The following is a 109,189-nucleotide window of genomic DNA, read 5'->3' as shown; positions in this document are numbered from 1 at the left end:
AAAAAATCAGGGCAAAGGCTCGGCAGAAGCAGCCATTATTCGCCCAAACCCGCCACCGCTGCACACACACGCTAGCATGCACGGCACTTTCCACCCCTTGGGACTTTTTTGGGACTTCTTCGGTACCTGCCGGGCCGCTTCTGCCGGGTCGCCCCACATCGCCGCATGACCACGCCCTCCGCCACCCCGCCCCACACCGCCGCCCTCTCGCGCCGGGCCGCCATCGCCGCAGCGGCCCTGGGGCTGCTGCCCGCTGCCGGAGCAAGGGCCGGCGCCGGGGCGACCTGGCCGCCCGAGGGCACCTCCTACACCGCGGTGCAACTGGTGCGGTGGGTGCAGGGCACGGCCGACCATGGCGGCCTGCCGTTCGCCGTGATCGACAAGCTGGGCGCGCGCCTGCATGTCTTTGCCGCCGACGGGCGCTGGCGCGGCAGCGCGGCCGTGTTGCTGGGCTCCGCCCGCGGGGACACCTCGGTGCCCGGCATCGGTGACAAGCCCCTGTCGAAGATCCGGCCCGAGGAGCGCACCACCCCGGCCGGCCGTTTCATCACCGAGCCGGGACTGAACCTGCGCGGCGACGACATCGTCTGGATCGACTACGACGCCGCCGTGTCCCTGCACCGGCTGCGCAGCGTGAGCCCCGCAGAGCGCCGGCGCGAGCGGCTGGTGCATGGCAGCGCCGAGGACAAGCGGATTTCCTACGGCTGCGTGAATGTGGACGCGGCGTTCTACGACCGGCTCATCGCCCCCGTGTTCGGCCAGTCGGCGGGCGTGGCGTACATCCTGCCGGACACCTGGTCTTTTGCGACTGTTTTTGCAGCGGCCAGCGCTTACCCATAAAGCGGCGGCGGCCTGTTGGCCTCAAACGGCGGCGCGCTCCAGCCGGAACACCGGGCGGCGCTCGCCCACGGGCACGCCGCGCGCGCTCAGCAGCGGTGCGGCGCGCCAGGGCGCCAACGCGGCGCGCTGGGCGTCATTCATCCAGCCCAGCTGGTCCAGCACCTCGACGGCGGCGGCGATCTGCGCGGTCATGTTGCCGTCTAGGACCTTGAGCGCGAAGGCTTCGCCGCGGCTGCGGCTGCCCAGCACCTGCACGCCATCGGCGCCCGTCTTGGACACCCAGTCGCCCCCGCCGGCCCGCATGAAGTCGGCATCGTGCCGCCCCGTGCCCGAGCCCAGTGCAGGAAACGCCACCATGGCATCGGCCAGCGCCGCCAGGTGCGGGCTCAGGTCGCTGTCCTGCGGTGCTTCGCCGGCCAGCCGGGCGTAGCCCCGCGCCAGGTGCGCCAGCGGCATGGCGTAGTTGGGCGCCGAACAACCATCGATGCCCATCGCCAGGTCGCCGGGTGCGAGCCCCACGGCGCTGGCGACCTGCTCGCGCACCTGGATCTGCAGCGGGTGCATGGGGTCGGTGTAGTCGGGCAAGGAAAGGCCTTGCTGCACGCAGTACGCCACGAACCCCGCATGCTTGCCGCTGCAGTTGTGGTGGCGCTCGTCGTGCACGGCACCGGGCGCGACCGTACCCAGCCCGAGGGCTGCGAACAGGGGCACGTGGCAGCCGCAGCGCAGCACGGTGTGGTCCTGGCCCACGCTGTCGAGCATGCCCTGCACCACCTGCACGTGATGCGCCTCGCCGTTGTGGCTGGCGCACAGCAGTGCCAGCTCGCGCTCGCCCCAGGCGAGGGCCTGCACCCCGCCGGACTGCAGCAGCGGCAGGGCCTGGAAGGCCTTGATGGTGGAGCGGGTGAACACCCGGGCCCACGGGTCGCCCACCTGCGCGAGCAGCCGGCCCTGCCGGTCCACCACGGCCACCGAGCCGGCATGCAGGCTTTCGGGAATGCCGCCACGGGTGAGTTCAATCAACGGTGCATGGTGCATTGGGGCCGCTCGCTTTCGTTCTGGGAGTGGGCCTGCCCTCGGGCAGGCAGATGAAAAGATCCCGGTGCTGCCGCGTCAGTGCGGTAGCACGGTTCCGCCCGACACGCGAAAGCCCACGGTCGGCCCGCCGGCCGCCTTGCCCAGCGGCACCCCGAGCGCAATCACCCCGGTGCCATGCAGCAGGCAGGCGTCGCGGCGCAGGTTGACGACCGTGCTGCCGCCCCCGAAGTGCACCCAGGTGCCGAAGCTGCTGAGGTCGGTGAGCACGAAGGTGCCGTTGCGCCAGTCGATGCGGGCATGCAAGCGCGAGACGCGGGGGTCGCCCACATGCACCTGGGCCTGCGTGGCACGGCCCAGGTGCACGGGCGTCTGGGTGGACAGGAAGGCGCGGTGCGCGCCGCCCCAGGACAACTCCAGGCAGGCGCTGCCGGAATCGAGCGGCATCACCGTGCTGGGCAGCGCCGCCTGCATGGTGACCGAATCGCCCTCCTCGCCATCGCGCCATTCGACCTGGTACATGACGATGGGCTCGGACCGACCGCGCAGGTCCATGGCGCCCAGGCGCACGAACCAGGTGCCGTCCACCGACCCCGCCTGCTCCACGGTGCTTTCGGTGGCCCAGATCTCGCGCGGGCCGGCACGCTCGGACAACCGGGCGGCCACGTTGACCGCGTCGCCGTAGCAGTCGCCGTCCACCTGCACGATCTCGCCGCAGGCCAGGCCCGCGCGCAGGTCGAGGCGCAGTTCGCGCGGCCAGGCGTGCATGCGGTGGTGGTGGCTGCGCATCATCGCGGCCATGGCCGCCACGCCGGCCGCGCCGTCCTCGAACACGCAAAGCACGCCGTCGCCCAGCGTCTTGACCACGCGGCCGCCATGGGTGGTGACGGTCTCGCCGATCCAGTCGGTCAGCTGGGTGACGGCGGCGGTCGCGCGTGCGTTGCCCACGGCCTCGAACAGCGCGGTGCTGCCCGCGATGTCGGCGAACACGACGGTGTGCACCGTGCCGCCCGTCATGGCGCGGCCCTCCGGTCAGCGCCTGGCCGCGCGGTGGCGCCAGGGTTTTCAGCGATCAGGGATGCGTGCACACACGCGAACAGACGAGGCACGTAGAGGAAAGAATGGAAACGGAATGCAAATTATGGGGCCGGCATGGGCCGCATGCAGCGGGCCATGGAAGCGGCCCCCAGCGTTCCTCAGTGGGTGTGGCCCCAGTACAGCAGCGCGTCGCGCCCTTCGACCGACAGCGACACCGTGGCGCCCACGGGCAGCAGCACCTTGGTGGCGACATGGCCGTAAGGCAGGTTGGTCAGCACCGGCGCCTTGATCTGCGTGCGCAGCCAGTCCACCACGCTCTGCAGCTTGAAGCCCTTGTCGTGCGGTGCGAGCTTGTAGCCAGTGAACTGGCCCAGGATCACGGCCTTTTGCTGCGCCAGCACGCCCGCGTGCAGCAATTGCGTGAGCAGGCGCTCCACGCGGTAGGGGTGCTCGTTCACGTCCTCGATGAAGAGGATGCCGCCGCGCACCGCCGGCAGGTAGGGCGTGCCCACCAGCCCGGCCAGCACGGCGAGGTTGCCGCCCCAGAGCTGCGCGCTTTTCACGTAGATGTCGCGCACCGCGGGCTGGCCGGCGGCGTTGGGCTTTTCGGCGTTCATGCGCCAGCCGCTGCCCTCGCCGTGGCCAGTGAGCAGGTCGTCCAGGCAGGCCAGCATGATGTCGTCGGGCTCGCCTTCCGGACCCAGGTCCCCGCACAGAGAGGGGCCGGCCCAGGTGATGGCGCCGGTCTTGGCCAGCAGTGCGTTCTGGAACGCCGTGAAGTCGCTCACGCCAACGAAGCGCGTGCCCCCCGCGACCGCTTTGGCCACCGCCTTGTAGCGGATGCCCGGCAGGATGCGGGTGATGCCGTAGCCGCCGCGCGAGATCAGGGCCAGGTCGGCGCCGCTGGCCGCCGCGCGGTGGATGGCCGCCAGCCGGGTGGCGTCGTCGCCCGCGAAGCGCGTGTGCGTGGCCAGGGCATCGGCATCCACCTCGACCTCGTGCCCCAGGGCCTTCAGGCGGGCGATGCCGCGCTTGAACGCCGCCTTGTCGCGCACCGCGCCGGAGGGCGAGTAGATGTAGATGTGCCGGGGGCCGTGGTCGTGGCCGCAATGGGCGTGGTCGTCATGGGATGCAAGGGACAAGGCATTCAGGCCCCGCGGGCCTGCTCCGGTGGATACGGTGTGTGCGCCGGTGCGGGTCGGCGCGCTAGGGTCGGAAGTATTCCACAGCCCGCGCGGCGATTTCGGCGCCCTGCTCCGGCACGAAATGCCCCGCACCGGGCACCGCCAGCGGCGGCGGGCTGCCGCGCACCAGGGCCTGCACGGATTGCATGGCCGTGGGGCCCAGCGCGGCGTCCGGTGCACCGGCCACCAGCAGGCTGCGGCCTGCCCATTCGCCCTGCCAGAAGCGGCGGGCCGCCAGGGCTATGGCGGCGCCCTCGGGTTGCGCCGCCCCGGCCTGCGGCAGCGCCCGCAGCGCAGCGCGAAAGCCCACATCGGGAAACGGCGCATCGTAGGCCGCCTGCGCCTCGGGAGACAGGGGGCTGCCGGCCGCTTGCGCCACCAGGCGGCCCGCGCCCGCGCTGCGGCCGGCCCGGGCGCATTCCGCCTGCCATGCCTGCAGGCGATTGGACACCGGCGCATCGGCGCTGGCGAGCCAGGTGTTCATGGCCAGCAGGCCGTCGAACCGCCCGGGCAAGGCCATGGGCAGCGTCAGGCCCAGCGCCCCGCCCCAGCCCTGCACCACCAGCACGGTGTGGCGCAGGTCCAGCCGTTCAATCCATTCGATCAGCACCTGCCGGTGCCATTCAAAGCGGTGGGCAGCCTCTTTCTTGGGCTTGTCGCTGCGGCCGAAGCCGATGAGGTCGGGCACCACCATCCGGTCGCCCGCGGCGGCGAACACCGGCAGCATGTGGCGGTACAGGTAGCTCCAGGTGGGCAGGCCGTGCAGGCACAGCCAGGTGCGGGCGGCATCGCGCGGGCCCTCGTCCAGGTAGTGCAGGCGCAGGCCGGCGAGCGCGGGCAGGTCGCTCAGGTAGTGCGGCGCCCAGGGGTAATCGGGCAGGCCGGCGAAGGCGGCGTCCGGCGTGCGCAGCGCGTCGTCGCGCAGCGGGTGGGCCGACAGCGCCTGGGCACGCTGCTGGGTGCGCCGCGCGCGGAAAAAACCGCTGAGCAACTCGCCGCACTCCGGGGCCAGCACGCCGCGCCGCACCTGGGTGTGGTGGTTCAGCCGCGGCTCGGCGAACAGATCGACGACCGAGCCGGCCGCGCCGGTCTTGGCGTCCTGCGCCCCGTACACCACGCGCGGCAGGCGGGCGTGCAGCATGGCGCCGCTGCACATGGCGCAGGGCTCCAGCGTGACGTAGAGGGTGCATCCGTCCAGCCGGTAGTTGCCCAGGCGCGCCGCCGCCGCCCGCAACGCGGCGATCTCGGCGTGGGCGGTGGGATCGTGGCCGGCGATGGGGGCGTTGCGGCCCGTTGCGATGACTTCGCCGTTGCGCACCACCACCGCGCCCACCGGCACCTCGCCCGCCTCGGCCGCGGCACGCGCCTCGGCCAGGGCGTGGCGCATCCAGCGCGCATCTTCATCATCGGCCGAATCCATCATTTGCTATTATTTTTATAGCTATCAGGACATGGAAAACGCCGGCATGGGCACGATTTCACTTGGATTCGTCTTCCGGCATGGGGCGGGCCTGCTGCATGAGCGCCTCCATCTGCTGCTTGAACTGTTGCTGCACCTGCTGGCTCTGCTCGCGCACGTTTGCGGCCGAGGCCGCGCTGGCCGGCGGCTGGGCGCCCGGCACCGCGATGACGGGCACGGAGGCGCGCGTGGCGCCCATCTGCTTTTTCACGAGGACGGCGACGATCGCCAGGGCCACGAGCAGGCCCACGAGTCCGAATCCCATGCGCATGGTCAGTTCTCCGTGTGTTGCGCGACCGGCGGCGGCCCGATGCCCTGCCGCGCGCCGACTCCACCCTGCGCCCCATTCACGGGGTCACGGGATCGAAATCGCACGGGGAGTGGCATCGGCGGCGCCGCCGGACAGAGCCGCCACTGTAACGAAGAACAGCGCGCTGGCGGGCGCGCTCGGGGTGCAGGATCAGTTCAGCGCGACCCGGGCATTCGCCGGGTAGTGGTACAGCGTCACGGCCGGCGCCGTCAGCTCGCCCTTGGGCGTGAACGCGATGTTCGCCGTCACGCCCTTGTACTGGGTCTTGGCCAGGAATGGCGCGTAGACCTTGGGGTCCACCGAGTCGGCACGCTTCATCGCGTCCACCAGCACCATGGCCGCGTCGTAGGCGTACGGGAGCCTCTCACAACCCCATGTTTGACGAATCCGAATAGGGAGGAGTGGGCGCCAGTAGCCGTTTGAGCGTGATGAGGCCCAGCAACGGTCTGCGCCTGGGTGCATGAGGGGCCTTGCAGGCCCGGTGGCTCAGGCTTTCACCGTTTGCAGGCGCACTTGTGCCTTGCCAGTGGCGGGCTTGAAGAAAGCATCCACGCCCCGATGCAGGAACCAGGCCAGTCGCTTCATGTTGTAGCAGGCGGCCATCATCGTCATCCCCACCGTGGCGCGCGCCTGTCCGATGGTGCGCACGAACTTGCCCCCCAGGTGGCGGATACCGGCGAACACGTGCTCCACCTTGGCTCGTTTCTTTGCGATGCGCTGGTTGCGCCCCTTCTGGCATTCGCTCTGTGGTCGGCCCGCCTGCGCACGGCGCTGCATCGCATCCACGAATCCCAGCACTTTCAGCATCTGGCACCTTTGGCGGCTCGGGTAGGCTTTGTCCGCATGCACTGCCCGCCCGGTGTTGTGCATGTCCAGCACCTCATCGAAGTGGTGCCCGTCGTGCTCGCTGGCCGTGCCCGTGGCGAGGCGGCGGATGAAGCCGTGCTTGAGGTCCACGCTCACGCTGAGCTTGTAGCCGAAGTGGCTTTTGCCGTGCTTCTTCGTGTGCGTGGCCTCCACATCCTTTTGCCTGCGTCGCGCTTGGCTCCAGTCCGGCTGCCCGCCTTGTGCCAGCGTTCGCCGCTCCTGCTGGCCGATGTGCTGTCGGGGCGCGGGCACCAGCGTGGCATCAATGGCCTGCCCGCCCCGGGCGATGTAGCCGTGGCGCTGCAGTTGGGCATCCACCCCCTGGAACAAGGCCGTTGCCCCGCCCACGCCAAGGCGCTCGCCAAAGCGCCAGATCGTGTTGCGGTCCGGCACGTTCATCGCATCCTGCAACAGGCAAAACCGCTGGTAGCTCCCCCGGTCCAGCAACTGATACTCCATCTGCTCATCGGACAGGTTGTACAGCCGCTTCAACACCAGGATGCGCACCATCACCTCGGTGGGGTAGGCGGGCCGACCGCCCCGGCGGCCACCCCCGCGTTCGATCAAGGCATCCACCAGCCGGGCCAGTTCTGCGAAGTCGATGTGCCGCGCGATCACCTGCAGCGGATCGCCCACCTCATCTCTCTTGTGTTGGCGCGAGGCCTCAGCGAACAGGTCGAACTTCAGGGCGCTACGGGGAGTGATCATGGCAAAGGATGGAGCACGCATTCTCGATCAACAAGGGACCGGATGGGTTTTGAGAGGTTCCCGGACGGGCTGTAGATCTGGAACTGGCCGGGGAACTTGGCGTCGTAGCGCTTCTTCCATTCGGCGCCACCCTGCATCTTGGTGACCGAGGCCCCGCCCGTGGCGCAGGTCACGTTCTTGAGCACGGCCGCCTTGGACGACAGGTCGGGCAGCTTCTCGGTGCACAGCGCGTCGCCGCCGAAATACTTCACCGAGCCCAGGCCCAGCTGCTCCATCTGGCGCAGCATGGGGCCGGCCTGGGCATCGAGGCCGCCGTAGAAGATGCCGTCGGGCTTCTTGGACTTGATGGCGGTGAGGATGGCCATGAAGTCCGTGGCCTTGTCGTTGGTGAACTCCTCGGACACCACCGTCAGGCCCTTTTGCAGCGCCGTGGCCTTGAACACCGCCGCCACGCCCTGGCCGTAGGCCGTGCGGTCGTCGATGATCGCCACGGTCTTGAGCTTGAGGTGGTCCGCCGCGTAGAGAGCCAGCGCCGCGCCCAGCGCCCAGCGCGCTGTCGTTGGCGATCAGGCGGAAGGTCGTCTTGTAGCCGGGCTTGGTCAGGTCGGGGTTGGTGGCCGCGGCCGTGATGTGGGGCAGGCCGCACTTGTCGTAGATGGACGAGGCGGGAATGGACGTGCCCGACTGCAGGTGGCCGACCACCCCCGCCACCTTCAGGTCGCACAGTTTCTGCGCCACGCCCGTGGCCTGGCGCGGGTCGCCGGCATCGTCTTCGGCGGCCAGCTCGAAGCGGACCTTCTTGCCGCCGATCACCAGGTTCTGCGTGGTCAGGTCGTCCAGCGCCAGGCGCACACCGTTTTCGGTGTCCTTGCCGATGTGGGCGATGCCGCCCGACAGGGGGCCGGCGTGGCCGATCTTGACGGTCTGCACGTCCTGGGCCATGGCGGCGCCGCAGGCCACCAGGGCCGCGCAGGCCAGCGCGGTGGACCGCAGGGAAAAACTCAGTCGGGAAGCGTTCAGCACTCTCAAAGTCTCCATCCTTGTCGTTGGAAAGCCGCCGGGGCCGGCGGCAAGGCGTGCGTATGCTAGCCGCGCCACGCACCGGTTCCGGGATAAATCGCACCAATTCAGTGCAGATTGCGGGGCATTCGCGCCGCTAATGCCGGCCCGGGTAGGCACCGGCAGCGCCCGCTGGGATAATCGCGCCCCATGTCCCTGCTGCCCCACCAGATCGAACTGCTTTCCCCGGCGCGCGACGCCGACATCGGCATCGAGGCCGTCAACCATGGCGCCGACGCCGTCTACATCGGCGGCCCGGCCTTCGGCGCCCGGGCCGGCGCGGGCAACGATCTGCGCGACCTGGAGCGCTTGGTGCGCCATGCGCACCGCTTCCACAGCCGCATCTTCGTCACGCTGAACACCATCTTGCGGGACGACGAGCTGGAAGGCGCACGGCAGATGGCCTGGCAGGTATACAACGCCGGGGCCGACGCGCTCATCATCCAGGACATGGGCCTGCTGGAACTGGACCTGCCGCCTATCCAGTTGCACGCCAGCACCCAGACCGACATCCGCACGCCCGAGAAGGCGCGCTTCCTGCAGGACGCGGGCCTGTCGCAGATCGTGATCGCGCGCGAGCTGGACCTGCAGGAGATCGCCGCCGTGCGCGCCGCCACCGATCCGGCGCGCACCACCATCGAATTCTTCGTGCACGGCGCGCTGTGCGTGGCCTATTCCGGCCAGTGCTACATCACCCACGCGCACACCGGCCGCAGCGCCAACCGGGGCGACTGCAACCAGGCCTGCCGCCTGCCCTACGAGGTGCTGGACGGCAGCGGACGCATCATCGCCCACGAAAAGCACGTGCTGTCGATGAAGGACAACAACCAGAGCGACAACCTGCGGGCGCTCATCGATGCGGGCGTGCGCAGCTTCAAGATCGAGGGCCGCTACAAGGACATGGGCTACGTGAAGAACATCACGGCGCACTACCGCAAGCTGCTCGACGAGATCATCGAAGAGCGCGAGTTCTCGGCCGAGCCGCTGGCGCGCTCGTCGTCCGGGCGCACCACGTTCACCTTCACGCCCGATCCCGACCAGAACTTCAACCGCGAGTTCACCGACTACTTCGTCAAAGGACGCCAGGACGACATCGGCGCGTTCGACACACCCAAGACGCCGGGCCGCGCCATCGGGTGGGTCACCAAGGTGGGCGAGAACTTCGCCGAACTCGAACTGTCCAGCCCGGACACCGTGCTGCACAACGGCGACGGCCTGTGCTACTACGACCTGCAAAAGGAACTGGTGGGCCTGCAGATCAACCGCGCCGAGGCGGTCAACGCCCGGAAAGGCCTGTGGCGCGTGTTCCCCAAGGACCCCATCGCCGGCTTCAAGGACCTGCGCCGTGGGCTGGAGATCAACCGCAACCGCGATATGGACTGGGTGCGCACCCTCGACAAGAAGTCGAGCGACCGGCGCATCGGCCTGTGGGCGCAGCTGTCCGAAACGCCCGACGGCTTCGACCTCACGCTGACCGACGAGGACGGCTTCGTCGGCAGCGCGGCGATCGTGCACCCGCACCAGCGCGCCACCGATGGCCCCCAAGCCGAGGCCACGCTGCGCGAGCAACTCGGCCGCTTCGGCGCCACGGTGTTCTCCGTGCACGACATCGCCCTGAGCCTTTCGCAGCCCTGGTTCGTGCCGGCCTCGGCATTGAACCCGCTGCGCCGCGACGCGGTGGCCGCGCTCGAATCCGCACGCGCCGCCGGCCTCGTACGCCTGCCCCGCGCCAAGCCCGTCCAGCCCCCCGCACCCTTCCCCGAAGACACGCTCACCTATCTGGCCAACGTGTTCAACCAGAAGGCGCACGACTTCTACGTGAAGCACGGCGTGAAGGTGATCGATGCGGCCTACGAGTCGAAGGAAGAGGAAGGCGAAGTCAGCCTGATGATCACCAAGCACTGCGTGCGCTTTTCCATGAGTCTGTGCCCCAAGCAGGCCAAGGGCGTGATCGGCGTGAAGGGCACCATCAAGGCCGAGCCGCTGCAGCTCATCAACGGCAAGGAAAAGCTCACCCTGCGCTTTGACTGCAAGCCGTGCGAGATGCACGTCGTGGGCAAGATGAAGAAGTCGGTGCTCAACCAACACGCGCGCGACATGCAGGCGGTGCCGATGCAGTTCTACCGCACACGACCTGTGACGGTATAGCACCGTTGCAACGCGGCTTTGGCCGCCGCCGCATGTCCCGGGACATTCGCCCCGGCTACACCCGACCCCCATCAGCCTCAAACGGAGGGCCAGAGTCTGCGGCCGAGAACAGCCCGCGAGGTGCGGTCTTGCCTAGTGGTGTGAACCGGAAGTTCGTATGCAGAACTCTGCAACGGACTGAAGGATTTGATCGGCCGTCTTGGTCCAGACGAAGGGCTTGGGATTGACGTTGTTGGTAGCCACGTAGGCGCGGATGGCGTTCTCCAGGGCGCGGGTCGAGGGGAATCTCCCGCGCTTGAGCCGACGCGCCGTGAGGATCGAGAACCAGCATTCCACCAGGTTGATCCAAGAGGCCGAGGTGGGCGTAAAGTGCAGGTGCACACGCGTATGCCTGAGCAGCCAGCGCTGGATGATCGGGCTCTTGTGGGTGCTGGCATTGTCGAGCACGAGATGCAGTTCGAACTCCGCGGGCGTGGCACGTTCGACGGTCTGCAGGAAGTGACGGAACTCCACGCTGCGATGACGTCGGTGGACCTCGGCGATGACCGTGCCGGCCTTGACATCGAGGGCGGCAAAGAGGTCTGTCGTGCCGTGTCTCAGGTAGTCATGCGTGTGGCGCTCCGGCTGGCCCGGTTGCATGGGTATGGCCGGAGCGGTATCACTGTGGGCCTGGATGGAGGGCTTCTCGTCCACGCACAGCACCAGAGCGCGCTCGGGTGGATGCAAGTACAACCCCACGATGTCACGCACCTTGTCGACGAAGTACGGGTCGGTGGAGAGCTTGAAGCCTTCGGTGCGATGCGGCGCCAATGCAAAGGCACGCCAGATGCGCGAGATGGTGGTCTGGCTCAGTCCCAGATGAGCGGCGAGCGTACGGGTGGACCAATGGGTGGCATTCTCTGGCACGGTCTCCAGCGTCGTGGTGATCACGGCCTCGACCTGCTCGTCCAGGATCGTGCGCGGAGCGCCTGAGCGGGGTGCATCGTCGAGGCCGGCAATGCCATGCTGGGCAAAGCGCCGACGCCACTTCGACACCGTCATCAGGCTCAAACCCATGGCTTCGGCAATCGCCGTGTTGGTCGCTGCTGAATCGGCACAGGCCAGCACGATGCGTGCTCGCAGCGCCAAGGCCTGGGCGGTCTTGCGACGGCGTGACCAACCGAGCAACACAGCTCGGTCGGCTTCGCTCAACTCGATAGCAACGGCATGCGGTCGGGCCATGATGTGCTCCCGGGCTGCAAAAAACAGCCGCCAGAAACACATCATAGAAGTTCATGCGAATCTCTGGTGCACACCGGCTTTGTTGCACAAATCGCGATGCTGATGCCCGTAGACTGACTGCGTGACAGAGACGAAGAACAGGCAGCGGAGCAAGTACCGCACGACGAACTGGAAGGCGTACAACGCGGCGCTGAAAGCGCGAGGCTCGTTGACGATGTGGCTAGATGAGGGCATGCAGTGGTTTGGCACGCCGACCGGCAGGCGTGGACGCAGCCGAACCTTCTCGGACGCAGCAATCCAGTTCTGCCTGAGCATCAAGTGCCTGTTCGGCCAGCCCTTGCGACAGGCGCTGGGCATGGTGCAGAGCCTGCTGCGGCTGGCAAAGCTGGACTGGCCGGTACCTGACTTCAGCACTGTTTGCCGGCGCCAAAAGACCTTGCAGGTCGAACTGAGCTACCAGCGAACCAACTCGCCGCTGCAGTTGCTGGTGGACAGCACCGGCATCAAGTTCCTGGGCGAAGGAGAGTGGAAACGCAAGAAGCATGGTGCTGAATACCGGCGCGAATGGCGCAAGGTCCATCTGGGCATCGACGCGCAGACGCTGGAAATACGCGCCATCGAGGTGACCAGCAACGCCATTGGGGATGCGCCGATGTTGCCCGGGTTGCTGGCTCAGATTCCCACTGACGAATCCATCGAAAGCGTCAGTGCCGATGGCGCCTACGACACGCGCGCCTGCCTGGACGCCATTGCCGAGCGGCACGCGATGGCGGTGATCCCGCCCCGCAAGAACGCCAGCCATTGGAAGAAGTCGAGTCCGGGCTCGGCGCATCGTAATGAGGCCATTCGGGCGTGCCAGCGCCTGGGTCGCGGCATTTGGAAGAAGTGGAGCGGCTACCACCGGCGCAGCCTTGTGGAGACGAAGATGCACTGCTTCAAGCGACTGGGCGAACGGGTGATCGCGCGCACGTTCGACCGCCAGGTTGTGGAGCTGCATGTCCGCGTGGCCTTGCTCAATCGGTTCAGTCAGATCGGCCGTCCTCACACCGTGTCGGTGACTGCTGTGGCATAGGTCCGTCTGGGGTTGGGGTCATGCCGTCTGCAATTCGATTTGTGCAACAGCGCCGTGCACACCACTAGTGACGTTGACCTACTTGCTCAGTCCCGATTATATGTCTGACGAAACCGATCTTCATAGACATCGGTATGCCCGGTTTCACGTTGAACACCCAAATAATCTTCGAAGGAGCTGAAAGCCGCTTCAAAGCCGCCCTGTTCGTTTCTCTCGGAAAACCAACGATCTGGATTGTTTGCTTCTCCATGCTGTTCCAGTGCGCTATACGCTTGGCGGAAAACCTCAGCATGCGATTGTGCGCTGTCATACTCAATTCTCTCGTATTCTTGCGCAAAGGATCTAGCATTCATTCCGCCTTGATCTGCAAGCCATGCCACTTCATTCGCCGACTGTGCTCGCGAGAGATTATTCAACTCCACCGTCAAGGCACTCACCAGCGAGGGCCCGTCCCCGCTTCCGGAGTTCGCCAGTGTGCCGGGGGCAATGTAAATGATTCGATTAAGGACATCCGTATATGCGGGACTGTCATCATTTGGCGCAATTCTAATTTGCCCGCCGCCTTCGGCAATCACCGTGTCCGCGACAGTTCTGAATTCCGACGACTGCTGATACACGGAGCCCAAGACACCCATCGCATGTGTCAGTCTGGAGTCGAGTGGCCGAGGGAGATCGATGCCCCGCAAGACGGCCATCCAACCTGATCGTTGTGTAGAACTGCTGGACGAGGAAGGAGAACGCCTAGCAAGGCCGCTGAACTGGCTGTGACCATGTCTTTCAGAAGTACGTTCGGGAGAACTTGCCGATGAAGATGCGTTTGACGAGGCGTTGCCGTAAGTTCCGCCGGTGCGAGTTTGCTTGGGGCCAGAAATGCAATTTCCCATGATTTATCCAAAAGCCCTAATTTTATTTGTCACATTTAGGACTTTGAATTTGATGCGAAACTATTGGTGCAAAACCGAAAATGCAGAAACAATGTTTCTGTGGTCTTACCCCGAAGGCCATTTTTTTGGTGCCTGCAAAAATCGACAGACGCTGAGCGTTCCAATGCATCGTGTGCGCACTGCATGTAACTTTCCAGTCAAACCTACAGCGGTGCAAGCCAGAGTCAATGGGAGATCAGCGGCACGTCGATGCCGGAAGCAGTCACCAGGAATCCGCTCGCTGTCGCATCGACGGGGCGCTGTTGCACAAATCGAATTGCAGACGGCATGACCCCAACCCCAGACGGACCTATGCCACAGCAGTCACCGACACGGTGTGAGGACGGCCGATCTGACTGAACCGATTGAGCAAGGCCACGCGGACATGCAGCTCCACAACCTGGCGGTCGAACGTGCGCGCGATCACCCGTTCGCCCAGTCGCTTGAAGCAGTGCATCTTCGTCTCCACAAGGCTGCGCCGGTGGTAGCCGCTCCACTTCTTCCAAATGCCGCGACCCAGGCGCTGGCACGCCCGAATGGCCTCATTACGATGCGCCGAGCCCGGACTCGACTTCTTCCAATGGCTGGCGTTCTTGCGGGGCGGGATCACCGCCATCGCGTGCCGCTCGGCAATGGCGTCCAGGCAGGCGCGCGTGTCGTAGGCGCCATCGGCACTGACGCTTTCGATGGATTCGTCAGTGGGAATCTGAGCCAGCAACCCGGGCAACATCGGCGCATCCCCAATGGCGTTGCTGGTCACCTCGATGGCGCGTATTTCCAGCGTCTGCGCGTCGATGCTCAGATGGACCTTGCGCCATTCGCGCCGGTATTCAGCACCATGCTTCTTGCGTTTTCACTCTCCTTCGCCCAGGAACTTGATGCCGGTGCTGTCCACCAGCAACTGCAGCGGCGAGTTGGTTCGCTGGTAGCTCAGTTCGACCTGCAAGGTCTTTTGGCGCCGGCAAACAGTGCTGAAGTCAGGTACCGGCCAGTCCAGCTTTGCCAGCCGCAGCAGGCTCTGCACCATGCCCAGCGCCTGTCGCAAGGGCTGGCCGAACAGGCACTTGATGCTCAGGCAGAACTGGATTGCTGCGTCCGAGAAGGTTCGGCTGCGTCCACGCCTGCCGGTCGGCGTGCCAAACCACTGCATGCCCTCATCTAGCCACATCGTCAACGAGCCTCGCGCTTTCAGCGCCGCGTTGTACGCCTTCCAGTTCGTCGTGCGGTACTTGCTCCGCTGCCTGTTCTTCGTCTCTGTCACGCAGTCAGTCTACGGGCATCAGCATCGCGATTTGTGCAACAAAGCCTCCCTCACGCCGCTCCAGCCCACCGCGTGCCTGCTCAAGTGGCGGCACTGGCTAATTTTCTTCCTCAGACTCCTCAGTCCCGTCACCTTGATATCGTTCATTGTTGGGATTCAGTTGATTCGAGTGATTGTCATTAGCGTGATCGTAAGCATCGTTGTTAGGGTTCAACGAGTCAGAGCGGTCATCATTCGGTGTGCGTCCCATGAATGTCTCCTTAAAATATAAAGTCCGATACACTATACAGCAGTTGAATAACCGAAAACGCGGTATCGGAGTATCGCGGAAAAAACAGTTCCTAGGAATTTCAATTTGTGCCCTATGACCAAGACCAACGTGGATGTATGGAGTCAAAAGACAAGTGCAAAATACAAGAAAGATCGCGATGAAACTCCCTGTTCGACTAGTGGTCTCTACCAAGATGATGCTTCGGTTGGCGGTGAGATTGCTGGCGACCGTAGCGGCATGTGCAAGCCTTCAGCCCGTGGCTGCGCAGGCTGCGCAGAACACTTGGACGCTGGCCTCGGGCTACCCAAAGGAGCTTTTTCACGGCGTGAACCTGCGCCAATTCGCGCAGAACGTCAATGACCGGTCCAAGGGCGGCCTGGTCATCGAAGTGCGCACTGACGGCATTGCCGCCAGTCCCTCCGAGATCGTGGGCAAAGTCCGCTCCGGAGATCTGGCTGCGGGAGAGGTCCTTCTCAGTTCCATGGCCAGCGACACCCGGATCGCCGGCGCGGATGCCATCCCCTTCATCGTCCACAGCTACGACGATGCCTTGCGGCTGTGGAATGCGCAGCGCCCCATCCTGCAGGAGGCCTTGGACAAGCAGGGCCTGGTGATCCTTTACGCCGTGCCCTGGCCGGCCCAGGGCTTGTTCACCACCCGCCCAGTGCGAAGCATCGCTGATCTGCGCGGGTCGAAGATGCGCACCTACAACCCCAGCACGGTGCGCCTGGCTCAACTCATGGACGCCACGCCCGTGGACGTGCCTACGCAGGCCATCGGCGCGGCTTTCAAGGACCAGCGGCTGGACACCATGTTCACATCGCCCGCGACCGGGGTGGACTCGAAGTTGTGGGAGGGACCGGCCAAGTACTTCTACAACGTGCGCGGCTGGTATCCGAAGAACATCGTGATCGCCAACAAGGCCAAGTGGGCCGCGCTTTCCGAGGCAAACCGGAAGACTGTGATGGCGGCGGCGGATGAAGCGCAAAAGCGCGGCTGGATGGCCAGCGAAGCGGCATCCACGGTCTCGATGGCGGAGCTGACGAGCAAGGGCATCAAGGTGGACACGCCCGAGCCCGAGCTGCGCAACGAGCTGCGGCGCATCGGAGAGAAGTTTTCCGTCGAATCCCTGCGGGAGACGGGTGCCGAGGGCAACCGCATGCTGATCCCTTACTTCTCCAATCAGGGCTCTGCGTCCACACCTTATACAAAGTAGCAAAGTTGGGGCGGCTGGCCGGGCTTTGTTGCACAAACCGAATCGAGCGCGTTATGACCCCAGCCCCAGGCGCACTCATGCCACAGCCGCCACCGCGACGGTTTCAGGCCGTCCAAGCTGGCTGAACCGGTTCAGCAGCGCAACTCGGACATGCAGCTCAACCACCTGACGCTCAAACGTTCGTGCCATGACCCGCTCGCCCAAGCGCTTGAAGCAGTGCATCTTGGTCATTTGCGCCAGCAACTGCGGCAGCATGGGCGCATCTCCAATGGCGTTGCTGGTGACCTCGATGGCCCGGATCTCCAGTGTCTGAGCATCGAGGCTTTGTTGCACAAATCGCGATGCTGATGCCCGTAGACTGACTGCGTGACAGAGACGAAGAACAGGCAGCGGAGCAAGTACCGCACGACGAACTGGAAGGCGTACAACGCGGCGCTGAAAGCGCGAGGCTCGTTGACGATGTGGCTAGTGTCCTGTCCCGTTAATTCGCCCGCATAGTCTGGCGAGTTTTTCGAGGATGGAGTCTGCTGTAGCTGTCCAAGTAAACGGCTTTGTTGCACAAAGCGATGCAGCTCGCTGGTAGTCTGACCAGATGAGTGAAGGCAAGAAGATGCGGACCCGCTACCGCACGACAAACTGGGCACAGTACAACGCGGCATTGAAGGCCCGTGGATCGCTGACGATGTGGCTGGATAGGGGGATGCAGTGGCTGGCTGAGCCCAAAGGCAAACGCGGTCGCAACCAAACGTTCTCGGATGCCGCGATCCAGTTCTGTCTGAGCATCAAGTGCCTGTTTGGTCAGCCCCTTCGCCAAGCGCTTGGCATGGTCCAAAGCCTGCTCAAGCTGGCTGGGGTGAACTGGCCGGTCCCTGACTTCAGCACGGTCTGTCGGCGCCAAAAGGATCTGCAAGTCCAACTGAACTACCAGCCGAGGAGCTCACCGCTGCACCTGCTGGTGGACAGCACAGGCATTAAGTTCCTGGGAGAAGGTGAATGCAAGCGCAAAAGGCACGGGGCCGAATACCGGCGCGAATGGCGTAAGGTTCATTTGGGCATCGATGCTCAGACACTGGAGATCCGGGCCATCGAGGTCACCAGCAACGCCATTGGAGATGCGCCCATGCTGCCGCAGTTGCTGGCGCAAATTGAGGTCGATGAGCCCATCGCCAGTGTCAGTGTCAGTGCTGACGGAGCTTATGACACGCGGGCCTGTCTGGACACCATTGCCAGACGAGGTGCACAGGCCGTGATCCCGCCACGCAAGAACGCCAGTTTCTGGAAACGGGCCAGTCCCGGGTCAGCCAGCCGTAACGAAGCCGTACGGGCCTGCAGGCGCCTGGGCTGGCGTATCTGGAAGAGCTGGAGCGGCTACCACCGGCGCAGCCTGGTGGAGACCAAGATGCACTGCTTCAAGCGCTTGGGCGAGCGGGTCATGGCACGAACGTTTGAGCGTCAGGTGGTTGAGCTGCATGTCCGAGTTGCGCTGCTGAACCGGTTCAGCCAGCTTGGACGGCCTGAAACCGTCGCGGTGGCGGCTGTGGCATGAGTGCGCCTGGGGCTGGGGTCATAACGCGCTCGATTCGGTTTGTGCAACAAAGCCCCTCCAAGGGGCCTTTCTCTAGTGTGGTGGCAAGTGGGGTTGGTACGAAAAGGGTAAACAACCGGTGCTGATCGTTGGTGAGCCTCAGTTCCATGTCTCGATGATGACGTTCGACAAGGTCCGTGGCCGTCTGTCTGGTGATACAAGCGACAGCATTCCGTTCTTCTATGCCGGATTTTTGGATTGCGCTCGAAGTGCAGAACCTGGGGTTCGGGCGACCTACGTCTGAAAGCGCGAACCCCCTTAGGGAATTCGTTGGCTGTCAGGTTTGGAACCGCTTGAACTTCCGCTTTGGGCCCGTTGCTGCCGCTCAGTTCTCGCGCAAAGGAGGCGGCTTTCGAGTGATTGCCGCCGGTCGCCGTGCTCGATCCCAGCGGCAGGGATCGGCCATTCCAATAAGGCTGAAAGTTAGCTGGTGCACTAATTCTCAGCCGATCACGAACTTGTCTCGGTTTCTCTCGATAAATTGGTCCAGTGTGGTTAGCGGCACGTTCCAACTGCGCACAGCATCAAGGTCCACTTTGTAGCCCTCAACGTTGACCCAGGACTCGGACTGAGTCGCCAGAGCACCGTACTGGCGGTCAAGCAGTTCGGCTTCCGATAACGTGATCGCCGAGACCGGCTTCCCTGTGGCATTGCTCATCTTGGCGGCCACCTCGGGCAGCGTGGCACGCTCCACTGCCAGGTCGATCTCATGGCCGTGAAAACGCGCAGGGTCGGCGAAGGCGGCGGCAGCAAACGCGCCGATGTCATCTGCCGCAATCCAGTCAACGGCAGTGTCGGCTTCGATTGCAGTCTCGAACCTTCCGCGCTGGCGAAGCGAGGCGAACTGCATATCGGCCTGCGGCGGGACGATGTCCTCCATGATCATGGCCGGCTTCAGGATCACCCAGTGGCGGAAGCCCTGTGTCTTGACCATCTCAATTACAGCCGCCTTGTTGTTCCAGTACAGCGGCTCCCAGCGGCCTTCTTCCCAGCCTACGAAGTTCTTCTGATCACCCGCTCGGGCGACAGAGGTGTGGACCACTGTATCTACCCCTGCGCGTTTAGCGGCCTCGATTAAGGCCTTGCCGGTGACAACTTCCGTATCCGGATCGCCTGGATGTGAGCCCATCTGCATTGAGAAAACGCCATCTACCCCCGCCAGCGCTGCGTCCAGGCTGGCCGTATCGTTGAAGTCGCCCTTTACAACCACCACCCCTTGTGCGCCAAGGGCCTGGGCTGCGGCCGTGGATGTATCGCGCGTCATCGCGCGCACGGGCCGGCCTGCCTGCAACAAGGCACGCACGACAGCGCACCCTTGCTTGCCGGTGGCACCGGTGACCAAAATGGGGCGGATAGTGGAGTTCGACATGGAAAGCCTTTCGTCTGGATGGTTTGAGTGCTAACAACGCAACGACGCGCTGGACAACAAACCAACGATATACGAAACGCAATAGTTTCGGAACTGCATAGTTTAGAATCCCTAAAAATTGCAGGGCCGAAATGAACGACCAACCACACCACCCGCATCGGCTTCCTCCGGCAGAGCGCGGTCGGAATCAAGACTCCAGCCGTGACGAGCTCATCATTAACGCCACATTGGAGCTACTCGCCGCCAAGGGATACCACGGCCTGACGATGACGGACGTGGCGGCTCTTGCGGGGGTATCGAAGGCAACGCTATATAGGCGTTGGACGGCAAAGCCTGATCTAGTGGCCGACGCAGTTGCAACGCTGGACTCATTGAATGCGCCTAGGTATCCCGGCACTTCGCTCCGAGACGACCTTCTTGCTTTGGTGCATCAAGCAGGCAGCTGCGATGACCGTCCTGAAATTGTCACCGCCACCATGGAGATGGCGCGGTCGAACCCGGAGCTCTATCGAACACTGGTCGAGCGTTACAGCACCTTTATCCGGGCAGAGTTGGCCAAGATGTCTGCACGGGCGTCGGATGCAGGCTACGCACTCCTGTCCGAGGTCGAGCTCGATGTACTGGCTGATACGGTCATCGCGCTCTTGGCGCATTACGGTGGACCAACCGGTACACCGGTACCGTCAGAGCGACTGATCAAGATCGTCGATCATTTGCTGATGGTGCTGATAACCGGGTCACGGACTTCGACGTAGTCGGATTCACTCTGGTCTAGTGCTTAGGAGTTCCACTACGCCTCGGTTTGCAAGTGATCGACAGAACCCAGTGGCGATACGCGCTCAGAACGACTCCTTCCAGCCTGAAGCCGTCGGCCAGGAAGCCATTACGACGGGCTGCTCCTGGCCGGTAGCCCACTTTCGCAGTTTCCAAATTGATCGCTGGAAACCCCTGTAGGGCCGCTAATAACCAACTGCCTGCTTTGGTTTTTCATTGAGAATCTACCGCGCCCGGCAGACTTGATAGCCTGAAGTCCCCCGAGCCCCCCACCTGCACCCGTAACATCTGCGCCACAGCCAGCGCCGTCGCCAACGCCGCCCCCCGGTGCGCGCTGGTAAACGCCACCGCCCTGCCCTGCGCGTCATCCAGCCTCGGCCCATCTCCCACCAGCGCCTGCGCCACGGCGACCCCCTCGGCCATGTCCTGCACCCGCAGCGCCGCCCCCACTTCGCAAGCCAGCCGTGCCGCCTCGGCAAAGTTGAACGTGTGCGGCCCCGTCACCACCGGGCAGCCGCAGGCGGCCGCCTCGATCAGGTTCTGCCCGCCAAGTGGCGCGTAGCTGCCGCCCAGCAGGGCTGCGTGCGAGAGGCCGTAATACAGCGCCATCTCGCCCAGCGAGTCGCCCAACCACACGTCGGCGGTGCCGGGCGCGGCGCCCCAGGTGCTGCGGGGCGAAACCGTCAGGCCTGCGGCCTCGATCAGCTCCCGCACCTGGGCGAAGCGCTGGGGGTGGCGTGGCACCACCAGCCACTGCACGGGCAGGGCTGCTTCCGGTGTCGCTGCACCGGATACTCCTGAATTGATAGCAGCATGCCTTAGGGTTATTTGCGCTGGAGGCCTTTTTGGCTGCAAGGCCTCCAGCCACATCGCTTCTTCGCCCTCGCGGCTGCTGGCCAGCAGGACCACGCGGCGGCTGGTGGCGTCGCGCCATTCGCGGCCTTGCGCCAGTTGGGCGGCGTCGGGCACCACGTCGAACTTGAGGTTGCCGAACACGCCCTGCACGGGGGCGCCGGCCGCGCGCAGGCGCTCGGCGTCGGCCTCGGTCTGGGCCCAGGCGGCGGCCAGGCCCGCGTAGGCGGGGCGGGACAGCCACGACAGCCGGCGCGCGCCGGCGAGCGACTGGGCGTTGAGGCGGGCGTTGGCCAGCACCACGGGAATGCCGCGCTGGCGGCAGCCGGCCAGCAGGTTGGGCCAGATCTCGGTTTCCATGAGGATGCCGATCTCGGGGCGGAACTGCTGCAGAAAGCGCCGCACCGCGCCGGGCGTGTCCCACGGCTGCCAGACCTGCACGTCGCCGGGTTGCAGCAGTTTCTCGCCTTCGGCGCGGCCGGTGGCGGTGCCATGGGTGAGCAGCAGGCGCATGCCGGGCAGCAACTGGCGCAGCTCGGCCAGCAGGATGGCGGCGGCCCGGGTCTCGCCCAGCGAGACGGCATGCACCCAGACGAAGGGGTGGCCCAGGCCGGTGGTGCTGATGGGGGCCAAGCTGTCCATCGCCTGCGGGTAGTGGCCGAAGCGTTCTTCGACGGCCACGCCGTAGCCGGGCTCGGTGGCGGCGCGGCGGCGCAGCTTCGCGCGCAGCAGCGGCTGGGCCAGCCAGGTGATGGCCGAGTACAGGGCGCGGGCGGGGGTCACTGCCCTGCCACGCCCGCGGTGCCGGGCCGGCCGGGTTCTGTGGGGAGCACGCGGCCCTGCCACCCGTCGCCGTTGCCATCGCGCACTACGATGACCAGGCAGGTGCCGGTGCCTGGGGCGGCCGCCACGCAGGCGCCGCCCGGCGCCCAAAAGGCGCTGCGCCCCGCGCAGGCGTAGCCGCCGGTAGGCCCGCCGTGGTTGGCCAGCAGCACGGCCATGCCCCACTCGGCGGCGTAGCCCTGCAGCTGCGCGGTCTCCCGCGAATAGGCGCCTTCGGAGATCACCGAGCCGCAGGCGTACAGGGCCGCGCCGCCTGCGCGTGCGGCGCGGGCGTGTTCGGGGTGCGTGGTGTCGGCGCACACGGCCAGCGCGGTGGGTTGGCCGACCAGGGGGCGCACGTGGAAATCCTCGGTGCCTGGGCTGGCGAAGGTGTTTTCGCCGGGGTGCAGATGGCGCTTGCGGTACAGGGCGGCGCGGCCATCGGGCCCGAACACCCAGGCGCCGATGGCCGGCAGGCCGCCCGGCACGGCGGGGGCCACGGGCGCGCCGACCACCACGGCCATGCCATGGGCGCGGGCGGCGTCGCGCAGCGGCGCCAGCACGGCATCGTCCGCGCCAAGCACGTGGCGGGCCGCCAGGTCGGGCTCATAGCCCGTGAGCGACAACTCGGGAAAGACGAGCAGCTGCACGCCTTCCTGGGCGGCGGCCTGCACCATGGCCAGGTGCGCCTGCACGTTGGCCGGCACATCGCCGGGCAGGGAGATCGACTGCGCCGCTGCCACGGTGTACAGCGGTGGGAACACAGGGGGATTCAAGGGGCGGATGGTCCGTGGAGCGGGCGTTGGATGGCAGGCGGCGGATGGCGGATGGCGAACGCTCAGTGGGCCGCGGCACCCACGTGCGCGTCGGGCTTGACCCGGTGCAGCAGCGCGAGCATGGCCGCTTCGATGCGCGCCAGCGCCTCGGGCGTATGGCCTTCGAAGCGAAGCACCAGCACGGGCGTGGTGTTGCTCGCGCGGATCAGGCCGAAGCCGTCCGGCCAATCCACGCGCAGGCCGTCGATGGTGTTGATCTCGGCCGGGGCGGCGAAGGTTTCGGCGGCCAGGGCCTGCAGTTCGGCGGTCAGGCGGTGCGGCTCGCCTTCGGCGCACGACACGTTCAGCTCGGGCGTGGAATGGCTGGTGGGCAGGCCGTTGAGCACAGCGCCGGGGTCGCTTTCGCGGCTCAAAATTTCGAGCAGGCGGCAGCCGGCATAGGTGCCGTCGTCGAAGCCGAACCAGCGCTCCTTGAAGAAGATGTGCCCGCTCATCTCGCCGCCCAGGGGCGAGTCGAGTTCCTTCATGCGCGCCTTGATGAGCGAGTGGCCGGTCTTGTACATGACGGGTTGGCCGCCCGCCTCGGTGATGGCGGGGGCCAGGCGCTGGGTGCACTTCACGTCGAAGAGGATGTGGCCGCCGGGCACGCGCGAGAGCACGTCGCGGGCGAACAGCATCATCTGGCGGTCGGGAAAGATGTTCTGGCCGTCCTTGGTGACGATGCCCAGCCGGTCGCCGTCGCCATCGAAGGCCAGGCCCAGTTCGGCGTCGCTCGACTGCAGCGTGGCGATCAGGTCGCGCAGGTTCTCGGGCTTGCTGGGGTCGGGATGGTGGTTGGGGAAGTCGCCGTCCACCTCGGAAAACAGCTCGATCACCTCGCAGCCCAGCGCGCGGAAGATGCCCGGGGCCGAGGCGCCGGCAATGCCGTTGCCGCTGTCCACCACGATCTTCATGGGGCGGGCGAGCTTGACGTCGGAGGTGATGCGCTGCACGTAGGCGGGCAGTACGTCGGCCTGGCGCACGCTGCCGCCCTGGGCCAGCGTCCAGCTTTCTTCTTCCATGGTGCGGCGCAGGGCCTGGATCTCGTCGCCGTAGATGGCGCGGCCGGCCAGCACCATCTTGAAGCCGTTGTAGTCCTTGGGGTTGTGGCTGCCGGTGACCTGGATGCCGCTGTGGCACAGGGTGTGGGCGGCAAAGTAGAGCATGGGGGTGGTGGCGGGGCCGATGTCGATGACCTCGATGCCGGCATCCACCAGCCCGGCGATCAGTGCGAAGGCCAGCGAGGGGCCGGACAGGCGGCCGTCGCGCCCCACGGCCACCACCGTCTGACCCTCGGCCCGCGCGGCGGTGCCGAAGGCGCGCCCCAGGCCCCGGGCCACTTCGTCGTTCAGGGTGCTCGGCACGATGCCGCGGATGTCGTAGGCCTTGAAGATGGCGGGCGTGGGCTGCACAGGGGGTTCCTTCGCGGTTCGGGAGAAATCGCGGGGCGCGGCGGGCGCATGGTGCGCTGCGGCGCCCCTTCTCGTTGGACGGGATCGCGGCATTGTAGGCGCGGGGTCGAGCGCCGCCGGGGCCGCGGCGCGTAGGCCGGCGCCGCATCTTCGGACGCGCCGGGCGCGTCCGCGGCGCGTCAGGCACATGTCCGGAAACGGCCAGCGCTGCCACGTCGCCGGCCTATGATGGCCCTTCATGACAGCGCCCCGCCCTCCCCTGGCCACCGATGCCGACGATGCCCGCTACCGGGCGATGGCGGCGCGGGATGCGCGCTTCGACGGCCGGTTCTTCACCGGGGTGACCTCCACCGGCATCTACTGCCGGCCGGTGTGCGCGGTGCGCACGCCGCGGCGCGAGAATTGCCGCTTCTTCGCGCTGGCCGCGCAGGCCGAGAGCGCGGGTTTTCGGCCCTGCCTGCGCTGCCGGCCCGAACTGGCGCCGCGCGCGCTGGCCTGGTCGGTGCAGGACGCGCCCGACATCCTGGTGCGCGAGGCGCTGCGCCTGCTGGAGGGCGAAGGCGCTTGGGAAGCCGCCGCCACCGGCCCATCCCCCCTGCAACGCCTGGCCGCCCGGCTGGGCGTGAGCGACCGGCACCTGCGCCGCATCTTCGAGACGGCTCTGGGCGTGTCGCCCCTGCAATACCTGCAGACGCGCCGCCTGCTGGCCGCCAAGCAGTTGCTGACCGACACCGACCTGCCCGTCACGCAGGTGGCGCTGGCCAGCGGCTTCGGCAGCGTGCGGCGCTTCAATGCGGCGTTTGCCGGGCACTACGGGCTCAACCCCACGCAGTTGCGCAAGACCGGCGCGGGCACGGCGGGCGGCGCCAGCAGCACGGTGCGCCTGGCCTACCGGCCGCCGCTGGACGTGCCGGCCCTGCTGGCGTTTTTCGCCAAGCGGCAGATCCATGCGGTGGAGTCGGTGTCCACCGAGGGCGAGCAGGCCCTGCGCCGCACGGTGCGGCTGGTGGCGGGGGGGCAGGTGCATGCCGGCTGGCTGAGCGCCCGGTTCGATCCCGACCGCCCCCAGGTGCTGCTGCAGACCAGCGACAACCTGCACCCGGTGCTGCCGCTGGTGATCGCGCGGGTGCGCGCCCTGCTCGACCTGGACGCCGACCCGCAGGCCATCAACGCCGTGCTGCACAGTGCCTTTCCCGAGGGCGACGGGCTGCGCGTGCCCGGCGCATTCGACGGGTTCGAGCTGGCGGTGCGCGCCGTGCTGGGCCAGCAGATCACCGTGGCCGCGGCCCGCACGCTGGCGCAGCGGCTGATGGAGCGCTTCGGCGAGCCCATCGACACGCCCTGGCCGGCGCTGACGCGGCTGTTCCCTTCGCCGGCGGTGCTGGCCGGCGCGGCGGGCCATGCGCTGGGGCAGTTGGGCATCGTGCGCCAGCGGCAGGCCGCCATCGTGGCGCTGGCGCAGGCGGTGGACAGCGGGCGCCTGGCGCTGCACGGCGCGGCCGACGTGGCGGCCACCACGGCGGCGCTGTGCGGGCTGCCGGGTATCGGCGACTGGACGGCGCAGTACATCGCCATGCGGGCGCTGCGCTGGCCCGATGCGTTTCCGGCGGGCGACGTGGCGCTGCACAAGGCGCTGGGCGTGCAGGGCGCGCCGCGCGCGGCCCAGGCGGCCACGGCCGCGTCGCAAGCGTGGCGGCCGTGGCGCAGCTATGCGGTGATCCGGGCGTGGACGCTGGGGAGCACGCCCACGGCCTCGGGGGCGCCCACCACGCAATCACTATTAAAAACATAGCAATATGCCGGCGCATTCATTGTGCTGGAGCCACTTTTTACCTTGGATTCGATCATGCAGTTCCATCCCCTCACCGTGCAAAGCCGCACGCCCACCCCGCTGGGCGACGTGCGCCTGTCCGCCTCGCCGCTGGGCCTGTCGGGCCTGTGGTTCGACGGGCAGCGCCACCAGCCCGAAGCGTTGCTCGACGGCCCCGGCGCCTGGCCCGTGGACGACGCCCATCCAGTGCTGCTGCGCGCCAAGGCCCAGTTCCACGAATACCTGGACGGCCGGCGCACCCGCTTCGACCTGCCGCTGGACCTGTCGGGCGGCACGCGGTTCCAGCAGGCCGTGTGGCAGGCGCTGCTGGGCATTCCCTGCGGCGCCACCACCAGCTACGGTGCCCTGAGCCGCCTGCTGGAGCGGCCGCTGGCCGTGCGCGCCGTGGGCGCGGCGGTGGGCCGCAACCCGGTGAGCGTGATCGTGCCGTGCCACCGCGTGGTGGGCTCGGCGGGCAGCCTGACGGGCTATGCCGGCGGGCTGCCGCGCAAGGCCTGGCTGCTGCAGCGCGAAGGCGCGGTGCCTGCCGCCAGTGGAGGGCACGGCCCCGGCACGCTGCCGCTCTTTGCCGGCGAAGCACCTGCCGCCGCAGGGGCCACGGCATGAGCGCGCGGGCGGCCGGCGCGCCGGGGGCCGTGGGCGCGGCGCCCAAGGCGTGGCTGGGCGAGTTCATCGTGCTGTCGGCGCTGTGGGGCGCGTCGTTCCTGTTCATGCGGCTGGGCGCGGCGGAGTTCGGCGCGCTGCCCGCCGCCGGCCTGCGCGTGGGCCTGGCCACGCTCTTCCTGTGGCCGATCCTGCTGCGCCAGGGGCAGTGGCCGGCGCTGCGCCGGCACTGGCGGCCGATCATGCTGGCCGGGCTGATCAACTCCGCCATTCCGTTCGCGCTGTTCGCCTGGGCGGTGATGCACCTGGCGACGGGGCTCACGTCCATCCTGAACGCGACGGTGCCGCTCTTCGGTGCGCTGGTGGCCTGGGTGTGGCTGGGCGACCGCATCACGCGGCTGCGCTGGCTCGGGCTGGCGCTGGGGTTCATCGGCGTGGCGCTGCTGGCCTGGCGGGCGCCGGCGGGCGTGGGCCTGAAGACGGGGCACGCCGGCTGGGCGCTCGGGGCCTGCCTGCTGGCCTCGTCGTGCTACGCGGTGGCCGCGAGCTTCGCGCGCCGCTACCTCACGGGCATTCCGCCCCTGGCCACGGCCACGGGCAGCCAGCTGGGCGCCGCCCTGGGCCTGGCGCTGCCGGCGATCTGGTTCTGGCCCGCGCAGACGCCCGGCCTGCGCGCTTGGGCCGCGGTGGTGGCGCTGGCCGTGCTGTGCACCGGCATCGCCTACATCCTGTACTTTCGCCTGATCGCCCATGCCGGGCCCAGCCGGGCGCTGGCGGTGACCTTCCTGGCGCCGGTGTTCGCGGTGTTCTACGGCGCGGTGTTCCTGCACGAGGCCGTCACGCCGTGGATGGTGGGCTGCGGGCTGGTGATCGTGTGCGGCACGATGCTGTCCACCGGGCTGATCGGGCCGCGGCGGCGCACCGGCGCGGGCTGACGAGCCGCAAAGGCCGCCGGGGCGCCAGGGCCCCGGCTCACGCCTCCTGCGCGGCCTGCGCCTGCAGCGCCCGGACGATGTCGGCGCGCAGGGCCAGCAGGGGCGCGTGCAGCTCGCCCACCACCGCCTCCAGCGGGTCGCCGGTCGAGACGCTGCAGTTGAGCACGTAGATGGCATCGGCGGTGGCCAGCGGCGTGGCCAGCGCCACGACCTCGGGCTGCCACGCCGCGGCGCAGAAGTTCCGCGCGTGGACGCTGGCCCGGGCGTCGTCGATCTCCCGCTCGATCGCTTTCCACTGGCCCCGCCGGCGCGCCTTGAACACCTCCAGCAGCGCCGTGCGCTGCGGGGCCGGCGCCACGGCCAGGTAGGCGCGGCCCAGCGACGTCAGCTCCATGGGCACGCGCTGGCCGGACACGACATGCCGCAGCACGATCCGCCGGTTGTACCGGATGGATTCGAGGTACACCATCTCGTCGCGGTCCGGCGCGGCCAGGCCGACGTTGATGCGCCGCGATTCGGCCAGGGCCCGCATCAGCGGCGCGGCGGCCGAGAGCACCCGCGAGCCGGTGCGCATCGAATGCGCCAGGCTCAGCACCGCGGGCGCCAGCCGGTAGGCGCGCCGCGCCGGGTCCCACTGCAGCATGCCCGCGCCCACCAGCGTCTGCGTCAGCCGGCTCACCGTGGCCTTGGACAGGCCGGTGCGCTCCACCAGGTCTCCGTTGCCGAGCAGCTCCGAGCCCGGGCGGAAGGCGCGAAGAATCTCGATGCCCCGCTCCAGCGAGCGGTTGGAGGGCGACTGCCCGGGCAGGTCCGGGAGGATGGCGGAACGGGTCATGAGAGGGGTTTTCCTGGCGCCCGGCCTGGGCGAGCGCCGATTGTCCAGCGTGCCGGCACCCTCGTCCAGTTTCACTGGTTGGAACAGCGGGGGGCACAAGACGGGGGGAACTGCCTAAGCTTTGGGCAGCCCGGCATGGCACACCGATGGGATGCCGGACGCGACCAGACCACAACAGGAGACAACGCAATGCCCACCCCCTTCGCTCGCCGATGCGCGAGAGCGATTTCCCTCTTTCTCGCACTGGCCTGTCCGCTCGCCCCGGCCTGGGCCGGGTTTCCGGACAAACCCCTCAAGCTCGTCGTGCCCTTCGCCCCCGGGGGCGGCACCGACCTGATCGCGCGCACGCTGGGCGCGGAAATGTCCAAGGACCTGGGCCAGCCGGTCATCATCGAAAACAAGCCCGGCGCCGGCACCATGATCGGCACGGACAACGTGGCCAAGAGCCCGCCGGACGGCTACGTGGCCGTGGTGGCGTCCTTCGCGCATGCCATCAATCCGGCGCTGCAGCCCAAGCTGCCCTACGGCAGCAACAAGGCGTTCCAGCCGGTCATCCTGATCGGGCGCGGGCCCAACGTGCTGGTGGTGCGGCCCGAGAGCCCGTACAAGACCGTGGCCGAGGTGGTGGCCGCCGCCAAGGCCCATCCGGGCAAGCTCACTTACGCATCGCAGGGTGCGGGCACCTCCGCGCACCTGGCCGGCGAAATGTTCGGCAACCTCGCCAAGGTCTCGCTCACGCACATCCCCTACCGTGGCGCGGGCCCGGCGCTGACCGACCTGCTGGGCGGGCAGGTGGACATGATGTTCGCCACCGCTGCGGCGGTGTCCACCTTCGTGGACACCGGCAAGCTGCGCGCCCTGGGCGTGACGACCGCGCAGCCCTCCGACGCCTTCAAGGGCGTCCCGACCGTCGCGGCCACGGTGCCGGGCTATCGGGTGGAGAGCTGGTACGGCCTTTATGTGCCGGCCGGCACGCCCGCACCGGTGGTCGAACGGCTCAACGCGGCGGCGCAGAAGGCGGCCCGCTCGCCCGACTTCGTTCGCAAGCTCGAACACGAAGGCCTGGTGATCAACGCCGGCCCCCCGGCGGAGCTGGACACCTACGTGCAGGCCGAGGAGCAGCGCTGGGCCCGGATCATCCAGGAAAACAGCATCAAGCCCGACTGAACACCCTGCCCGCCCCCCTGCCGGCACCGACCCCGATTCCCCTGTAGAGAGAACAAGCCATGCGCTACACCCTGATCGAACTGCACACCACCGACGCGGTGGCCACCGTCACGCTCAACCGCCCCGACAAGCGCAACGCCATGAGCGACGACATGCGAACGGAGTTCATCGACGCGCTCGAAAAGGTGGCTGCGGACCGCAGCATCCGCGCGCTCGTCCTCACGGGCGCGGGCAAGGGCTTTTGCGCGGGCGGAGACATCGCCGGCATGCAGCGGCGCATGAACGCACCGGCGGGCGAGGTCGGCTTCAACGGCTGGCAGCGCCAGCAGCGCGTGCACCAGACGCAGGCGCTGCTGCACACCATGCCCAAGCCGGTGATCGCCGCCGTCAACGGCGCGGCCTCGGGCCTGGGCGCCGACACGGCGCTCGCCTGCGACTTCATCCTGGCCAGCGAATGGGCCAGCTTCACCTGGAGCTACGTGCTGCGCGGCATCGTGCCGGACGGGGGCGGCATGTACTTCCTGCCGCGCCGGGTCGGCCTCTCGCAGGCCAAGCAGCTCATCTTCACCGGGCGCAAAGTGGACGCCGACGAGGCCCTGGCCCTGGGCATCGTGGACCGCCGGACCACGGCCGCCTCGCTGCTGGCCGACGCGCAGGCGTGGGCCAGGGAGCTGGGCAGCGCGTCGCCCACCGCGATCGCGCTCACCAAGACGATCCTCAACCAGAGCTTCGAGCGGACCTCGCACGACGTGTTCGCGCAGGGCAGCCAGGCGCAGGGTATCTGCTACACGAGCAGCGAGCACCGCGCCGCCGTGGAGTCGTTCCTGGCCCGTTCGGCCGCCACGGAGTGATGCCATGAACGAAGCCATCGCCAAGCTGCTGTCGCCGCGCAGCGTCGCCGTCATCGGCGCCTCGGCCGACCCGCAAAAGACCACGGGCCGTCCGGTGGCCTATCTGCAAAAGCACGGGTACTCGGGCCGCATCCTGCCGGTCAATCCCAAGGTGGAGCGCATCGGCGACCTGCCCTGCTATCCCGACGTGGCCTCGCTGCCCGAGGTGCCGGACGTGGCCGTGGTGCTGCTGGGTGCCGAGCGCGCGCACCAGACGGTCCGGGAGCTGTCGGCGCGCGGCTGCGCGGCGGCCATCGTGCTGGCCAGCGGCTACACCGAAACCGGCGAGGAAGGCGCGCACCGCCAGGCGCAACTCATGGAGGCGGCCGGCCGCATGCGCATCCTGGGGCCCAACACTATCGGGCTGGTCAACCTGACCGACGGCATCGTGCTCTCGCCCTCCGGCGCGCTGGAGATGGATGCGTTTCCGGTGGGCGGCATCGGCGTGGTGTCGCAAAGCGGCGGCATCCTGGGCTCGCTGCTGTCGCGCGCGGCGGCGCGGGGCATCGGCCTGTCCAAGCTCATATCCACCAGCAACGAGGTGGATCTGGAGCTGGCCGATTTCATCGACCACCTGGCCGACGACCCGGCCACCCAGGTGATCGCGCTGTATGTCGAGGCGGTGCGCCACCCGGCCCGGTTCCGGGCGGCCTGCCTCAAGGCCGCACGTGCCGGCAAGCCGGTGGTGGCCTTCAAGGTGGGGCGCTCAGAGGCAGGGGCGCAGGCCGCCGTGTCGCACACCGGCGCCCTGGCCGGTGCCGACCGCATGTACGACGCGCTGTTCAAGCAGGTGGGCGTGATCCGCGCGGAGCGCTTCGCCGACCTGCTGGACGTGCCGGCCGCGCTGTGCACCGGGCGGCGCCTGCGCGGCAACCGCGTGGCCATCCTCACCTCGACCGGGGGCGCGGGCACGCTGGTGTCCGACGACCTGGGCGTGGCCGGCTTCGAGACCCCCCCGCCCGATGCGGCCACGGCCCAGGCGCTGCGGGCCCTGCAGACCGGCAGCGAGGCGGTGCTGGACCGCAACCCCATCGACGTCACGCTCGCCGGGCTGCGGCCCGACCTGCTGCGGGGCGCCATCACGGCGCTGCTGGCCAGCCCGCGCTACGACGCGCTGGTCATCATCGTCGGCTCCTCCAGCCTGGCGATGCCGGAGCTGCTGGCCGGCGCGATCCAGGCCTGCCTGCCGGGTTCCGACAAGCCGGTGCTGGCCTACGTCAGCCCGCACGCACCGGAGATCGGGGCGCTGCTGACCCAGCGCGGCGTGCCGGCCTTCGCCGCCGCCGAAAGCTGCACCGCCGCGCTGGCCGGCATGCTGCGTGCGAGCCGCTTCGAGGTGCCCGGGGAGCCCGGGGCCGCCGCCCTTGCCCCGGGCCCGGCCGCGGTGGCGCTGGAGCCGTTGCCCGGCGGGCCGCTGGACGAAGCTCAGGCGAAGGCGGTGTTCGGCCGCTTCGGCGTGCCCTGCGCGGCCGAGCGCGTGGTGGGCACGGCGGCCGAGGCCGAGGCCGCCGCGCTCGAACTGGGCGGGCCGGTGGTGCTCAAGATCCTGTCCTCGCGCATCACGCACAAGAGCGACGTGGGCGGCGTGGCCGTGGGCCTGCTGCCGCAGACCATCGGCGCGCGGCTGGACCGGATGGCCGATGAGGTCGAGGCCCGGGCCGGCGAGCGTCCGGACCGGTTTCTGGTCCAGCAGATGGTCGGGGGCGGCACCGAGCTGATCCTCGGCCTGCACCGCGATGCGCTGGGCACCGCCGTGCTGCTGGGCATGGGGGGCGTGACGGCCGAACTGTTCCAGGACACCGCCTTGCGCCTGCTGCCCTGCGAGGGCGGCCGGCTCGGCGCGCTGAGCCGGGCCGAGGCGCTGTCCATGGCGCAGGAGCTCAAGACCTGGCCGCTGCTGGACGGCTTCCGGGGCCGCCCCTGCGCCGATGTGCAGGCGCTGGTGGACGCGGTGGTGGCTTTCTCGGCCATGGCCGCGCAACTGGGCGATCGCGTGGTCGAGGCGGAGATCAACCCGGTGTTCGTCCTGCCCCGGGGCCAGGGCGTGTGCGCCGCGGACGGCGTGCTGGTGCTGGCGTGAGCGCGAGCGCCTCCAAGGCCGGCGCCTTCGCTTCGTCCCCGGGTTTTGAAAGCAAAGGACATCCGCCCACCATGCATGCCACCGAAGTCTTCGGGCAATATGCCCGCGCGTTCCAACACACCACCCTGCCCGATCCGGTGATCCACCACGCCAAGCGCGCCGTCATCGACTGGCATGCCTCGCTGTTTCCGGGCCTGGCCACCGCGCCGCTGGCCCAGCTGGAACAGGTGCTGGCCGACGACCTGGACCGCGGCCCCGCCCGCCTGGGCAACGGCCGCGCCGCCACGGCCCAGGCGGCGGCGCTGTACAACGGCGCGGCAGCGCACGCGGCCGAGGTGGACGACAGTTTTCGCGAGGCCATGTACCACCCCGGCGCGGCCACCATCGCTGCGGCCCTCGCAGCCGGCCAGCAGGCCGGCGCCAGCGGGCTGGTGTTCCTGCGCGCCCTAGTGCTGGGCTATGAGGTCTCGACCCGCATCGGTGTGGTCATGGGCCGGCCGCACTACCGCTTCTGGCACAACACCGGGACCGTGGGCGCCTTCGGCGCCGCGGCGGCGGCCAGCGGGGTGCTGCAGTTGGACGCCGCCCCCTTCGCCCATGCGCTGGCCACGGCGGCCACCTTCGCCTCAGGCCTGCAGCAGGCATTCCGGATGGACTCGATGTCCAAGCCGTTGCACGCCGGCCGCGCGGCCGAGGCCGGCCTGCTGGCCGCGCAACTGGCCGGCCAGCGCGTGACCGGCTCGCTGGACGTGCTGGATGGCGAGGCGGGCCTGGGCCGCGCCATGAGCGACGGCCCGGACTGGTCGCACGCCGGCGACACCCTGGGGCGCGACTTCCACATCACGCGCCTGACGTTCAAGAACCACATCGGCTGCGGGCACACGTTTGCGGCCATCGACGGCGCACTGGCGCTGCGCGCAGCGCACAAGCTGCAGCCGGCCGACATCCGCCACGTGCAGGTCGCCACCTATGGCCCGGCGCTTGACATCGCCTGCTACGAAAACCCGCAAACCGAAAACGAGGCCCGGTTCAGCCTGCGCTTCGTCGTGGCCACCGCCCTGGTGCACGGCAGCGTGCGCCTGGCCGCCTACACGCCCGAGCGGCTGGCCGACCCGGCGCTGCGGGCCATGGTGGGCCGCATCGGCGCGGTGGTCGATCCCGAAATCGACGCCGCCTTTCCGGGCCGGCGGTCCGCCCGCGTGGAGATCGAAACCCACGATGGCCGCCGCCTGGTGTGGCTGCAGCCGGACCGCAAGGGCGACCCCGAACTGCCGCTGTCGGACGAAGAGCTGGAGGGCAAATTCCTGGAACTGGCAGCGCCGGTCATCGGTGCGGGGCGCGCACAGCGCCTGCTCGGCCACCTCTGGGCGCTGGACCGGGCGCCGGACCTGCACGGCCTCGCGGCCTGATCCGGGCGCGGCGGCCCGACCCGTCCGCCTTCCGGAAAAACCCGAGAGAGGCGCCCGGCCGCCAACTTTCGTGCGGGCGCTGCTCTGCCATGGTCATGAACCCGTTCTAAACTCGGCCCATGCCCCTCGCGCCCCACTTCTGCATGGATTGTCCTGTTCGGGTCCGTGCCATGGGCCGCCAAGGTGTTCTCCCTTCGGCGCCGCACGATGGGCTATGAAATCTTCTTCCTCGGCGGACTGCACCTTCTGCTGATCGCGGTGCTGGCGCTGTTGCCCGGCGCCGAACTGCTGCAGCCGTCGCGGCGCACGCGGGTGCAGGCCGGGCTGGCCGGGGGGCTGGCCTCGGTGCTGATCATGGTGTTCACCTGGGCGTTCGACCCCCTGTATGCCGAATTGCCCCACCCCACGGTGACGGCCGTGTGCACGGTGATGTTCGGCCCGCTGGCCGGGGCGCTGGCGGCCGGGGTCACCGCCGTCGGCTTCTGGGGGCTGTCGGCCGGGCCACTGCCTGCCGGGCTGGGCGCGATCGGCGCCGTGTTCGCCATCGGCCTGCTGTGGCGCGGGGCAAGGCAGGCGACGGGCCTGAACCTGTGGGTGGTGATCGTCGCCGTGGCCGCCTGTCTGCCGCCGTGCATGCTGTTCTGGCGCGAAGGGCTGGCGGGCTTCCTGCCGGAGGGCGACCTGATGCCCTGGCTGCAGCAGCTGCCCTGGCGCTATGGCATGGGCTTTTTGATCCTTGGCGGTGGCACGCAGCTGTTGTGCAGCCGGGCCCGGGCCCTGCAGACGCTGCGCCAGCAGGAGCAGGAGCTGCTCATGGCCCTGGATGCCACCGGGGGCGGCCGCTGGGAGTGGGATGTGCCCCAGCGCCGGTTTTCTTACCGCGGCAGCTTCTACCAGGCCTTCGGGCTGGAAGACCGCGACATCCGCCGTGGCGCTAGCACAGCGGCGCGGGATGCGAGCGACTGGCAGCGCTGGAACGAGCGCCGCCACCCGGACGACGCCGCCCGCCTGGCCACCTACCTGCAGCGCACCATGGAGGGGCACGAAGACAGTTTCAATGCCGAATTCCGCATGCAGGACATCCATGGCCGCTGGCGCTGGGTGATCGCCCGGGGCCAGGTGGCCGAGCGCGATGCACACGGCCAGCCGTTGCGCCTGGTGGGCATGGACCTCGATGTGACTTCGCTGCACGAGATGCAGGAGGCGCTGCGGCTGTCGGAGGTCAAGTACACCACCATCTACCAGATGCTGCCCGATCCCGCCGGGGTGACGCGCCTGTCCGACGGTTGCTACCTGGACGTGAACGAGGCCTTCACCGAGCTGCTGGGCTACACCCGCGAACAGGCCGTGGGCCGCACCTCGATCGAGCTCGACATCTGGGCCCATCCCGAGCAGCGTGCGCAGATGGTGGCGCTGCACCGCCGCGACGGCTACGTGGACCGCATGCCCATGGTGGCGCAGCGGGGCAACCGGCCCATTCCCGGGCTGATGTCGGCGCGGCCCGTGACGGTCTCGGGCCAGGAATGCATCGTCTTCGTGTTCCACGACATGACGGCCGAGGAGCGCAGCCGCGCTCAGTTGATGGACGCCAACCGCCTGCTGCAGCAGGCCGGCCGCATGGCCCGCATGGGCGCGTGGGAGCACATCGTCGGGGAGGGGCTGGTGTACTGGTCCGATGTCTCGTACGCCATCCACGGCCTGCCGCCCGACGCGCCGCTGCCGCGCACCGACTACCTGGAGCGGTTCGTGGTGCCGCAGTTCCGCGAGGCCCTGCGCGAGCGCTTTCGGCAATGCGTCGTGGATCAGGCCGAATGGAGCATGCAGGTGCAGATCCAGCGGGCCGACGACGGCCGGCACATCTGGGTGACCGCCAGCGCCGAGCCCGTGCTGGAAAACGGACACGTCACCCGCGTGCGGGGCGTGATCCAGGACATCGATGAATCCCGGCGCGCCACCGAGCGGCTGAGCCAGTCGGAGGACCGCTTCGCCCGCGTGTTCCGCCTCATGCCATACCCCATGGGCCTGTCGCGCCGCGCCGACGGCGCCTACATCGACGTCAACCCCGCCTGGGAGGCGATGCTGGGCATTCCCCGGGACGAGGTCATCGGCCGCACCGCCATCGAGCTGGGCATCTTCACGCCCGAGGAGCGCGCCGCGCTGCTGGAATCCGTTCAGGACCGCACCGCCATCAACGGCCTGGAGATCACGGTGCACACGCGCCACGACGGCTCGCGCACGGTGCTGCAATCCATGCATGCCACCGAGATCGACGGCGTGCCGGCCTGGCTGTTCTCGGTGCACGACATCACCGAACGCAAGCGCATGGAAGACCAGGTGCGCGAGCGCGAGGCGCTGCTGTCGCTCACCATTTCGGCCGCCTCCATCGGCCTGTGGGACTGGAACCTGCAGACCGGCACGCTCACCGGCGACCGCCGCTGGCGCGACCTGCAGGGCCTGCCGCCCGCCGCGGGCGACGCCTCGCCCGTGCACTGGACCGCCGGCATGGCGCCAGCCGACATCGAGGCCGTGACCACCGAACTGGCGCGCCATACCGCCCATCCCGCCACGCCGTTCGACGCCACCTGGCAGATCGCGCTGCCCCAGGGGCTCGGCCGCTGGGTGCGCAACCTGGGCAAGATCGTGGACCACGACGAAGCCGGCCGGCCGCAGCGCATGCTGGGCGTGGGCATCGACGTGAGCAGCCAGCGCATGCAGGAAGAACTGCTGCAGAAGCTCGCCCATTTCGATGCGCTCACCGGCCTGCCCAACCGGGTGCTGCTGGCCACGCGGCTGCAGCAGGTCATGGCGCAGGCGCGCGAGCGGGGCCGGCTGCTGGGCGTGGCCTACCTCGACCTGGACGGCTTCAAGCCGGTGAACGACCGGCTCGGCCACGATGCGGGCGACCGGCTGCTGGTGATCGTGGCCGGCCGCCTCACGCGGGCGCTGCGCCCTGTGGATTGCGTGGCGCGGCTGGGCGGCGACGAATTCGTCATCCTGCTGCCCGACCTCGCGACCCGCGCCGACGGCGAGCGCCTGCTGCGCCGGGTGATGGAAAGCGTGGCCGCGCCCTACACCCTGGGCGCCGAGCGCGTGGCGGTGACGGTGACGGCCAGCGTGGGCTACACCATCTACCCCGACGACGACGCGGACGCCGATGCCCTGCTGCGCCATGCCGATCAGGCCATGTACGCGGCCAAGCAGTCCGGGCGCAACCGCTTCCACGCCTTCGACGCCGCGCAGGAGCGCGCGTTGCAAAGCCACCGCGAACAGGGCGAGAAGGTGCGCGAGGCCATCGCGGCGGGCGAATTCGCCCTCTTCCTGCAGCCCAAGGTGGACATGCGCCTGGGCACGGTGGTGGGCGCCGAGGCCCTGGCGCGCTGGCACCACCCGCAGCGCGGCACCCTGTCGCCCGGTGCCTTCCTGCACCTGATGGACGGCACCGACCTGGAGACGGTCTTCGGCGAATGGGTGGTGGACACGGCGCTGGACTGCATCGCCGCCCTGCTGCGCGCCGGCCTGCGCCTGCCGGTGAGTATCAACATCTCGGCCCAGCACCTGCAGCGCGAAGGCTTTGCCAACTGGCTGGCCGGGCGCTTGGCGCAGCGGCCCGACGTGCCCGCGAGCCTGCTGGACATGGAGATCACCGAAAGCGCGGCGCTCTACGACATCGGCCACGTCGCGCTGCAGCTGCAGCAGTTGCGCGACCTGGGGGTGACGGTGTCGCTGGACGACTTCGGCACGGGGTATTCGTCGCTCACCTACCTGCGCCGCCTGCCCATGGACACGCTCAAGCTCGACCAGAGCTTCGTGCACGGGATGATGACCGACTCGGGCGACCTGGCCATCGTGCAGGGCGTGATCGGCCTGGCGCGGTCGTTCGGCTACTCCATCGTCGCCGAGGGCGTGGAAACCGTGGAGCAAGGGCAGATGCTGCAGCAGATGGGATGCGCGCTGGCACAGGGCTACTGCATCGCCCGGCCCATGCCGGCGGATGAACTGCCGCAGTGGCTGGCGCAATGGCAGGCGCCCGAAGGCTGGCAGCCGCGCCGCGGGCTTTGACGCCAAGCCGGTTCCGCCAGAAACCAGCCAACTTGGCACCGGACGGCGCCACGTAGCGACCGCATGCCGCGTTGAGCCTTGGATCAAAAAGGCCTTCAGCGCAATATCCACTAGGGCATATTGCTATACAAATAATAGCAATTGGCGGTATGGCGTGATTGCGATTCCAGCCAGGTGACCGGCCTGCCCCACCACGGGTAGCCGACAAGGCGCCCCATTCAACGCCCCTTTGGCTCGCGCAGCACGGCAAGCGGAGGGCCTCGCCTGGCCGGCCCCCCCCCGCTCCGGCCATTTCATTCTGAAAAACAAGAATGATTTAAATACATATAAGGCAATATTGATTAACGCCATAAGAATATTGTTGATATTTAAAATATTCATTCTCTGAATAAAATATTTTGGATATCAACTGGGATAAAGTATCGCAGGGCATTTGATTCACAAGCAGCCGGAGTGAAATTGCCTTGAATGCCATTTATTTAAATGCCATTGACACGGGGCGATTTTCGCCAGAGGAAGAATGGCGGCACCCCTGTCAATGCAAAAGTTATCAATGAATCACTGACGCTGCAACTGGCGGCTTCACCCATGGTCTGCCACGCCATGCCAATGCGGATTCCGCGCTGGCTTTCGCAAAAAAATCATTCGGAGGTATGAAGACGGTATGAACGCACTTGGTTTGATCGATCAGCAAAAACTGGGTTTGATCACCCATCACGACATCGATGCATTTGCAGTCGATGGCGTGGAAATCGATATTGTCCTGTCAGGCATCTGCGGCACCGACCTGGCGGTCTTGTCCGGCCGGGAGGAAGGGAAAATCGGCGTAGTTCGCGGTCACGAGGCAGTCGGTGTGATCACCAGGGTGGGCGCAGGCGTCAAATACCTGCGCCCCGGAATGCGGGTGGTGGTGGATCCCAACGAATACTGCGGAACCTGTGAATTCTGTGCCTCCGGCCAAACCCACCTTTGCAATGGCGGCGCCAATGCAACGCTGAATATCGCGGGGGTCAACAAGCATGGCACCTTTGCCGAACGCTTCACCACCCGCGAGCGGTTCGTCTATCCCCTGCCGGACGACATGCGCTGGGAGACTGGCGTGTTGATCGAACCCGTCGCCTGCATTTTGAACAACATCGACCAGGCAGCGATTCAGGCAGGCCAAAGGGTTTTGCTGCTCGGCTCCGGCCCCATGAGCCTGGTCGCACAACTGCTTTTGCGCGCGATGGGCGTTCAGACCCTCGCCACCGATCTGAATCCACATCGGATCGCATTCGGCCGTTCGCTCGGATTGGAGGTCATGCACCCCGACGACCTCGAGGCCCGCATGCAGCAAGGCCATGTGGACGCCGCCATCGATACCGTTGGCAATCAGCTCGGCACGGCCGCTCGATACATTCGCCGGGGCGGAAAAATCGTCCTTTTCGGATTCAACGGCAATTATCAGTACCCGCTGCCCGTCAAGCATTTTCTTGTCAACGCCATCAGCATTATTTCAGCTGGCGAATACAACCAGCATTTTCCCCGCGCACTGCGCATGGCAAAAATGCTGCCCGAACTGGGCCGATTGGTAACGCACCGCTACGGACTGGAGGCTTACGCCGCGGCATTCGATGGGTTATTGAATGATCCGTCTGTGCCCACGATCAAGGGCGTGTTCACGCCGAACCCGCAATACCTTTAAACCCCAGCCAGCCATCAAAAAACCAAAGGGAGTTATCGTGAAGGTTACTGTATTCAGCCAGATTTCCATCGACGGCAAATTGACGTTGGGGGGCAATGGGGCATCGAGCAAGGCGCTGTTCCAGCGTTTCAACGATGACGACATGCGCTTCATCCATAAATTTCGCGGCGAGGTGGACGCCATCATGGTCGGCCGCAAAACCATCGTCACTGACGATCCCCAGTTGACCAACCGTTATGAGGCCGGGCGCAACCCCATCCGCATCATTCCGACGACATCGCTGGACTTTCCCGTGTCCGCCAAGGTCCTGAGTTCGCCTGAAGAAACCATCATCGCCACGACGGAGCAAGCGCGCGACCACGAGATGGTGGAGCAGATTCGCGCCCAGGGAAAGGAAGTGATTTTCGTCGGTGCATCGCAGGTGGATTTCAAGCTGCTTTTCCCTTTGCTGGAAGCGCGCGGAATCAGGCACATCATGGTCGAGGGCGGTGGCCAGTTGAATTGGCAGATTTTCGATCTCGACCTGGTGGACGAAATCATCCTCATGCAGTTGCCCATCATCATCGGCGGCTCGGAAACGACCACGCTGACGGATGGCGAAGGTTATCGGAACATCGAAATGACCAAGTCATTCAAGCTGCATGCCTTCGATGCGCGCTCCAACTACAACCTCATGCATTTCAAGCGCGAGCTGGCACCGCAAAGGACGCATTGATGCCGGAAATCCGCGCCGTTATTTTCGATATGGATGGGGTACTGGTCGACAGCGAACCCCTTTATATGGAGCAGGAAAGGCTTTCCTACGCCCGCTACGGCGTGGCCCTCGACACGGCAGGGCTGTCGCGTTTCGTGGGAACCACGCAGCAGTATATGTGGAGCACCATCAAGGCGGAGCATGGGTTGGCCGAACCGCTGGATTTCTTGATGGCACAACACCAAAAGCAGGTGGTTCGGGCCATGGGCATGGCCCCCCTTTCGGCCATGCCCGGGGTGCCGGATTTTCTCGTCAAGTTGAAAGAAGCGGAAATACCTTGCGCCGTGGCTTCGTCTTCGCCCGCTGAACTGGTGGGAGTCATTTTGCGGAAAACCGCACTGCTGCCTTTTTTCGATCGTGTGGTGTGTGGAACGGACGTCAAAAACAGCAAGCCCGACCCCGAAATCTTTCTTTTGGCTGCCGGCCGGCTGGGTGTCGCTCCCCACGAATGTGCGGTGATCGAAGATTCAAGCCACGGTGTGGCCGCTGCCAAAGCCGCGGGCATGTTCTGCATCGGATTCGTCAACCCCCATTCGGGACTTCAGGATTTGAGCGCGGCGGATCGGCATGTGCGCCACCATGACGAGATCACGAAGTGGTTTCTTGAGCAATGAAAATGAAAAAATTCAACATCGCGGATTTGAACTGGATCAATCCACCGGCGTCGTCTTCCATCACCGATCAGGAAATCGTCATTCGCACCACCCCGGATACGGATTTTTGGCAGGGTACCTATTACGGGCTGGAATACGACAACGCACCTGCGCTCGTCCTTTCCAGCGAGGAACCATTCTGGACCCTGAAGGCCAAGGTTGCCTTCGATTCCAAAGTGCACTTCGACCAATGCGGCCTGTTCATCTACCAGGACAAAAATACCTGGATGAAGAGCGGTATCGAATACCAGAGCAACGGTTTTCAGCAATTGTTCGCCGTCGTGACCAACCATGGTTTTTCAGACTGGTCCATGGCCAACTATGACCGGACCACGCAAACCATGCATTACCGGCTGAGCCGAAGGGGCAGCGATTTTCTACTTGAAAACTCCTCCGACGGAATCCGCTTCAGCATGATGCGCATGTTCCATTTATTCCATGCGCAAGGCGCTGTTCGATTCGGGTTCTTCGCCAGCAGCCCGGGCGACTCGTCATTCGAGGCGCATTTCTCGGAAATCGAGTGGACGGAATGCCTCTGGAAAGAACACGGTTCCACCCGCTTCTGAGACAGCAGCCATACCCATATCCCTATTCACCATGAAAACTTCAGTCGATCAGAACCGCCGCGCGCTTTACGTCTGCTACGCGGCCATGATGTGCTTGGCCATTGCCCTGAACTTTCTGCCGGTGTACCTGACCACGTTCAGCGACACCTTCGGGAAACAGGGCGGGCTGACCGCGGAGCAGCTGGGGCGAATCCCGGCCATCATGTTTCTCAGCTTCATCATTGCCATCTTGGTGACCGGGCCTTTGGCGGACCGAGGCGATGCCAAGCGGATCATTCTTTTTGGGCTCATCACCACCACCGCCGGCTTGGTCTTGGTCGGCTTTGCCCCTTCCTACGCCTTTTTGCTGTTTGCCGTCGCCGTGATGGGATTCGGCGCTGGCGTGCTGGACATGATCCTCAGTCCCATCGTGGTCGCACTCCAGCCCGAACGCCGCAGCGCGGCCATGAATTGGCTGCATGCGTTTTTCTGCGTCGGGGCGGTGGGTGCCGTGCTGATTGCCAGCATCGGCCTGAAATGGGACGTGTCGTGGCGCATGGTTGCTCTGGGCATCACGATCGCGCCGATCGTCACCTTCCTGCTGTTTCTCGGATTGAGGCTGCCGCCCCTGATCCAGGAAGACGCGCAACGGGAAGCCATGCCCCAGCTGATCAAGCAGCCCTACTTCATCGCGTGCCTGATCGCCATCTTTCTCGGGGGCGCCACGGAAACGGGGCTGTCGCAATGGCTACCCACCTATGCGGAGCAGGGGCTGGGGTATTCGAAGGAAGTGGGCGGCTTTGCGCTGGCCGGGTTTTCCGTCGGCATGGCACTCGGCAGAATGGCCGCGGCCCTGCTGCATGAACGCATTGCGCCGATTTCCCTGATGCTGGGCTGCTGTGCCGTGACCATCGGTCTTTTCTTCATCATCAGCTTTCCGCCAAGCCCGGCCGTGGCCATCGCCGCCAGCATTGCCGCTGGGTTTTCGGGCAGTTGCCTGTGGCCCACGATGCTGGCCATCACGGCGGACGCCTACCCTCGCGGTGGGGCGACCATGTTCGGTGTGCTGACCGCTTTCGGCAATGCCGGATGCAGCCTGATACCCTGGCTGGTGGGCATCATCATCGAATACTCGGAAATACACATCGGGCTGCTGGCCGTCGCGCTCTGTCCGGCGGGCATGATCGGCTTGCTCTTGTGGATGTCTCGGCGGTCGCGCAGGCAGGCACCGGCCCTGGCGCATTGACGCAAAAGCCGGTTTCCCCTATCGGCCACCCGGTGCGGTGGCCTCCATCTTCTGGCGAATCGGTCCGTCAGCCCACCAGTTCCTTCACCTGCTGCAGCGCCGCCGGGTCTTCCATCGTGGTGAGGTCGCCCGGGTCGCGCCGCTCAGCCACGGCCTGCAGGGCGCGGCGCAGCAGCTTGCCGCTGCGCGTCTTGGGCAGTGCCGCCACGAAATGCACGCGCGCCGGCCGCGCCACGGCGCCCAGGCGCTGGGCCACCTGCTGCATCACCTCGCCCTCCAGCCGCAGGCGCGCCGCGTCGTCCGCCACCGCCGCCGCATCGCGCACCACGGCGAACGCCATGGCCACCTGGCCCTTGAGCGCATCGGCCACGCCCACCACCGCCACCTCGGCGATCTGCGGGTGGCCGGCGATGCTCTCCTCGATCTCGCGCGTGCCCAGGCGGTGGCCGGCCACATTGATCACGTCGTCGGTGCGCCCCAGGACGAAGTAGTAGCCATCGGCGTCGCGGATGCCCCAGTCGAAGGTGCTGTAGCGCATGGGGCCGGGCAGGCTTTGCCAGTACGTCTGCACGAAGCGCTCGTCATCGCGCCACACGGTCTGCAGGCAACCCGGAGGGAGCGGCCCTTCGATGGCGAGCACGCCCTTCTGGTCGGGCCCGGTGAGTTCCTCGCCCGTGGCCTCGTCGATCAGCTTCACGTCGTAGCCGTACATCGCCCGGCCTGGGCTGCCCAGGCGCGCCGCCTGCGGCTCCACGCCGCGAACCAGGGTGAGGATGGGCCAGCCGGTTTCAGTCTGCCAGTAGTTGTCGATCACGGGCACGCCCAGCGCCTGGGCGATCCACTCGGCCGTGGGCGCGTCCAGCGGCTCGCCCGCCAGCCACAGGCCCTGCAGGCTGGACACGTCGTGCCGGCGCAGAAAGGCCGGGTCCTGCTTCTTGAGCACCCGCACCGCCGTCGGCGCCGAGAACATGTGCGTGACGCGGTACTTTTCCACCAGGCCCCACCACACGCCCGCATCGGGCCGGGTGGGCAGGCCTTCGTACACCAGCGTGGCCATGCCGGCGATCAGCGGGCCATAGACGATGTAGCTGTGGCCCACCACCCAGCCGATGTCGCTGGTGGCGAAGAACACGCCCGGGTTCGCAGCGGCGTCTTCGGCCGCTGCCCCGCACTCTTCAGCGCGCACGCCGAAGATGTGCCGCATGCTGGCCGCCAGCGCCACCGCATAGCCGCCCGTGTCGCGCTGCACGCCCTTCGGCCGGCCGGTGGTGCCGCTGGTGTACAGCGTGTAGCTGGGGTGCGTGGCGTCCACCCATTCGCAAGGAACCTCGGCATGCAGGTGCTGCTCGCGCAGCGCCGCCCAGTCGTGGTCGCGGCCGGCCTGCCGGGCCATGGGCGCCAGGCCCCGGTCGATCAGCAGCACGGCGGCGGGCTGGTGGCGCGACTGGGCGATGGCCTCGTCCAGCAGCGGCTTGTAGGGCACCACCTTGCCGCCACGCGATCCCGCGTCGGCGCTCACGATGGCCACGGGCTCGGCATCGTCGATGCGCGTGGCGAGCGACGCGGCCGCGAAACCGCCGAACACCACGGAGTGCAGCGCGCCGATGCGCACGCAGGCCAGCATGGCGAACACCGCCTCGGCCACCATGGGCATGTAGATCAGCACGCGGTCGCCCTGCCCCACGCCCAGCGACCGCAGCGCGGCCGCCATGCGCTGCACCTCGACATGCAGTTCGGCAAAGGAATAGGTGCGCTCGGTGTTCGTCTCGGTGGAGACGGCGATCAGCGCCGGCTGGTCGGCCCGGCGGGCCAGGTGGCGGTCCACCGCGTTGTGGCACAGGTTGCTGGTGCCCCCCACGAACCACCGCGCGAACGGCGGATGGCTGGAATCGCAGATCTGCTTCGGCGGGGTGTGCCAGTCGATCAGGCGGGCCTGCTCGGCCCAGAAGGCGTCGCGGTCGTCGAGGGACCGGCGATGGAAGTCGGCGTAACGGGGCATGGCTTGTCTCCTTGGGATCGTTCTTTTGCCAGGACCGCGCCATTCTGCCCACGGATCCCGACGCCGCCCTGACGGCGCTGCGGCCGGCCCCCCTGACCACCACGCGCCCCGCCCACTGTCGCAATGGAGCGAATTCCGCCATGCGAGGCGGCATGCTCTCGTTTGCCCTCCCCACCTTGGCGCACGGCCCACCTACACTTTGAAACATCGGGCAAGGGCATCCACCCCAGTCACCCGAGGCCCCATTTCCCATTTCCTCTGGCTCAGCGTCCTGGAAGGCACCTTCATGACACCCACCCGTTTCACCATCGGCCGCCGCCTGGCACTCGTGCTCGGCACCATCCTGGTGCTGTTTCTGGTCAGTTGCCTGTACGGCATCGTCCAGCTCCGGGCCGTCACGCAAGAGATGAACACCATGCTCAACACGTCGCTGGCGAAGGAGCGGGCTGCCAGCGACTGGTATCGCAACATCACCAACGGCGCGCAGCGCGTGGCCGCCATCGCCAAGAGCAGCGATCCCTCGCTGGCGGACTTCTTCGCCGCCACCGCGGCCGAGTCGAGCAAGCAGTCGTCGGCGCTGCAGCAGCAGATCGAGAAGATGCTGGACAGCGACGCCGAGAGGGCGCTGTTCGCGCAGATCGGAGAGAACCGCAAGGCGTACCTTTCCACCCGCGACGAGGTGTCGCGCCTCAAGAAGGAAGGCAATGCCGAGGCCACGGCCCGGGCGTTCTCCGAACGTTACGAGCCAGCGTCCGTCAACCTGCAAAAGACCATGGCCAGGATGGCCGACCTGCAGCGCAGCGAGCTGGACGCGGCGGGCGAGCGCATCCGCGCGGCCAGCCAGGCCGCCACCGGCTTGCTGACGGCCTTGTGCGTGGGCTCGCTGCTGCTGGCGGCGCTGCTGGCCTGGCGCCTGACGGTCAGCATCACGCGGCCGCTGGCCGAAGCGCGCCAGGTGGCCGAGCAGATCGCGGCCATGGACCTCACCGGCCAGGACCACGGCCGCCACGCCACCGACGAAACCGGCATGCTGCTGCGCGCCCTGGCCTCCATGCGCGGTGCGCTCGAAGCTCGCTGATGGAGGTGCGCAACGTCGCCGACTCCATCGCCACCGCCACGCGTGAGATCGCCACCGGCAACGCCGATCTTAGCCAGCGCACCGAACAGACTGCGAGCAACCTGCAGGAAACCGCCAGTTCCATGGAAGAGCTGACCGCCACCGTGCGCCAGTCGGCCGACTCCGCCGCCACCGCCAACAAGCTCGCCAGCTCGGCTGCCGAAGTGGCCGCGCGCGGCGGGCAGGTGGTGACCCAGGTCGTCTCCACCATGGACGAGATCAACCAGAGCTCGCGCAAGATCAGCGACATCATCGGCGTGATCGACGGCATCGCCTTCCAGACCAATATCCTGGCGCTGAATGCCGCCGTCGAGGCCGCACGGGCCGGCGAGCAGGGCCGCGGCTTCGCGGTGGTGGCCAGCGAGGTGCGCAGCCTGGCCGGCCGCTCGGCCGACGCGGCCAAGGAGATCAAAGCCCTCATCGGCAACTCGGTCGAGAAAGTGGCGGCAGGCTCCCGCCTGGTGCAGGACGCAGGCACGACCATGGAAGAGATCGTGAACAGCGTGCAGCGCGTGAGCGACATCATCGGAGAGATCACCGCCGCCACCTCCGAGCAGTCGGACGGCATCCGCCAGGTGAACACCGCCGTCAACCAACTCGACCAGATGACCCAGCAGAACGCGGCCCTGGTGGAGGAATCCGCGGCCGCCGCGGAAAGCCTGAACGACCAGGCCAGCAGCCTGGCGGCGACGGTGGCGCGGTTCCGGCTCAATGCGATGGGCAGCGCGGGCGTGGCGCGCGGGGCGCTTGGTTCGCCCTCGGGGGCTGGCGTGCCGCGGCTTCAATGAGGGAGCGCGGGGGCCGTTTCAGATCGGCGCACGAATCGCTCGGCTGGCGATGGAGCGCATGGAAAGGGAATGTCGGCCTCCTGGCGGTGACGGTTCTCCACGACTCGGGGCGCATGGTGCCGATGTCGGCCTGGTGACAACACCCTTGCCAACACCGCACGCCATCGAGGCGCCGGACTTAGGGCCTGGCCAGCGTTTTCAGTAGCTGCTCTTGCATGGCGTCCACTGCCGCCGAGTGCCTGGATGCCTTGCTGCGCAGCGCGGCCACTTCCATGGAAATCAAGGGGGGCAGCTCGAATCCCGCGGGCAGGTTCTGCAATACCTGGAGATGGGCAGGCACGCTGCAGCGGGTAAAGACCGCGACGGCAAGGCCGCTTTCCACCGCAGCCAGTTGTCCTGCCAGACTCGAGCTGTGGTACACGACGCGGTAGGCACGGCGATGGGCCGCGAGGCTGGACAGCGCCGCGGTCCTAGCCATGCTGCCTTCCTCGTAGACGGCAATGGGCAGCGGGGTCTTGCGCCACACCTCATGCTGCGCAGCGCCGGCCCAGACCAAGGGCTCCTGAAAGAGAAGCCGGCCCCGTTGCGGCTTGTCGCGGGACACGAGCGCCAGGTCCAATTCACCCCGCACGACCTTGGGAATGAGCGAAGTGGATTGCTCGCAGGTCAGCTCGATCTCCACCCCCAGGTAGCGGCCCGCGAAGCTGCGCAACACCGGCGTCAGGTAGGTCGATGCATAGTCATCGGGAACGCCGAGTCGCACGCGTCCGGACAAGTCCGGCCCGAAAAGCGCCGTCTGTGCTTCCGTCTGAAGGGCCAGCATGCGGCGCGCATAGCCCAGCAGCTCGGCGCCCGCCGGCGTCAGCTGCAGGTGGCGAGGCCCGCGCAGCAGCACCGGCCGTTCCAAGGCGGCCTCCAGTTTCTTGATCTGCATGCTCACGGCCGCCTGTGAACGGTGAACCAGGGGTGCTGCCGCCGAGAGCGATCCCGCATCCACCACCGCCACAAAGGCGCGCAGCCAGTCGATTTGCAGATCGGGATAAGTCATTGAATGCTTTCGATGCTTGTTGAATTCGATTGTCGAATATCAGGCTATCGAACTATTTGCTTTACGGCAATCCGCCGCGGCATGAGCATCGGGGCATGGACCACAAGCCTTCCGTCACGTTTCAACCATCGCGCCCCATTGAGGTCGGCGCTTGCGCCAAGCGGGAAGCACGGGGCCAATGGCTGATGATCGCCGGGGGCGTGCTGCTGGGCACCGTCGGCGTGTTCGTCGAAGAGGCGAATCAACACCCTTTGGTGACCGTGCTGTTTCGCTGCGCATTCGGAGCGTTGGCGTTGCTGGCATGGGGCGTCGCCACGGGCCGAACCCGAGAGCTTCGCCTGCGCGGTCGCAGTGGGTGGATCGTCTGCGCGACGGGCTGCCTGATGGTCGTGAACTGGGCGCTGTTCTTTGCCGCCATACCGCGCACGTCGATTGCCGTCGCGACGGTGGTCTTCCACATTCAGCCGGTGTGGATCATGGTGTTCGGTGCGCTGGTGCTGCGCGAGCATGTCACTGCGGCGCAGAAAGCCGCAACCGCCGTGGCATTGGGCGGTCTGGTCTTGACGACCGGCCTGTGGGGCGGTGGCTCCGTGGCCGGCGCGTCCGGGTCCGGCTACCTGACGGGCCTGCTGATGTGCCTGGGAGGATCGCTCAGCTACGCCGGCGTGACGATCATCGCCAAGACAGAGAAGGTTGTCACCCCGTTCGCACTGGCGTGGTGGCAGTGCGCGGTGGGGATGCTGGTGCTGCTGTGGGTCCCATGGGCGCATGGCTGGCCCTCGGACGCCGCCGCATGGGCCTGGCTGGCCGGACTGGGCGTGCTGCATACCGGTCTGGCCTATGCGATTTTGTTCACGGGAATGGCCTGCCTGACTCTGGGCAGGGTCGCCGTGTTGCAGTATGTCTATCCATTGACGGCAGGGAGCCTCTCACAACCCCATGTTTGACGAATCCGAATAGGGAGGAGTGGGCGCCAGTAGCCGTTTGAGCGTGATGAGGCCCAGCAACGGTCTGCGCCTGGGTGCATGAGGGGCCTTGCAGGCCCGGTGGCTCAGGCTTTCACCGTTTGCAGGCGCACTTGTGCCTTGCCAGTGGCGGGCTTGAAGAAAGCATCCACGCCCCGATGCAGGAACCAGGCCAGTCGCTTCATGTTGTAGCAGGCGGCCATCATCGTCATCCCCACCGTGGCGCGCGCCTGTCCGATGGTGCGCACGAACTTGCCCCCCAGGTGGCGGATACCGGCGAACACGTGCTCCACCTTGGCTCGTTTCTTTGCGATGCGCTGGTTGCGCCCCTTCTGGCATTCGCTCTGTGGTCGGCCCGCCTGCGCACGGCGCTGCATCGCATCCACGAATCCCAGCACTTTCAGCATCTGGCACCTTTGGCGGCTCGGGTAGGCTTTGTCCGCATGCACTGCCCGCCCGGTGTTGTGCATGTCCAGCACCTCATCGAAGTGGTGCCCGTCGTGCTCGCTGGCCGTGCCCGTGGCGAGGCGGCGGATGAAGCCGTGCTTGAGGTCCACGCTCACGCTGAGCTTGTAGCCGAAGTGGCTTTTGCCGTGCTTCTTCGTGTGCGTGGCCTCCACATCCTTTTGCCTGCGTCGCGCTTGGCTCCAGTCCGGCTGCCCGCCTTGTGCCAGCGTTCGCCGCTCCTGCTGGCCGATGTGCTGTCGGGGCGCGGGCACCAGCGTGGCATCAATGGCTTGCCCGCCCCGGGCGATGTAGCCGTGGCGCTGCAGTTGGGCATCCACCCCCTGGAACAAGGCCGTTGCCCCGCCCACGCCAAGGCGCTCGCCAAAGCGCCAGATCGTGTTGCGGTCCGGCACGTTCATCGCATCCTGCAACAGGCAAAACCGCTGGTAGCTCCCCCGGTCCAGCAACTGATACTCCATCTGCTCATCGGACAGGTTGTACAGCCGCTTCAACACCAGGATGCGCACCATCACCTCGGTGGGGTAGGCGGGCCGACCGCCCCGGCGGCCACCCCCGCGTTCGATCAAGGCATCCACCAGCCGGGCCAGTTCTGCGAAGTCGATGTGCCGCGCGATCACCTGCAGCGGATCGCCCACCTCATCTCTCTTGTGTTGGCGCGAGGCCTCAGCGAACAGGTCGAACTTCAGGGCGCTACGGGGAGTGATCATGGCAAAGGATGGAGCACGCATTCTCGATCAACAAGGGACCGGATGGGTTTTGAGAGGTTCCCGGCAGTGCTGCTGGACTGGGCGGTCTATGGCCGGATGCTGAGCGCGACCCAACTGGCAGGCGTCGGCCTGATGGCTCTGGCGCTCTTCGTCATCAAGACCCGATAGCCCGGTCACGCGACTTGGACCGGAGCGCGCCCGCATGCCGCGCCAGGAGTCCTCTCGCGAAGATGTTTTGGCGGCCGACTTCTGCCGACACGCCCGTCAGAGGCCATTCGCCAGGCTTTGCAGATGGAGGAACCCGGCAGCTTCTGCGAACCTGCAGGGTTGCAGTGGCACGGGCACCGCCCTGCCCGGCTCATGGCTGCCCGTCGAACGACTCCACACTGTCTGGCAGGCCCACCCAATCGTGACGACGCCGTGTCCAAATCTGGCGCTGCGGGGTGCCCAGTTCCTGCCGTTGCTTCAAAGTGCCGATCCGCAACGAGTAGGACTGCGGATTCTCGAGCGCACAGGCATACAGCGAACTCCCGCAGACTTCGCAAAACGCAAGCAGGCGCTGGTTGCCGCTGGCGGCCGTCTTGGTGTAGGTGCGGGGCTGCCCCTTGATCAGCCGGAAACCGTCTGCCGGCGCGGCGATGTTTGCCCAGAAGGCGGAGCCGGATTGGGCTTGGCAGTCCGCGCAGTGGCAGACCGTCGTGGTGCCGGGCTGTACCTGCGCTTCGTATTCGATGGCGCCGCAGTAGCAACTTCCTTCAACCTTCATCGTTGGCTCCTTCGGCCGTGGTGTCGGATTGCCACTTCATTCCTGCGGCAGATGGCACACCGCTTCCACGTTGTGGCCATCCGGCGCGATGACGAAAGCGGCGTAATAGTGCGGGTGGTAGTGCAAGCGCAGTCCGGGAGGGCCATTGTCCCGGCCCCCGGCTTCGATCGCCGCACGATGGAACGCGTCGACCTGGCGCCGGCTTTCTGCCGTGAAAGCCAAGTGCAGCGGGCTCGGCCGGTCCTCCGCATCGTAGATCCAGAGCGAGGGTTTGCCGTTCTTGCCAAGGCCCGCCCCGTGCGGCCCCTTCATGGCGACGGCGATCCCCAGGGGCGCCAGGGCGCGCAGGAAGAAGGACGCACTGGCCTCGCTGTCGCTGGCGCGGATACCGATGTGGTCGAACATGAGAACTCCCGTTCGGGGATGTGAGGGTGGAGGCCGGCCCCTTCGGCCCCGTTTCCGCTAAGCCGGACCAAGCGGTTGTAGCGGCTGGCTTGCCAATCTGCATTGCGGCAGATCAATTCACGCCGAGGCACAGGACCCGGCCGCCACAGCGGTCACCCTCGCCTCAACGGATCTTGTACAGCACCGCCGCGCCGGGCCTGGGTTCGAAGGCCGGCACGGTGCGTTGTTTCAGGGGGGCGCCCTTGGCATCCCAGACCAGCGTCTCCACCGGGTATTCGTCCTTGCGGGTCATGGCGCCGATCTGCTGGACGATCACGGCCGAAGCAGCCGCCACTTCCGGGTTCCATGCGAACACACCGACCCTGCCGTAGAACACGGCCGGTGCGTCGGCATCGAGGCGACGGTCCGGGCACATCACCAGGCCGCGGTCCCGCATGACCCGCAATGCGCCGACGGGCACGGCCTTGACCGTGGGTGTGGTGCGCTCGGTGCTGTGGCCAGGGCAGACATTGGCTGAGCGGGTCACCATGTCTTCGGCCACTTGCCGGTCGGATTGCGCGAATGTGGGCAGGGTCGCACCAGACAGGGCGAGCAAAGCGAAAGCGGACTTCCAATGCATGGGGTGAAAACTCCTTGTGGGGTAAAACTCCAAACCTTGCAGCCGCACCGGAGGGGCGGCTGCGAAGGACGCGATCAGATCCTATCGACCCGGTCGCCGGGCGCTGCCCAGGGATGGGACAGGGGCAGGCTCCCCCGCCCGCTCCCCCACCCCAGGCTCACTTCACCAGCGCCAGCAAATCCTTGAAGGCCGGGTGTTCCGCCGTGCGCGCCCATTCGAAGATGACCATCTCCGTCGTGACCAGTTCGGCGCCCGCGCCGGCCAGGCGGTCGAAGGCGGCGTCGCGGTTGCGCTCGGTGCGCGAGCCGCAGGCGTCGGTCACCACGCACACGTCGAATTCGTCCTCCAGCAGGTCCAGCGCCGTCTGCAGCAGGCACACATGGGCCTCGCATCCGGCGATCACGATGGCGCCGGGCTCTTCGGCCGTGGGCTGGGGTTTCTGCAGGTGCTTGGGCAGGCTGCGGGCGTTGCCGGCAGGCGGCTTGGGCTCAGGGCGCAACCATTCGCCCAGGCCTTCCTCGGCCGCGCTGAAATGCATCTTGGCCAGGGTCTTGCGGCACAGCGCACGCAGCGCCGGATCGTTGGGCCCCAGGCGCGAGGGGTTTTGCTCGGTGCCCCATACCGGCACCTCCATCAACTGGGCCGCCCGGGCCAGGCGCAGCGCGTTGGCCAGCACGGCTGGGCCTTCGAAGATGGCGGGCATCAGGCGTTCCTGGTAATCGACCAGGACGAGTTGGGATTCGGAGGCGTCGAGCAGCATGGGCGGGGTGCGCTGGGCAAAAGGTGAAAGATTCGGGGATTGTCGCAGCCGTGCTTGGCGCAGGTTCCTTGGGGGCGTGCGACGGGGGGGACCGGCGCGGGAACGCCCGATCCGCCCAGTGGTAGTCAGCGCGTCAGGCGCAGCAGCCGGCCCTGGGGTCCATCGGTCAGCAAGTACAGCCAGCCGTCCGGACCCTGGCGCACGTCGCGGATGCGTTCGGCCAGGCCGCCGAGCAGGTATTCGTCGCGCACCACCTTGCCGTTCGCCAGCTCCAGCCGGTGCAGCCGGCTGAACTTGAGCGAGCCGACGAACAGGCTGCCCCGCCAGTCGGCGCCGTAGCGGTCGCTGGTCAGAAAGGCCATGCCCGAGGGCGCGATGGACGGCACCCAGTAGTGCAGCGGCGGCTCCATGCCCGCCTTGTGCGTGAGCCCTTCTCCGATCTTGCCGCCGCCATAGTTTTCGCCGTAGGTGACGACCGGCCAGCCGTAATTGCGCCCGGCCTGGGGCACGTTGATTTCATCGCCCCCCTGCGGGCCGTGCTCGTGGATCCACAGCCGCCCGTCCGGGGCGATGGTCGCGCCCTGCGGGTTGCGGTGGCCCCAGCTCCAGATTTCGGGCAGCGCGCCGGCCCCGGTCGGGTTGCCCGGGCCCGGCGAGCCATCGGGCTGCACATGGATGATCTTGCCCAGGTGGCCGTCGAGCTTTTGGGCGTCTTCCTTGCGGGAGGAGCGCTCGCCCACGGCCAGAAAGAGGGACCCGTCCCGGGCCTGCGCAATGCGGCAGCCGAAGTGCAGCGAGCTCTGGACCTTGGGCCGTTGGCTGAAGATCACCCGCACGTCGGTCAAGGCAGTTTCGCCGGGGGGCAGCACCGCGCTCGCCATGGCGGTGCTGTTGCCGGTCTCGCCCTGCGGCGCAGGCTCGGAGTAGCAAAAGAAGATGCGCCGGTTGCGTTCGAAATCCGCGTCGGTGACCACATCGAGCAGGCCGCCCTGCCCGCCGAACACGACCGGCGGCAGGCCGGACACGGGCGAATGGATCCGGCCATTGGCCTCGATCACCCGCAGACGGCCGGAGCGCTCCGTCACCAGGAACCGTCCGCCCGGAAGGAACGCCACTGCCCAGGGGTTGGCCAGATCCTGGGCCACAGTCCCCGCCTGGCCTTGCGTCTTTGCTGCCTGCGGCACGACGGGAGTAGCCGGTTGGGCGCGGGCCTCCACGCCGGACAACATTGCCGCAGCGCCAGATGTAACCAATAACAGCCGGTAAAAAACAGAAGACAGAGAGCCAGATTTATCGAATTTCATACAGCGGAAATTTTGTAACACAAGGGCCTGCCAGTCATCGCGTCCCCAGGGAAAAGTAGGACTCGCCGAATTTCGTTGCGAGAGGGAAGAGCATGCCACGCAGCCGCTTCATAGCCAAAAGCCATGGGGCTTTGGTTTTGCGACAATTTTTGCTAATGGAAGCCAGAACATGCGTGATAACCTCGCGCCCCATGTCTCGATGGATCTGCCTCTTGTTGCTGGCCTGCGCCAGCGCCCACGCCGCCCCCAACAATGCGCCCTCCGATGATTTAGACCGTCTTGTCCGCGAAAGGACCATGCTTTCGCAATTCCAGGAAGCCCGGCACAACGTGCAGGACAAGGCTGGAGAAGTCGTTGCCACGGCAATGGGATTTCTCGGCGTGCCCTACCGCCGGGGTGGCAATGACGTCGAAACCGGTTTTGATTGCAGCGGCTTCATCCGCACGATCTACGGCAAGGCGGCGGGCCTGGTACTCCCGCGCCGGGCTGACCAGCAAGCGGCCGCCACCGAGAAGATCGAGAAGAAAGACCTTCAACCGGGCGACCTCGTCTTCTTCAACACCATGCGCCGCGCGTTCAGCCATGTGGGCATGTACGTGGGTGACGGCAAGTTCATCCACTCGCCCCGCAGCGGTGCGGAAGTCCGCGTGGAAGACATGGGCGCCTCTTACTGGCAGCGCCGCTTCAACGGCGCCCGCCGCGTGAGTACCGAAGACGGCGGCAAGGACGGCTCCGCCAACTGAGCGCTCTGGCGTGGTGCACCGCGTGCGCATGGTGAAGCCGCCTGGGCCTGTCAGGGTTTGATGACGGTCGTTGTTTCCGTGCTGCGAATGGGTTCGCCCACCACATTCACGGGACGGGCATCGGGATTGCGCAGCATTTCCTTGGCGGCAGCCATGTCGGCTTGGTAGCGCGCCCGGGCCTGTGATTCGCACGACTTGCGGGCACCTGCTTCACCCGCACGGCATTCTTCCAAACCCACTTTCAAACCACCGCCCGCTTCACGGATCGCGGTCTGATAGCGTTGCGCAGGGGTGGTGTCCGGCCGTGCGCCGCGCTCCAGCGATGCCTGATCGCTCTGTGCGAGGGCCGTGGAGGGCAGCATGGCGCCCCCGGTGGCCGCGGCCAATGCCAACACGGTGGCGGACAAGAAAGTGCGGGGGGATCGGATGGGCATGGGCTTTCCTTTCTTTTTTTGTGGGAGAGCCATGACCTTATCCAGCCCGCAATTCGCCAAGCGCGGGATTCACGCGCGTCGGCTTGTCGGCCGGCTCCCACACCCCGCACGCCGTTTCCCCGCTGCCTGATCTTCCCCGAAAACCCCTATCTTCGGCCGGCAGCACAGTGCGCCTCGTCCGACATGGCGCCTTGGGGGCCGCCGGGTAGATTCGCCCTATCTCAACCAGAAAGTGCCTGCCCATGTTTTCCGTCCTCGGTGTTCTTCTCGTCGGTCTCGTGGTGGGCTTGCTCGCCCGTGCGCTCAAGCCAGGGGATGACAAGCTCGGCTGGATCATGACGGCGCTGCTCGGCGTGGCCGGGTCGTTCCTGGCCACCTACATCGGACTCGCCATGGGCTGGTACCAGGAGGGCGAGCCAGCCGGCTGGATCGCCTCCATCCTGGGCGCGATGCTGCTGCTGGTGGTGTACAGCTTCTTCAAGAGCAAGAACTGAAAGGCGGCCGCCCCGTGGCGAAACGTGTTCCCAGCGCCTCGGCCCTGGCCGGCAACGACCCCGATCTGCTGGCAGCCGTGCAGCGCAGCCGGCGCCTGCTGCACCGGCGCGCACTGATGGCCGCCGCGGCGGGCACCGTGCCCATTTCGGGCCTCGATTGGGCGGTGGACGCGGCCTTGCTGTCCCGACTGGTGCCGCAGATCAATGCGGAGTTCGGCCTGACGCCCGAGCAGATCGACCGGCTCACGCCCCACAAGCGCGAGCAGGTGCAAAAGGCGGTCGGCCTCGTCGGGTCGGCCTTGATCGGCAAGTTCGTCACCCGCGAGCTGGTGATCCGGGCCACCCAGGCCGTGGGCATGCGCCTCACGGCCAAGCAGGCGGCCAAATATGTGCCGCTGGCCGGCCAGGCCGTGGCGGCCGTGCTGGGCTACACCACGCTGCGCCTGCTCGGCGAGCAGCACCTGCGCGATTGCGTGGAAGTCGCCAAGGCGGCCCAACTGACCTTGCCGGCGCCAGGGGCCGATTCGAAGCGCTGAATCCGCCACCCGGCGGCCCCCGCATGCGAACGCGGCCGCTCGCCCGGCACAATGGCCGCCCATGCCGCCGCGCCTCCCCGCTGACTCCCCTAGCGCCAAGCGCCCTTCCGTTGCCTCGGCTGCGCGCGAGCACGCGATCGGCGCCTGGGTCTCCGCGCTGCAGTGCCAGGCAGATGCCGCCACACTGGCGCGGCTGCCCACCCTGTCCGATGCCGAGGCCGCGCAGGTTATGGCGCGCATGCGCGCCGCCGCCCCGTCCGCCCCGTCCGCCCCGTCCGCCCCGTCCGCCCCGTCCGCCCCGCCTGGCCCGGCGGACGGCACCCTCGCCACGCCGGGCCGATTCCAGCCGCGCATCACGCTGCGGACGCTGGGCCGTGGCGACGGCCTGCTGGGCCTGCGGCCCCACGGGCCGATCGGCCCGCGCGGCGACCAGGTCACGCTGGCCCGCATCGACTGGACCTACCGCACGCCGGACGGCGCCGCCTGGGAAACGCCCGCCCCCACCTCGGTGCTCAACAGCCGCCCGCCGGCCGTGCAGGAGCTGTACGACACCGGCGGCCCCGTGCTGCGCCTGCAGCGCGATGGGGTGGCCGAGGCGGACGCCATCGACCTCGTGCGCGACCTGGGCCTGCTGCCGGTGCCCGAAACGGCCTTGCAGTGGCGCGACCGTGCGGGTGCTCCCGTGCTGGGCCCTGTCTGGACGCTGCCGCAGGAGGCGGCCTTCGGCGACTTCTGGGCCGAGCAGGTGCCGCGCCTACAGGCCCATGGCTGGGCCGTGTCGGTGCTGCCCGGCTTCGCGCACGAGAGCGTTCCCGTGCAGCGCTGGACGCTGCGCCTGGACCCCGACACCGGCGAGCTGCTGGGCAAGGACCTCGCCGGCCCCCTGGGCCCGCGCGAACGCCCGGTGCAAAAGCTGCATCTGCCCGAACGCGAAGGGGCCTGGCTGCTGAGCCTGGGCATCGAGGTGGACGGCGAGACGCTGGACTTGGCGCCCTTGCTGGCCGATCTGCTCCGGCGCGCGCCGCGCTGGCTGAACGCCGCGCAGATGGCCGCCATCGACGATCACGCAACCGTCTCGCTGCGCGCGCCCGGCGGGCGGCGCATCGATGCGCCCGCGGCGCCGCTCAAGGCCATCGTCGGCGCGATGGTGGACCTGCTCACCGATCCGCGGCGCAACGCCGACCGGCAGCGCCAGGACGGCGACCCGCTGCGCCTGGGTCCCTGGGAAATGCGGCGCATCGAGGCCCTGCGCTCCGGCCTGGTGCAGGCGCACCGCGTGGGCACGGTCAGCGGCTGGGACAACGGCTGGCAGTTGCAGGGCGATGCCGGGCTGGCCCATCTGGCGCGGCGGCTGAAGGCCATCGGCACGCCTGCGCCCGTGGCCGCGCCGGCCGGGCTGCAGGTGCCGCTGCGGCCGTACCAGCTCGACGGCCTCGCATGGCTGCAATACCTGCGCGCCCAAGGGCTGGGCGGCATTCTGGCCGACGACATGGGCTTGGGGAAAACCGCGCAGGCGCTGGCCCATGTCCTCACCGAAAAGGAAGCGGGCCGGCTGGCGCACCCTGCGCTGGTGATGCTGCCCACCTCGCTCGTCTTCAACTGGCAGGCGGAGGCGCAGCGCATGGCCCCGGGCCTGCGCGTGCTCAGCCTGCACGGCGCGGACCGGCGCGAGCGCTTTGCCCGCATCGGCCAGCACGACCTGGTGCTGACGACCTACCCGCTGGTGTGGCGCGACATCGACGCGCTGGCCGCGCAGCCGTGGCACCTGCTGATCCTGGACGAGGCGCAGATGGTCAAGAACGCCGGCAGCCGCAGCGCCCGCGCCCTGCGGCGCCTGAACGCCCCGCATCTGCTTTGCCTGACCGGCACGCCGCTGGAGAACCACCTGGGCGAGCTGTGGGCGCAGTTCGACTTCCTCATGCCCGGCTTTCTGGGCGATGCGCGCAGCTTTTCCCAACGCTGGCGCAAGCCCATCGAGGAGAACGGCGAAACCCTGCGGGCCGAGGTGCTGGCCCGGCGCGTGCGCCCGTTCATCCTGCGCCGGCGTAAGCAGGACGTGGCCACCGAACTGCCGCCGCGCACCGACGTCGTGCTGCGGCTGCCGCTGCAGGGCCGCCAGCGCGAGCTGTACGAGGCGGTGCGTGCCGCCGCCGACAAGCAGGTGCGCCGCGTGCTGCAGCGCCAGAGCTTCGACGGCGCGCAGATCACCCTGCTGGATGCGCTGCTCAAGCTGCGGCAGGTGTGTTGCGATCCGCGCCTGGTCAAGGGCAGCGAGGCCGCCCGGGCGCAGCCCGCCACCATGGAACGCGCCAAGCTCGAATGGCTGGCCGACGCGCTGCCCGCCCTGGTCGCGCAAGGGCGCCGCGTGCTGGTGTTTTCGCAGTTCACCGAGATGCTTGCCCTGGTGGCCGAAACGCTGGAAGCGCTCGCCCTGCCCTTCCTCGCGCTGACCGGAGACACCCCACCGCGCGCGCGCGGCGCCGTGGTGCGGCGCTTCCAGGACCGCGGCGATGCAGGCGCGCCGCCCGTCCTGCTGGCCAGCCTCAAGGCCGGCGGCGTGGGCCTGAACCTGACCGCCGCCGACACGGTGATCCACCTCGACCCCTGGTGGAACCCCGCCGTGGAGGAGCAGGCCACCGCCCGTGCCCACCGCATCGGGCAGGACCAGCCGGTGTTCGTCTACAAGATCGTGGTGGAAGGCAGCATCGAGGAACGCATGCTGGAACTGCAGGCCCGCAAGCAGGCGCTGGCGCAGGGGGTGCTGGGGCACGACGCCGCGGGTGCGGCCAAGTTCAGCGAGGCGGACCTGAACGCCCTGCTCGCCCCCTTGTCGGAACCCCAGGACAACCCACTGGCCATCCCGGCGCACGATGCGATCCGGTGGGGCGGCACGGGACCGGCGCGCATGCGGTGAATCCGCGAATAGAGGTGTTTTTGCCACCATGCCCTATTGAATCATGCCCTCATTGCTATTAAATAAATAGCAAAAGCCCTCTGGCGGCAGGAAGGGCTCGATCCTTGCGCCGCATCCCGCCAGAATGGCGCCATGACGACGACCCCGCCCCCCGAACCCCGCTACTGGCTCATGAAGTCCGAGCCGCAGGAATGCTCCATCGACGACGCCCTGGCCGCCCCGGATGCCACCGTGCCCTGGACCGGCGTGCGCAACTACCAGGCGCGCAACTTCATGCGCGACGGCATGCAGGTGGGCGACGGCGTGCTGTTCTATCACTCCAGCTGTCCGGAGCCGGGCATTGCCGGCCTGGCGCGCGTGGCATCCGCCACCCGGCCGGACCCGACGCAGTTCGACCCCGAATCGCCCTACCACGACCCCAAATCCCGCCCGGACCAACCGCGGTGGCTGCTGCTGGACGTGCAGGCGGTGCGCAAGACCCGCCTGCTGCCCCTGGCCGAATTGCGCGCCCGGCCGGAACTGGCCGGCCTGCAGGTGCTGCAAAAAGGCAGCCGCCTGTCCATCACGCCGGTCGATGCAGCGGACTGGAAGCGGGTCGTCGACGTGCTGGACGCGGCGCCGCCCGCCTGAGCCGCGCCCTGCGAGGGCCCAAAGGTGCCGCCCGGCCACGGGTGCAGCACCTGGTGCCCGTGCCTATCATGGCCTGCCCTTCACTCCCCTTTCGCGGTGGCGCCAGCGCTTCGCGTCCGCCATGCGCAACATGCTCGACTTCAGTTCCTGGCACACCCTGCTCACCACCGCGTTGGGGCTGCTGCTGGCCTCACTGCTCATGGTGGGCATCCGGCTCGTGTTCATGCAGACCATCCAGCGCCGCCGGGAGCGCGAAAACCGGCAGATCAACGAGCGGCTCAAGACCCTGATTGCCGCCTACAAGACCTTGGGCGGCTCGTTCACCGGGCAGTTGCAGGTGAGCCCGACGCACATGCGCGACCTCCGCCGGCCGGCTGGCAGCCCAACGTCATCGCTGGCTCCTGCGGAAGGCGATCCGGCCACCGGAGAAGGGGCCCTGGCACCGCCGACCAGCACCGAGCGCCAACGCCGCGTGCGCGACGCGGTGGAGGCCGCGCTGTCCGACGTGATCCTGCTGGGCACCGAAGAGCAGGTGCAGCTCGCCGCCCAGGCCGCGCAGGACATGGTGGCCGGCCGCAGTATTGAAACGGCTCAGCTGGTGGTGTCGCTGCGGCAGTTCATTCGGGCGGCGCTGGACCTGGAACCGATTGCGGAGCATGTGCCGATTCCCGTGCAGGGGCCGCTGCGGCCCGGAGGAAGCGGTGGCGCGGGCGCCCGGCGGGCCACTGCCGATGGCGGTGTGCGAGGCAGTGGGGGCGGCGCCGGCGGTGGAATGGGCGAAAGCGGGAACGGCGGCGGGATGGGAATGGCGCACCACGCGCCCGGTGGTGACCCGGCCGACGACGGAGGGTCCGCCACCACAGGCGCCAGGGGGCAATGAAGGGGGATGACGCAGCGCTCCCCTGCCCGCTCGCCCCCGTCACGCACAAGATCCACCCGGCACAGCGCACTGCCTCAGTCGCTGTCGCGCAGGTGTTTCGCAAGGAACGCCGAAATCCGCGCCTCGTAGGCCGGCGGATCGAACGCATGCAGATCGACATGCGCCGCACCATCGACCACCCACAACGCCTTCGGATCGTCAGCCGCCGCGTAGATGCGCCGGGTTTCCGCCAGGGGGGTGTGGCGGTCTTCCGATCCGGCCGCGATCAGCAGCGGCACGTGCAGCGACGGCAGGTCGGCGATGGGCCGCAGCTGATCCGCTGAAACGCCCAGCCGCACGGGAAGCTGCCACAACAGCAGCGGCGTGAGCCACCGGCCCGCAGGCCCCAGGTACATCGCCAGGCGGTCGGAGACCGCGTCTTCGATCGTGGGGAACATCGACTCCAGCACGACTGCCTCCAGGGACACGTCGGGAAGGGACAGCACGAGCGACGCCGCCCCGAGCGATGCGCCGATCACACCGATCTTCTCGTCGGGCAGCGCGTCGGACAGGTAGTCCAGGGCCGCCGCCACGCCTTGCGATTCGTTCCAGCCGAAGGTCACCCGGTCGCCGGCGCTCTCGCCATGGGCGGGCAGATCGATGAGCAGCACCGAATAGCCCAGGCGATGGAGAAACCGGGCCCGGCCCAGCATCTGCCGCCGGTCCGCACCGATGCCATGCAAAAGCAGCACCGCCCCGGCCCCGGCATCGCCACGGACCAGCCAGCCCGCAAGGGACTGGCCCGTGACGGTATCGAACCGCACCGGGCTCGCGGGCAGATCGTCCGGGGCCGCGCCCACGGGCCGGTGGTGCGGCTGGCTCAGGACCTCGCCCGCACCGAGCAAAACCGCGAGGCACAAAAAGGCGGCAGCGAGTGCCGCGAGGATTCTTCGACGTTGCATGAGCAGCGATGCTAGCGGCCCACGGGGTCACCGCCACCACCACAGCAGGCCAACGCAGGGCGCTGCCGCCACGCCCAGGCCCAGCCAGGCCCGCGCCGCGCTGCGCGCACAGAACACCCACAGCGCGATGGCCGCGTACACCGTGAAGCTGAGCAACGTCGCCAGCAGCACGCCATCCGCTCGGCTCCCTCCCCACAGGCGCGGCGCGGCCAGCGCCAGCACGGCGGCGAGCAGGGACGCCACGGCGTACCCCCCCGCGCACGCGGCCAGCACCCGGCTGGCAACGCCGAGCCGGCTGGTCGAACGCGTCGCTGGCCGAAGGGGGCGGCTCATCCCTGCACCCCGCCGCGCGGCGCAGGGCGCCGGGGGGCGCCCGGCACCGCCTTGCGCGCGCCGTGCCAGCCCTGCCCGGTGCGGTACGCGGCCCACGCCAGCGCCGCGCCGCAGGCCAGCGCGGCGAGCTCCACGCCGGCGCGCTGCCCATCGCCCACCAGCGCGTAGCGGCCCAGGTGCTGACCGGTGGTCCAGGCGTTCAGCGCGGGCAGCGCCACGCACAGCGCCGCCGCGGCGCCCAGTTGCTCCACCCAGGCCCGGCGCGGCGGGCGCAGCGCGGCGTGCAGCAGCGTGGCCAGCCAGACCGCCAGGAAGGCCCGGATCTCCCACAGCGCGCGGCCGGGCAGTTCGGCGGGCAGCAGGCGGTTGGCATGGAGGTAGCCGATGCAGGCCACGCCGATGCCTGCCACGGCCGCGACGTTCAGGGCCTCGATGGCGCGGTAGACGCCGGCCGTGGCACGGCCGAACTCATTGCCGCAGGCGCGGCGCCGCTTCACGCTGAACAGCACGGTGCCGGTGGCCACCATCACGGTGCCGAGCAGCCCGCTGGCGAAGTACAGCCACTTCATCGGCCAGCCACCGAAGCGGGCGAAGTGCAGCGACTCCATCACAGCGTGCACCTGCTCCGAGGCGAAGGCCGCGTCGGGGTCCGGCCGGCGCACCTGCAGCACGGCGCCGCTCACGCCGTCGAGCACCGCGGTGGCCACCGGGTTCAGCAAGGCGCGGCGCTGGCCTGCGCCTGGCTCGGCTTCGCGGGGGCCGAGCACGCGCACCGTGGCATTCGCATCCCCCGGCGCCTCGACCACCACCATGCGCGGTGGCTGGCCCATCAGGTCGCGGGCCCTTTGCAGCAGCGGTGCCAGATCGTGCAAGGCCGCGGGCCGGCCCGTGCGGGGGCGGCGCAGCGCTTCGCCCTCGCCGTGGTGCAGCTCGGCCTGGAACCGGGCATGGGCCGACTCGCCGCTGCCGTACGCCGCCTGCAGGGGCCAGGGCATGTACGAGGTATAGAAGATCGCCAGCCCGGTGTAGACGATCATGAACAGGAAGGGCAGCGTCAGCACGGCGGTGGCGTTATGGGCGTCCATCCACGAGCGCTGGCCCTTGCCCGGCCGGAACGTGAAGAAATCCTGAAAGATGCGCCGGTGCACGACCACGCCGGACACCAGCGCCACCAGCATGGCCATCGACACCCAGCCGACCACCCAGAAGCCGAGCGCGTTCCACTGCAGCATGTAGTGGAACGACATGAAGTGGCGTCCGCCTTCGGTCGCCCGGCCCCAGGGCAGGGGCAGCACGGCGCCGGTCACCGGGTGCAGCGCGGCCGTCTGGTTGGCACGGCCATCGCGCCACGCCAGCAGCAGGGCATCGCCCGGGCGCTGGGGCAGCTCGATGCGCCAAAAGCGCGCGCCGGGTGCCTGCGCGGCCAGGTGCCGCACGGCCTGTGCCAGCACGTGCGGCACGGCCCCCTGTGTGCCGGCCCCGGCATCCGCCAGCACGGGCCGGGCCTCCATCCAGCGGGTGATCGGCTCCCGGAACACGCTGAGCGTGCCCGTGAGGAAGATGGCGCACAGCAGCCATCCGCAGACGAGGCCGCACCAGGTGTGCAGCCACGACATGGACTGGCGGAAGTTGCCGTTACCTTTCATGCGGGCCCCATCCCTGGCCATTCGCCGCGCGATCGACTGCGCACGGTCAGAAGGCGCCGCGCAGGGTCAGCATCACATTGCGGGGGTCGCCGTAATAGCTGCCGTTGACCAGCGCGGTAACCGAGCTGTAGTAGCGCTTGTCGAAGACGTTGTTCACGTTCAGCGCCGCGGTCCAGTGGCGGTTGATCTGGTACTTGACCAGCGCATTCCACACCGCCCGCCCGCCGTTGGTGGCGCGCACGGCGCCGATCTGGCGGTAGCTGCCGCTTTGCGCGTTGACGCCGCCCCCGAGGGTGATGGCGTTCAGTTCGCCCGGCAGCTGGTAGGTGCTCCACAGGCGGAACAGGTGCTTGGGCGTGTAGCTGTTGAAGGACAGGCCCTGGCTGCTCACGTCCTTGAGGTACTTGGTCTGGTTGAAGGTGTAGCCGGCGAACAGGTTCCAGTGGCGCGCGACCTCGCCGCTCACCTCGGCATCCAGGCCCTGGCTGCGCACCTCGCCCGTGTCGGTGTAGCAGTAGTAGTCGCTGCGGCAGGTGGGGCTGGTGCTGAAGTCTTCCTGCGCGCGGTTCTTCTGGTCCACGCGGAACAGGGCGAACGAGGCATTCACCTTGCCGTCCATCAGCTCGCCTTTGAGGCCCGCTTCGTAATTGGCGCCCACCATGGGCTTGAGCAACTGGCCCGCCTCGTTCAGCTCGGACTGCGGCTTGAAGATGTCGGCATAGCTCACGTAGGCGGACCATTGCGGGTCGAGCGCGTAGATCAGCCCGGCATAGGGGTTGACCTTGGCGTTCTCGCGGCTGTGGGTGGCCGATGTGGACGGCGCCGCCCCGGTGGTGACGGTGTCCCAGTCGGTGCGGAACCAGCTGACGCGCGCGCCGAGCACCAGCTTGAGCGGGTCGGTCAGCTGCAGGCGCACCGCGTTGTAAAAGCCCAGTTGCCGGGCCTTGCCCTGCCGCGCCTCGCGGGTGCCGGTGTAGATCTCGGCGTCCGTGGGCTCGCGGAAGTCGGGGTTGTAGCTGTTCAGGCCGAAGATGTTGTAGTTGGTCCGAAAGCCGTAGATGGTGTCGTTCGTGGTGTGCGTGTAGTTGACCCCGCTCACCAGTTCGTGCCGCCGGCCGAAGGCGTCGAATTTTCCGGTCAGGTTCGCGTCGATGCCCGAGGTCTCGATGTCGGCGATGGACCGGGCCACGATGTTGGCGCTCTGCATCAGCGCCGGATTGACCGCCCGGTTGACCCCGGCGTACTTCAGATCGTGCTCTTCCTTGAGGTGCATCGCCGTGAACTGCAGCTTCCAGTCGTCGTTGAACTGGTGCGCCGCATCGAAATACAGCCCGCGGTTGGACGACTCCTGCCGGTTCCAGGTGGCGCCCAGGTAGGTCGAGCGGGGCAGGTTCAGGTCGCCGCCGGTGGCGTAGCGCGGCAGCCCGTTCATGGAGGGGCGGCCGCGCGTTTCTTCGGAGCTGGCCCCGAAGTTGATGCGCGTGGCGGCCGAGACGTCGTATTCCAGCGTGCCGTACACGGTCGGGCTGCGGCGGTTCACGTAGTCCATGAACGAGTGGTGGTCTTCGTAGTCGATCAGCGCGCGGCCGCGCAGCGTGCCCTCTTCGTTCAGGACGCGGCTGGTGTCCAGCTGCGCGCCGTAGCGGTCCCACGAGCCCACGCGGGCCTCCACCGTGGTGGCGTTGGTGCCGAGAGGACGCTTGCGCACCAGGTTGACCGCCCCGCCGGGGCTGCCTTCGCCCTGCAGCAGGCCGGCGGCGCCGCGCAGGACCTCGGCCCGGTCGATGATCGCCATGCTGGACGAATAGTTGCTCGCCCGCCCGTACATGCCGCGGTTGAGTGGCACCCCGTCGTACTGCACCGTGGTCAGGTCGTAGCCGCGCGAATAGATGTATTTGCCGCCCTGCGGGCTTTGCGCCAGCGTGATGCCGGTGGTGCTGGCGAGCGCGTCGTAGACCGAGGTGATGTTCTGCTCGTCCATCAGCTGGCGCGTGACGACGCTGATCGACTGGGGAATGTCCTTGAGCGCCTGGGCGCCCTTGCCCACCGTGACGGCGCGCGTGGTGTACGAGCCCGTGTGCTCGGTCGCCACCGGGCGCTCGGCCTGGGCCGATACCGTCACGGGCGCGAGCGTGGCCGTGCCTGCGCCTTGCGGCACGCGGCGCACGACCACCGAGGTGCCTTCGATCTCCGCGAACAGCCCGCTGCCCGCCAGCAGGCGTTTGAGGGCCTCGCGGGCGGTGAGGCGCCCTTGCACGGCCGGCGCCACCTTGCCCTCCACCAGCGCGGGTTGCACCATCAGCTCCAGGCGCGCCTGCCGCGCCAGCGCATCCAGGGCCTGGGCCAGGGGCTGGGCCGCGATGCGGATGTCCACCGGCACGGATGCCGCAGCCTGCGCACCGGCCCCCGGCTGGGCATGGGTGGGCAAGGCGCCCAGCGCCAGGGCGGCCGCCACGGCCAACGGGGCAGGATGGAAACGAAAACGGGACATGCGGACGATCTCCGGAAGGTTGGGAATAAGAAGCCTTCTCAGGTAGACGCATGGCTTGGCAAAACCCCAACCTGGGTTTTGCGCTTTTTTTCGAAAGGCGATTCAGTGGCTTGTCCCCGGGGTCGGACCGCACGTGCGCGCACGCCTGGCGCAAGGCCGGCTCAGTGCGCCCCGACGATTTCGGTGTGCGGCGCCTCACCCTGCAGGCGCACCGGCAGCACCTTGGGCAGCGCCTGCCGGAAGTTGTCCAGGCGGCGCGGGTCGAAGGTGCCGGTCATGCGCAGCGCGCCCACGGCCGCATCGCGCACCACGAGGCCCGTCTGCCCGTAGCGCTCGAACTCCGCCAAAGCCTGGGCCAGCGGCACATCGTCGAAGGTGATGCGCCCGTCGCGCCAAGGGGCGACCCCAGCCGTCGCCACCGGGCCGACCGGCGCCATGCGGCCCGCGGCATCGGCCGACACCTGCTGCCCGGCGGTGAGCACCACCGTGGCCGCGCCAGTCTGCCCGGGTGGGTTCACGGCGCCGCCAGCCGCCGCCACGCGCACCCGTCCCTCCTCCACGGCCACGCGCACGCCGTTGTCGCCGGGCACGCTGGCGGTGTGGCGCATGGAAAACCGCGTGCCCACCACCGTCACCTTCACGGCGCCGGCCAGCACATCGAACGGCCGGGTGGCGTCGCCCTGGACCTGGAACACGGCTTGCCCCTCGGGCAGGCGCACCTCGCGCCGCTGGCGGTACAGCGCCACCTCCAGCCGCGTGGCGGTATCGAGCCGCAGGCGGCTGCCGTCGGGCAGCTGCACGTCCAGTTGCTGGCCGCGTTCCGTCGAGAAGTTCTGCACGAAAACCGGCTGCTGCTGCCAGTGGTCCCAGGCCAAGTAGCTGCCGCCCCCGGCCATGAGCACGACCACCGCCGCCACGGCGGCCTGCGGCACCAGGGCCGACCAACCCTGCAGCCACGCCCTGCGCCCGGTGGGCGCCGGCGTGGGCTTGCGGTCCGCCTGGGCCTGCTCGGCCGCCAGCTGCCGTCGCAATTGCGCCACGCCGGCAGCGGGCAACTGGTCCAGCCGTTGCCAATCGGCCTGCCAGCGGGCGAATGCCGCCTGTCGGCTGGGGTGCCCGGCCAGCCAGGCCTGGAATTCGGCGTTCTGCTCGGCGCCCCGTTCCCGGTCCAGGCGCGCGAACCACGCCAGCGCCTCGGTATCGAGGTCACTGGACGAGGGGGCCGCGCGGTGGGGATCGGTCATGGACATTTCAAAAGGGTACCTGGCAGTAGACGCACGGCACGGCGCCATCCCAACCTTGCGGATCCAGGAATGGGCAGCGCGTCATCACGGGCTTTCCGTTGGTGTGGGCTGTGCCGATGTGCGGGGCGTGCCCCCCAGCCGGTCCTGGCAATCGCGGCAGGCCTGCATGCCCCGCTGGATGTGGCGCTCCACCATCGTCACCGAGATGCCCATGCGGCGCGCGATGTCCGCCTGGGCAAGGCCATCGAACTTGTGCAGGATGAACGCCTCGCGGCAGCGCAGCGGCAGTTCGCCGATGGCAGCCAGCAGCGCATTCACGGTCTGGGAGGACATGGCCGCCACCTCGGGCTCGCAGGCCCGTGGGCCGGCCAAGGCTTGAGCGGCCTGCTCGAAGCCATCGTCGCACTCCAGCGGGGCATGCTGGCCGCGCACCGCGTCGCGGCGATGCTGGTCGATGACGAGGTTGCGCGCCGTGCGGTACAGAAACGCCCGGGGTTCGGCGATGGTCTCGCCCGACTGCTGCACGGCCAGCACCCGCGCATAGCTTTCCTGCGCCAGGTCGGCCGCCATCTCGCGGTCCTGGACGGACCCTTGCAGGAACCTCAGCAACTCTCGGTAATAGCGCGCGAACACGGACATCTGAACCAGGGAATGGGCCATGCCCATCGACATGGCCAGACCCCGCGAACGCAGGATCGATGGCGCAAAAAGGCAAGCGAAGGCCGCAGTATAGGAGATGCGGTAAATGAGATTCACTTCGAACTGCATGCACCATGTTGAAGCGCGCCGCGAAAAATCAGGCTGCTTCGCTGTGAAAAATCGCATTGCTTGCGATTACAACCGATGAAAGCAAATTGCAGCGGGCGCAGTGTGATGCAAGCGTCCGCTGCCCTGCGCTACGGCGCAGTCCTCAAATGCTCGGCGATCCAGCGGGCCACGGGAACACAGACCGCGTTTCCGGCCGCCCGAACCTCGCGGTGATCGGTCGCATCCAGTCCGAAGGGAAGCCCTGTAGCTTCAGACACTCCGGCCCGCTCAACCATCGCACCCCGTCCGCCTCGGTGACAGACGAGATTCTCGCAACCGATACCGATGAGACTGGCTGCATTCTTGGCCAGGAGACAATTGGCAGGCCATCCATCCGCTGGCCGTGACTCTTGCTGCGGGCCAAGCGTGCCAGGTATTGCGTCCACTGGCGCGGCATCAGAAAGCAGCCCAGCGGGGGGGTGTCGTCCAAGACCAGCGACCAGGAAAACCCGGCGGCGACGGTGGGCGACTCCGAAATACTGAGCATCAAGCACCCGCCAGCATCCCACATACCCCCGGTCGGCAAGGGCCTGGAGGACGACGCCAAAGTCTTGCCCACCATTGCTAGTGAGCAGGCCAACGACGTTTTCAAGGACCACCCACTGGGGCCGTATTTCCTCGACGATGCGGCAGACCTCCCAGAACAGGCCGGTGCGGTTGCCGGCGAGGCCGGCGCGTGCGCCCATGCTGGACACGTCCTGGCACGGGAATCCGCCGATGAGCACGTCGACGGGGCTGAGGTTGTGGGCGCCGACCTCGCGCACGTCGGCGAACTGCCGGGCGTGAGGGAACCGCAGCGCGAGCACCTCGCGCAGGTGCGGCTCGATTTCGACCTGCCAGGCCGTGGTGTATCCCGCTTGTTCGAATCCAAGATCAAACCCTCCTATCCCTGCAAACAGACTGCCCACGAGGGGCGATGGGGCCGTGGTGGCCGGTGTGCGGCTGCTGGGTGCAGCCAAGGTGCCTTGCGACATGCATAACGCTTTCGTCGTTAGGCGCTCCCTGGCGCTCGGATGGGGGGCTCGCGGCCCTCAGATGATTCATGGCCCCGCAGCGGGGGCACTTGATGGCGAGGACGGTGTATTCGCCCTCGCCGAGTTTGCGGCGGCAGGCGCCGCAGCGAATTTCAATCATTGCAAGCCAGTTTCTACGGTTGAAACATCCGATAGACTCGCCGCACTCTGTACAGGGTGGCGGGCCTTGTCGGCTTGCAGGCTTTATCTGCAGGTTGGGGCTCTTGCCGGTGTTACCGCACCGGCAGGGGTCGCCCGTCTTTTTTATTGGTCGGCGTCCCCCATCCAGCGGCGGGGCTGATCGCCTGCAGGGCCGCGGGGTCCTGCGCATCCCATGCCAGACCCTCCAGGCGCTGGCGCGTGCCGGTCAGGGCACCGTGGACCGCCCGATAGGCCTCATCCAAGGCCGCGATCCGCCGCGCGAGGTCTGCCCGGTCCAATCCCCGCGCGGACGCTGCCGCATCGATCCAGGGCGTGACCGCGCCGGCATCCGCCAGCAGCGCCCGGGCCTCACGGGTCTGCACCGGCCAGCTCTCGCGCTCCGAAGCCGGATACCCGGCCGAGATCGCGGCGGTTCGGCGGTCGTACTCGGCATTGATCGCCGCGATCTTGTCGGCCCGCTGCGCCTTGAACTGGGCGGCCACGTCCACCGCCCGGTCGGCCTGCTCCTGCACGGTCAAGGGCACGATCTGCCAGCCCTGGCGCCACACGCCCCCGGCCCGGATCGGCGCGCGCTCGGCGGCCCGGTGCGTCGTTGGATCGTGTTTGGGCGGCTCCACGGCAACCACCTCGGCATACCCATCGGGCGGCGCGAACGGGATCGGGAAAGAGCATTGCGGGTGCTCGGCCATGATGGCCTCGGGCGTGAGGGGATACGCGCCAGTGGCAAGGTGGATGCATCGCATCAGAGGTCTCCTGCGTTGGATGGGTAGGAGCGGCCACCGCCCCACATGATTCGCACGGCACCGACGCCCTGAAGGTTGTAGCTGGGCACGTCGGGCACCGTGATCTGGACGACGGAGCCGGGAACCACCGCCACGTTGTTGCGCCAGGCGCAGGCCCCGCCCTGCGAGCCGCCCGAACTGGAGTTCGCGCCCCCAGAGCCGCCGCCATAGTTGCCGCCGAGGTAGCCGCTGGGGCTGCTGGCCGGGCTGCTGCCCAGGCCCTTGAGCCCGATGCCATTACCCCCGCCCGCGAAGCCACCATCGCCGCCGCCCCCCGTGCCCGCCGTGGGGCCGCTGCCGAAGGTGCCGCCATTGCCGCCCGCACCGTTGTAGCCCCCGGCACCGCCGCCGCCGCCCGCCACCATCGTGGAGCCGTCGTTGTAGGCGCCCGAGCCGTAGCCGCCATCGCCGCCGCCGTCGCCGATGCGTGCGCCATTCTGGGCGCGGCACACGATCACGCCGTCCACCACCACCTGCACGGCGCCATAGGCACCCGGCTGCACGCACACCATGAAGATGGTGGACACCCCTGCTGGCACCGTCCAGGCGGTTGTGGTGACAAACACCTGCTGGCTGGGCAGGGCCTCCACGGACATGGCCGCGAACATCATGTCGATCATGGTCAGGCCGTGTAGTTGGACAGCACGGCGCCGCGCCAGGTCGCGCCGCCGTCCGTGGTCGAGAAGAAGAACATGTGCGTGCGCCCGGTGGTGAGCGGCGGGGCCACGTTGCCGGGCCACTTGACCGCAGCGGGCCAGGTGATGACACCGGCCGAATGAACCACGTCCAGGCGGAATGCATAGGCCGCATCCGCCGCCGGCACGTTTGCGAACGTGATCGTGCTGTTGGCGCCGATGGTCTTGGCGAAGTAGTTGCCCAGGGCACAGTCCACAGCCAGGGCCGCCAGGGTTTGCTTGGTTGCACGCACCGAGCCGTTGAGCGTGATCGGTCCCGTCAACGTCGGCGAGGCCTTGGGCGCCGCGTCCGTGATGCCGGCCGCCGCCAGCGTCGTGGGCTTGGCCTGCAGGTCGGCATAGGCAAGCGCCACGTCGCCTTGCTTGCCGTTGATGCTGTTGACGCCGGCCACGGCAGCGATGCCGGTCACCCAGCCAGCGCCGTCCCAGGTCATGACCTTGGAAGGGTTGGCCCCCGTGAAGAGGCAAACCGCCCCGGCCTGCAGGGCTGCGCCCTGGTTGTCAGTGGCGGGCAGCACGGCCTTGGCGCCCAGGTAGCGCTTGTCCATCTGTAGGGCCGAGGCGGCTGCCGCTGCTGCAGCGGGCACGGCCTGGCCGGCCGCCTGACCTGCGGCGGTGGCCGATCCCGACGCGTCCTGGACCGACTGGACGACCGCCAGGCGCGATTGCTCGACCTGGGCCGTGGCCTGCGTCATCTCGGCCAGCATGGTGATGCACCAGGTGCGAAAACCCGCGACCCAGTTGCGGAAGGCGGTCTGCCAGGTCAGGTAGGCGTCCGTCTTGACGTCGAAAGTTTCCTGCGGATCGGTGCGGCGCGACGGCTGCGCGACGGCATCGGGCGGGGCTGCGGGGGGTGGGGTAAAGCTCATAGGGTCTCCAGACCATCGACGGTCATGCTGCAATCGGAACGGCCATGCGACACCAGCACCTGCTCGAACGCGGTGAGGTAGCCGTAGGCCATGAGGGCGGAATAGCCACGGGCGCCGATCCACACCACGGGCTTGCTGCGGAACGGGATCACGGCCGAGCGGGTGCGCTCGTATGCGGCGCTCTCCACCAGCACCTGCAGCTTCAGGCGGTCGCTGTAGTTGCCCTGGGTTCCGACCTGCCAGCCGCCCCAGACGTCGCGCTTCTTTTCCGTGAAGTCGTCGAACGCGATCGAGGGACGCCACTGGGTGTTGCCCAGCCACACGGCGCGGCCGATCACCAGTTCGCCGCAACGGGCCTTGAGGCCCGGGTTTTTGATGCGCACGGTGATGGTGGCCCGGGCATAGGCGGGCAGGCCCGAGATCAGCACGCGGTTCTCGCGCTCGATGGGCGCGAAGAAGTAGCCCCAATGGCTGTTGCCCGAAGGGCGCAGCATGTTGACCTCGACGTTGAACACCTCGCCCTCGGTGGGATCGACCATGACCACCTGCACCGACTGGGACACGGCCCCGAAGATCGCCAGGTCGGTGACCACGCGCTGGGGCGTGATGACGGCCTCGATCAGGTCGTCGCGCTCGATGTACGAGCCCAGGGAGGCATCGCACATGCGCATGCGCTCCTCGACGCCGCGCGGCTGCCAGGCGGTGGACGACGTGGCGGGCACGTTGCCCACGTTGGCATCCTTGAGGCTCAGGTAGATGATGCGCGTGGCCGCGTCGATCACGCTGACGCCACTGGCATAGGAGGTGCCCGCAGCCCAGGCCGGCAGCGTGCTGGCCGGCACGTTGATCGTCATGTTGGCCAGCGTGATGGCCAGGGGGGCGATGAAACCCATGCCGCGGGTGTAGTTGTCGCTCATGCGGGCTCCGCCGTCCGTATCTTGATCCCCTGCGCATCGAGCTTGCGCACTGTGGTGTCCACGCTGCCGATCCGCTCGATCACGACGCGCAGGAGGTCGTATTGCTGCTGTTGCAGGCCCTGCAGGGCGCTGACCACAGCGCTGTTGTCGCTGCCCATCCCCCATGGCAAATCGGCGCCCGGATTGAAAGGATTGAAGCGCGCCGGCAGGATGGCCTCGTCCTTGTGGATGCGGGCCTGCATGTCGTAGGGCACGCGGTTGATGCCCACATCGAACGCGGGCAGGTTCGAGCCCACTTGGTCCTGCACCTTGGCCCAGTCGGATTCCCAGTAGCCGCTCAGGCGCGACATGTCGCGCAGGGTTGCGCCCTGGGCTTGCATGGCCGCCATCAAGCCGCCGAGGTCGCCCGTGCCGTCGAAGCTGTGATATGTCGGCGCGAGCGCATCCAGGCGCGCGGTGATCGACGCATCCGTGATGCCGACCCGGCCGACGCCGGCCGTGCCGAGATACTGCAGGTCGAAATACTTTGCCGGGGCCGTTGTGGGGCGCGTGGACTGCACGTCGCCGCCCGCGGTGCCGCCGAAGACGGCACCACCCGACCCCGATCCCGAACCGCTGCCAGGCACCTGTGCCCCCGGCTTCTCGGCGAGCAGCGCGGCCTGGAAATTGCGCACCGCCGTGGCCGTGTCGAGGATGCCGACGTATTGCCCGCGGGCCATGTCCAGCGCGTCCTTGCTCGCCTTGAGCAGCTGGTCCAGGCGGTCGGCCTCGGCCTTGCTGGCGTTGAGCAGCAGTTCCTCGGTCGATAGCTGCGCCTGGCCGAGGTCGCCCATCGCATCCAGCTTGTTGGCCAGCATGAGCTGGGCCGCCTCGTAGTCCAGGCGATTCGTGAAGGCGCGTTCCGTGATGCCACCCCGCGCCGCGGTGATCGCCTCGGCCAGCTTGCCGTCCTCGTTGACGCGCTGCCCCGAACGCAGCGCGGCCAGCGCCTGGTCAATCGCTGCGCTGCCCTCGGCGGCTTGCATGGCGGCGGTGGCTGCGACCTGGCCGCGCAGTTCGCGCGCCTGGTTGCGGGCGAGCTCGACCAGTTCCTTGGCCGACGACACCCGGGCCTCGCGCAACTCGATCTCAGCTTGCACGGCCTCTTGCGCGGCGCTGACGGACTTCTCCAGCACCGCATAGGCTTTGTCGGTGGCTGCGGCGCGGGCTTCCTCGGCCTGGCGGCGTTCTTCCTCGGCCTTGCGCGCGGCTTCCGCGGCGTCCTCGGCTTTGTAGATCTCGATCACCATCGCCGCGAGGGCGGGATTGAGATTGAGCAGTGCGTAGTATTCCTGCAGCCTTCGCAGGTCCAGGGCCTCGCGGTCCTTGCCCTGTGCGATGAGCAAGCGTTGCTCCAGGTCGCGGCCCTTGTCCGCGATCTGCGCCTGGCGCTCCGCATTGCGGCGCGCCACCTCTTCGCCGGACACGGTGACGCTGGCGAACGTGCCCTCCAGCGCCAGCAGCATGGCAATGGCCTTGCGGCCGGCCTCGGTGTTCTCGTCCTGCGCTTCGATCATGGCGCGCAACTGCGCGCGGGCATCGTCGGCGTTGATGTCCGGCAGTTTGAGGTCCAGCGTGGCGAGCTGCTCGGCCATCATCCGCTGGGCGTTGGCGCGGCGCTCTTCCTCGGAGAAGTAGTTGGCGTAGTAGCTCGACAAGCGGCCCTGCAGCTGCTCGAAGCCCCCGCTCAGCTCCGCGATACCCGAGGCTGCATCGAAGCTCATGTCGGCCAGGGAGGTGAGGCCCATGGCGTTGACCGCATCCTTGAATGCTGTCACGCCCGCGATCTGCGTGTTGATCGCCGTAAGCAACTGGTCGGCGGCCTCGGAGGTCAGGCCCTCGGCATTCACGCCCTTGACCATCTTCTGGATCACCTCGGGCCCATCCGTGACTTTCTGGATCGCCTGGATCGCCGACTGCTTGAGGTCGAGCGAGAAATTCTCGATGGCGGTCTTGTAGTCTGGGCTGCGCGTGGAGAACAACTCGTAGAGCGTGCCCGCGTAGTTGTCGCCTTCGCCGCTTTCGCCAAAGGTGGCCCCGTTGCTGAGCTTGCCCCCTGCGAACACGCCGCCCCGGTCCTTGCTGCTGGTCTCGAAACCGCCGAAAAAATCCGTGAGCCGCACGGCGCTGCCGATGCCCTTGAGCATCTCATTGATGCCCCTGGCGGTCCCGGAGATGGCCTGACGGATCGTGTCCTCGTCGTTGACCTTGTCGCCCTCCAGGCGGTAGGCCTCGCCGTCCGTCAGCCCGATGCGCTGCCCCCCGGAGAAGTCACGGTCGTACTGCTGCCCGACGTACGTGTACGACTGGCCGCGGCGGTTGTTGGTGACCGAGCCATCGAACGCCACACCGAACTGGCCCCCGGTCCGCGTTTCGCCCTTGAACGAGCTGGCCAGCCCGGCCAGGGCCGCGATGCCCGCCAGCGCCCAGCCCCAGCCGGGCACGGCGGCCAGCATGTTGCCGACGCCCATCATTCCGCTCGCACCGGCCGTCGTGGGGCCTGCCAGGCCTGCAGCGAGGGAAGCGCCCTGGTAGCCGGCCATCAACTGGGTGGCGCCAGAGCCCAACGACACGAGCGAGCCGGCGTTGCTCAGCAATCCCCCGGCACTACCGCCCGAGCCCAAGCCCAAGCTGTTCAGCGCACCGCCCACGATGCCGTTGATGACCAGAGAGACGGGCTGCATGATCGCGCTGATGACCGGGCGCAGCACCAACGTGTCGAACATGTTCTTGACGGTGTCGCGAAGGTTCTGGAAGAACCCTTTGCCCGCCTCCGCACCGCGCATCAGGGCATCGGTGAGGCTTCGATTGATCTCGTCCGAACCTTTCGCCCAATCGGCCTGGATGATCTTGGCGGAGGTAACTTCGCTCTCGATGCGCTTGCTTCTCTCCAGCTCTGCTCGCTGTGCAGCCTTGCTTTCCTCTGTTGCATCGGATCGATTGACCTCCGCGATCGCCTTTGCGTATTTGAGTTCGATCTGACGCTGCGCCACGATCTTCTCGCGCTCCAGTGCCGTCATGCCCGAAAGGGCCAACTCGTCCGCATAGACCTTCGCGAGTTCCTCGGCTGAGCGCACCATTTCGTTGACACGCGCCATACCGGCCTTGCCATCGGCTTCCTGCAATGCCTCCACGTAACGCTTTTGTGCCTCGGTCTTGCGTTGCAGCGTCGCGATGTACTTCGGGTCAAAACTGTTGGAAGACTGCGCTTCTGTCAGTTGGTGCTGAAGCGTTGCAAGCGTCAGCGCCTCAATAGCGGTGCGCCCCTTTCCAAACGCTGCGTTGGCCGCTTCTTGCTGCGCCGCTCTTTTGTCAAGCGAGCGCGCAGATTGTTCGGTGGCGTCGATCAACTTCTGGTGGGCGACGACAGCCTCCCGCAAGCCATGATTGGTGCGCAACTGAACTGCCAGCGCATCCGCCGTCGCCTGCATCTCCTTGAGCTTGGCAATGGTCTTGGCATCGGTCGCCAGCTTGATCTGCTCGGCCAGGCGCAGGGATTCGCGCTCGCCCGCATTGAGCTCGTCGGCCTGTGCGCCGTTGGTCACCAGCTGCTGGTAGTAGGCCCGTGCCGCATCCAGCTGCGCATTGAGCGCGGCCACCTGTCCATCGGTCGCCGAAATCCCGCCCGTGGCCTTCGGGTCCTTGTACTTTTCCCGGATGGCCGCTAGCCGCTCGCGCAGGCCGGCCTCGGTGATGAGGCCCGCGGTAAGCAGCTGCTGCCCCTCCGCCTCGGCCTTGCGAATCTCCTCGTCCCGCTTGGCCGCCTTGCTGCGGAAAGCGTCGCCCTGCTTGTCCCAGTCGAAGTACAGCCGCTCGTTCGCGGCGCGCTGGGCCTCGGCTTCGGCCCCGCGCTTTTGCATGCGCTCCTGCTCCTGCAGGAGGCCGATTTCCTCGCGCAAGCGCGCGTTGCCCTTTTCCCAGTTGGCGCGCACGCCCTCGTTCAACGGGCCGCGCTGCATGCGGTCGGCCAGGTCCGCGCGCTTGCTCTCCAGCTGGGACAGCATCGTGTCGTCGCGGCCGATGCCGAGCATCTTGTCCCACGCCCACTTGGCCGAGTCGCCCAGGCCGCGCCAGGCGCGTTCCAGATAGCCCAGCCGGCCCTGCATGGTGTCGGCCACGCGGGCCATGGCATGGTCGTAGGCCTGCTGCGCAACGGCCGCCGCTTCGGTCACCCGGCCTTGCTCCTGCAGGGCCTTGATCTGGTCGTACACCGCCTTGGTCAGGTAGTTGTGGCGCTCGTTGAGCTTGAGGGACGCCTCCACGGGCTTTTCGCCGAGATCGACGAACGCCTTCACGGTGTCCTTCACGGCCACGCCCACGTCGCGTTCCATGCGGATTGTGGTCTCCGCAAAGCGCTGCAGGTCCGAGCCGGCCACCTTGCCCGACTCGCCCAGTTCGGCGATCACGCGGGAGGCTTCCCGCTGGGTCCCCACGGAATCGGAAACGGCCTTGGCGGCCTGCTGCATCTGCGCGGCGGTGGTGCCGGCCGCATTGCCGGACAACGCGATCGAGCGCGTGTAGCCGTCCGCCTCTCCCTTGCCGCTCAGGTACGCGAAGGTCAGCACGGCGACCGCGCCCGCCGTGAGGGTGAACGGGTTGACCATGCTCAGCACCACCGAGCCCAGTGCCCGGGCGGCCGGCACGATGCCGCCGAACATGTCGCGCAGCTGCCCGCCCTGTTGCATCAAGACAGTGATCGGCGACATGCCGCCCTGCAGGGAGACCACGATATCCGTGATCTGCGCCGGCACGCCGCGCAGGGCCGCCGCGGTGGCGCGTGCGGACATGCCCAGCTGCTGGGTCTTGGCCTCGGCCATGCCCGTGGCCGCGCCCACGTTTTGCATGGCCGAACCGAGGGACTGCGCCGCTGGAATGGTGGACTTGAGCGCGGCGGCGGTCTGGTTGGATGCTGTCTGCGCGGCCTGGCCCAGCGTGCCGACCTGTGCGGCGGCGGCTTGCACCGCGGCGCCCGTACTGGTGGACGCGGCCCCCACCTGGGCCACGGACGCCTGGGCCACCTTGCCAGCCTGCGCGGCCTGGCCCAGGGCAGAGGTGGCTTTGTCCCCCACGCTCTGCAGGGCGGTGCCCACGGCCTGCGCAGAGGGCACGGTGGCCTGCAGCGCTTGCGCCGCCTGGCCGGCCGCTGCCGAGGTGACCTGGCCGAGGGTGCCGGCCTCCTTGGCCGCCGACTGCACCGCGGTGGCGGCGGTGGTCGAGCTCGACGCGACCTGTGCGGCGAACTCCTGTGCGGTCTGCCCGGCGCCCTTGAACTCGGCGGTGTACTGCTGCGCATTCGCGCGCAGTTCCACCGATACCGCGAATTCGTTTTGTCCCATGGGTGCCGTCTTCTTTCCTGGTTACCGCTTGTTGAGCCACTTGCGGGCTTCGTCTTCCATCACCCGCACCATCCAAAACACCTCGCTGCGGCGCTTCTGCGGCGTGCCGAGCATCTGCATAGCGGCCTGCAGCGAGCCGTAGTCGATGCCCTCGTAATGCACGGCGCCCCAGGTGGCGACGATCCGCCAGTTGGTCCGCACGGCGCCGAACACTTCCCAGGCCCGCCATTCCCGCGGCGAGAGTTCGACCACCTCTTCCGACTCGGGGGCCACGCCGCCCTCTGCGTTGGCCTGCCTGGCCTGCTCGGGGTCCACGCCGAGTCGCGCCCACTGGGCCCGCAGATCGGCGTCCTCCGCTTCATCTGCAGGCGCTTGTGCGCCGTCGCTCAGGCAGTGGTTGCGGACGGCGCGGCGGAGTTTTTTTCGATCTCGGCCGCCTCCCGCGACTTGCGCCCGGCATCGAAGAAGGCCTGCACCAAGGCGACCTCGAACCCGTCCCAGTCCTCCACCAGATCGGCGCGCGTGGCTTCGGTGTAGGGCACCGCCTGACCCCGCACGTCCTTGAGTTCCCAGTCCGCCAGCACCCGGTCGAGGAACACCTTGTCGTCGATTTCCTTTTTGGTCAGCTGGTCTTCCAGGGCCTGCCGCTCCGAGCGCTTCAGGCGCTTGAAGCGCACCCGGAAATCGACGTGGCAGGGCTTGGCGTCATCGCCGACGAGGGTGTAGCGGGCGGGTGCCCAGTAAGCGGCGGAGGCGAGCACGATGGTCATGGATTGAGACTTTCTTGAAACGAGATTGCAGGGATGGAGACGGGGGAGCGCAGGCGCTAGGTGGTGATCGACCACTCGTCGTTGCCGACGTTGGAGGGGATGCCGCGGAAGGGGACGGTGATCATCTGGATGCCGTCCTGGTCGGCGAAGGTGGGCTTGCCCACCTGGGCGCGTGGAACAGAGAGGGACACCGTGTTGGTCGCCGCCTGGCCGTGCTTGATGAGCAGCGGCACCTTCTCGCCCTTGCGTGCGAGTTCGATCCAGTTCTTTTCCGCAACAGTGGTGTTGCGGAACGTGATCGAGCCCGTGGCGTTGCGCCCGGTGATCTCGGTGCTGTCCACGTTCATCAAGTCCTGCTTGACGACCTGGCAGCCGAAGTCGAACTGGAACGAGCTGGCGGCCACGGCGATGCCTGCGAACATGGCGGTGGTGTTGGCCTTGTTCACGCCCAGCGGTCGCTGGAACCCCGTGAAGACCGTTGCGGGCATGGCGCCAAGGTCTTCCACTGGAACGAACGATCCGGTGAACTCGAACTGCCACTTCGGGATTTGCTTTGCATCCACCGTGGCCTTGCAGTTGCCCCGCGAGCCGGCCATCTTGTAGAGGGTCTTGTCGATCACGGCGTAGATCGAGACACTCTCGATGCCATCGGTGACCGGATCGAACACCGTCTTGGCGTCGGCATCCGGCGCGGGCGTGTTGGTGACGCGCGCAGCGCACCCCCGCATGAGCGGGGCCCATCCGGGAATGTCGCCCTTGGCGGCCACGCCGGCAAAGCCCACGCTGAACGCGATCTTGCGGTACTCGGTCACCAGCGTGGATTCGGAGGCGCCGAAGTACGGCCGCACGATGCCTTGTTCCACCTCGTCGCCTTCGATCGGTGTCAGCGTCACGTCGCTGACCTCGATGGCATTGGCAGCGACGGGCACCACGAAGGTGCCGACGATTTGCTCGACGGCCACGAGGATGGCCAGCTTTCGCATGAATTTGGGATCGCTCATGGCTGCGGCTCCTTTTGGGTTTCAGGGGGTGGCGTGGTCTGGGTGCGCTCCACGAGCTGGCGCCGGCCCTCGATCACGGTGTAGAGGCCGCCATGGCCGTGGAAGTCATCGGGGCCCGGCGCGGGCGGCGGCGCCTCGGGGCTGGCGCCGGCCGGCGTGGGCTGAACCACGGCCAGGCTGTTGCCGGCATCTCCGCTGGCGGCCGGGGCCGGCGCGGTCGATGGCGTGCCGCTGTCGGCTCCGGGGCCCGAAGGGGTTGGGTCTTTGGCATTGGGTTTGCTCACGGGTTGCTCCTGTAGTAGCCGGTTTCGAGGAATTCATCGCTCCAGACCAGACGGCCATCGCCTTCCATCTGGACCAACTCGCCGCCCAGGAAGACGACGGGCTCGCCGGTGGTGTCGTCCGCGACCCAGCCGATCAGCGCCTGCTTGGTGGCCGCCCGCAGCGAGGCCAAGTCCGTGAGGCCAGCGCCGCCGCTGGGGGCGCGGGTGTCGATGACGTACAGCACGCCGATGACCCGCCGTTCGAGTTGGTCGAGGGGGCCGGTGGTCGGAAGCTCGGTGCCGCGCTCGGACAGTGGGATGACGTAGGCGGCGGGCGCGGCCAGGTTGCCGCGCATGGCGGCATCCAGGCCCGCGGCCGAGTCGATCTCGCGCAGCTGCAGGGACTGGAGCCGCTCCTGCAGGCGGGTGACGAAGTGCTGCACTTGCATGGCAGGCCTAGCGGAAATACCGCAGTTGCCGGCGGCCGAACACGGGCTCGTCGCCATCGAACCGCACGTCGGTGCTGACCGTGTTGAGCGCGGCTTCGGGGTCAGCCGCGCCCAGGCTGAATTTGCCCTGGGCCAGCAGGCCGAGCATCTTCAGCGCCTCACGGTAGTCCCGGGCGATGGGGTCCTTGGACTCGTCGGTTACCCGGTTCTGGTTGAGCAGGTAGCGGGTGATGGCGCGGGCCCAGGAAGTCAGCACGCTCTTGCCGGTGCTGGTGGGCGGCAATTGAAGGGGCAGCGGGTGGCCGCGCTGCACCAGGTAGCCGTCGATCAACGCGCCCGCCTCGGCCACCGCGTCCTGCACGCGCTTGAGCGCGGCATCCGCCGCCGCGATCTGCTCGGCCGTCCAGGCGCTGCGGTCGGTGCCGCGCAGCGTGGCGTCCATCAGCGTTTCGTCGCGCACCGGGTGCGTCTGCGTGCTGGCGACCATCGCGATCTCGCGGGCGCCGGGGCGTTCGGCCAATTCTGCGGTGGTGATGTAGGGCATGGGGGAGATTCAGTTGCCGGGGCTTTCGTCCACAGATGTCCCGTTATCCAGCCCCGGCTGAGAGGTTGGCGGTAAGGGCTCGCGCCCGTTCGCTTCGCTGGTGGTTGTCAGGTGGCCGGGGCCGTGTCGGGAGAGGCTTCGAGGTCTTTGAGGTACGTGACCAGCATCGGCTCGGTGGTGAGCTGCGCGTACTGGCGGTCGTCCAGGTCATCCAGGGGGATGACCGTCTCGCCGTCCGGGAAGGCGTAGCCGGCGCGGCGGAAGCCACCGACTTTGGGAGTGACGGCCAGGCCCTTGCCGGTCGCGCTTTCGGGCTTGGTGACGAGGGGCGCGGCGCGCTGCGCTCCGCGGCGGGTGGTGGTCGGCTTGGTTGCCATGTGATGCTCCGATTGGGGGGAAAGTCAGTCGCCGGGGGTCAGGCCGTCAGCCAGGGGCAAACGACCACGGTGGACAGGTTGCGCATGACGTTGGTGGCGCCATTGGCCAGGCGCTCGGCCTGGACGACCTGCAAGGCTGCTTGTTCGAGGTTGGGCGGCACCAGCAGCACCTTGCTCTGGATGACCAGCGGCTTGCCGTTGTCACCCTTTTGCGATTGGTGCGAGGCGCGGGCATCGGCATAGGACTGCATGTCTAGCGGTTCGCGGCTGGCGTACGCCAACTGCCACAGGCCCAGGCCCGCGTTGCCGCGGCCATCGGCGCCCCAGATGAATTCCTTGCGGCTGAAGACGTTCTCGTCCGTCAGGTTGGTCTTGGAGGTGAAGGCGTAATCGCGGCGCTTCTGGTACAGGATGGGCTTGATGACCTTGGAGGTGTCCAGCAGGTACCACGGCGTGCCCGTGCCGCCCTGGAAGTTGCTGACGCTGACCTGCGAGCCCGGCGCGCCGACCGGGTGATCGGTGTCGAAGAAGTACTGCCCGTCGTAGCACTGGGTCGAGAAGCCGGCATTGAGCAGGCTGAAGACCATCTCGTCAGGGTGCTGCGCCGCGTCCTGGCCGAGCTGCTGGATCACGGGCGTGTAGATGCCGTACTGGTCGTCTTCGATTTCCTCGCGCTGCACGCCCACGGTGTTCTCGAACGTCTTGTTCTTGATGGCGTAGTCGTGCTGGGCCAGGTTCTGGATCTGGCGCTCGCCGATCCACTCACGAAAGCGCGTGATCTGGCCCAGCCAGGCGTATTTGTTTTCTGCGGTGGTGCTGGGCACCATCGTGGCGACCTGGTTCCACATGGGCGTGGCCGAGGTCAACGCGCCGCGGAAGGCGCCGCTGAACGCTTGGTTCAGGATGGCGAGGTTGCTGTGATTGATCTGCATGGTCTGGATGGCTCCGGTTGAAACAGGGTTGCGATCAGCGGAAGTCGATCCAGACGCCATCGGCGTCCACGTCGAACACCTTGCCGGCGCGGCTGCGGGTGTTGCCGCCATTGGTCTTGGCGACGGTCTGGTCGTCCACGATGAAGCAGTCCCCGCCGAGGTCGGCCAGGGTGAGGGCGTCGGCGGCGGCGCTGTTGGCAAAGCGCGCGGGCCGCTTGTCCACCCGCACGCGGATCGCGCCGGCCGTGCCGAGGGTGTTGTCGGCGAAGGTCAGTGCCGAGCCCGCACCCTTGAGCGTGGCGGAGGTGCTGCCGGGGACGGCCAGGCCGGCCGCGTTGATCGCGACGAGCGCGCCGGTGAAGATGCGCGTGTTGGCTGCGACGGGCGGCTCGATGAGGGTCCCGTCGCGGCGCAGGGTGTTGCGGTCTTGGGTGAGTGCTGCCATGGTGATTCCCGAAGTGGTAAGGGGTGGCCCGGATCAGGCGGCGGCTACGGCGGCGCCGGCCTTGTACTGCTCGGGCGTCAGGTTCATCGCGGTGCAGATGGCGAGCTCGTCCTTGGACAGTTGCGCATTGCCCTTGGCGGTGCCCGAGGGCGGCAGGCCACCGGTCTGGGTGGCGGTCAGGGCGGCGATGGGCTGGGCCGTGCCCAGGTAGCCCGTGAGGGCGGCCAGGTTGGATTTGCCCAGTTCGCGCGCCCATGCTTCCTGCGCGGGCAGCAGGCGGCCATCGGCCAGCGCGGGCGCAATGGCGGCGTCGATGTCGGCCTGCGCCTGGCGGGCCGTGAGGGCGGCCAGGTTGGTCTGCAGGTCGGTCACGACAGCAATGGGCACGTATTTGGCGGGGTCAGGCGCTGCCGCCGCGCTGGCCGTGCGCAGGCCGGTACATGCCGCAGTGACTGCATCGGCCGTGGCATCTGCAGGCAGGCTCAGGGCCGTGCAAGCGGCGGTGGCCACGCTGGCGCGAGCCTGCAGTGGCTGCAGCGGGCCGAGGGCCGTCAGAGCGGCCGTAGCGGCCGCCTCGGTGGTGTTCTCGGGCAGGCCGAGGGCGGCCAGCAAGGCCTTGAGCAATGGGTTCACGGGGGTCTCCGGATCAAAGGGCAGGAATGCAGCCGTGGCGGCCGCGACGAGGGAAAGCGGGGACATGCCGGCAATGCCGGGGTCATTGGTGAGCGCACCCATCAGCACTTCGAGCACGGTGCCGTCGGTCTTCGAGTAGGAAAAGACGGGGCTGAAGTAGAGGTACTCCTTGCCGTCGATGGCTGCAGCAGCGCGCGCCGTCATCTCGACAATGCCGAACAGGCCTTCGCCCTCGACCCATTCCAGCGAGCGCGGCCAGCCAGCAGCCGGAGCGGGCTGGCCGTTCTTTTCCTTGTTGAGGGTCTGGTGCTCGTAGTCAACGACGAGCGGCTTCTGGCGGGCGTTGAAGCGCTGGATGACGGCGGCGGCGCTGGCCGCATCGATGCGCCAGGCGGGCACGTCCTCGGGGCGCACGTCGCCCGAACGAAATTCGCCTGCGGGGAAAAATTGGACCCTGCGCATGAGCCCATCGCCCGCCGCCGACTGCACGGCGAAGGTGCAGGCGGCGATGGCTACGGCGCTACGGTGGGTGGTCGGGGAAGGCATGCCGCCATGGTCGGCGGCGGCGGGCCTAGCGTCTTGGGAACCAGGACCTTATCTGAGACGCGCGGCAGTCGCAGTGGCCGCGCTACGGCGCCCCGTCGTCCTTGACTTCACCAAGGAATCGGTTGCAGAGCATGTACGGAATGAGCGATGGCACCAGCCACCACCACGAATGGAAATAGGCGAGAGCCCAGCAGGTCCAGGCGAAGACGGCACTGAACCAACGGGCGTAAAAGGCGAATCCGCGAGGTTTCATCTCGCAATCTTGAGGCCGCGCCCACCCCAGCGCACATAGACCAGGTAAGGGAGGATGCGCACCGTGCCAGCCGGTGTGGGCAGATGAATCGGCACTGTCGCGATTTCCTTGATCATCATGTTCAATGGCGGCCCGAGTCTCGCCATATACACGCCTGGGCCAAAAACCCCGTTCGCTCCGGCCCGGCTCGCGTGGATGACGCCCGTGCGCGCAATGCCCGCCGCCCCCGCCGTCGTCGTGAAGTGGATCAGGTGCTTTGGCAGCGCCGCGAATCCGTAACCCGCCGCGCCCAGTACGGTGGCGGTGGTCGGCGCCACATCCGGCGTCCAGAGGGCCGCGAACACACCGGGCACATGCGCCAGCGGAGCGAGCGAACTGTCCGAGGTGGCGGCTACGTTCGCCCAATACTGCGCCGCCTCATCCGCCGCCAAGGTGGATTCACGGTAGAGCTTGCGCAGCTTGAACATGAGATGACTGATGGTGCCCGCGTCGGAAATCTCCACGGGCGTGCCGCAACCTTCGCGGCGGCAGGTAAGGGCAATGTCGGGCATGGGCGTTTTTTTCTGCAAACGCCGCAGGCACAGTTCCGCAGCGTGCCGGCCTCCCGCCAGCGCTCGGCATTACCGCCTTGCGACCTTGCTCGACCCTTACAAAGCCATCGCAAAATTGTTGTGATTGGCAACACACCCCATTGCCAGCCTGCGCGGCCCTGGCCGCCCCTAGACATGGTTACACCGACCGCCCCAGCCCGCGCTCAGTCGCCCACTCGCGAATGATCTCCCGAATCTCCGCATCGTCCGCCGCACTGATGCCCAGGTAGGGCCGCGCCGGCATCTTGACCTTGTGCGCCGGGATCGTTACCGCCCGCTCGGTGGCGGTCTTGTGCTTCTTGCCCGCAAACAACACCTTGCCCGCCACGCTGCGGTAGCGCACGGTGGCGGCCCGCTCGGGTTGGTCGATCTCGCCGCCGAACTGGTGGATCGCGCCGTACTTCGCATTGGTGCCGACCGCCACGGTGTTGTCGTCCACGACCTGATAGTGGATGCCGCTGCGCAGGTAGCCGCGCAGGGTCAGCACCTTGTCCTGGTGGTATTTCTTGCGGCGGGCGTAACGCGGTTTGAGCGGCGCCCAGGGCGTGCCGTCCGGGGCCGTCTGCGATTTGAAGCGTGCCTGCGTGGACGACTGCAGGTATTCGCCCAGCCGCGGGGCGAGCGGGCCGGTGGAGGGCAGCGCCTGGCGCACGAGCATTGCGCGGGCCAGCCGGTCTTCCACCGTCATCGTGATCTGGGTGCCTGCCATGTCTCTCCCGCCTTTCGTCAGAGCGCTTCGCGCCGGTACAGCAGCGCGCCGATGCGCCAATCGTCCGCGGCCTGGGCTGCGTCCTGCAAAACGGTGATCCCGCTCCAGCCGTCCGCGCCGACCTCGAACACGGCCAGGGATGGCACGGGCTCGCCCTCGACCAGGAACCGCGCAACGTACCGGCGCCGCACCACCGCGCGCTCCTGCGCAGGGAACCATTCCACGCGCGTCCAGATCTCGTCGGGGTCCAGCAGCGCGCGGGCCAGCAAAGGCAAGCCGCGCCCGTTGGCCTCCAGGGCACCCTGGCCGTCCAGGAACATGTCGCGGCCCACCACGACGCGCTCGCCGATCACGTCGCGCACGATGGCCGGGGCGCTGGGCTCCACGCCCAGGGCGCCGAGGAAGGCATCCACGGACGCGGGTGCATCCAGGCCCGCGGGCAGCAGTTCGGAGGCCGGCAGCAGCCGCGGCGGTGGCAGGGGATCGACCGGGCCGCGGTTGGGCACGCCGGGCCCGCCCGCACTGCCTGGCACCAGGGGGCCGGGACGCTCGGGCGGGACAGCGCTGCGCATGCGGGCCGCGCCCGGTGCGTACTCGAAGCCAGGATCGATGCCCTCGGGCACGCGCACCGTGCGCGGGCCATTGAGGCTGCGCTGGCCGATGGTGCGCTCGACGTAGTTGAAGGTGGGCGCCTGGTCGGGGCCGGACTTGCCCAGGCGCACCAAGTCTCGCAGCCACAGGCCGCGCACCTTGCAATGGCATCCCCAGCCGTTGGGCGGAAACATGACCTCCCAGGCAGGATCGCCCTTCTCCAGGACGATACCGTTCCAACTCACATGGATCGGCCGTGGGTGTTCCACCCAGTCCTGGTGCTCATACTGCCAGTACGGCGCCGCTTGCAGCTGCTGCCAGCGCCCGGCCGCGTAGCTGGTGGACAGGTTGGTGTCGTAGATCACGCGGCTGCGCCAGTTGCGCCAGTTGCGCCCGCCGTTGTAGTCCCAACCGTGCGTGGTCACGATGCGGTCGAAGTCCTTGCGGAAGTCCTCCAGCGTGGACCGGCCCGAGATGGCCCGCTCCACCGCGGCGCGGAAGTCGGCCACGATCGCATCCCGGTTGGCGCCGGCCACGACGAAGGACCAGTCGTGTTCGCCGTTGTAGAGGTCGGTCCAGCCATCGGTGGGCAGGTTGAGTTTGCGGCGAAAGAATTCCGCCTGTTCGCGGAACGGCAGACTGCCGTAGGCTGCATCAGCCACCGGACCCCCGGCAAACCCGTTTATAGGCGTTTACAGCGCCTGTCGGCGCGCGAGGATGGGCGACGGGGGCGGCGGCTCGCCGACCGGGCTTAAATCGGCCAATGTCAGGGTTAGGCATTGGCGGCCTCCTGCAGCACCTCGTAGCGGCCTGCGAGCTGGGCGGCACTCAGTGCCTCGGCCATGGCTGCGGCGTACTGGTCCAGGGTCATGCCAGGCAGCAGCGCATCGAGGCCATCGCGGATTTCCGCGAGGGACTGCGCGCGCTGCACGAGCTCGCGCACCTGGTCGATCCAACCCGCCACGGCCGGGGCCACGTTCTGCGCCAGTTGGGGCTGCATGAGCGCCGAAGGTGGCCGCGTCATGGCCTGGCCGGTCGGCACCACCGCCGTGGTGGCCGCGGTGCCGGTCGGGACCGCAGGCACAGGCAGCGACGGAGCGGCAGGCATGCCAAGCACCGGCTCACCGTCCTGCGCCACGGGAATGCCCAGCCGCTCGTGGGCCCACTGGACGGTGGGCCGCACGCCGATGGCCACGAGCTTGGGCAGCGCGTCGGCATACGCCGTGAGGTCCTCAGGCTCTTGCGCGTTGAGCCGCATGAGGGGGGCTCGCCGCATGCCGCCCGGGGCCAGCCCGTTGAGGGCGGCGATCGCATAGACAAGGTCACGGCTCAGCGTCGTATTGCACTGGCGTACGTCGCCGTCGCGCAGGTCCATGCGGACCTCGTTGTGGATGTTGCCCAGCGCGTTGGTGCTGCTCTTGCCATCGGCGCCGCTGGTGAGCGTGCCGCCCAGAATCACCTTGCTCTGGTTTTTCTCGCACCAGCTCATCATGAGCTCGAAGGCTTTCGGGTCGCCCGTGGCCGCGTTGTGGAACTCGATCACCATGTCCTCGGGCACGATGCCCGCGGCGTTGTGGCCCACGCCCACCAGGGCGCGCAGCAGGGTGGCCTTTTCCTTTTCGCTCGCGCTGGCCGGGTACTTGCCCACGCGCAGGGGGATGCCATAGATCTCCAGGAACTCGGCCAGGTCGCCCACGGAGTAGTTCTTGAAAAGGTAGGTCCAGACCAGTTGCCGAAAGAGCGCCGACCGCTCCAGGTAGCCGCTCTTGGCCTTGTGCACGTGCGTGATCCAGCCGAAGGGCTGCAGGGCCTCGCCCTGCTTGCCGTCCTCGGTGGTGTTGGAGCGCAGGCGCAGTTCCTGGCGGTAGCCGCGGTGCAGGCTGAACCAGTTCTGCGGGCGGTGCGTGATGGTCTTGGGAACCCACCAGCGTTCCACGCGGTGCCACTCCAGTTCCAGGCAGGCAAAGCCTTTGCCGATGGCGTCGGTCACGTCGAACACCATGTCCTCGAAATCCGGAATCTCGGTCATGAGCTCGCCCAGCTGCTCGGCGGCTTTGGATTCGGCCGTGCTGGCGTTGGGAGGCGCGACCACCTCCCAGTCCAGAACGCAGGCACGGCGGCGCTTGCTCATCTCGCTGGCGATGTGGCCGTCCTTTTCCTCCATGTCCTCGAAGAGCTCGAACTGGGCAGTGAGGTCGCCCTGTTCCGCTGCGTCCAGGATGCGCGCGAGCCGGGTCGGCGTGAGGCCGCGCGTGGGGTGGCTTTGCAGTTCGCCCTGCAAGTGCAAGAGCCGCGAGGTCTGCGGCTCTTTCAGGTCGGGCGTGGTGATGGGCTGGCCGTCAGGGCCGAGGATGCGGGAGGTTGCCATGGCTCTACCAGGTGGCGTGCGCTTCTGCGTGGGCCAGGAGGTCGTCGTCCTGGTCCTCGCCTTCCGCGCCGAGGTTGTCGAAGCCGCGCGGCAGCGCGGGCACGGGGATGAAGTCGAAGGCCGCGCTCAGATGCAGCGTGGCGAACCAGCCAAGGCAAAGCATGACGGCGGCGTCGCCGTGGCGGTACAGGTCAGGGTCTTTGATGTCCTTGCGGCGGGCCTTGGTCACCATGGCAATGCCGTCCACCTCCTCGATGGCACGCAGATCGCCCGCGATATCGGGGTCGGCCGGAATCTCGATCACCCCGTCCTCGAAGGCCTGAACCAGCTTGGGCATCCAGGTGCCGTACCAACCCCGGTTCAGCTTGACCTGGTGAACGCGGCTGCGGCCGAACTTGTCGGCGGTTTCCTCGGCCAGCGTCTCGCCGGAACCCGTGGCATCCATGGCACCGCCGCACTGGCGCGGCAGGTGTTGGATCGCGTGCCAAATAATTTGCCGCTGCTGGGCATAGGGCACCTTGTGCATTTCGATGCACAGCGGCAGCTGGCGGCGCATGCCGGCCCCCAGCGAGATGGCGCCCCAGACGGAAAATTCACGATGCCGCGCATAGTCTTGGGAGAATACGTGGCGCAGTTGCGGGTCCAGTCGCCGCAACTCGGGGTCGAGGTTGCGCTCGATCCAGTCTTTCGTCCAGGCCTCGCGCTCTGCCGGGCTCTTGAGCAAGAAGTCATCGTCCAGCGCCAGGCGCAGAACGCGCTTGGGCTCCAGCGTCATGGCGTTCTCGATCCAGACGCCGGGCAGGCACACGCCGTTGCCGTCGCGCGGGATCACGTCCAGCTCCTCGCGCATGGCCGCCTTGCGCACCCCGTAGCCATTGCGAATCTTGGCGTACCACTTGGCCTTATCTTCGGCCGTAGGGGTCTTGCCCTTCATCCAGCACACGCGCTCATAGAGCCCGTTCGCCACCGCTTCATCGAAGGTGACCGTGAACACCGCGGCGTCCTCGCCGTACCGGCCGGCCTCGATGTCTCTCACGAACTGTGCGAACGGGTTGTTCTTTCCGTTCTGCGAGCTGATGACCGTGATCTGGCCGCCCCAGATCAGCAGCGCGGTGGCCGCATCGAGCACGCCCTGCACGTCCATGTGGAATGCGGCCTCATCGATGACGACGTGGCCCTGCAGGCCGCGGATGTTGGCGGGTCGGCTGGACAGCGCGCAGATCTGGAAGCCGCTGGCGAACCGGATTCGGTACGCCGTGATGTGGCGGGTATTGCCAGTGGCGGGGTCCTGGTCCTCGAACAGGAACTCTTCAATCTGCGAGACCTGGCCCTAGGCCTTGGCGATCACGCGTGCGAACTTGGCGCAGTAGCCGATGGCCTCCAGGCCCTTTTCCTTGGTGTCGCCGATGTAGTAGACGTTATCGCCACCGGCCTCCTTGCTGGCGGCCGCCACCAGCGTCTTGCGCAGCATGACCGCGAACGTGATGCCGGTCCGCCGGCCCTTCGGGATGGCGATGATCGAATGCGGGAGCGCCACGGCCTGGCGCTGGTGCAGCATCAGCACGCCCTCGGCCACCGGGTTCAGGTTGGCCGGGATCGATCGGGCACGGGCCGGCAGCTCGTCCCATTCGACGACGCGGACGGTGCTCGCCAGCGGCTGGATCACTTCGGCCATCAGCGCACCCCGAGGAAGTCCCGAATCCAGAAATCAAGCTGCTCCTGGCTCATGCCTTGGCTCTTGGCGATCTTCTGCAGGTTCGCCTGCTGCTCGGCCAGCATCTTGCGTCGGGTGGCTTCTTCCACCTTGGACTGGAATTCCTTGAGATTGATGCTCGAACGGGTGAGCGTGGCGATGTTCTTCGCCGCGGCCGACAACATTCCCACGCGCTCGGCGGGATCGATGGGGTTCTCGGGATCGTCCGCAGCCTCCTGCACCTCCAGAATGGCCTCGAACAGTTCAGTCTGGATAAGCGCGGTCAGCGCTCCGCTGCGGGCGTCCTGGTCGTCGCCCGCGTGCGCCTGGATGATCTTGGCCGCTTCGGTGCTGGCGCGGATCGCGGCCAGGCGCCGGTCCAGCTTGGAGCCATAGCGGTGCAACGCGGCGCGGCTGGGCAACTGGCCCGCGCTCGCCTCACCGGGAAACCGTTCCTGGAGGTCGGCGATCATCTCGTCGAGAGTCTGCGCGCCCGTGGCGAGCATGGCCTCGATGTACGTCTTGATGTCGGCCGGCAGGCGGCTCACGGTGCTCTTTCTTCCCATGCGACGCCTACCAGTACTTGGCGGGACGTGCGATGCCCGGCTCGCAGGTGATGGTGTACTCCGCCACGTCGGTGCCGAAGCGCGTGAGGTCAGCGTGCCATCTGCCCGAAGGCTGCTTGTCGATCCGCACCAGCTCGCGGTCGGCAAGGTAGTCCAGTTCGCGGCGCAGCTCGATGGGCGTAGCGTCCGGGTATTCGCTCTGCGCAACGGAAAGGATCGGACCCTCGAACGCGCCGATCGGGCGGGCGTTGTTCAGTGTGAGCAGGACAAGCCAGCGCAATGCTTCGCGCCGGATGCGTGCCTGGTCAATGGCGGGGTTCATAGGTGGGAGGCTCCCTGGTTGTGGTTGATGACGGCGCGCAGCTGGGCGTTTTCCAGCTTGCCGGCCAGCCCATCGAGCTTGGCTTCGATGATCGATTGGCCCCGGATGTAGTCGTCACGCATGACGTACTTCACGGGCAGTTCCGCCATGTGCTTCAAGAATTCCCGTTCCACGCGCTGCCACTGCAGCGTCTCGTCGCGGTTTACTTGCTCCAGGCCATCGAGCCGCACGGTCAGCTGCTTGTGCTGGTCTTCGCGGGCCTTGTCCTGGCTCGCGGAGCGTTCCTCGCGCATCTTTTCCTGCATCGCGAAGCGCTCGTCCAAGTGCTTTTGCACCTGACTGAGCAGCAGCCCACCGCCAGCACCGCAAGCGCCCAGGAAGGCCACCAGCAGGCCCACCAACTGCCAAAAGTCCACTTGTATGTTCATCGCCGTCCCTTGGTTCTTTCTCGCCGTGCCTGGCAGTCCACGCACAGCTGGCACCCCGGCAGCGCCTGGCGGCGCACCAGTGGTATCGGCTCATCGCACCCGGCCTGCTGGCAGACCGTGGCCGAGTCGGCCAGGGTCTTTCCGGCCAGGCCCGCGCGGCGCGCCTGCTCGCGCAGTGCGATGGCCAGGTCTTCTTCCTCGCGCTCGCTGGCGCGGTCGATGTCATCGGCCAAGAGCGACTCCCTGCAGCCCGGCCGGCCGTCCTGCGCGGCACACGTTGAGGGCGAAGTCCTGCAAGCCGGTCACTTGGTCTCGGAGTCCGTCAGCCTCTTCTGCCAGCCCTTGATACGCAGCGCTGCTTTCTCCGAGAAGCTCTCGGGCGGTGGCGGCTTCGCGAGTGCAGGCGGCAAGGCCGGCATCTCCTGCTGGGTAGGGATCGGGGCGCTGGTTGAGGCGGGCAATCTCGGCGCGCAACCCGCGCAAAGCACCAGCGGCAGCAGCATCACGGGCCAGGCGCTTGGCCTCGCGTTGGGCATCTTCATGGGCGACTCTTTCGGCGTTGCGGAACTTGGTGGCGTTGTCGCGGGCGGTGGCGGCGTTGCGGGCGTTTTCCTGGGCGTCCCAGTCGGTTTGCACGCGGGCTGCGCCCTGGGCATCGCCGCGGGCGATGAGCCGGGCTTCCCAGCGCTTGACGCCGTAGATGGCCGCGCAGATCAGCAGGGCAATGCCGATGAGGCGATAGGGTGGATTGGTCATGCGGCGTGCTCCTTCGCACAAGACACCACCACGGCGATGAGGCTCAACACGAGCACGGCTTCCAAAAACACCCCGTCGTTGGCCGCCATAGCCAGCACGCAGCCCACAGCCAAGACCAGGAATGCCATGCTCATAGCCCAGGCCCCCACGCGGCGTAGCGCGGCTCCAAGACCACCAGAATGCGGTGGGGATAGCCCAGGTTTTCCGCGCAGTGCACGGGCGCTCGGCGGGCCAGCCCGCAAGCCGCATCGACCTGCAGGCGATCGGGCAAGCGCAGGCCCGTGGCGGCGGCTTCCTGCTGCCAGTGGCCCAGGCCGCCGTTGTAGCTGCGCAGGGCCACGTGCATGCGATCCAGCGGGCTGTAACGGGCGGGCGTGCGGTCGTACAGCCAGCGGTCGTAGGCCACCATCGCCTGCAACGCCCACGCGGGGTTGTAGGGCTGCGGGTTGGCAAGGTTGGGGCGGATCGACGGCATCCAGCGCGCCGTTGCCGGCATGAACTGGGCCAAGCCCGCAGCGCCCACCCGAGAGACGGCATCAGGGTTCCATGCGGACTCCTGGTGCACCTGGGCAGCGAAGGCCGCCACGGGCGCCTGCAGGCCCCATTCGGCCTGCGCCACACGGATCAGCAGGGAGCGGTAGCGCAGGGCGTCATCCGGCACCTGGGCGCGGGCGACAGGCCACTGCGCGAACGCTGCAGCCAGCGCCAAGCAAAGCACGCGGCGGCGCATGGCTAGATGCCCTGGGCCACGCCGATGACCACCGCGGCGACCACGATGGCCCGGCGCAACTGCGCCGCGCAGAAGGCGCGCAGGTAGGGCTGCACCACGGGAAAGTCGGCGTCATGTTCGGGCTCTGTGGTGCCCAGGCGCCGTAAGCGTCTTCTTAGTACCCTCTGTTTTTGCTGAGGGCTGATGTGCAGGCTCGGTGGTCCATGTACGCTGCGATGGTGTGCATGAAGAACCGCTAATGCACATCAATGAACGATCAAGACACCCCGAGCAAGCGCCGTCGGCGCGAGCACAGCCCGATGTTCAAGCGCGAGCTGGTCGCACGAAGCCTGGTGCCCGGCGCGTCAGTGGCCGCCGTCGCGCTGCAGGCCGGCATCAACTCGAACCTGCTGTTCGCATGGCGCCGGATGCACCTGAGCACGCAAGAGCAGCCCCAGACGCCAGCGCCGCCGCAGCCCTCGCCGATGTTGCTGCCCGTCACCATCGAAGCTGCTCCGGTTGCGCCATGCCCTTCACCCACGGCGGCGGCGCCTCGTCAGCCTGGCGGGACCATCGAGATCGATGTCGGCGGGGCGAGGGTGCGATTGCGCGGTGCAGTCGACGAAGCCAGCGTGCGCCATGTCCTGCAGACGCTCAAGGCGCTGGCGTGATCGGCCTTCCCACGAGCACCCGCGTCTGGATCGTTGCCGGCCACACCGACATGAGGAAGGGCTTCAACGGCCTGTCTGCGATGGTGCAGACGGCGCTGGCGGCCAACCCCTTCTGCGGTCACGTCTTCGTCTTCCGCGGCCGGCGCGGCGACATGCTCAAGGTGCTGTGGTTCGATGGCCAGGGATTGCTTCTGCTGGCCAAGCGCCTGGAGCGCGGCCGATTCGTCTGGCCGCAGGCGCAAGGCGGCAAGGTCTCGCTCACGCCGGCACAGCTCTCGATGCTGCTCGAAGGCATCGACTGGCGCATGCCGATGCGCACAGATCAGCCTGCGCTCGCAGCTTGAACTGGGCTCAAGAATTCGTCTTCTGAACGCGCTGGTCGCGGTCGATTCCGGGTAGGTCCGATGGCATAGTAGATGGCGTGCCGAACACCGCCAACGCACCCCACACCGTCGACTCGCTGCTGCGTGTCGTGCAGGCCCGTGACGCGGAAGTCGCCCTGCTCAAACTGCTCATGAACTCGCACCGGTCGGCAAGACACCGAAGGCGCAAGCGGCCAACAGCGAAGGCTTCGACCGCAGCCTGCCCACACACCTGCCGCGGGAGAACCATGTGTACCGGCCCGAGACATCGGATGCGCGGCGCGATGCCGCCGGCCAGGCCTGCGGCTGCAGCGCATGTGGTGGTCGGCTGCGGCAGATCGGCCAGGACGTCTCGGAACAACTGGAGTACGTGCCCTCGCGCTTCAAGGTGATCCGCCACGTGCGCCCCAAGCTCGCCTGCATGGCGTGCGAATCGATCTTCCAGGCGCCAGCGCCCAGCCGGCCCATCGCACGCGGCGTGGCCGGCCCCGGGCTGCTGGCCCACGTGCTGGTCGCCAAGTATTGCGACCACCAACCGCTGTACCGCCAGAGCCGGATCTACGCACGCGAGGGCGTCCTGATCGAGCGCTCCACGATGGCTGGCTGGGTCGGCCAGAGCGAGAAGCTCTTGCACCCACTGGTCGCAGCGCTCGGGCGCTACGTGCTGGCGGGCTCCAAGCTCCACGCCGACGACACGCCAGTGGCGGTGCTCTCGCCCGGGCGGGGCAAGACCAAGACCGGGCGGCTCTGGGTCTACGTGCGTGACGATCGGTCATCTGCGAGTGCAGACGCGCCCGCGGCGTGGTTGCGTTACTCGCCCGACCGCAAGGGTGAACATCCTCAGGCGCACCTGAAGAACTTCAAGGGCGTGTTGCAGGCCGATGCGTATGCCGGCTTCGCCAAGCTCTATGCAAACGGCAACGTCATCGAGGCTTCGTGCTGGGCGCATGCGCGCAGACCATTCTGGGATCTGCACGAGAGCCAGGGGCGGGCGCAGGGCTCGGTTGCAGAACAGGCCCTTCGGCGCATCGGTGCGCTGTATGCGATCGAATCCGACATCCGCGGCCGCCCACCGGATGAGCGCTGCCGGGAGCGGCAGGCGCGAGCCGGGCCGTTGCTCGAGGAACTGTTCGCCTGGTTGCGAGGGATGCTCGGGCAGGTGTGTGCCAAGTCGGAACTCGCACGCGCCATCGGCTACACGCTCACACGGCTCCGGTCGTTGACGCGCTACCGTGACGACGGTCGCATCGAGATCGACAACAACGCCGCCGAGCGCGCGCTGCGCGGCGTGAGCCTGGGCCGCAAGAACTTCATGTTCATGGGCTCGGACGCTGGGGGCGAGCGCGCCGCGGCCATCTACAGCCTGGTGGAGACGGCCAAGCTGAACGGGCTCGACCCCGAGGCTTACCTGCGCGATGTGCTCGGGCGCATTGCGGACCATCCGATCAATCGCATCGACGAGTTGCTGCCGTGGAACATCGGCCGACACGCCGAAGACCAACGACAAGCAGCTTGAGCATGGCGAGCAAGGTCCAACGGATCAAGGCACCAGCGGCGATCCTGCAACTGCACATTGAATTGCGCGGCACCAAGCCCAAGGTCTGGCGCCGCGTCCTGGTGCCAGAGACGATCACCCTGGCCAAGCTGCATCTTGTGGTCCAGGCTGCCTTCGGCTGGGGCCACTCGCATCTGCACGAGTTCATCGCTGGCGACGGCGAGCGCTATGGCACGCCAGACCCGATGCACGACGAGCCTGGCTCGATCACCAGCGAAAGCACGCGACTGACCACTGCCCTGAACCGGTCGACGCTGAGCTACGTCTACGACTTCGGGGACTACTGGGACCACCGCATCAAGGTCGAGAAGAAGATCGCACCGATGCCGCAGTTCGTGCTCCCGTTCTGTGCCGGCGGTGCCTGTGCAACGCCGCCGGAGGATTGCGGAGGCGCACCGGGCTATGCGGAGTTCGTGCGGGCCATGGCGAACCCTGACGATCCCGAGCACGACAACCTGGTCGAATGGATCGGTGCCGATACCTGGGACCCGTTGGCCTTCGACAGCATCGAGATCAACGACCGGCTCGCCGCGATCAAGGTCTGAGCGACGATGTCTCGGACGAACTACATCAAGGCCCTGATCGAGGACGGCGGCGACATCACGATCGGTGCGCTGCCACCGCACGAGTGCGTCGCCACGGCCGCCGATGGCAGCAACTGCCTGGCCATGCTCGTGCGTCGCGACGGTGAGAGCGACCTGCTGTAGTTCTTCCGTCGATCCCGCGTCAAGAGGGGGGCTGAGACGGCGCTTACCAGGCGCCAGTCCTTGTGCAAGTAGCTGTCGGGCCGGGCATACGGGAACAGGGCCCGGTCCAGCCAGTAGCCCATGACGGCGGCAAGCGCGACGAGCGAAGACTTGTAGATCGTGAGGCTGAGCTTTTGCGGGGCGATTGCCGCGATCAATGCGATCAACACGATGGCGAGGACGAGCCAAAGCGAATTGCGTGGCGCGCGCAGCCAAACGGGGATGGAATCTCTGAGTTGCATGGCCCCTCCTGGGCAGGCAGTGACGGCCCCTTGAGGGGTAAGGCGTCAGTGTCTGCAGAGGGGCGTTTCGTGTATTGGGAACCGGGACCCTATTTTCAGCGCCGAAACTCAATCTGGAGTAAGCATGCGTTCGCCAAGGTAGAAAAGGCCCCAGAAAGTAACGCACGTCATCTGGAAAAGTGCGGAAAGAAACCCGAAAAGCCCAGCCCAATGTAACTTCGCTGCAGAGTCTGGCCAAGTCACTGTGATGGCAGGAGCAAGAACTAGAACGGCTATCGCCACTAGGCTGAGGACAATGCTCAAAGCGGTGAGGTACGCGAACATCGACGTCAAAAAACGTCGTCTGGTCGCTGTCACGTTTTGCATGACTCCGTTGTACTTGATGTACATCGTGGGAGCAGGAGCAGGCATTTCACGATCCAGATGCGGGCTATTGAAAGACGAGACCGCGGCCAATGCCGCGATGTAAAAGCCTGCCAATGTTTGCACGAAGCCGAGCACACGCTCAAGCAAACCTTGCGCTCCGAAGATGTTCACTGGAGTTTTCAGCAACCAAAGTCCAACCATCACCAGCGCCGTCAGGACGACGGGCAACACCCAGTTCACCCACAACGGTAACCGTGATGGATGCTTGATGGTGAGGAATGAGAAGGGCCTGATAAGGTCCAGCATGTCGTTTACGTTTACAGGGGTACCAGTTGCAACAGCGGCTTCATGCCTCTGAGAATGACAGATTCAAGCTTTTCCTGTTGTGCGTCCACATCCGAGTCAAACTCGATGTGTTCTTTGAGCGTGAATGCAGCATCCAAGTTCTTGATATCCAAAACTGCGCTGGTTCGTTTGCCTGCAACCGTCTTGTAATGAAGCCTCAGTTTGTCATACAAGGCTCCATCGGGAGTTTGCTGAAATGAACGCACTGCATTTCGGACAGATGCGCCCGTGACCGTTTTGGGAAGCTTGGCCTGAATGCCAATGCTCCGCTCCACGATTTCCAAGTTTCCGCCAGCATCGAACTTCTCTTGTTCGTGTGCGATCAATTCCATGCTCTCGAATTCCCCCGTTCTCAGGGCAGTCGCGAGGGTTTGGCCTTGATGGCCAAAGGCTGCAAAACCATACTGAACTTTGTATTGCAGCGGTTTGCCATCAGGCCCTCTGGCGCCAGAAGGTTCATCGAAATAAAAGAGGGCCCTGCTGCGAGGATCTTTCGCGGCCAACCGGGAGAGTTGCCTTAACAACACCTCGATGTCTTTGGACGATACGCCAGCCCCCATCGTCAATAGTAGGGCTGCTCTCTTGCGGTCCGCATTCGGGCGGATAAGCACGTGAGCAGAAACCTCAATACCTTCGACTTTTGTCTTATTCGCCCTTCGTAGTCTGGCTGTCCCCAAGTCGCGCAGAGCCACGTCCGACAACGCTGCGTTGGCTTTACTCACCAACAGTTCATAGCAGTTGTTGTTTTCATCGTAACTCCAGTCAGCGAGAACAGTATGCAACTGCGAGGATTGCCTAACAGTGCGCGGGAGCTTGCTGCCTGAGGCCAGCAAGGCGAAGTGTTTAAGTAGATCCGTTAGGGAAGCGCACGACGGATTCTTAACGGCGGCTTTCGTAAACGAGTGCAAGTGGATTTCATAGAAATGCACCGTGCGTTTGCGCAGCGGCAAAGACATATTTTTCCCCCTTTAAATGTAGTTCTCGTTAGCCGCGTCACGCGGCCTTTCCGCGCCGAGCGCCCGCCGAAGGATCGAACGCGCCTAGCGTGGTCTTTACCCCCGCCTGCACCTGCTGGGGCGCTGCGTGGAAGTTTTCCAGCAACTTGCGATCTCCCTCTGTCAGAGCGCTCGTCGCGGGTGCCGGTTGGCTGCGCTGACCCGTAAGGACGTACAGCACATCCACGCCAACAGATGCGGCGGCAGCCAGCAAATCTGCGTCCGGGCTGCGATCGCCTTTTTCGTAGTTGATGAGCGCGCGCTTTGACACCTGAACTGCGTCAGCCAGAGCGTCCTGGGTCAGACCAAGCCTCTCGCGTTCACTGCGCAGCCTCGGCCCAATGTTGCTCATTCGTTCACCTTGATATTGAAAGTTGCACGTTTGTTCATCATAATTTATCCAACACGTTTTCACACCACATCACCAGCGCCAACTGGTGACAACAAAGCAGGACGCACCACCATGCCCCTAAAAACCCGTCAACAAGTCCGCAACGAGTTCGCCAGCCGTGGCTGGTCTTACTCGGACTGGGCCAAGCAGCGCGGCTATTCGGCCGCGCTGGTTTGCATGATCGTCAACGACGACGACCGCGCTCCCCAGCGCAAGTGCCTGCGGGGCGAGAGCCACAACATCGCCGTGGAACTGGGCCTCAAACAGGGCCAGGTTTCGCGGCAGCAGGCCAAGCCCCGCATGCAGCTGGCGGCGGCATGAGCGGTATGTCCGGTAAGCATCTTACTGGCGCTCGTGCTCTGCGCTGCGCCCCTTTCACCGGCTCCTTGAGCATGGAAGACCTGGGCGATACAGGTCTTGCACAGCGCGCAGTTCATCCCAACCCGGAATCGCTCCATCAATCGACGCCGCAATCTGGCGTAAGCCCTGCGCACTCATTGGACGATCAGGCTCATCCCGCTCCATCTTGCTCGCCAACTGCCGCATCTCCGAAGTCAGCGCGGAGGCCTCAATGATTCGCGCTCGGTGCAACTGCGCGACCAGTACGCCCAAGGCACGGTATAGCGCGTCGTCACTGTCGCTGAGTCGGATGAAGTCTTCGTCGCTGTCCATTGCTGGCCCCTTGGCTTGTGGTGTTGGTGCCGGACTGTACGGCCCGCCAACGGTAGCGGCGCGTGGCACAGCCGGCATTTGTTTGGACGCCGCTTCGCGGAGGTTCTTCCAATGAGCCGCCGCAACTGGAAACACCTGCGCGCCAACAGCCTGGTGCATGCGTTGCGCCTGTGCAAAGAGTTCGCACAGGAGCGCCGGAACCTTTCGGTGGAACGCATTGCCGACCGAATGGGCGTGACCCACGACAGCCTCTACAAGTGGCTGGGCACCGGCCGCATGCCGGCCATCCTGGTGCCGGCCTACGAGCTCGCCTGCGGGTGTCACTACGTGACCGACTGGTATGCCGCGGCAGCGGGGCGCCTTTCCATTCCCATGCCCACGGGACGCAACGTGGGCCAAGCCGATCTGCTGGCGGTCAACAGCAGTTGCGCCGCCGCGCTGCAGTTGCTGACGGCGTTCTACGCCGATCCCTCTGCGGCCGACCCCACCGCCACCCTGGACGCGCTTCGCACGCACCTGGAGCAGGTGGCCTTCCATCACCACAACGTGGCGCGCTACGCCGCGCCGGAACTGGAGCTTTGACCATGACCATCGATTCCAACTGGGCCAGAGTGATGACGCCCGACTACGTGTATGTCGGCATCGTCAAGCGCGATGAGTTCGACCACCTTTCCCTGCCGGCAACGGACCACGGCGCGGCCAACCCCGACCGCCCGTTGCTGACGAAGACGGCGCGCGACCCGAGCGGCTGCACCGTGGTGTTCCAGCACTGGTACGGGCCGACCCCTGCGGAACGCGCCGCGGCCGAGGCAGCAGTCCAGGCCGTGGAACAGCTGCAGGCTGGTCGCAAGGTGCCCGCATGAGCAACCCGCAGCACCACCAACCCGTGCGCCGCGCGCTGCGCCTGCTCTGGCTGCTGCAGGGCCATGCGTTCGACGGCCTGCGCCTGAAACAAGTGGCGGAGGCGCTAAAGGTCTCGCCGCCCATGGCGCTGCGCGACCTTGAACTGCTGGCAGACGAAGGCGTGGCGGAGCGAATTCCCGGCAACGAAGAGTGCTGGCGCCTGACGCCGAAGCTGATCCAGCTCGCCCGCGCCCATGACGACGAGATGCGCCGTGTGCGCCAGCGCATCGACGACATCGACCAGCGCTACACGCGCGCCATCTGAATCACCCCATCAAGAGAGGAAATAGCCCAATGGCACGACCCCAACTGTCCGACGCTCAAATCGAAGAGCGCTTTCTCAAGAAAGGCCGCAAGGCCTTGCCCCCTGCCGAGCAGAGCGGACCCGACTTCGTGGGCGCAACTCCCGCCGACATGGCGGTCCAGGAGGCCGCGGCGCGCGGTGCGCTAGAGGTTGTGGAAGCGAAGGCTGCGGCCATGGCGCAGGAACTGGGCTACCAGGGTGCGCTGACGGTAGGCTCGATCGAGGACGAGATTCGGTTCTATCAGCGGCGCAGCGTGGAGGCATTGCTGGAATGCGGCAAGCGTTTGCTTTTGCTGCGTGAGTTGACGCCCCATGGCGAGTTTCAGCAACGGGTGGAAATGCTTGGTTTCGGATATCGCAGCGCTGCTCGCTTTATGCAGGCAGCTGCCAAAACGTCCAAAAGTGCCAATTTGGCACTTTTGAGCACCCAGGTGAAGAGCGCCAGCGCGTTCCTCGAACTCGTCACCCACGACGATGACGTGCTGGAGAACCTCTCCGAAATGGACGACATTGACCGTCTGAGTGCCAGCCAGTTGCGCGAGCGGCTGCGCCAGTCCGAGCAGGATGTGAAGTTCGCCAACGAGAAGCGCGCCAAGGCCGACGAGCGCGCCGACAAAGCCGAGAAGAAGCTCGCCGGCAAGCGCCCGGTGGTCGTTCCCCTGGACGAACGCATCCTGCCCTTCAAAGGGGAGATCGCCGATCGCCAATCCCTGATCGAGAGCGGCATCGAAGCCCACCACCAGGCCACGCTGGCGCTGGAGCAATGGTGGACGGATGAGGTGACCCAGGCGGAGAGCTACGACCCCACGGAGCCGGCGCCGCTGCCGCGCAGCGTGGCCCTGGTGGCACTGAGCCTGCAGGACAGCCTGAACCGCCTGGCGGAGCTGGTGGGCGCCGCGCAGCACGCCTTTGCCGAGCGCTTCGGTGATGACCTGGCCGAAGCGCGCCAGTACCTCATGCAAGTGCCCGAGGCTGCGGATGCAGCCGCTTGAGGGGTTGGACGACATGGCTGCACTCTCCCCCGAAGCCTGCGACTACGTGCGCCAGACGGCCCGGCGCCTGGACACGGCCCAGCATGGGGGTGCCACGGCCATCGTGCAGGAAGCCGCGGCGTTCCTGGGCCTGTCGGTGCAGACGATGTACCGGCACCTCAAGAGCGTGGCCGGCTAGTCTTCGGGCCGCAAGGCGCGATCCGACAAAGGTTCCACCAGCGTGACGGCCGAGGCGCTGGTCACCCTGGGCGCTGCGCAGCGTGAAGCCGTGCGGGAGAACGGCAAGCAAACCCTGTTCACCACCACGGCACGCGGCATGCTGGAGCAAAACGGCGTGGCTTTCGGCGTGAGCAACGGCCAACTGAACCGCTTGATGCGCGACCGCAAGCTGAATGTGGCCGCGCAGCGGGTGGCCGATCCGGTGCAGGCGCTGCGCGCCCCATACCCCAATCACACCCACCAGATCGACCCCTCTCTGTGCCTGGTGTACTACCTCAAAGGGCGGCAATACATCATCCGCGACGATGAGTTCTACAAGAACAAGCTGGACAAGATCGCCAAGCTCAAGTTCAAGTGCTATCGGTACGTGTGCTACGACAAGGCCAGCGCCACCGTGGTGCCCTGGTACACCGAAGCCCTCGGCGAGGACCAGCACAACCTGTTCCGCTTCCTGATGTTCGCATGGGGTGTGCAGCCAGGTCGCCCGTTCCACGGAGTGCCGCAGTTTCTGCTGTGGGACAAGGGCAGCGCCAACAAGGCGACGGCGATCCAGTCGCTGCTGAGCGCGTTGAACGTTACCCACCTGACCCACGCGGCCGGCAACAGCCGCGCCAAAGGCGGGGTGGAGAACGGCAACAACATCGTGGAGACGCAGTTCGAGAGCCGGTTGCGGTTTCAGCCGGTGGAGAACGTCGAGCAGCTCAACGCTGCGGCCTCCGCCTGGGCCAACGCCTATTGCGCGAACCTGATCCCCGGCCAGGACACGCGCCTGCGCCGCGCCGGCCTGACGGCGCCGACCGCAAGGTATGACCTCTGGCAGCTTATCGCTGCTGATCAGTTGCGTGTGCTACCGCCTGTCGAGGTGTGCCAGGCTTTCATGCGCAGCAAGGAGGATGCGCGCCAAGTGCGCGGCGATCTGTCCATCACCTTCCGCCACCCTTCGGCTGGCCGGACGCTGCCCTACAGCCTGCGCGGCTTGGACGGCATCAATGCGGGCGACAGCGTACTGGTGCGCGGCCTCATCTATGGCGACTGCGCGGTGCAGGTGCAAGTGGAGCGCTACAACGGCGAGCCCTTGCTGTACCGGGTGGAGCCGTCGGTGGACTTCGACGAGTTCGGCCAAGCCGCCGATGCCGCCGAGATCGGCGCCGAGTACAAGCGCACGACCAAGACCGGCGCCGAGCATGCGGCGACCTCGATGGACGAGGCGGCATATCCCGGCCTGTCGGTGGACGAAGTCAAAGCAGCCCGCGCCAAGCGCGCCACGCCTTTCGGCGGTCAGCTCAACGCCCACGGCTACCTCAAGGACGTGGCACTGCCGGCCTACCTGCCACGGCAGGGCGCCGAGATCGCCACGCCGGCACACGCCGCCCCGGCAGGGCCCGAACTGCTCGACCCGGTGACCGCGATGCTGCGCATCGTCAAGGCCATCGGCCGCCATCTGGCGCCCGAAGAAAACGCCTTCTTCATGAAGCGCTACGAGGCCGGCGTGCCGGAAGACCAGGTGGATGCGCTGATCGCGCAATACGCCGGCCTGGATGAAGCACCGCAACCCATGCGCGCCGCTGGCGGGCTGAGGGCAGTGTGATGGTGGCAGCGATGTTGAACCTTCGCGCCGACCTGGCCGCGGTGGGGCGCTCGGCGGCTGATTGTGCCCGCCACACCGGCGTCAGCACCGCGACGATTTCACTGGCTATCAATTACGACCGCTGGCCCAAGGCCTGCGGGGGCGAAGCCGCGCTCAAGGAGCGCATTCGCCAATACCTCACGGCGTGCGGCGCCTCCCCGGAAATGGTGGCAGCGACGTTCGACGAAGCACCTACAGCCCCGCGCGCCAACGCGGAGCTGCAGGCGATGGCGCAAGCCACTCACTCCGGCCCCCAGCCAGGCACTACCCAAGGAGAGGACCCCTTCATGCTACTACGGCACTACAAACTGACCCCGGACGCGCGGCGCCACTTCAAGATTCCGCGCGACCCCTTCGTCGATGAAATGCGCGACGAGGGCGATGTGTTCGTGACTGACGAAATCCGCTACGTGCGCAGCGCCATGCGCCAAACCGCCAAGTACGGCGGCATGCTGGCCGTGGTGGCCGAGTCGGGCGGCGGCAAGAGCATCTTGCGCAAAGACCTGAACCAGTGGATCGCCGACACGGGCGAGCCGATCACGGTGATCGAGCCTTTCGTGCTGGGCATGGCCGCCAACGAACGCGACGGCACGCCGCTGAAGGCCGCTGACATCGTGGCGTCGGTGATCCGCAACGTGGCACCCGGCACGGCGCTGCGCCAGCGCCTGGACGACCGCAGCGACCAGATGAAGCGCGTCCTGCAGGGCGCATCCCAGGTGGGGCGCAAGCACGTCGTCATCATCGAAGAGGCCCATGCCCTGGCCAAGCCCACCATCAAGTGCCTGAAGCGCTTCTACGAGCTGGAGGACGGCTTCAAGAAGCTGCTTGCGATCATGCTGATCGGCCAAACGGAGCTGGAAGAAAAGCTCAGCGAGAACGACCCCGAAGTGCGCGAAGTGGTGCAGCGCTGCGAACTGATCCACTTGCCGGCCCTGGACAACCATGTGCACGCCTACCTGCAGCACAAGTTCACGCGGGCCGATGTGGACATGGCCTCGGTGCTGGAGCCGAGCGCGATCGATGCCATCCGCGATGCACTGCGCATCTCCGAGACGCGCACCCATCGCGGCCAGCGCGAGGTGCGGGAGAAGTCGCTGTGCCATCCGCTGGCCGTGAACAACCTCGTCACGCTGGCGATGAACGAAGCCGTGAAGATCGGCGCCCCCAAGGTGTCGGCGCCGCTGATTCTGGCGGCAGCGAGGGGGAAATGATGAAGTCCTACCTTGTCTTGATCACGATGGACGACGGCAGTTGCGGCCGGATGCGAGGCATCTTCTGCACCGACTGGGAAGCTATCGACGCGGCGCTGTGCCTGGATGGCGTGGTGTCCGCTGTGCCGCGCAGGGAGGCCGCATGAAGACGCGCCGCTATCCCCGTGTGCCCCTGGTGGTGGTGCTGGCCGCGCTGGTCATCTTGCTGACCTCTGCGCTGCAGATCGCCGTGACCGAGATCGTCACGCTGGAAGCCCGCATGGACCGCGTGCATCTGCAGGGCATGGCCGTGGGCCAGCAAATGTGCTTGGGCATCCAGCCCGAGCTGGACCGGCTGCCGGCCCGCCGCATCAGTGGAGGGCTGCTCTGATGACCGAAGTCACGACCATCGAAATCGACCGCGCCGAGGCGCATGAGCGCGTGATGGTGCTGTCCCTGTCCATCCAGCAATGCCTCGCGGAAAAAAAGGAGCTGGTGCATATCACGCTGGACGCACTGCTCGCCACCTACCTCACGGTTGCCCAGCAAACGGGGCGGCTGCACGAAACCCCCGAGGTGCTGCTGCGCACCGTGGAGTCGATCGCCAAGGCCCTGGCCTCTGGCATCGCCGTTCCTCCGCGGCACTGACTCTCTGACAGGAAAACCTATGCCCAAAGAATTCACAACGGCCGACCTGCAGAACGAAGCAGGGGCCCTCGCAACCCAAATCATCGACTGCGTGCTGCGCCAGCCGGAGCCGCCGCGCACCGTGGTGGTCCTGGAGGCCCTGGTAATGCTCTATCGCATCCATGTGCAGTCACTGTCGCCCCACGGCATCGGCGTGTGCGCCATGACCCTGGGCCAGCTTGCCGGCGAGATGCTCCAAGCCTCGACCGCCACCCCCATCCCCGGCTGCAACGCCGTTCATTGAAAGAAAGGAGCCACCATGGCCACCCGAATCAAATCCAAGACCCTGGCCGCAGTGCCCCAGAGCAAGAACGATTGCGCCGAATCCATCCGCCTGATCGGTGACCTGCAGCGCCAGTTCGAGCGCGAGCGCGCCACCATGAACGACGCCATTGCGGCGATCACCCAGCAGCACCAGCCCGCGCTGTCCGATCTGGCGCAACGGGTCGAGGCCCTGCAGGCGGGCGTCCAGGCCTGGTGCGAAGCGCACCGGGTCGAGTTGTGCGGCGAGGCCGACAAGCTGGGCAAGACGGCCAACCTGGTCACCGGGGAAGTGAGTTGGCGGCAGCGCCCGCCCAGCGTGTCCATCCGAGGCGTGGACACCGTGCTGGACACGCTGCTGCGCATGGGCCTGGGCCGCTTCGTGCGAGTCAAGAACGAGCCCAACAAAGAGGCGATGCTGAACGAGCCTGAAGCGGTGCGTGGCATTGCCGGCATCAACATCGTGACGGGCGTCGAGGACTTCATCGTCACGCCGTTCGAGGCTGCGGCCGAGGTGGCGCAATGAGCACGCCCACCACCTCCGAACTGACCCCTGGTCTCGAAGCTGCCGCACGCTGGGTGGATCAGCGGCGCTCTAAATACGACGCCGAGCATGGCCACACCGACCCCGACACCGGGACCTTCGAGTACGGTACCGGGCCACACGCGCAGGCCAGGGAAGAGTACAGCGCCGAGCTGGCAGAGATTGCCGAGGGCATCCGGGGCCTGAAGACCACTGAAAAGGCTCCCCTTGGCTTCGAGGGCTTGCCACTGGCCACCAGCCGACTCTCCATCGAAGAGCGCGCCAGATGGATCAACGTGCTGGACCCGATGCTCAGGTACGCAGGCCGGCCCGGCGACTGGGGCCGCGAGTCCAAGCTCGGCCTGCTCACGCAACGCCTGCTGCAGGTGCGGCAGGAGCTCACCCAAGGCGAGGTCAAGGAAGGCGGTGCAGCATGAGCGCTACTGACTACACCCCGCGCGAAAACTCTGTCGCTTGGAAGATCGTCCAGTTCCTGCACGCTCACCGCGATCACCAGCTCGACGCTGATCTGATCGCAGCCAAGTGCGATTGCGACCGCCGCAACGTCCACACGCTGCTCGGCCCCGCCGTGCAGGCTGGCTTGCTGACGCGGGCCGAGGACCTGGAGGCCGGGGAACTGGTGTATCGGGCAGGCCAGAAGGGACCGCAGGCGATGACGGCCGCACCTGGCGGCGGGTTCCATGGCTGGCTGGAGCGAAAGGGCAAGACATCGGCGGAAGGTAGTGCTGCGCGCCGTGCCGAAGCCACCACTCCGCCCCCTGCAACCACCGCTCCAACCCCGCAACGCAGGAAGCCGGCCCCGCGCTTCACGATGGATGCGCGGACAGTGCCCATTGAGAAGGGCGTGCCCCTGCCATCGGGCGTGAAGGTCATGGACTGGTCGCCGCTGCTGGAAAAGCTGGAACCGGGCGATTCGTTCCTCGTTCCCTATGCCGCCCGGTCTTCGATCAGCACCGCCGTGAAGGCCTACAAGGACGCGACGGGCAAGACCCTCACGACCCGCACGCTCGACACCGGAATCCGGGTTTGGAGGACCGAATGACCAACAACCCTTTCAAGGCCGGCGCTTATGACGGCGTGCCGACCTATCACGTCACGGCGGACGACCGCCTGCGCCTTGTGGGCTCTTTTGAACGGGCTCAGTGCGACGCGGCGCTGCTCGTGCCTGGCCTGCAGAAGACCGTGGCGAGCGCTGTGCATCGCCGCATCCGCCATCTGGACAGGGTGGCTACGGTGGTGGCCTTTGAGGACCACGGCCAGGACTTCCTCCGCTGGGAACTTGATGCAAATGGCACGGTGATCGGGTGCGAGCCCTTCCAGGCGTCGATATGGTGCGGCAACGTGGTCATCGATCACGAGAAGCTGGTGGTTGGGCGGCACGCTGCGTTACAAGACCCCTGGTGATGCGAGCTCAACCGACAGCATTCGCTACCCCTTGGTCCGCATCGTGCGCAAGGAAGGCGGTGCTGCATGACCCGCGACGAAGCACTCGACAAGATCAGGAAGTGCCTGGCGCTGGCCGCCAGCCCAGAGCCGCACGAAGCCGCCGCCGCGCTGCGCCAGGCACAAAAGCTCATGGCGCAATACGGCCTCACCGAGATGGACGTGACGCTGGCCGACGTCTCCGAGGTCCGCCAGCCTGCGCAGAACGCGCCCATGGTGCGGTGGGAGCTGTCCCTGGCCTGGATGGTGGCGCAGGCGTTCGGATGCCACACCTTCACGATCCAGCGTCCCAAGTTTGGAAATAGCCTACAGGTCCGCCAACAACGCTTTTACGTCTTCGTCGGCGTCGGTCCGGCGCCCGAGGTCGCGGGCTATGCCTTCGAGGTGCTGACCCGTCAGTGTGCGCGGGATCGCCGTCGATACATCGGCCTGCAGAGCAAGAACTGCAAGGCCAGCACGAAGGTGGCCCGCGGCGACCTGTACGCCGAAGGCTGGCTTTCCGGGGTGCAGGACAAGCTGTATCCCCTGGTTGGCAATGAACGCGACATTGCGCTGACAGCCCAGTACATGGAGCAGCGCCACCCCGACATGCAACCCGCTGACGTCGGCAGCCGCGTGAAGGGAAGGAACGTCACGGACAACGACTGGCATCGGGGCCTGCAAGCGGGTCGCGCGGCCGAACTGGCCCGGGGCATGGAGGGGCGCGCAGCGCAGCCACTGCTGCCGTCCTAAAGAAAGACGTGGCAAGCGGTGTGTGCCACGGCCTTGACAAGGCCGCAACTGCCGCAGGTCGGGGCGTTCCAGTTCGCTGACCAATCCGGTCCCCGGTGCCGTTCACCGGGATTCTCCAACCCTCGAAAGAAGCGAATGAACAAGTCTGAATTGATCGAACACATGGCCGACCAGGCCGGCATTACCAAAGTGGCTGCGGGCGCCGCCCTGGACGCTGCATTGGCATCCATCCGGAACACGTTGCAACAGGGCGGCAGCGTGTCCTTGGTGGGCTTCGGCGCGTTCTCGGTGACCAAGCGAGCGGCACGCACGGGGCGCAATCCGAAGACGGGCGAGGCCATCAAGATCAAGGCCAGCAAGGCACCGAAGTTCACCGCGGGCAAGCCGCTGAAGGATGCGCTGAACTGAGCCAGCCGGCTTTCTGCTGCCCCCGCTGGGGGCAGTGGTGAGCCACCTGGACCCAAGCCATGACGACAAAGCAAAAACCTTCCGCCGATGCCGGCCGCGTCCGCCTCATCAAGCTGGTTCACGTGGCACGGCGTGACCTGGAGCGCGCGGGAACGCTGGACGAGCCGGGCTACCGTGACATCCTGCGCGCGGCTTCGGGTGGGCGTCACGATTCGGCGGCCGCGATGAGCTACGCGGACCTCAAGGCGGCACTGGAGCGCCTCAAGCGCGCCGGTTTCAAAGTGCGCAAGCCGGCCGGCTCGCGCCCGATGGTGGTCAACCCGGACGCGTCCAAAGTACGCGCGCTGTGGCTCTTCCTGCATGCACTCGGTGCGGTCAGCGATCCGTCCGAGCAGGCCCTGGCCGCCTACGTGCGCCGCACGGTCAAGGTCGATGATCTGCGCTGGGCGCGTGGCGACAGGGTCGAGAAGCTCATCGAGACCCTGAAGAAATGGGCCATGCGCTGCCTACCTGCTGCCGTGGCCGCACTGCGCGATGAAGTCATCGCGGCACATCGTGCTTCGCCCCTGTCTCCGGCGCGTGCTGATCTGGCATTGCAGGCGCAGCGCTATCTGAACCGTGGCGAGGGCTTCGATATGCACTGGTGGGCTTGGGAATGCCTCATGGCGGCTCTGGAGCGGCCTGTAGCGGCTGATCTGGCCGCGCTGCCCCGGCAGGAGGTCGTGCAGTGAGTCTTGACGTCTCTCGGGCGCTGCTGAAGCGACACGAATTGCTAGCGGAGATGCTGGACGTAGTCGAGCGCCAA

Annotated in this window: 116 protein-coding genes and 8 pseudogenes (1 of these 124 running past the window's edge); 55 read left to right on the top strand and 69 right to left on the bottom strand. The window is 67.2% G+C overall.

The window, feature by feature from the left end:
- The first annotated feature begins 165 nt into the window (after positions 1-165).
- On the top strand, positions 166-840 hold the full coding sequence (locus M5C96_RS11960; RefSeq protein ID WP_272569302.1) for a hypothetical protein: 675 nt from the start codon (positions 166-168) through the stop codon (positions 838-840).
- A 21-nt stretch (positions 841-861) separates the two neighbouring features.
- Here the strand turns inward: M5C96_RS11960 and M5C96_RS11955 are convergent, their stop codons facing one another.
- The 8 genes and pseudogenes from M5C96_RS11955 to M5C96_RS11920 form a co-directional block, all read right to left on the bottom strand.
- Positions 862-1,863: an asparaginase gene (locus M5C96_RS11955; protein WP_336297896.1), complete on the bottom strand. Its 1,002-nt coding sequence runs from the start codon at positions 1,861-1,863 to the stop codon at positions 862-864.
- 90 nt (positions 1,864-1,953) lie between these two features.
- Positions 1,954-2,892 (bottom strand): adenylate/guanylate cyclase domain-containing protein, encoded by a 939-nt coding sequence (locus tag M5C96_RS11950; RefSeq protein ID WP_272569299.1) that lies wholly within the window; start codon positions 2,890-2,892, stop codon positions 1,954-1,956.
- Positions 2,893-3,071: 179 nt separating this feature from the next.
- Positions 3,072-4,055: an LD-carboxypeptidase gene (locus tag M5C96_RS11945; RefSeq protein WP_272569298.1), complete on the bottom strand. Its 984-nt coding sequence runs from the start codon at positions 4,053-4,055 to the stop codon at positions 3,072-3,074.
- A 64-nt stretch (positions 4,056-4,119) separates the two neighbouring features.
- Positions 4,120-5,517: a tRNA adenosine(34) deaminase TadA gene (tadA, locus tag M5C96_RS11940; RefSeq protein WP_272569297.1), complete on the bottom strand. Its 1,398-nt coding sequence runs from the start codon at positions 5,515-5,517 to the stop codon at positions 4,120-4,122.
- A gap of 58 nt (positions 5,518-5,575) precedes the next feature.
- A complete protein-coding gene (locus M5C96_RS11935; RefSeq protein ID WP_272569296.1) occupies positions 5,576-5,827 on the bottom strand; it encodes a hypothetical protein in 252 nt (83 codons plus the stop codon).
- Between the two features lie 189 nt (positions 5,828-6,016).
- A pseudogene (locus M5C96_RS11930) lies at positions 6,017-6,223 on the bottom strand (branched-chain amino acid ABC transporter substrate-binding protein); the annotation flags it as partial.
- A gap of 129 nt (positions 6,224-6,352) precedes the next feature.
- Positions 6,353-7,438 (bottom strand): IS5 family transposase, encoded by a 1,086-nt coding sequence (locus M5C96_RS11925; protein ID WP_272569564.1) that lies wholly within the window; start codon positions 7,436-7,438, stop codon positions 6,353-6,355.
- A gap of 68 nt (positions 7,439-7,506) precedes the next feature.
- A pseudogene (locus M5C96_RS11920) lies at positions 7,507-8,464 on the bottom strand (branched-chain amino acid ABC transporter substrate-binding protein); the annotation flags it as partial.
- A gap of 186 nt (positions 8,465-8,650) precedes the next feature.
- On the opposite strand from M5C96_RS11920, the gene M5C96_RS11915 reads away from it, so the two are divergent.
- Positions 8,651-10,648, top strand: coding sequence for a peptidase U32 family protein (locus M5C96_RS11915; RefSeq protein ID WP_272569295.1), 1,998 nt, complete (start codon positions 8,651-8,653; stop codon positions 10,646-10,648).
- 132 nt (positions 10,649-10,780) lie between these two features.
- On the opposite strand, the gene M5C96_RS11910 is transcribed toward M5C96_RS11915, so the two are convergent.
- Positions 10,781-11,869 (bottom strand): IS630 family transposase, encoded by a 1,089-nt coding sequence (locus tag M5C96_RS11910; protein WP_272564207.1) that lies wholly within the window; start codon positions 11,867-11,869, stop codon positions 10,781-10,783.
- 121 nt (positions 11,870-11,990) lie between these two features.
- On the opposite strand from M5C96_RS11910, the gene M5C96_RS11905 reads away from it, so the two are divergent.
- Positions 11,991-12,941, top strand: a complete 951-nt coding sequence (locus tag M5C96_RS11905; protein ID WP_272563652.1) for an IS5 family transposase — start codon at positions 11,991-11,993, stop codon at positions 12,939-12,941.
- Between the two features lie 86 nt (positions 12,942-13,027).
- Here M5C96_RS11905 and M5C96_RS11900 read toward each other — a convergent pair whose 3' ends face one another.
- Complete coding sequence (locus tag M5C96_RS11900; RefSeq protein WP_272569294.1) at positions 13,028-13,576, bottom strand: hypothetical protein; 549 nt, start codon at positions 13,574-13,576, stop codon at positions 13,028-13,030.
- A 598-nt stretch (positions 13,577-14,174) separates the two neighbouring features.
- Positions 14,175-15,125: pseudogene (locus tag M5C96_RS11895) on the bottom strand (IS5 family transposase).
- Between the two features lie 527 nt (positions 15,126-15,652).
- Between M5C96_RS11895 and M5C96_RS11890 the strand changes: the two are divergent.
- A complete protein-coding gene (locus M5C96_RS11890) occupies positions 15,653-16,612 on the top strand; it encodes a TRAP transporter substrate-binding protein (protein WP_272569293.1) in 960 nt (319 codons plus the stop codon).
- Positions 16,613-16,687: 75 nt separating this feature from the next.
- Here M5C96_RS11890 and M5C96_RS11885 read toward each other — a convergent pair.
- Positions 16,688-16,951, bottom strand: a pseudogene (locus M5C96_RS11885) (IS5/IS1182 family transposase); the annotation flags it as partial.
- Positions 16,952-16,978: 27 nt separating this feature from the next.
- On the opposite strand from M5C96_RS11885, the pseudogene M5C96_RS11880 reads away from it, so the two are divergent.
- A pseudogene (locus M5C96_RS11880) lies at positions 16,979-17,080 on the top strand (IS5/IS1182 family transposase); the annotation flags it as partial.
- Here the strand turns inward: M5C96_RS11880 and M5C96_RS11875 are convergent.
- Positions 17,078-17,218: a hypothetical protein gene (locus M5C96_RS11875; RefSeq protein WP_272569292.1), complete on the bottom strand. Its 141-nt coding sequence runs from the start codon at positions 17,216-17,218 to the stop codon at positions 17,078-17,080. The pseudogene M5C96_RS11880 and the gene M5C96_RS11875 sit on opposite strands and share 3 nt — an antisense overlap.
- On the opposite strand from M5C96_RS11875, the gene M5C96_RS11870 reads away from it, so the two are divergent.
- Positions 17,205-18,158, top strand: coding sequence for an IS5 family transposase (locus tag M5C96_RS11870; protein WP_272563677.1), 954 nt, complete (start codon positions 17,205-17,207; stop codon positions 18,156-18,158). The two genes, M5C96_RS11875 and M5C96_RS11870, sit on opposite strands and share 14 nt — an antisense overlap.
- A 118-nt stretch (positions 18,159-18,276) precedes the next feature.
- Positions 18,277-18,441, top strand: a complete 165-nt coding sequence (locus M5C96_RS11865) for a hypothetical protein (protein WP_272569290.1) — start codon at positions 18,277-18,279, stop codon at positions 18,439-18,441.
- Positions 18,442-18,639: 198 nt separating this feature from the next.
- On the opposite strand, the gene M5C96_RS11860 is transcribed toward M5C96_RS11865, so the two are convergent.
- Entirely contained in the window at positions 18,640-19,566 is a 927-nt protein-coding gene (locus tag M5C96_RS11860; protein ID WP_272569289.1) for an NmrA family NAD(P)-binding protein, read from the bottom strand.
- Between the two features lie 131 nt (positions 19,567-19,697).
- Here M5C96_RS11860 and M5C96_RS11855 point away from each other — a divergent pair, with 131 nt between their 5' ends.
- Positions 19,698-20,321 (top strand): TetR/AcrR family transcriptional regulator, encoded by a 624-nt coding sequence (locus tag M5C96_RS11855; RefSeq protein ID WP_272569288.1) that lies wholly within the window; start codon positions 19,698-19,700, stop codon positions 20,319-20,321.
- A gap of 232 nt (positions 20,322-20,553) precedes the next feature.
- Here M5C96_RS11855 and M5C96_RS11850 read toward each other — a convergent pair whose 3' ends face one another.
- The 3 genes from M5C96_RS11850 to M5C96_RS11840 all read right to left on the bottom strand — a co-directional run bounded on the left by M5C96_RS11850 (position 20,554) and on the right by M5C96_RS11840 (position 24,241).
- Positions 20,554-21,975 carry a 3-deoxy-D-manno-octulosonic acid transferase gene (locus M5C96_RS11850; RefSeq protein WP_272569287.1) on the bottom strand — a complete coding sequence of 474 codons (1,422 nt, stop codon included), beginning with the start codon at positions 21,973-21,975 and terminating at the stop codon, positions 20,554-20,556.
- Positions 21,972-22,790: a carbon-nitrogen hydrolase family protein gene (locus M5C96_RS11845; RefSeq protein WP_272569286.1), complete on the bottom strand. Its 819-nt coding sequence runs from the start codon at positions 22,788-22,790 to the stop codon at positions 21,972-21,974. The genes M5C96_RS11850 and M5C96_RS11845 overlap by 4 nt, the downstream gene beginning before the upstream one ends.
- A gap of 62 nt (positions 22,791-22,852) precedes the next feature.
- Positions 22,853-24,241, bottom strand: a complete 1,389-nt coding sequence (locus M5C96_RS11840) for a phosphomannomutase/phosphoglucomutase (RefSeq protein ID WP_272569285.1) — start codon at positions 24,239-24,241, stop codon at positions 22,853-22,855.
- A gap of 238 nt (positions 24,242-24,479) precedes the next feature.
- Between M5C96_RS11840 and M5C96_RS11835 the strand changes: the two genes are divergently transcribed.
- Genes M5C96_RS11835 through M5C96_RS11825 form a run of 3 tightly spaced genes read left to right on the top strand, consistent with a single transcriptional unit; the run spans position 24,480 to position 27,610 of the window.
- Complete coding sequence (locus M5C96_RS11835) at positions 24,480-26,033, top strand: DNA-3-methyladenine glycosylase 2 family protein (protein ID WP_272569284.1); 1,554 nt, start codon at positions 24,480-24,482, stop codon at positions 26,031-26,033.
- 54 nt (positions 26,034-26,087) lie between these two features.
- A complete protein-coding gene (locus tag M5C96_RS11830; protein WP_272569283.1) occupies positions 26,088-26,678 on the top strand; it encodes a methylated-DNA--[protein]-cysteine S-methyltransferase in 591 nt (196 codons plus the stop codon).
- Entirely contained in the window at positions 26,675-27,610 is a 936-nt protein-coding gene (locus tag M5C96_RS11825) for a DMT family transporter (RefSeq protein ID WP_272569282.1), read from the top strand. Before M5C96_RS11830 ends, M5C96_RS11825 begins: the two co-directional genes overlap by 4 nt.
- A gap of 37 nt (positions 27,611-27,647) precedes the next feature.
- Here M5C96_RS11825 and M5C96_RS11820 read toward each other — a convergent pair whose 3' ends face one another.
- Positions 27,648-28,445, bottom strand: coding sequence for an IclR family transcriptional regulator (locus M5C96_RS11820; RefSeq protein WP_272569281.1), 798 nt, complete (start codon positions 28,443-28,445; stop codon positions 27,648-27,650).
- Between the two features lie 189 nt (positions 28,446-28,634).
- Here M5C96_RS11820 and M5C96_RS11815 point away from each other — a divergent pair, with 189 nt between their 5' ends.
- The 10 genes from M5C96_RS11815 (at position 28,635) to M5C96_RS11770 (ending at position 42,932) form a co-directional block, all read left to right on the top strand.
- Positions 28,635-29,612 (top strand): tripartite tricarboxylate transporter substrate binding protein, encoded by a 978-nt coding sequence (locus M5C96_RS11815; RefSeq protein ID WP_272569280.1) that lies wholly within the window; start codon positions 28,635-28,637, stop codon positions 29,610-29,612.
- A gap of 59 nt (positions 29,613-29,671) precedes the next feature.
- Positions 29,672-30,463, top strand: a complete 792-nt coding sequence (locus tag M5C96_RS11810; RefSeq protein ID WP_272569279.1) for an enoyl-CoA hydratase/isomerase family protein — start codon at positions 29,672-29,674, stop codon at positions 30,461-30,463.
- Positions 30,464-30,467: 4 nt separating this feature from the next.
- The gene (locus tag M5C96_RS11805) at positions 30,468-32,582 is read left to right on the top strand and encodes an acetate--CoA ligase family protein (protein WP_272569278.1); all 2,115 of its coding nucleotides are present in this window, start codon (positions 30,468-30,470) and stop codon (positions 32,580-32,582) included.
- A gap of 71 nt (positions 32,583-32,653) precedes the next feature.
- Positions 32,654-33,991 carry an MmgE/PrpD family protein gene (locus tag M5C96_RS11800; protein ID WP_272569276.1) on the top strand — a complete coding sequence of 446 codons (1,338 nt, stop codon included), beginning with the start codon at positions 32,654-32,656 and terminating at the stop codon, positions 33,989-33,991.
- 165 nt (positions 33,992-34,156) lie between these two features.
- On the top strand, positions 34,157-38,050 hold the full coding sequence (locus M5C96_RS11795; RefSeq protein WP_336297895.1) for a sensor domain-containing protein: 3,894 nt from the start codon (positions 34,157-34,159) through the stop codon (positions 38,048-38,050).
- 664 nt (positions 38,051-38,714) lie between these two features.
- Entirely contained in the window at positions 38,715-39,734 is a 1,020-nt protein-coding gene (locus tag M5C96_RS11790; protein ID WP_272569275.1) for a zinc-dependent alcohol dehydrogenase, read from the top strand.
- 37 nt (positions 39,735-39,771) lie between these two features.
- On the top strand, positions 39,772-40,449 hold the full coding sequence (locus tag M5C96_RS11785) for a dihydrofolate reductase family protein (protein ID WP_272569274.1): 678 nt from the start codon (positions 39,772-39,774) through the stop codon (positions 40,447-40,449).
- Positions 40,449-41,102: an HAD family hydrolase gene (locus tag M5C96_RS11780; RefSeq protein ID WP_272569273.1), complete on the top strand. Its 654-nt coding sequence runs from the start codon at positions 40,449-40,451 to the stop codon at positions 41,100-41,102. Before M5C96_RS11785 ends, M5C96_RS11780 begins: the two co-directional genes overlap by 1 nt.
- 2 nt (positions 41,103-41,104) lie before the next feature.
- The gene (locus M5C96_RS11775) at positions 41,105-41,707 is read left to right on the top strand and encodes a DUF1349 domain-containing protein (RefSeq protein WP_272569272.1); all 603 of its coding nucleotides are present in this window, start codon (positions 41,105-41,107) and stop codon (positions 41,705-41,707) included.
- A 31-nt stretch (positions 41,708-41,738) separates the two neighbouring features.
- Positions 41,739-42,932: an MFS transporter gene (locus M5C96_RS11770; RefSeq protein WP_272569271.1), complete on the top strand. Its 1,194-nt coding sequence runs from the start codon at positions 41,739-41,741 to the stop codon at positions 42,930-42,932.
- A 67-nt stretch (positions 42,933-42,999) separates the two neighbouring features.
- Here M5C96_RS11770 and M5C96_RS11765 read toward each other — a convergent pair whose 3' ends face one another.
- Positions 43,000-44,931: a propionate--CoA ligase gene (locus M5C96_RS11765; RefSeq protein WP_272569269.1), complete on the bottom strand. Its 1,932-nt coding sequence runs from the start codon at positions 44,929-44,931 to the stop codon at positions 43,000-43,002.
- Positions 44,932-45,217: 286 nt separating this feature from the next.
- Between M5C96_RS11765 and M5C96_RS11760 the strand changes: the two are divergent.
- Positions 45,218-46,836 (top strand): annotated as a pseudogene (locus M5C96_RS11760) (methyl-accepting chemotaxis protein).
- Between the two features lie 178 nt (positions 46,837-47,014).
- On the opposite strand, the gene M5C96_RS11755 reads toward M5C96_RS11760, so the two are convergent.
- Positions 47,015-47,884: a LysR family transcriptional regulator gene (locus tag M5C96_RS11755; protein ID WP_272569268.1), complete on the bottom strand. Its 870-nt coding sequence runs from the start codon at positions 47,882-47,884 to the stop codon at positions 47,015-47,017.
- 95 nt (positions 47,885-47,979) lie between these two features.
- Between M5C96_RS11755 and M5C96_RS11750 the strand changes: the two genes are divergently transcribed.
- The gene (locus M5C96_RS11750; RefSeq protein WP_272569267.1) at positions 47,980-48,831 is read left to right on the top strand and encodes a DMT family transporter; all 852 of its coding nucleotides are present in this window, start codon (positions 47,980-47,982) and stop codon (positions 48,829-48,831) included.
- 104 nt (positions 48,832-48,935) lie between these two features.
- On the opposite strand, the gene M5C96_RS11745 is transcribed toward M5C96_RS11750, so the two are convergent.
- Positions 48,936-50,021 (bottom strand): IS5 family transposase, encoded by a 1,086-nt coding sequence (locus tag M5C96_RS11745; protein WP_272569564.1) that lies wholly within the window; start codon positions 50,019-50,021, stop codon positions 48,936-48,938.
- A 45-nt stretch (positions 50,022-50,066) separates the two neighbouring features.
- Between M5C96_RS11745 and M5C96_RS11740 the strand changes: the two genes are divergently transcribed.
- On the top strand, positions 50,067-50,192 hold the full coding sequence (locus tag M5C96_RS11740) for a hypothetical protein (protein ID WP_272569266.1): 126 nt from the start codon (positions 50,067-50,069) through the stop codon (positions 50,190-50,192).
- A gap of 190 nt (positions 50,193-50,382) precedes the next feature.
- Here the strand turns inward: M5C96_RS11740 and M5C96_RS11735 are convergent, their stop codons facing one another.
- The 5 genes from M5C96_RS11735 to M5C96_RS11715 all read right to left on the bottom strand — a co-directional run bounded on the left by M5C96_RS11735 (position 50,383) and on the right by M5C96_RS11715 (position 53,803).
- Positions 50,383-50,790, bottom strand: coding sequence for a GFA family protein (locus M5C96_RS11735; protein WP_272569265.1), 408 nt, complete (start codon positions 50,788-50,790; stop codon positions 50,383-50,385).
- A gap of 36 nt (positions 50,791-50,826) precedes the next feature.
- The gene (locus M5C96_RS11730) at positions 50,827-51,195 is read right to left on the bottom strand and encodes a VOC family protein (protein ID WP_272569263.1); all 369 of its coding nucleotides are present in this window, start codon (positions 51,193-51,195) and stop codon (positions 50,827-50,829) included.
- A gap of 163 nt (positions 51,196-51,358) precedes the next feature.
- Entirely contained in the window at positions 51,359-51,814 is a 456-nt protein-coding gene (locus tag M5C96_RS11725) for a hypothetical protein (protein WP_272569261.1), read from the bottom strand.
- A 157-nt stretch (positions 51,815-51,971) separates the two neighbouring features.
- Positions 51,972-52,574, bottom strand: coding sequence for an isochorismatase family protein (locus M5C96_RS11720; RefSeq protein WP_272569259.1), 603 nt, complete (start codon positions 52,572-52,574; stop codon positions 51,972-51,974).
- Positions 52,575-52,699: 125 nt separating this feature from the next.
- Positions 52,700-53,803: a PQQ-dependent sugar dehydrogenase gene (locus M5C96_RS11715; RefSeq protein WP_272569258.1), complete on the bottom strand. Its 1,104-nt coding sequence runs from the start codon at positions 53,801-53,803 to the stop codon at positions 52,700-52,702.
- A 266-nt stretch (positions 53,804-54,069) separates the two neighbouring features.
- On the opposite strand from M5C96_RS11715, the gene M5C96_RS11710 reads away from it, so the two are divergent.
- Positions 54,070-54,621, top strand: coding sequence for a C40 family peptidase (locus M5C96_RS11710; RefSeq protein WP_272569691.1), 552 nt, complete (start codon positions 54,070-54,072; stop codon positions 54,619-54,621).
- 50 nt (positions 54,622-54,671) lie between these two features.
- Here the strand turns inward: M5C96_RS11710 and M5C96_RS11705 are convergent, their stop codons facing one another.
- Positions 54,672-55,028, bottom strand: coding sequence for a hypothetical protein (locus M5C96_RS11705; protein WP_272569257.1), 357 nt, complete (start codon positions 55,026-55,028; stop codon positions 54,672-54,674).
- 269 nt (positions 55,029-55,297) lie between these two features.
- Here M5C96_RS11705 and M5C96_RS11700 point away from each other — a divergent pair, with 269 nt between their 5' ends.
- From M5C96_RS11700 to M5C96_RS11680, 5 genes are all read left to right on the top strand, one after another.
- Positions 55,298-55,549, top strand: a complete 252-nt coding sequence (locus tag M5C96_RS11700) for a GlsB/YeaQ/YmgE family stress response membrane protein (RefSeq protein ID WP_272569255.1) — start codon at positions 55,298-55,300, stop codon at positions 55,547-55,549.
- Positions 55,550-55,563: 14 nt separating this feature from the next.
- The gene (locus tag M5C96_RS11695) at positions 55,564-56,085 is read left to right on the top strand and encodes a hypothetical protein (protein WP_272569254.1); all 522 of its coding nucleotides are present in this window, start codon (positions 55,564-55,566) and stop codon (positions 56,083-56,085) included.
- A gap of 61 nt (positions 56,086-56,146) precedes the next feature.
- Positions 56,147-58,999: a DEAD/DEAH box helicase gene (locus M5C96_RS11690; RefSeq protein ID WP_272569253.1), complete on the top strand. Its 2,853-nt coding sequence runs from the start codon at positions 56,147-56,149 to the stop codon at positions 58,997-58,999.
- Between the two features lie 132 nt (positions 59,000-59,131).
- Positions 59,132-59,629 (top strand): EVE domain-containing protein, encoded by a 498-nt coding sequence (locus tag M5C96_RS11685; protein WP_272569252.1) that lies wholly within the window; start codon positions 59,132-59,134, stop codon positions 59,627-59,629.
- A gap of 121 nt (positions 59,630-59,750) precedes the next feature.
- The gene (locus tag M5C96_RS11680; RefSeq protein ID WP_272569251.1) at positions 59,751-60,509 is read left to right on the top strand and encodes a hypothetical protein; all 759 of its coding nucleotides are present in this window, start codon (positions 59,751-59,753) and stop codon (positions 60,507-60,509) included.
- A gap of 74 nt (positions 60,510-60,583) precedes the next feature.
- On the opposite strand, the gene M5C96_RS11675 is transcribed toward M5C96_RS11680, so the two are convergent.
- The 37 genes from M5C96_RS11675 to M5C96_RS11495 all read right to left on the bottom strand — a co-directional run bounded on the left by M5C96_RS11675 (position 60,584) and on the right by M5C96_RS11495 (position 92,848).
- The gene (locus tag M5C96_RS11675; RefSeq protein ID WP_272569249.1) at positions 60,584-61,450 is read right to left on the bottom strand and encodes an alpha/beta hydrolase; all 867 of its coding nucleotides are present in this window, start codon (positions 61,448-61,450) and stop codon (positions 60,584-60,586) included.
- 27 nt (positions 61,451-61,477) lie between these two features.
- Entirely contained in the window at positions 61,478-61,783 is a 306-nt protein-coding gene (locus tag M5C96_RS11670) for a DUF3649 domain-containing protein (protein ID WP_272569247.1), read from the bottom strand.
- A complete protein-coding gene (locus tag M5C96_RS11665) occupies positions 61,780-63,429 on the bottom strand; it encodes a PepSY-associated TM helix domain-containing protein (RefSeq protein WP_272569246.1) in 1,650 nt (549 codons plus the stop codon). The genes M5C96_RS11670 and M5C96_RS11665 overlap by 4 nt, the downstream gene beginning before the upstream one ends.
- A gap of 46 nt (positions 63,430-63,475) precedes the next feature.
- Positions 63,476-65,920: a TonB-dependent siderophore receptor gene (locus M5C96_RS11660; RefSeq protein ID WP_272569245.1), complete on the bottom strand. Its 2,445-nt coding sequence runs from the start codon at positions 65,918-65,920 to the stop codon at positions 63,476-63,478.
- Between the two features lie 161 nt (positions 65,921-66,081).
- The gene (locus M5C96_RS11655; protein WP_272569243.1) at positions 66,082-67,164 is read right to left on the bottom strand and encodes a FecR family protein; all 1,083 of its coding nucleotides are present in this window, start codon (positions 67,162-67,164) and stop codon (positions 66,082-66,084) included.
- An 84-nt stretch (positions 67,165-67,248) separates the two neighbouring features.
- Positions 67,249-67,824, bottom strand: a complete 576-nt coding sequence (locus M5C96_RS11650) for a sigma-70 family RNA polymerase sigma factor (protein ID WP_272569242.1) — start codon at positions 67,822-67,824, stop codon at positions 67,249-67,251.
- Positions 67,825-68,060: 236 nt separating this feature from the next.
- Complete coding sequence (locus tag M5C96_RS11645) at positions 68,061-68,945, bottom strand: DNA cytosine methyltransferase (RefSeq protein WP_272569240.1); 885 nt, start codon at positions 68,943-68,945, stop codon at positions 68,061-68,063.
- Positions 68,845-69,105: a Com family DNA-binding transcriptional regulator gene (locus tag M5C96_RS11640; protein ID WP_272569239.1), complete on the bottom strand. Its 261-nt coding sequence runs from the start codon at positions 69,103-69,105 to the stop codon at positions 68,845-68,847. The genes M5C96_RS11645 and M5C96_RS11640 overlap by 101 nt, the downstream gene beginning before the upstream one ends.
- Positions 69,106-69,217: 112 nt before the next feature.
- Complete coding sequence (locus M5C96_RS11635) at positions 69,218-69,889, bottom strand: hypothetical protein (protein ID WP_272569237.1); 672 nt, start codon at positions 69,887-69,889, stop codon at positions 69,218-69,220.
- Entirely contained in the window at positions 69,889-70,548 is a 660-nt protein-coding gene (locus tag M5C96_RS11630; protein WP_272569235.1) for a hypothetical protein, read from the bottom strand. Before M5C96_RS11630 ends, M5C96_RS11635 begins: the two co-directional genes overlap by 1 nt.
- Before the next feature lie 2 nt (positions 70,549-70,550).
- On the bottom strand, positions 70,551-71,492 hold the full coding sequence (locus tag M5C96_RS11625; protein WP_272569233.1) for a hypothetical protein: 942 nt from the start codon (positions 71,490-71,492) through the stop codon (positions 70,551-70,553).
- Positions 71,489-72,409 (bottom strand): hypothetical protein, encoded by a 921-nt coding sequence (locus tag M5C96_RS11620; protein WP_272569231.1) that lies wholly within the window; start codon positions 72,407-72,409, stop codon positions 71,489-71,491. The genes M5C96_RS11625 and M5C96_RS11620 overlap by 4 nt, the downstream gene beginning before the upstream one ends.
- Entirely contained in the window at positions 72,406-77,784 is a 5,379-nt protein-coding gene (locus M5C96_RS11615) for a phage tail length tape measure family protein (RefSeq protein ID WP_272569230.1), read from the bottom strand. The genes M5C96_RS11620 and M5C96_RS11615 overlap by 4 nt, the downstream gene beginning before the upstream one ends.
- 21 nt (positions 77,785-77,805) lie before the next feature.
- Positions 77,806-78,099: a DUF1799 domain-containing protein gene (locus M5C96_RS11610; protein ID WP_272569228.1), complete on the bottom strand. Its 294-nt coding sequence runs from the start codon at positions 78,097-78,099 to the stop codon at positions 77,806-77,808.
- A gap of 71 nt (positions 78,100-78,170) precedes the next feature.
- Positions 78,171-78,554 carry a hypothetical protein gene (locus M5C96_RS11605; protein ID WP_272569226.1) on the bottom strand — a complete coding sequence of 128 codons (384 nt, stop codon included), beginning with the start codon at positions 78,552-78,554 and terminating at the stop codon, positions 78,171-78,173.
- Positions 78,555-78,610: 56 nt separating this feature from the next.
- Positions 78,611-79,555: a hypothetical protein gene (locus M5C96_RS11600; protein ID WP_272569224.1), complete on the bottom strand. Its 945-nt coding sequence runs from the start codon at positions 79,553-79,555 to the stop codon at positions 78,611-78,613.
- Positions 79,552-79,839: a hypothetical protein gene (locus M5C96_RS11595; protein WP_272569223.1), complete on the bottom strand. Its 288-nt coding sequence runs from the start codon at positions 79,837-79,839 to the stop codon at positions 79,552-79,554. The genes M5C96_RS11600 and M5C96_RS11595 overlap by 4 nt, the downstream gene beginning before the upstream one ends.
- Positions 79,836-80,267: a phage tail terminator protein gene (locus M5C96_RS11590; protein ID WP_272569221.1), complete on the bottom strand. Its 432-nt coding sequence runs from the start codon at positions 80,265-80,267 to the stop codon at positions 79,836-79,838. The genes M5C96_RS11595 and M5C96_RS11590 overlap by 4 nt, the downstream gene beginning before the upstream one ends.
- Positions 80,268-80,274: 7 nt before the next feature.
- Positions 80,275-80,811, bottom strand: a complete 537-nt coding sequence (locus M5C96_RS11585) for a DUF1320 domain-containing protein (RefSeq protein ID WP_272569218.1) — start codon at positions 80,809-80,811, stop codon at positions 80,275-80,277.
- Between the two features lie 107 nt (positions 80,812-80,918).
- Positions 80,919-81,188 carry an HI1506-related protein gene (locus M5C96_RS11580; protein ID WP_272569216.1) on the bottom strand — a complete coding sequence of 90 codons (270 nt, stop codon included), beginning with the start codon at positions 81,186-81,188 and terminating at the stop codon, positions 80,919-80,921.
- Between the two features lie 38 nt (positions 81,189-81,226).
- Positions 81,227-82,120, bottom strand: a complete 894-nt coding sequence (locus M5C96_RS11575) for a Mu-like prophage major head subunit gpT family protein (RefSeq protein ID WP_272569213.1) — start codon at positions 82,118-82,120, stop codon at positions 81,227-81,229.
- A gap of 34 nt (positions 82,121-82,154) precedes the next feature.
- Entirely contained in the window at positions 82,155-82,565 is a 411-nt protein-coding gene (locus tag M5C96_RS11570; protein WP_272569212.1) for a hypothetical protein, read from the bottom strand.
- A 33-nt stretch (positions 82,566-82,598) separates the two neighbouring features.
- Positions 82,599-83,744: a phage protease gene (locus tag M5C96_RS11565; RefSeq protein WP_272569210.1), complete on the bottom strand. Its 1,146-nt coding sequence runs from the start codon at positions 83,742-83,744 to the stop codon at positions 82,599-82,601.
- Between the two features lie 249 nt (positions 83,745-83,993).
- Complete coding sequence (locus M5C96_RS11560) at positions 83,994-84,548, bottom strand: hypothetical protein (RefSeq protein ID WP_272569208.1); 555 nt, start codon at positions 84,546-84,548, stop codon at positions 83,994-83,996.
- Between the two features lie 178 nt (positions 84,549-84,726).
- A complete protein-coding gene (locus M5C96_RS11555) occupies positions 84,727-85,296 on the bottom strand; it encodes a phage virion morphogenesis protein (protein ID WP_272569206.1) in 570 nt (189 codons plus the stop codon).
- A 17-nt stretch (positions 85,297-85,313) separates the two neighbouring features.
- Positions 85,314-86,549, bottom strand: coding sequence for a PBECR2 nuclease fold domain-containing protein (locus tag M5C96_RS11550; RefSeq protein ID WP_272569204.1), 1,236 nt, complete (start codon positions 86,547-86,549; stop codon positions 85,314-85,316).
- 110 nt (positions 86,550-86,659) lie between these two features.
- Positions 86,660-88,255 carry a DUF935 domain-containing protein gene (locus M5C96_RS11545; protein WP_272569202.1) on the bottom strand — a complete coding sequence of 532 codons (1,596 nt, stop codon included), beginning with the start codon at positions 88,253-88,255 and terminating at the stop codon, positions 86,660-86,662.
- A gap of 4 nt (positions 88,256-88,259) precedes the next feature.
- Complete coding sequence (locus M5C96_RS11540; RefSeq protein ID WP_272569200.1) at positions 88,260-89,399, bottom strand: hypothetical protein; 1,140 nt, start codon at positions 89,397-89,399, stop codon at positions 88,260-88,262.
- Between the two features lie 186 nt (positions 89,400-89,585).
- A complete protein-coding gene (locus tag M5C96_RS11535) occupies positions 89,586-89,930 on the bottom strand; it encodes a hypothetical protein (RefSeq protein ID WP_272569199.1) in 345 nt (114 codons plus the stop codon).
- Positions 89,930-90,496 (bottom strand): phage protein Gp27 family protein, encoded by a 567-nt coding sequence (locus M5C96_RS11530; RefSeq protein ID WP_272569198.1) that lies wholly within the window; start codon positions 90,494-90,496, stop codon positions 89,930-89,932. The genes M5C96_RS11535 and M5C96_RS11530 overlap by 1 nt, the downstream gene beginning before the upstream one ends.
- A gap of 25 nt (positions 90,497-90,521) precedes the next feature.
- Entirely contained in the window at positions 90,522-90,836 is a 315-nt protein-coding gene (locus tag M5C96_RS11525) for a hypothetical protein (RefSeq protein ID WP_272569196.1), read from the bottom strand.
- Positions 90,833-91,264: a hypothetical protein gene (locus M5C96_RS11520; RefSeq protein ID WP_272569195.1), complete on the bottom strand. Its 432-nt coding sequence runs from the start codon at positions 91,262-91,264 to the stop codon at positions 90,833-90,835. Before M5C96_RS11520 ends, M5C96_RS11525 begins: the two co-directional genes overlap by 4 nt.
- The gene (locus M5C96_RS11515) at positions 91,261-91,497 is read right to left on the bottom strand and encodes a TraR/DksA C4-type zinc finger protein (RefSeq protein ID WP_272569194.1); all 237 of its coding nucleotides are present in this window, start codon (positions 91,495-91,497) and stop codon (positions 91,261-91,263) included. The genes M5C96_RS11520 and M5C96_RS11515 overlap by 4 nt, the downstream gene beginning before the upstream one ends.
- Entirely contained in the window at positions 91,487-92,020 is a 534-nt protein-coding gene (locus M5C96_RS11510) for a hypothetical protein (protein ID WP_272569193.1), read from the bottom strand. The genes M5C96_RS11515 and M5C96_RS11510 overlap by 11 nt, the downstream gene beginning before the upstream one ends.
- Positions 92,017-92,148 (bottom strand): hypothetical protein, encoded by a 132-nt coding sequence (locus tag M5C96_RS11505; RefSeq protein ID WP_272569192.1) that lies wholly within the window; start codon positions 92,146-92,148, stop codon positions 92,017-92,019. Before M5C96_RS11505 ends, M5C96_RS11510 begins: the two co-directional genes overlap by 4 nt.
- 2 nt (positions 92,149-92,150) lie before the next feature.
- Positions 92,151-92,750: a transglycosylase SLT domain-containing protein gene (locus M5C96_RS11500; protein ID WP_272569190.1), complete on the bottom strand. Its 600-nt coding sequence runs from the start codon at positions 92,748-92,750 to the stop codon at positions 92,151-92,153.
- Between the two features lie 2 nt (positions 92,751-92,752).
- Positions 92,753-92,848, bottom strand: coding sequence for a hypothetical protein (locus tag M5C96_RS11495; protein WP_272569189.1), 96 nt, complete (start codon positions 92,846-92,848; stop codon positions 92,753-92,755).
- A gap of 150 nt (positions 92,849-92,998) precedes the next feature.
- On the opposite strand from M5C96_RS11495, the gene tnpA reads away from it, so the two are divergent.
- The 5 genes and pseudogenes from tnpA (at position 92,999) to M5C96_RS11470 (ending at position 96,024) form a co-directional block, all read left to right on the top strand.
- Entirely contained in the window at positions 92,999-93,400 is a 402-nt protein-coding gene (tnpA, locus tag M5C96_RS11490) for an IS66-like element accessory protein TnpA (RefSeq protein WP_272563682.1), read from the top strand.
- Positions 93,397-93,744 carry an IS66 family insertion sequence element accessory protein TnpB gene (tnpB, locus tag M5C96_RS11485; RefSeq protein WP_272563683.1) on the top strand — a complete coding sequence of 116 codons (348 nt, stop codon included), beginning with the start codon at positions 93,397-93,399 and terminating at the stop codon, positions 93,742-93,744. The genes tnpA and tnpB overlap by 4 nt, the downstream gene beginning before the upstream one ends.
- 148 nt (positions 93,745-93,892) lie before the next feature.
- Positions 93,893-95,278, top strand: a pseudogene (tnpC, locus tag M5C96_RS11480) (IS66 family transposase); the annotation flags it as partial.
- Positions 95,279-95,280: 2 nt separating this feature from the next.
- The gene (locus M5C96_RS11475) at positions 95,281-95,862 is read left to right on the top strand and encodes a plasmid pRiA4b ORF-3 family protein (RefSeq protein ID WP_272563684.1); all 582 of its coding nucleotides are present in this window, start codon (positions 95,281-95,283) and stop codon (positions 95,860-95,862) included.
- Positions 95,863-95,868: 6 nt separating this feature from the next.
- On the top strand, positions 95,869-96,024 hold the full coding sequence (locus M5C96_RS11470; RefSeq protein WP_272564825.1) for a hypothetical protein: 156 nt from the start codon (positions 95,869-95,871) through the stop codon (positions 96,022-96,024).
- A gap of 89 nt (positions 96,025-96,113) precedes the next feature.
- On the opposite strand, the pseudogene M5C96_RS11465 reads toward M5C96_RS11470, so the two are convergent.
- The 4 genes and pseudogenes from M5C96_RS11465 to M5C96_RS11450 form a co-directional block, all read right to left on the bottom strand.
- Positions 96,114-96,305, bottom strand: a pseudogene (locus M5C96_RS11465) (putative holin); the annotation flags it as partial.
- Between the two features lie 108 nt (positions 96,306-96,413).
- Positions 96,414-96,977 (bottom strand): hypothetical protein, encoded by a 564-nt coding sequence (locus M5C96_RS11460; RefSeq protein WP_272569188.1) that lies wholly within the window; start codon positions 96,975-96,977, stop codon positions 96,414-96,416.
- An 11-nt stretch (positions 96,978-96,988) separates the two neighbouring features.
- Positions 96,989-97,972: a hypothetical protein gene (locus M5C96_RS11455; protein WP_272569187.1), complete on the bottom strand. Its 984-nt coding sequence runs from the start codon at positions 97,970-97,972 to the stop codon at positions 96,989-96,991.
- Positions 97,973-98,009: 37 nt separating this feature from the next.
- Positions 98,010-98,363 carry a helix-turn-helix domain-containing protein gene (locus tag M5C96_RS11450; protein WP_272569186.1) on the bottom strand — a complete coding sequence of 118 codons (354 nt, stop codon included), beginning with the start codon at positions 98,361-98,363 and terminating at the stop codon, positions 98,010-98,012.
- Positions 98,364-98,474: 111 nt separating this feature from the next.
- Here M5C96_RS11450 and M5C96_RS11445 point away from each other — a divergent pair, with 111 nt between their 5' ends.
- The gene (locus M5C96_RS11445; protein WP_272569185.1) at positions 98,475-98,723 is read left to right on the top strand and encodes a DNA-binding protein; all 249 of its coding nucleotides are present in this window, start codon (positions 98,475-98,477) and stop codon (positions 98,721-98,723) included.
- A gap of 54 nt (positions 98,724-98,777) precedes the next feature.
- On the opposite strand, the gene M5C96_RS11440 is transcribed toward M5C96_RS11445, so the two are convergent.
- Positions 98,778-99,074 carry a hypothetical protein gene (locus M5C96_RS11440; RefSeq protein ID WP_272569184.1) on the bottom strand — a complete coding sequence of 99 codons (297 nt, stop codon included), beginning with the start codon at positions 99,072-99,074 and terminating at the stop codon, positions 98,778-98,780.
- 111 nt (positions 99,075-99,185) lie between these two features.
- Between M5C96_RS11440 and M5C96_RS11435 the strand changes: the two genes are divergently transcribed.
- The 19 genes from M5C96_RS11435 to M5C96_RS11345 form a co-directional block, all read left to right on the top strand.
- Complete coding sequence (locus M5C96_RS11435) at positions 99,186-99,656, top strand: hypothetical protein (protein WP_272569183.1); 471 nt, start codon at positions 99,186-99,188, stop codon at positions 99,654-99,656.
- A gap of 2 nt (positions 99,657-99,658) precedes the next feature.
- On the top strand, positions 99,659-99,937 hold the full coding sequence (locus tag M5C96_RS11430) for a hypothetical protein (protein WP_272569182.1): 279 nt from the start codon (positions 99,659-99,661) through the stop codon (positions 99,935-99,937).
- Positions 99,934-100,242, top strand: a complete 309-nt coding sequence (locus tag M5C96_RS11425; protein ID WP_272569181.1) for a hypothetical protein — start codon at positions 99,934-99,936, stop codon at positions 100,240-100,242. The genes M5C96_RS11430 and M5C96_RS11425 overlap by 4 nt, the downstream gene beginning before the upstream one ends.
- 29 nt (positions 100,243-100,271) lie before the next feature.
- Positions 100,272-101,273 carry a hypothetical protein gene (locus M5C96_RS11420; protein ID WP_272569180.1) on the top strand — a complete coding sequence of 334 codons (1,002 nt, stop codon included), beginning with the start codon at positions 100,272-100,274 and terminating at the stop codon, positions 101,271-101,273.
- A 13-nt stretch (positions 101,274-101,286) separates the two neighbouring features.
- Positions 101,287-101,451, top strand: coding sequence for a hypothetical protein (locus M5C96_RS11415; protein WP_272569179.1), 165 nt, complete (start codon positions 101,287-101,289; stop codon positions 101,449-101,451).
- Between the two features lie 42 nt (positions 101,452-101,493).
- Positions 101,494-103,080: an integrase gene (locus M5C96_RS11410; RefSeq protein WP_272569178.1), complete on the top strand. Its 1,587-nt coding sequence runs from the start codon at positions 101,494-101,496 to the stop codon at positions 103,078-103,080.
- An 11-nt stretch (positions 103,081-103,091) separates the two neighbouring features.
- Positions 103,092-104,330 (top strand): ExeA family protein, encoded by a 1,239-nt coding sequence (locus M5C96_RS11405; RefSeq protein WP_272569177.1) that lies wholly within the window; start codon positions 103,092-103,094, stop codon positions 104,328-104,330.
- Positions 104,327-104,476 (top strand): hypothetical protein, encoded by a 150-nt coding sequence (locus tag M5C96_RS11400; protein ID WP_272569176.1) that lies wholly within the window; start codon positions 104,327-104,329, stop codon positions 104,474-104,476. The genes M5C96_RS11405 and M5C96_RS11400 overlap by 4 nt, the downstream gene beginning before the upstream one ends.
- Entirely contained in the window at positions 104,473-104,700 is a 228-nt protein-coding gene (locus tag M5C96_RS11395; protein WP_272569175.1) for a hypothetical protein, read from the top strand. The genes M5C96_RS11400 and M5C96_RS11395 overlap by 4 nt, the downstream gene beginning before the upstream one ends.
- Positions 104,700-104,957 carry a hypothetical protein gene (locus tag M5C96_RS11390; RefSeq protein ID WP_272569174.1) on the top strand — a complete coding sequence of 86 codons (258 nt, stop codon included), beginning with the start codon at positions 104,700-104,702 and terminating at the stop codon, positions 104,955-104,957. The genes M5C96_RS11395 and M5C96_RS11390 overlap by 1 nt, the downstream gene beginning before the upstream one ends.
- A 19-nt stretch (positions 104,958-104,976) precedes the next feature.
- Positions 104,977-105,240, top strand: a complete 264-nt coding sequence (locus M5C96_RS11385) for a hypothetical protein (protein WP_272569173.1) — start codon at positions 104,977-104,979, stop codon at positions 105,238-105,240.
- 15 nt (positions 105,241-105,255) lie between these two features.
- A complete protein-coding gene (locus M5C96_RS11380; RefSeq protein ID WP_272569172.1) occupies positions 105,256-105,783 on the top strand; it encodes a host-nuclease inhibitor Gam family protein in 528 nt (175 codons plus the stop codon).
- Positions 105,780-106,217, top strand: coding sequence for a hypothetical protein (locus M5C96_RS11375; RefSeq protein WP_272569170.1), 438 nt, complete (start codon positions 105,780-105,782; stop codon positions 106,215-106,217). The genes M5C96_RS11380 and M5C96_RS11375 overlap by 4 nt, the downstream gene beginning before the upstream one ends.
- On the top strand, positions 106,214-106,843 hold the full coding sequence (locus M5C96_RS11370) for a hypothetical protein (protein ID WP_272569168.1): 630 nt from the start codon (positions 106,214-106,216) through the stop codon (positions 106,841-106,843). The genes M5C96_RS11375 and M5C96_RS11370 overlap by 4 nt, the downstream gene beginning before the upstream one ends.
- The gene (locus M5C96_RS11365; protein ID WP_272569167.1) at positions 106,840-107,205 is read left to right on the top strand and encodes a hypothetical protein; all 366 of its coding nucleotides are present in this window, start codon (positions 106,840-106,842) and stop codon (positions 107,203-107,205) included. The genes M5C96_RS11370 and M5C96_RS11365 overlap by 4 nt, the downstream gene beginning before the upstream one ends.
- Positions 107,206-107,271: 66 nt before the next feature.
- Positions 107,272-107,976, top strand: a complete 705-nt coding sequence (locus tag M5C96_RS11360) for a DUF2786 domain-containing protein (RefSeq protein WP_272569166.1) — start codon at positions 107,272-107,274, stop codon at positions 107,974-107,976.
- Between the two features lie 135 nt (positions 107,977-108,111).
- Positions 108,112-108,384 carry an HU family DNA-binding protein gene (locus M5C96_RS11355; protein WP_272569164.1) on the top strand — a complete coding sequence of 91 codons (273 nt, stop codon included), beginning with the start codon at positions 108,112-108,114 and terminating at the stop codon, positions 108,382-108,384.
- Positions 108,385-108,443: 59 nt separating this feature from the next.
- Positions 108,444-109,115 carry a regulatory protein GemA gene (locus M5C96_RS11350; protein ID WP_272569163.1) on the top strand — a complete coding sequence of 224 codons (672 nt, stop codon included), beginning with the start codon at positions 108,444-108,446 and terminating at the stop codon, positions 109,113-109,115.
- On the top strand, positions 109,112-109,189 hold the start of the coding sequence (locus M5C96_RS11345; RefSeq protein WP_272569162.1) for a Mor transcription activator family protein. The gene runs 327 nt beyond the window's last position; only the first 78 of its 405 coding nucleotides appear in the window; it begins with the start codon at positions 109,112-109,114; the stop codon falls past the right edge of the window. Before M5C96_RS11350 ends, M5C96_RS11345 begins: the two co-directional genes overlap by 4 nt.

Source organism: Acidovorax sp. GBBC 1281, from assembly GCF_028473645.1.
Classification (GTDB): domain Bacteria; phylum Pseudomonadota; class Gammaproteobacteria; order Burkholderiales; family Burkholderiaceae_C; genus Paracidovorax.
Note: the sequence above shows the minus strand (reverse complement) of the source record. Positions and strands in the feature narration are given on the sequence as shown.

Excerpts from the sequence above, each read along its gene's own strand:
- M5C96_RS11960 (WP_272569302.1), top strand. The coding sequence starts at position 166 with ATGACCACGCCCTCCGCCACCCCGCCCCACACCGCCGCCCTCTCGCGC.
- M5C96_RS11950 (WP_272569299.1), bottom strand. The coding sequence starts at position 2,892 with ATGACGGGCGGCACGGTGCACACCGTCGTGTTCGCCGACATCGCGGGC.
- tadA (WP_272569297.1), bottom strand. The coding sequence starts at position 5,517 with ATGGATTCGGCCGATGATGAAGATGCGCGCTGGATGCGCCACGCCCTG.
- M5C96_RS11935 (WP_272569296.1), bottom strand. The coding sequence starts at position 5,827 with ATGCGCATGGGATTCGGACTCGTGGGCCTGCTCGTGGCCCTGGCGATC.
- M5C96_RS11915 (WP_272569295.1), top strand. The coding sequence starts at position 8,651 with ATGTCCCTGCTGCCCCACCAGATCGAACTGCTTTCCCCGGCGCGCGAC.
- M5C96_RS11910 (WP_272564207.1), bottom strand. The coding sequence starts at position 11,869 with ATGGCCCGACCGCATGCCGTTGCTATCGAGTTGAGCGAAGCCGACCGA.
- M5C96_RS11900 (WP_272569294.1), bottom strand. The coding sequence starts at position 13,576 with ATGGGTGTCTTGGGCTCCGTGTATCAGCAGTCGTCGGAATTCAGAACT.
- M5C96_RS11870 (WP_272563677.1), top strand. The coding sequence starts at position 17,205 with ATGAGTGAAGGCAAGAAGATGCGGACCCGCTACCGCACGACAAACTGG.
- M5C96_RS11860 (WP_272569289.1), bottom strand. The coding sequence starts at position 19,566 with ATGTCGAACTCCACTATCCGCCCCATTTTGGTCACCGGTGCCACCGGC.
- M5C96_RS11855 (WP_272569288.1), top strand. The coding sequence starts at position 19,698 with ATGAACGACCAACCACACCACCCGCATCGGCTTCCTCCGGCAGAGCGC.
- M5C96_RS11835 (WP_272569284.1), top strand. The coding sequence starts at position 24,480 with ATGACAGCGCCCCGCCCTCCCCTGGCCACCGATGCCGACGATGCCCGC.
- M5C96_RS11830 (WP_272569283.1), top strand. The coding sequence starts at position 26,088 with ATGCAGTTCCATCCCCTCACCGTGCAAAGCCGCACGCCCACCCCGCTG.
- M5C96_RS11825 (WP_272569282.1), top strand. The coding sequence starts at position 26,675 with ATGAGCGCGCGGGCGGCCGGCGCGCCGGGGGCCGTGGGCGCGGCGCCC.
- M5C96_RS11820 (WP_272569281.1), bottom strand. The coding sequence starts at position 28,445 with ATGACCCGTTCCGCCATCCTCCCGGACCTGCCCGGGCAGTCGCCCTCC.
- M5C96_RS11815 (WP_272569280.1), top strand. The coding sequence starts at position 28,635 with ATGCCCACCCCCTTCGCTCGCCGATGCGCGAGAGCGATTTCCCTCTTT.
- M5C96_RS11810 (WP_272569279.1), top strand. The coding sequence starts at position 29,672 with ATGCGCTACACCCTGATCGAACTGCACACCACCGACGCGGTGGCCACC.
- M5C96_RS11805 (WP_272569278.1), top strand. The coding sequence starts at position 30,468 with ATGAACGAAGCCATCGCCAAGCTGCTGTCGCCGCGCAGCGTCGCCGTC.
- M5C96_RS11800 (WP_272569276.1), top strand. The coding sequence starts at position 32,654 with ATGCATGCCACCGAAGTCTTCGGGCAATATGCCCGCGCGTTCCAACAC.
- M5C96_RS11790 (WP_272569275.1), top strand. The coding sequence starts at position 38,715 with ATGAACGCACTTGGTTTGATCGATCAGCAAAAACTGGGTTTGATCACC.
- M5C96_RS11780 (WP_272569273.1), top strand. The coding sequence starts at position 40,449 with ATGCCGGAAATCCGCGCCGTTATTTTCGATATGGATGGGGTACTGGTC.
- M5C96_RS11775 (WP_272569272.1), top strand. The coding sequence starts at position 41,105 with ATGAAAAAATTCAACATCGCGGATTTGAACTGGATCAATCCACCGGCG.
- M5C96_RS11770 (WP_272569271.1), top strand. The coding sequence starts at position 41,739 with ATGAAAACTTCAGTCGATCAGAACCGCCGCGCGCTTTACGTCTGCTAC.
- M5C96_RS11765 (WP_272569269.1), bottom strand. The coding sequence starts at position 44,931 with ATGCCCCGTTACGCCGACTTCCATCGCCGGTCCCTCGACGACCGCGAC.
- M5C96_RS11755 (WP_272569268.1), bottom strand. The coding sequence starts at position 47,884 with ATGACTTATCCCGATCTGCAAATCGACTGGCTGCGCGCCTTTGTGGCG.
- M5C96_RS11750 (WP_272569267.1), top strand. The coding sequence starts at position 47,980 with ATGGACCACAAGCCTTCCGTCACGTTTCAACCATCGCGCCCCATTGAG.
- M5C96_RS11740 (WP_272569266.1), top strand. The coding sequence starts at position 50,067 with ATGGGTTTTGAGAGGTTCCCGGCAGTGCTGCTGGACTGGGCGGTCTAT.
- M5C96_RS11735 (WP_272569265.1), bottom strand. The coding sequence starts at position 50,790 with ATGAAGGTTGAAGGAAGTTGCTACTGCGGCGCCATCGAATACGAAGCG.
- M5C96_RS11730 (WP_272569263.1), bottom strand. The coding sequence starts at position 51,195 with ATGTTCGACCACATCGGTATCCGCGCCAGCGACAGCGAGGCCAGTGCG.
- M5C96_RS11725 (WP_272569261.1), bottom strand. The coding sequence starts at position 51,814 with ATGCATTGGAAGTCCGCTTTCGCTTTGCTCGCCCTGTCTGGTGCGACC.
- M5C96_RS11720 (WP_272569259.1), bottom strand. The coding sequence starts at position 52,574 with ATGCTGCTCGACGCCTCCGAATCCCAACTCGTCCTGGTCGATTACCAG.
- M5C96_RS11715 (WP_272569258.1), bottom strand. The coding sequence starts at position 53,803 with ATGTTGTCCGGCGTGGAGGCCCGCGCCCAACCGGCTACTCCCGTCGTG.
- M5C96_RS11710 (WP_272569691.1), top strand. The coding sequence starts at position 54,070 with ATGTCTCGATGGATCTGCCTCTTGTTGCTGGCCTGCGCCAGCGCCCAC.
- M5C96_RS11700 (WP_272569255.1), top strand. The coding sequence starts at position 55,298 with ATGTTTTCCGTCCTCGGTGTTCTTCTCGTCGGTCTCGTGGTGGGCTTG.
- M5C96_RS11690 (WP_272569253.1), top strand. The coding sequence starts at position 56,147 with ATGCCGCCGCGCCTCCCCGCTGACTCCCCTAGCGCCAAGCGCCCTTCC.
- M5C96_RS11685 (WP_272569252.1), top strand. The coding sequence starts at position 59,132 with ATGACGACGACCCCGCCCCCCGAACCCCGCTACTGGCTCATGAAGTCC.
- M5C96_RS11680 (WP_272569251.1), top strand. The coding sequence starts at position 59,751 with ATGCGCAACATGCTCGACTTCAGTTCCTGGCACACCCTGCTCACCACC.
- M5C96_RS11675 (WP_272569249.1), bottom strand. The coding sequence starts at position 61,450 with ATGCAACGTCGAAGAATCCTCGCGGCACTCGCTGCCGCCTTTTTGTGC.
- M5C96_RS11670 (WP_272569247.1), bottom strand. The coding sequence starts at position 61,783 with ATGAGCCGCCCCCTTCGGCCAGCGACGCGTTCGACCAGCCGGCTCGGC.
- M5C96_RS11665 (WP_272569246.1), bottom strand. The coding sequence starts at position 63,429 with ATGAAAGGTAACGGCAACTTCCGCCAGTCCATGTCGTGGCTGCACACC.
- M5C96_RS11660 (WP_272569245.1), bottom strand. The coding sequence starts at position 65,920 with ATGTCCCGTTTTCGTTTCCATCCTGCCCCGTTGGCCGTGGCGGCCGCC.
- M5C96_RS11655 (WP_272569243.1), bottom strand. The coding sequence starts at position 67,164 with ATGACCGATCCCCACCGCGCGGCCCCCTCGTCCAGTGACCTCGATACC.
- M5C96_RS11650 (WP_272569242.1), bottom strand. The coding sequence starts at position 67,824 with ATGGCCCATTCCCTGGTTCAGATGTCCGTGTTCGCGCGCTATTACCGA.
- M5C96_RS11645 (WP_272569240.1), bottom strand. The coding sequence starts at position 68,945 with ATGTCGCAAGGCACCTTGGCTGCACCCAGCAGCCGCACACCGGCCACC.
- M5C96_RS11640 (WP_272569239.1), bottom strand. The coding sequence starts at position 69,105 with ATGATTGAAATTCGCTGCGGCGCCTGCCGCCGCAAACTCGGCGAGGGC.
- M5C96_RS11635 (WP_272569237.1), bottom strand. The coding sequence starts at position 69,889 with ATGCGATGCATCCACCTTGCCACTGGCGCGTATCCCCTCACGCCCGAG.
- M5C96_RS11630 (WP_272569235.1), bottom strand. The coding sequence starts at position 70,548 with ATGATCGACATGATGTTCGCGGCCATGTCCGTGGAGGCCCTGCCCAGC.
- M5C96_RS11625 (WP_272569233.1), bottom strand. The coding sequence starts at position 71,492 with ATGAGCTTTACCCCACCCCCCGCAGCCCCGCCCGATGCCGTCGCGCAG.
- M5C96_RS11620 (WP_272569231.1), bottom strand. The coding sequence starts at position 72,409 with ATGAGCGACAACTACACCCGCGGCATGGGTTTCATCGCCCCCCTGGCC.
- M5C96_RS11615 (WP_272569230.1), bottom strand. The coding sequence starts at position 77,784 with ATGGGACAAAACGAATTCGCGGTATCGGTGGAACTGCGCGCGAATGCG.
- M5C96_RS11605 (WP_272569226.1), bottom strand. The coding sequence starts at position 78,554 with ATGACCATCGTGCTCGCCTCCGCCGCTTACTGGGCACCCGCCCGCTAC.
- M5C96_RS11600 (WP_272569224.1), bottom strand. The coding sequence starts at position 79,555 with ATGAGCGATCCCAAATTCATGCGAAAGCTGGCCATCCTCGTGGCCGTC.
- M5C96_RS11590 (WP_272569221.1), bottom strand. The coding sequence starts at position 80,267 with ATGCAAGTGCAGCACTTCGTCACCCGCCTGCAGGAGCGGCTCCAGTCC.
- M5C96_RS11585 (WP_272569218.1), bottom strand. The coding sequence starts at position 80,811 with ATGCCCTACATCACCACCGCAGAATTGGCCGAACGCCCCGGCGCCCGC.
- M5C96_RS11580 (WP_272569216.1), bottom strand. The coding sequence starts at position 81,188 with ATGGCAACCAAGCCGACCACCACCCGCCGCGGAGCGCAGCGCGCCGCG.
- M5C96_RS11575 (WP_272569213.1), bottom strand. The coding sequence starts at position 82,120 with ATGCAGATCAATCACAGCAACCTCGCCATCCTGAACCAAGCGTTCAGC.
- M5C96_RS11570 (WP_272569212.1), bottom strand. The coding sequence starts at position 82,565 with ATGGCAGCACTCACCCAAGACCGCAACACCCTGCGCCGCGACGGGACC.
- M5C96_RS11565 (WP_272569210.1), bottom strand. The coding sequence starts at position 83,744 with ATGCCTTCCCCGACCACCCACCGTAGCGCCGTAGCCATCGCCGCCTGC.
- M5C96_RS11560 (WP_272569208.1), bottom strand. The coding sequence starts at position 84,548 with ATGCCCGACATTGCCCTTACCTGCCGCCGCGAAGGTTGCGGCACGCCC.
- M5C96_RS11555 (WP_272569206.1), bottom strand. The coding sequence starts at position 85,296 with ATGGCAGGCACCCAGATCACGATGACGGTGGAAGACCGGCTGGCCCGC.
- M5C96_RS11545 (WP_272569202.1), bottom strand. The coding sequence starts at position 88,255 with ATGGCAACCTCCCGCATCCTCGGCCCTGACGGCCAGCCCATCACCACG.
- M5C96_RS11540 (WP_272569200.1), bottom strand. The coding sequence starts at position 89,399 with ATGGACGTGCAGGGCGTGCTCGATGCGGCCACCGCGCTGCTGATCTGG.
- M5C96_RS11535 (WP_272569199.1), bottom strand. The coding sequence starts at position 89,930 with ATGGCCGAAGTGATCCAGCCGCTGGCGAGCACCGTCCGCGTCGTCGAA.
- M5C96_RS11525 (WP_272569196.1), bottom strand. The coding sequence starts at position 90,836 with ATGAACCCCGCCATTGACCAGGCACGCATCCGGCGCGAAGCATTGCGC.
- M5C96_RS11520 (WP_272569195.1), bottom strand. The coding sequence starts at position 91,264 with ATGAACATACAAGTGGACTTTTGGCAGTTGGTGGGCCTGCTGGTGGCC.
- M5C96_RS11510 (WP_272569193.1), bottom strand. The coding sequence starts at position 92,020 with ATGACCAATCCACCCTATCGCCTCATCGGCATTGCCCTGCTGATCTGC.
- M5C96_RS11505 (WP_272569192.1), bottom strand. The coding sequence starts at position 92,148 with ATGGCATTCCTGGTCTTGGCTGTGGGCTGCGTGCTGGCTATGGCGGCC.
- M5C96_RS11500 (WP_272569190.1), bottom strand. The coding sequence starts at position 92,750 with ATGCGCCGCCGCGTGCTTTGCTTGGCGCTGGCTGCAGCGTTCGCGCAG.
- tnpA (WP_272563682.1), top strand. The coding sequence starts at position 92,999 with ATGAACGATCAAGACACCCCGAGCAAGCGCCGTCGGCGCGAGCACAGC.
- M5C96_RS11475 (WP_272563684.1), top strand. The coding sequence starts at position 95,281 with ATGGCGAGCAAGGTCCAACGGATCAAGGCACCAGCGGCGATCCTGCAA.
- M5C96_RS11470 (WP_272564825.1), top strand. The coding sequence starts at position 95,869 with ATGTCTCGGACGAACTACATCAAGGCCCTGATCGAGGACGGCGGCGAC.
- M5C96_RS11460 (WP_272569188.1), bottom strand. The coding sequence starts at position 96,977 with ATGCTGGACCTTATCAGGCCCTTCTCATTCCTCACCATCAAGCATCCA.
- M5C96_RS11455 (WP_272569187.1), bottom strand. The coding sequence starts at position 97,972 with ATGTCTTTGCCGCTGCGCAAACGCACGGTGCATTTCTATGAAATCCAC.
- M5C96_RS11450 (WP_272569186.1), bottom strand. The coding sequence starts at position 98,363 with ATGAGCAACATTGGGCCGAGGCTGCGCAGTGAACGCGAGAGGCTTGGT.
- M5C96_RS11445 (WP_272569185.1), top strand. The coding sequence starts at position 98,475 with ATGCCCCTAAAAACCCGTCAACAAGTCCGCAACGAGTTCGCCAGCCGT.
- M5C96_RS11440 (WP_272569184.1), bottom strand. The coding sequence starts at position 99,074 with ATGGACAGCGACGAAGACTTCATCCGACTCAGCGACAGTGACGACGCG.
- M5C96_RS11435 (WP_272569183.1), top strand. The coding sequence starts at position 99,186 with ATGAGCCGCCGCAACTGGAAACACCTGCGCGCCAACAGCCTGGTGCAT.
- M5C96_RS11430 (WP_272569182.1), top strand. The coding sequence starts at position 99,659 with ATGACCATCGATTCCAACTGGGCCAGAGTGATGACGCCCGACTACGTG.
- M5C96_RS11425 (WP_272569181.1), top strand. The coding sequence starts at position 99,934 with ATGAGCAACCCGCAGCACCACCAACCCGTGCGCCGCGCGCTGCGCCTG.
- M5C96_RS11420 (WP_272569180.1), top strand. The coding sequence starts at position 100,272 with ATGGCACGACCCCAACTGTCCGACGCTCAAATCGAAGAGCGCTTTCTC.
- M5C96_RS11415 (WP_272569179.1), top strand. The coding sequence starts at position 101,287 with ATGGCTGCACTCTCCCCCGAAGCCTGCGACTACGTGCGCCAGACGGCC.
- M5C96_RS11405 (WP_272569177.1), top strand. The coding sequence starts at position 103,092 with ATGTTGAACCTTCGCGCCGACCTGGCCGCGGTGGGGCGCTCGGCGGCT.
- M5C96_RS11400 (WP_272569176.1), top strand. The coding sequence starts at position 104,327 with ATGATGAAGTCCTACCTTGTCTTGATCACGATGGACGACGGCAGTTGC.
- M5C96_RS11395 (WP_272569175.1), top strand. The coding sequence starts at position 104,473 with ATGAAGACGCGCCGCTATCCCCGTGTGCCCCTGGTGGTGGTGCTGGCC.
- M5C96_RS11390 (WP_272569174.1), top strand. The coding sequence starts at position 104,700 with ATGACCGAAGTCACGACCATCGAAATCGACCGCGCCGAGGCGCATGAG.
- M5C96_RS11385 (WP_272569173.1), top strand. The coding sequence starts at position 104,977 with ATGCCCAAAGAATTCACAACGGCCGACCTGCAGAACGAAGCAGGGGCC.
- M5C96_RS11380 (WP_272569172.1), top strand. The coding sequence starts at position 105,256 with ATGGCCACCCGAATCAAATCCAAGACCCTGGCCGCAGTGCCCCAGAGC.
- M5C96_RS11375 (WP_272569170.1), top strand. The coding sequence starts at position 105,780 with ATGAGCACGCCCACCACCTCCGAACTGACCCCTGGTCTCGAAGCTGCC.
- M5C96_RS11370 (WP_272569168.1), top strand. The coding sequence starts at position 106,214 with ATGAGCGCTACTGACTACACCCCGCGCGAAAACTCTGTCGCTTGGAAG.
- M5C96_RS11365 (WP_272569167.1), top strand. The coding sequence starts at position 106,840 with ATGACCAACAACCCTTTCAAGGCCGGCGCTTATGACGGCGTGCCGACC.
- M5C96_RS11360 (WP_272569166.1), top strand. The coding sequence starts at position 107,272 with ATGACCCGCGACGAAGCACTCGACAAGATCAGGAAGTGCCTGGCGCTG.
- M5C96_RS11355 (WP_272569164.1), top strand. The coding sequence starts at position 108,112 with ATGAACAAGTCTGAATTGATCGAACACATGGCCGACCAGGCCGGCATT.
- M5C96_RS11350 (WP_272569163.1), top strand. The coding sequence starts at position 108,444 with ATGACGACAAAGCAAAAACCTTCCGCCGATGCCGGCCGCGTCCGCCTC.